Genomic DNA, 115,343 nt, shown 5'->3' with positions numbered 1-115,343 from the left:
TATCCGGTCTTTTGTGCATGTTCCTCAAACGACCGGAGTCCGAACTCGAATAAGTGATACGGCTCGTGCATCGGGCTGAGGTTCGTTACATAGTTTGTCGCAATCAGTTTGTAATACGTATTGATCAGTCGGCTGATCAGGTAGCGCGAAGATGGTACTTCAATGTGCATGACCCCGCCGGGCTTTAGCCAGGTCACGGCCTTGGCGATACTTTGCGCCGGGTCGTACAGGTGCTCCAGCACGGCACCGAAGGTGATAAAGTCAAATGTTTCCGGTTCATAGGAAACATTCTCCATCGTACCTTGCTTCAGCTTGCTGGGGTCGATCTTCATGCGTTCCAGCGCACGCTGGTGAAATGATTCAGAGCCTTCAAATCCATAGGCGTCGAAACCAGCCCCGGCCAGCGACAACATACACTTGCCCAGACCGGCGCCGATATCCATCGCTTTCATTCCCGGCTGGATGGTCATGAGCTGGCGCAGCGTGGCAAGCTCCTGTGAAAAATAATGCGCATCATACTGGAAATATTCAGGCTTCCAGTAGTCCTCGGGTGGCACGCCATAGTGATCTTGCAGATCGAAAGGTACCGGCTGGGGGTTGGCATAAATCAGCCCGCACCGCGAGCATTTCTGAATCGTCGTGGTAATACCCGTTTTGGTACGCGGCCGAAATCCTTGTGAACGGTTCAGCCGGTGCCCCAAAATAGGATGGTGATCCGATGTATCGCCGCACATGTTGCAGTGCTGCACGGGATAAAAATAATAACGCCCCTGTTGTCTCATCCTATAATTACTAGTCTCCTTTCTCCAATCGTTTTAACCTCCACTTCGCATCTTTGTAAGCCTCATCCTTGCGCCCCGCTTTCTTCTGTACCGCTTTAAACCAGGCCTTGGCGTCGGCCTTGCGCCCTTGCATCTCGGCAATCTCGCCCAGGGCAATCATGGAATAGAGATAATACCCCGAATCTGTTGCGCCGATCTGCTCGGCAAACTTCATACAGAGCTCGTAGTGCTTCTTGGCATCGTCCAGCTTTCGCCGGGCCTCGTAGATCTGCCCGAGGAAGAACGCGGCATAGCGACCGCTGGTGGCTTCATAGCCAACCTGGCCACTATCGATCTTTGCCAGTATATTCTTACACACCGGCTCGGCTTCCATGTAACGGCCCAGCGAATACAACATCCGGGCGTAGTAACGATGAAAATAGGGATTGTCGGGATAGGTTTGAAAAAGGTATTCGCTGATTTGGAAGGCTTGCTGCTGGTCTTTCTCGTAACTGTTCAAAATACGCATCAGCCAGACCATGGCCTCCGTGCGTGTATAAAAGGCATTGTACGATACTTCCTTGAGCTGCTTCAACCCCAACGCCTTGTCGCCTTTCCGGAAGAACCAAAGTACCGGCCGCAGGGCCGGGTAGTTCTCGGGTACCCATACGGAAAAGTAATTGTACAGCGCATCGCCAAAGAGCAGCTCGGGGCTGAGGTTTTCCTGCTCCTTACTTTCCTCCAGATAGTCCAGCGCGTTTTTCCCGGCGGCGGCCGCCTTGCGCCAGTTCTTCCGTTCTTCGTCCGAGTACAACCGGCCCTTAAAACCGTAGGCCGCCGCCAGGAAGAATGCCGCCTCGGTTTTGTACGCCGGGTAATCGTCGTACAGCTTCTCCCCCACTTCGATGGTGGAGTCCATATAGGCCAGGAATTTCTCGTCGTGCGAGGTATCCTTGGTGTTCGGCATGATCTTCCACCACTCGATCAGCCCCATCAGGAAATAGGGCAGCGGGTGCCACCGGTACCGTGCCCGCAGATACTGAAACTGGAACTCCGCCTGGGGAAACTTAAAATTATACAGATCGTTCAACGCCTGGGTACACTCCAATTGCACGCCCACGTTGGAAAGCAAAATGATGGTCGTATCTTTTCGGGTACTGGGCTGCGCCTGGCTCCGGATGTCGGCAACCAGCAGGAGAACCACCACGAGAAGCAAAATCTTGAATACAGAAAACTCCATGCACGAAACTAAATCTTTCTTTGCTGCCGACAAAAAGCTGCTTTTTATCCTGTTGTGTCTGGCCTCCCTGTTGTTGTTATACATCAAAATCGCCTTTATTGAAAATGAGACCGCCGCATTCGAATTCCTGCAAGACCGCCCCCAGGGCACCGTCCTGCAGCTCATAAATGCCATCAAATACTTTTCTATCCCCTTTGTCTACGCCTGGAAATTCGTCGTCATCGCCTTTGTCATCTGGGTCGGATGTTTCATGTTCGGCTACCGCGTCACCTACCGCCAATGCTTCGGAGTCGTGATCGGGGCCGAATTTATCTTCCTCATTCCCGAAGTACTGAAAATCGCCTGGTTCATGAGTGTCCAGACCGACCCTACCTATAACGACATACGTGGGTTCTACCCGCTGTCGCTCATGCATTTTTTTGATTACAACACCCTCAACAGACGCTGGGCCTACCCCTTGCGGGCGCTCAATGTGTTTGAGATCGCCTATTGCTTTGCCCTGGTCGCCGGCATTCACTTCTACGCACAAAAAGACCGGCGCTACGTCTGGACCATCGTTTTGTGCTCGTATGTGCTCATTTTCCTGCTTTGGCTGGGGTTTTACGTGATCGTCTACAAATAACCCCGGGGCACCGTTTTTAGGCATTATTTACTTATTTTCGCCCCCTAAGTCTTTAATTAACCTCATGAATTCCACTTTTCAGAAATTCAACAATATCGTTGGCTGGGGCGTCTTCGTGATCGCGCTCATTAGCTACTGGCTCACCATGGAAGAAACAGCCAGCTATTGGGACTGCGGCGAGTTTATTTCCGTTTCTTATAAGCTGCAAGTACCCCACCCTCCGGGAGCTCCATTGTTCCTCCTCATCGGGCGCATGTTCTCCTTCCTGGCCATGGGCGATGTTACAAAAGTTGCCTATTGGATTAACTTCAGCAGCGTACTCGCCAGCGCGTTTACCGTACTGTTCCTGTTCTGGTCCATTACCCTCTTCGGCCGCAAGCTGATGAGGATCAGCCCATCGGAAGAAATTCCGTCCGACAAGATCTGGGTGCTGCTGGGTGCCGGCCTGGTCGGGTCACTGGCCTACACCTTCTCTGACTCCGCCTGGTTTTCGGCGGTAGAAGCGGAAGTGTATGCCATGTCGTCGTTCTTCACCGCGTTTGTGGTGTGGGCCATGATGAAGTGGGATGTCATTGAAGACGAATCCAAAGCCAACCGTTGGTTGATCCTGATCTTTTACATGATGGGCCTCTCCATCGGCGTTCACTTGCTGAACCTCGTGACGATCCCCGCCCTGGCACTGGTATACTACTTCAAAAAATATACACCGACCGCCTGGGGCGTGCTCGCCTCGATGCTGATCAGCTTGTTGATCATTTTCTTTATCAACGAGATCATCATTCCGGGCCTGCCGACGTTCGCCGGCCACTTCGAAGTGTTTTTTGTCAACACCCTCGGCCTGCCGTTCGGCTCGGGTGCGGTAGTATTTACATTGCTGCTGATCTCCGTACTGGTATGGGGCATCATGTTCTCACAAAAGCACCAGCGCGTTGTACTCAATACCTTTCTGAACGCCGTAGCCTTTATCCTCATCGGCTATGCGTCGTATGCCCTGGTCGTGATCCGCTCGAACGACAACCCGCCGATCGACGAAAACGATCCGTCGGACGTGATGAGCTTCGTAAGCTACCTCAAGCGTGAGCAATACGGCAGCCGCCCGTTGCTCTACGGGCCGTACTTCACCGCGCAGGTGATCGGCATCAAGGAAGGTGCGCCCATTTACAAAAAGGGCAAAGACAAGTACGAGATCAAAGACCACAAGTTTGAGTACGAATACGAGCCCGGTCAGCAAATACTTCTGCCGCGTATCTACAGCAGCGACCCCGAGCATGCACGCATCTACCGCTCGGAGCTGGGGTTACAAGAGGGCGAAAAGCCGAAGTTCTTCACCGACAACCTGTACTTCATGTTCGACCACCAGATCGGCAACATGTACATGCGTTATTTCATGTTCAACTTTGCCGGCCGCGAAAGCGACATTCAGGGCGCAGACTGGCTCAGCCCGCTGCATTGGTTTGAAAAACTGCCGACAGAGCTGGCGGAGAACGCCGGCCGCAACAACTTCTTCATGATCCCGTTCGTGCTGGGCCTCATCGGCATGTTCTGGCAATCCGTACACAACACGCGCAACTTCGTGGTTGTGGCACTGCTCTTCGTCCTCACGGGTGTCGCGCTGGTCGTATACCTCAATTCTCCCCCGACAGAGCCACGCGAACGTGATTATATCTACACCGGCTCTTATTACGCCTTCTGTTTCTGGATCGGCTTTGCCGTGATCGCCCTGGCCGAATGGTTAGGCAAGGTGCTGGGCAACCTCAAGACCGCTGCCATCATCGCCACGCTTGTGTCTATGTCGGCGCCCGCGCTCATGGCGCAGCAGGGCTGGGACGATCACAACCGTGCAAACCGGTACTTCTCCGTAGATTCCGCGGTAAACTACCTGCAGTCCTGCGCACCGGAAGCGGTGCTGTTCACCGGGGGTGATAACGATACCTTCCCCCTCTGGTACGCACAAGACGTGGAAGGCGTTCGCACCGACGTACGCGTGATCGTACTGAGCTACTACAACACTGACTGGTACATCGAGCAGACTACCCGCAGCGCCTACGAGTCGAAGCCGTTCCCGTATACGCTCACGGTAGAAAACTACCGCGACGACAAGACTCAGTACGTACCGTACTACAATGCAGGCATCAAACAGATGGACCTGAAAAAATACCTGGAGCTGCTGCGCGACAACAACAAGAGCCTGCTGCACCCCGAGTATCGCGGCGAGCGCTACATGCTGCCCACAAAAGACATTGTGTTGAAAGTAGATGTAGAAAAAGTGCGTAGCCTGGGCATCATCCCCAAAGGCATGGATAGCCTGCTGGTGCCGGAAATGCACCTGCGTGTAAAGGGCAATGCCCTGGAAAGAAAAGACCTCGCGATGCTCGACCTGCTGGCTTCCGCCGACTGGGAGCGTCCGCTGTATGTCAACAACACCTCGCTGGCACAGTTCAACGTAGACCTGAGCCGCTACGTGGTACAAGAAGGCAACGCCTATCGCATCCTGCCGGTGTTCAACCCGAACTCGTTCAACCAGGCCGAGCTCGTTGACACCGATAAGAGCGCCGAGAACATGCTGAAGAAATTCCAGTTCCGCAACCTGGATGATCCGCACGTATACTATACACAGGACTATCGCAACTTCGTGCTCAACCACCGCAGCAGCTTCAACTCCCTGGCCCAGGCACTCGTCAACAAAGGCGACAGCGCCAAGGCGCGCGAAGTATTGCTGTTCAGCTTATCGCATATGCCCGACACGTCGATCCCCTACGACTATACTTCGGCCCAGGCCGTGGCCCTGCTGTTCGAGGTAGGAGAGAAGGAAAAGGCCATCGAGATCGCGAATGTCATGTGGCCCCGTGCCGACGCCCTGGCCGACTATTACATCCGCAAGCGCGACTACGGCCGCGACTTGCAGGTAAACGTCATTATCCTCGGCGAATTGCAACGCGTCCTGGCACAATATGGTGAAAAGGAACTGGCCGAGAAGATCGAGAACGCCTACTCCAAGCACGGTGCAGCCCTGCAGCTGGATCGCTCGAACTTCTAACATCTCCCGTCATCCGATAACAAAAAGAGGTTGCCATCCGGCAACCTCTTTTCTTTTATAGTCAACCGTTTTCCTACTTTTGCCTCGTGACGCAGGGAAGCACCATCATACTGATCGTATACGCCATAACCATGCTGAGCTATGGCGCCCTGGAAATGGGTCACGACCTGCTGCACTACCTCGACGCCCACAGCCACGTTCACATTCACCACCATGCACACGACCACGATCACACCTTCAACGATCACCACCATCACTCCCACGGCGAAGTCCACACGCATACCCATACTTCCGAACCCGTCACCGCCGAGCTGCCTTCGCTGGTAAGCCTCTTCCTCTACACGCAGTCCCCCGTCGACCACACCTTTTTCCGTCAGCTCCTGGAGCGCTTAACGCCGGACAGGGCTGACACACCACCTCCCATATACTTCTTGCCTTCCACGCCCCCACCCCAACGGCTGGCATAAACGTCTGGCGCAGGTTTTCGTCCCGAAGGGACGGAACTTGTGCCTATACTGTCGCCAGTTTATAACGGGCGGGCAGTATAAGCGTCGGCCGGCTCGACGGCAATTGCAAACTGCCAACCGTCGCGGCACCCCCGATAGTTATCGGGTCACCGCCCCACGGGCGGGGTTCCGACTTGCGCCAGCCAGGGAGGCAGATTTTTGTCCTATTTAATTTTTTCCATGAAACCCCGTATACTATCAATACTATACATAGTACTGTTAGCTCCTACCCTTTTGTTCGCGCAAGAGACCGGCACGCTGACAGGCACGATCACGCAAGAGGGCAAGGCCCCTTTGCAAGACGTAAACATCTACCTGCCCACACTCAGCCGAGGCACCTCCACCGACAAGCTGGGCCGTTTCAAACTGACGAACCTGCCCGCGGGCCAACATGATATCCATATATCTTTTGTCGGTTACGCCGCGGTTCAACAACCTGTTATGATCCAGGCGAACGAAACGACCGTCTTCAACGCCACCCTCAAACCCGGCGACCTGCTGCTCGAAGACGTTGTCGTACAGGACCAATTGGTGCAGGAAACCAACACGCTATCGCAGGTAGACATCCGCTTACGCCCCATCAACACGTCGCAAGACATTCTACGCATGGTGCCCGGCCTCTTCATCGCGCAACACGCCGGTGGTGGCAAAGCCGAGCAGATCTTCCTGCGCGGGTTCGACATCGACCACGGCACCGACATCAACCTGGAAGTAGACGGCCTGCCCGTCAACATGGTGTCACACGCGCACGGCCAGGGTTACTCCGACCTGCACTTTCTCATTCCCGAGATCGTCGGTACGGTAGACTTTAATAAAGGCCCGTATTACGCTGCCAAAGGAAACATGACCACCGCCGGCTACGCTGCATTCCACACCCGCGATGCCCTCGACCAGGACATGATCAAGATCGAAGGCGGCCGGTTCGGCACCTTCCGCAACGTAAACGCCATTACCCTGTTCGATAAGCAGGACGGTGATCGCCGCAGTAATGCCTACATCGCCTCCGAATACTTCCGGACCGATGGGTTCTTCGACGCAAATCAGAATTTCAACCGGTTAAACCTGACGGGCAAGTATACCGCCTATCTGGACGGCAACCAGGTTGTAATGGTAGGACTCTCGACGTTCAACAGCCGATGGGATGCCTCCGGGCAAATACCCGAACGTGCCGTAGCCGCGGGTGACATCACACGGTTTGGTTCGATCGATCCCACGGAAGGCGGCGAGACATCGCGGTCAAACGCCTGGATCAAACACCTGAAGACACTGGACAACGGGGCGGTGATCGAAAACCAGCTATACTACAGCCGGTACGACTTTAACCTCATCTCGAACTTCACGTTCTTCCTGAACGATCCCGTCAACGGCGACCAGATCACCCAACGCGAAGCACGCAACATTTATGGCTACCGTGGCAGCTATACGCTGGACCACACCCTCGGCGGCTTGCCGTTGCAAAGCGAAGTGAGCGCAGGTTTCCGTTACGACGACGTAAACGACATCCATCTGTACCACACCCGGTCGCGCAAAGTATCCTTAAACGACATTGCGCGGGGCGACATCGACGAGACAAACCTGTATGCCTATCTGCAGGAGACGTTGCACCTCACGCACAAGCTGTCGATAAACGCCGCCGTACGCCTCGACCACTTCACCTTCAATTATGCCGACGCGCTCACACCGGGGTACGATCGGCAAAGTGTGAGCAAGGCCACTGTCAGCCCGAAGTTCAATATCAGTTACAACGCCACCCGTAAATTGAACGTGTTTGTAAAAAGCGGCATCGGGTTCCACTCCAACGACACGCGCGTTGTCGTGGCCCAAAACGGCGAGGACATTCTGCCGAAGGCTTACGGTGTCGACGCCGGTGCAACGGTAAAGGTAAGCGACAGGCTGCTGCTGACCGCCTCCGCCTGGATGCTGTACCTCGACCAGGAGTTTGTCTACGTAGGCGATGAAGGCGTGGTAGAGCCCGGTGGCAAGACCCAGCGTCAGGGCCTCGACCTTTCGCTGCGGTACCAGATCATGCCCTGGCTTTACCTCGACGGCGACGTAAACCTGACGGACCCCCAGGCGAAAGACGCGCCCGAAGGCGAAGACTACATACCGCTGGCGCCTACGTTTACCAGCATCGGCGGCCTCTCGTTCCGCTGGAAGAATGGCATCAATGGAAGCCTGCGGTACCGTTATTTGGGTGATCGCGCCGCCAATGAAGACAACTCTGTTAAGGCAAAAGGATACTTCCTGGCCGATGCCGTGTTGAAGTATACGCGCCCGAAGTTCGAAGTGAGCATTGTAGCCGAGAACCTCTTCAACGAAGCCTGGAAGGAGGCCCAGTTCGACACCGAGTCGCGGCTCCAAAACGAGATCGACCCGGTTTCTGAAATACACTTCACGCCCGGCACGCCGTTCATCTTTAAGACCAGCATCTCGTTCTTCTTCTAACGCACTGCTTTAACGCAGTCTCCCAAAAGAGGCATTTGGTTGGGAACCAAATGCCTCTTCTTATCATTTATTTTCTACTCAAAAAATCACGCTATGTATACACGCGATACGGGAAACCCTGCTGTATTTCTTCCCGTTGTTAGGACACGTTAAAACAACAACACACTTGTCTAACCCCCTGTTTTTGTCATGCAAACCAAGTTTCTATTGCCGCTGTACGCCAGTTGCCTGGTACTGCTCTCGCTAACCACATCTTCATGTAGTGATGATGATACCGGTGGCGGCGATCCCTCCGCCAATCCCACCGTCCGTTTTACCAATCTCATCGACGGCCAGACGGTCGGTGGCATCGTAAATATTACCCTCGAGGCCGAAGGCCCTGGCACACCGGAAAAACTCGATCTATACCTGAACGGCGTATTGATCGAAACACTCACCACGATACCGTATTCGTTCGCATGGAACACCGCGACGCTGTCCCCAGACGCATATTCGCTCAAAGCCGTCGCCACCACACCCGACGGGCGCCAGGGCCAGGCGTCCGTACAAGTGGTGGTTCGGCAGGATGAAGCTCCCCGGGTGCTGCTAACGCTGCAGGTACCTACAGATTTCTTTGGTGTAAGTGCGCGCGCCGACCGAGGGTACATCCTTTTATCGGATGAGCAGTGGGGGCTCATCACCTGGCGGGAACTCCGCAACGGCGACAATCTAACCCTGTCATCCACCACATACGCGGGCCAAAGCTTTACCGTAACGGAGCTGTATGTATACGAGGACGGAGACGTAACCGCTACCTCCTACCTGCAGGCCGGCGCCGGCGCGTGGACGCTCAATGATCCCTGGGAACCGGCGGTGCCACGCAGCAGTGTACGATTGTCGTTTAACTGGTTTACCAGCGATGTAAGCTATTCCGTTAGCTCCAACGCGAACTTCACCACCTACAGCCAGCGTTGCAACACCACCGTAAGCGACAAAAATCCTTTTCCAGACGACCTGGATCTATCGGTGTCTCCCGCGCAGATTTATGTTTCCGCAGTGATCGGCGGCAAATTTACATTCCGGATGTTTTCAGATCCTGCCATCACTGTAGGGGGCCAGTATACCATCGATCTGTCACGCGTCAATACCGCAGACACAGACTACGAGTTGACGAAAGAAATGGTTGACGTCCCCGGTAATGACACCCAGGTACAGCTTTTTGGACTGCTCCGACCTGGCGATTTGCAAGCAGCCTATGTCATCGGTCGCTACGGGCAGTCACTCCAGACGATCGGAATATTTACTCCAAAGCCGACGGTCAACCCCTTTCAGGATTACTTCGCCATAACCAAGTATACCGGAGAGGACTATGTGGTGGAGAACGCCGGCTTTGGCCGCTACGACTTTAGCCGCCTCGACGCACAGGCTACCGTAACCAACGAATCTGCCACGCAACTGACCTTAAGCACCACGGGCCCATTCGACCTCTTCGAGATGGACTTCACAGTCGGCGAGGATCCCAGGTTTCCCGACGGGTACTGGAAGGTTGTAGGCCCCTCCATCGCTAACCGCACGATCCGCACGCCCGATCTGCCGGACGAGATCGCCGAAGCGCTCCCGTTCGGTGCCGATCTCAGCGCTATACACCCCGCCGACCATGTGCGCATGACCGACCATACTACACTGGACGGCTTTGCCGGCGTAATGACACACCTGCGGGGCAATCCGCGCGGGTTCACGTCGCTGAAGCGGCAACACGAAAAGCGATCGGTTGATGTCTATTACAAGCAATAACCAGCATTGTTCGCATATTGTCTGTCGCTCGGAGCAACCGACGCTGGCCGGTCTGATGTTTCAGGCCGGCTATTTTTTTTTGCTGTGACCAACGTGGTGCCTAGGCACCGGGCATATCGGGTCGAAGATTTTTGAGTTGACGATAGATTTATGCCACTAATTTATCGCGAAGGATTATATTTGGCCCCCTTAAATAGTATGCAGAAGATTAAAGATCAGGTATTCAACCTCAGCAACGCCACTTCATTTGTAAAGGACCTTCGAAATTATGAAATCAAGAAGATCCTGAGCGAAACAAGTCTAAGAGCTTATCTTTCAGAGCGGTATCAGATCGAAAATCTATCAAAGATCAAAACGACCTTCATGTGGAAATCCCTGAAGGAATTACAGATCAAGCCTGTCGATTGGGTTCACTACAGTCCCATCATGCTGACCTTACAAGAGGACCCCGATCGCGAGGCAGCGATGGAACACTGTCTCACCCTGGTGCATGACGAAATCTTTGCGTCGATCAAGCACCTTCTTTAATCCGAAAAACAATTTCCCTCGCGCACTGCACGAGTGTTTAACACCGAACGTTAGCGTAGGTGTGTGGTTACTTGTGCCACGCTCTTGCCCACCCATACCAGATACAATCTTTATCCGAGGCGGCCTGCCTGCGGGTAACCAAGGCTAAGACCTTGCCATTTACATGTATTCTACGTGTCCTGAAAACAGGACACGGGCCAGGACAACGTACCGGACAGCGTACCGCGACCGAACGCGAGACACATTATATAAACTATATGGCATCAACGGCCTGGACGCCGGCCGGCGTCCAGGCAGCGGCCGGCAGTTTGACGATCAGCCTGCCCCAGCGGCCGCCAGAGGACGAGTTTAGCTTGATACTGTCTGTCGGCGTACGGTATGGAATGTTTCTGGGAGATGGAACGGTTCTGCAAGCTAAAAAGGTAGGGATGGCAAAAGTACTGGCAATGGGCTGAGGTAACGGCATGACACACCAACGCGTGCATGCTCAGCGTTTTTTGAAGTGAACCGTCTGACCCATTCTTTCCGCAATGAATCCTTGTACAATATCACCCTTCCCGGAGTATCTTTGAAGTAGTCTCCGACTATTCACGGGCGCCCCGAACACCATGCTGTTGGTTTTATCTCTTCGTTCGGCAATGATTATCGATGTTACTTGCTTTCAATCAAATTATGTATCCTCATCGAAACATATTCTTCCAACGCTTTATTGCCATTGCACTTCTTTAAAAGACGTGGTTTTTCCTCCAGGAATTCTTCCCTGGAAGAATGGTATAAATCATTCATTATATCAATTTCCACGTTCAATAATTTCTTATTAAGAACCACATCGTCCCTTAATGTGTCCAGTTCTTCGCAGCCATCATCCTGCGTGAGCGAAAAAAAATGCATCAGATTTATCGCAATTGCCTTGAAGTACAAATCCATCACTTCTCTAAGCTCCTTTATCTCATTCCCTCTATATGACTCTGCTAACGTCAATATCGCAATTCCTGAATTTGGATTCTTGCTATAAACCATTTCCCAAAATTCAATTTCCTGATTTGCCTTCCAATCAAACCCATAATATGAAGTCCAATTGCCGGCAAGAATAGCAGCGCGCAAAATGGAAATTGATTCCTCTTCCAAATAGTCGAATTGTTCTACTAACTTCTTGATGGAGTCATAATCATACGTTTTCACAACAAAATCCCGAATGATCGTTCCCTGTTCTGATAGGTCCGTTTTGTGATTGTATTGACCTAATTGATATAAAGCCATTTTTGTGTCAGTCCGTTTTTCAATTCTCTGTTCATGCTTCGGAAGGAGATATAAAAAAAGCGGCTCCCCTGAGGCAGCCGCTTTTATATAATCCTTTTCGTGAAACGACCTATAAGTGAATCACCTCATTATACGCAGCAGCAGCAGCCTCCATGATCGCCTCACTCATCGTCGGGTGCGGGTGCACGGATTTGATGATCTCATGTCCTGTGGTTTCCAGCTTACGCGCTGCGACCACTTCGGCGATCATTTCCGTCACGTTGGCACCGACAAAGTGCGCACCCAGCCATTCGCCATACTTGGCATCGAAGATCACCTTCACAAAACCGTCGGTTGCACCGGCAGCCTTCGCTTTGCCTGAAGCCGAGAAGGGAAACTTGCCTACTTTAATCTCGTAACCTGCTTTCTTCGCAGCTTCTTCGGTATACCCTACCGAAGCGATCTCCGGCGAGCAATAGGTGCAGCCCGGAATGTTGTTATAGTTCAGCGGCTCGGGGTTCTGGCCGGCGATCTTCTCTACGCAAATGATCCCTTCGGCCGAGGCTACGTGCGCCAGCGCCTGGCCTTTTACGATATCACCGATGGCATATACGCCCGGCACGTTGGTTTTGTAGAAGTCGTCTACCACTACTTTGCCTTTCTCGGTCTTCACACCGACATCTTCCAGGCCTATACCTTCCAGGTTGGTCGCTACGCCGACAGCCGACAGAACGATGTCTGCTTCCAGCTTGATCTCGCCGTCCGGAGTTTTTACGGTCGCTACACAGCCTTTGCCCGAGGTATCGACCTTGGTCACTTCGGAGTTGACATAGATCTTCATGCCGTCTTTCTTGAAGATCTTATCGAGTGTTTTTGACACTTCCTCGTCCTCTACCGGCACGATGCGCGGCAGGAACTCGACGATCGTTACTTCCGTGCCCAGGGTATTGTAGAAGTAAGCAAACTCAACGCCAATGGCGCCCGAGCCTACCACCAGCATTTTCTTCGGTTGCTCCGGCAGTACCATCGCCTCACGGTAGCCGATGATCTTCTTGCCATCGATCTTCATGGCGGGCAGCTCGCGTGAACGGCCACCGGTAGCCAGGATGGTATGTTTGGCTTCGTAGTCGGTCTTCTTACCGGCGGCATCGGTCACTTCCACTTTGCCGCCTTTTTTCAATTTACCAAAACCCTCGATGAGGTCGATCTTATTCTTCTTGAACAGGAACTGAACGCCTTTGCTGTTGCTGCCGGCCACATCGCGGCTGCGCTTCACTATACCTGCAAAATCGGCCTTAAAGTCTTTTACGTCCACGCCGTAATCTTTGGCGTGCTTGATGTATTCAAAAACGTTCGCGCTTTTCAACAATGCTTTGGTGGGGATACAGCCCCAGTTGAGGCAGACACCACCTATTTCGGCCTTCTCCACTACCCCTACCTTCATTCCCAGCTGAGAGGCACGGATGGCTGCCACATACCCCCCGGGACCACTCCCGATCACAATCAGATCATATTTTGACATAGTATAGGATTTATAATTCGCTGCCAAATATACGCGGTGCCGCTACATTTACACAAGGTTTGAAATAAGGAATGCTCCCGGCATGCTTTTCTCGTGTTTTTGCTGGAATTGACTATTTTTGGCACTTTTTGGCAGCAGTCCTTCTGGGAAAACCAGCGGGCACAACATTTAATTTTAACACCGGAACTTGAACTTTTTCGTATGAAGCTATTACAAGGAAAAACAGCGCTTGTCACAGGCGCATCAAAAGGCATCGGCAGGTCTATTGCCTTGAAGTATGCCGAGCAAGGCGCACAGGTAGCCTTCACGTACTTGTCCAGCGTTGAGCAGGGACAAGCCCTCGAGGCAGAGCTCGCCGCCAAAGGTGTGAAGGCGAAAGGATACCGCTCAGACGCATCCGACTACGCGCAGGCGGAGAAACTGATCAACGATGTGATCGCCGACTTCGGCTCGCTGGACATCCTGGTAAACAATGCCGGCATCACTCAGGATACACTGCTGCTGCGCATGACCGAAGAGATGTGGGACAAAGTCATCAACGTCAACCTGAAGTCATGTTTCAACACCGTGAAAGCGGTCACCAAACAAATGATGAAACAGAAAGGTGGCTCGATCATCAACATGACCTCGGTAGTAGGCCTGAAAGGCAATGCCGGTCAGGGTAACTATGCCGCATCAAAAGCCGGCATCATCGGCTTTACCAAGTCGGTCGCCCTGGAATTAGGCTCGCGTGGCATTCGCGCCAACGCAGTGGCTCCCGGTTTCATCGAAACCGAAATGACCGCCGTGCTGGACCAGAAAGTGGTGCAAACCTGGCGCGACGCCATTCCGCTGAAACGCGGCGGCCGCCCCGAAGACGTTGCCGACGCATGCGTGTTCCTGGGCTCTGATATGTCTACGTACATCTCCGGCCAGGTGCTCCAGGTAGACGGCGGCATGCTGACCTAGGCATTAAAAACTTATCCGCCACAGGAAGTCACGCGCTTGTGGCGGTCTCTTTTACATCCCCCCCGGCGCGGTTCAAAAGCGCCTTCGCGACGTTGCCAGTGCGGTTTTTACACAATTCCACGAACACTTGTACGGTGTTTTGCCATAATTTTTTTCAGACGGTGTTTGGAAAGCAGCTTTTCAGGCTCTAGGTTTGTAGTATCAAAGTCGAATAGGCACATCTTGCTGATCGATTTATAAAGAAGCGCGGAGAGACAGGCTCTGAGAAGCGCTAGCAACCACTCCCAACAGGGAAAAGGTGCTAAATCCTGACTCCGGCCTGGATGGTCCAGACCGGGAAATATAAAACGATGAAAATGAAAAGCATCATCAACACCATCTTCCCAGGATCGGCCCCTTTGCAGGGTCCGCGTGCTTACGCCTCCGTTTTATTCAGTTCCATTATTTGTTGTATGTGCAACAACGCCTGTTGTTGTATGTGCCGTTGCTAATAGCGCATCGCCCATCAGCAACACACTAGCGCACGATCTACCCGGTGACAGGTATGGTTACGGCTACGTCCACGTCTGACAACATCCGACAAATCATTTTTCACTGAATAAAACATTCTCATCATGTCAACCTTACGTTTCGAAACACTTCAGCTGCACGCAGGCCAGGAAATAGATCCCACAACACGCTCACGTGCCGTTCCCATTTACCAGACGACATCTTACGGTTTCCGCGACTCTGAACATGGCGCCAACCTCTTTGCACTCAAAGAATTTGGCAACATCTATAGCCGTATCATGAATCCCACCAACGATGTGTTTGAAAAACGCATCGCAGCGTTGGAAGGCGGCGTTGCCGCACTCGCCACAGCCTCCGGACAAGCCGCCCAGTTCATCGCCCTCAATAATATACTTCAGGCCGGCGATAACTTTGTCACCACGTCGTTCCTCTATGGGGGTACCTACAACCAGTTTAAAGTATCTTTTAAGCGCCTCGGCATCGACGTACGCTTTGCCGAAGGCGACAAGGCCGAGTCCTTTGAAAAACTAATCGACAAAAACACCAAAGCCCTATACCTCGAGACGATCGGCAACCCGGGCTATAATATACCGGACTTCGAAGCACTCGCTGCGCTCGCCAAGAAGCATGACCTGCCTCTCATCGTCGACAATACCTTCGGTGCTGCCGGTTATCTCTTCCGCCCGCTCGAACACGGCGCGCACATCGTCGTAGCCTCCGCCACGAAATGGATCGGCGGCCATGGCACGTCGATCGGTGGTGTCATTGTTGACGGCGGTAACTATAACTGGGGCAATGGCAAATTCCCGCAGTTCACAGAGCCGTCGGAAGGATATCACGGCTTGAAATTCGCAGAAGTATTTGGCGAAGGGAATCCGCTGGGTCTGCCGAACATCGCTTATATCATTCGCGCCCGCGTGGAAGGCCTGCGCGACTTCGGCCCGGCCCTGAGCCCATTCAACTCCTTCTTATTACTGCAGGGATTGGAAACACTTTCGCTGCGCGTACAGCGGTCGGTCGATAATGCCCTGGCCCTTGCACAATGGCTGGAGCAGCACCCGCTCGTAGAAAAGGTGAGCTATCCCGGCCTGCCCGGCAATGCATACCACAAGCTGGCGAAGAAATACCTGCGCAATGGTTTTGGCGGTGTATTCTCGTTTACCCTACGCGGCACCAAACAGCACACCACGCGTTTTGTCGATAGTCTGAAACTGGTCAGCCACCTGGCCAATGTAGGCGACGCCAAAACGCTTATCATACAACCTTCGGCTACCACGCACCAGCAGCTTACGGACGCTGAGCAGGCCGCCGCCGGTGTATTACCAAACCAGCTGCGCATTTCGGCCGGCATCGAACACATCGATGACCTGAAAGCCGACCTGCAGCAAGCCTTCGACAAAGTGTTTGAAGGAGAGCTAGTATCCTAAGTTAAAGTAGTTTATAGAGTACCTGAACGTCCCTTTCCGGTAAGCCGGAAAGGCGACTTCGGGAGAGTAAGTGAAGCATGCAAAAACACGATCATACATTCCACCACCAGCATCCCTTCCCGCTCGAAGCCGGCGGCGTACTGCCCGGTTTTCAACTGCGGTATACTACCCTGGGGAAGCTCAACCACGATCGTTCCAACATCGTCTGGGTTTGTCACGCGCTAACCGGCAGCTCCGACTTCACCGACTGGTGGGGCGATCTGTTTCGCGAAGGCAGCGCGTTTGATCCCAACCATTACTTCATCATCTGCGCCAACATGCTCGGCGGCTGCTACGGTTCTACCGGTCCGCTGTCCATCAACCCTGAAACGGGCAAGCCGTTCTATCACGCCTTCCCGAAGCTGACAAACCGCGATACCGTGCGGGCCTTTGACCTGCTGCGTCAAGAGCTCCAGATCGATAGCATCCATACGCTCCTGGGCGGCTCTCTCGGCGGACAACAAGCGCTGGAGTGGGCCATTCAGCAACCCGGCGTCTTTAAACATTTTATCGCGCTGGCGACAAATGCCGCGCATTCGCCCTGGGGCATCGCCTTCAACGAAGCACAACGCCTGTCGATCGAAGCCGACCCTACGTGGAAAGAGAATGAACCGCACGCCGGTGCCCAGGGCCTCAAGGCCGCGCGCGCCATCGGCATGCTCTCCTATCGTTATTACGAAACATTCAACCAGACTCAGATCGAAAAGGACCACGACAAGCTCGACGACTTCCGCGCCGCCACCTACCAACGGTACCAGGGCGAGAAGCTCGTGAACCGCTTTAATGCCTTTTCCTACTATACACTGTCAAAAATGATGGACAGCCACAACGTCGGCCGTACGCGCGAAAGCATCGAGGCCGCATTGCAGACCGTCCGGGCCAGAACCCTTGTGGTCGGCATCGACACCGATATCCTCTTCCCGGTGCACGAGCAAAAATTCCTGGCCGCTAATATTCCGGGCGCCACGTACATCGAGCTCACCTCGCTCTATGGACACGACGGCTTCCTGGTGGAGTTCGAACAATTGGATTCAGTCATAAAACACTTTTATCAGCAAAAGCAATTAAGCACGGTATTATCATGAGAAAGAAACTTAAGTTAGGTCTGTTTGGATTCGGATGTGTGGGACAAGGACTCTATCACGTACTGAACGAAACGCACGGCAGCGTACAAGCCGAGATCAAAAAGGTTTGCGTTAAGAATAAAACCAAAGAACGTCCCGTAAACGACAACTTCTTTACCTTCGACAAAGACGAGATCCTTAACAACCCCGAGATCGACGTGGTCGTCGAGCTCATCGATGACGCCCGTGCTGCTTACGAAATTGTAAAGACCGCCCTCCTCAACGGCAAAGCCGTCATCACCGCGAACAAAAGAATGCTGGCCGAACACCTGCAGGAGATCTATACCCTGCAGCAACAAACCGGTCTGCCGGTATTGTACGAAGGAGCCGTGTGTGGCAGTATCCCCATTCTGCGCAACCTCGAAGAATATTATGACAACGATCTGCTCAACAGCATCGAAGGCATCTTCAACGGCTCCACCAACTACATACTCACCAAGGTATTTGAAGAAAAGAAGAGCTACGCCGACGCGCTGAAGAAAGCGCAGGAGCTGGGCTTTGCCGAAAGCGACCCGAGCCTCGACGTAAAAGGCTACGATCCCAAGTATAAACTGGTCATTGCCATTGCCCATACCTTCGGTCTGTTTGTGAACCCCGAAGACGTGATCAATATCGGCATCGACAAGATCTCCGACCAGGACCTGAAGTTCGCCCGCGACAACGGTTACTTCATCAAACTCATCGCCCGCTCTTTCCGCATCCAGGACAAAGTATACGGTTTTGTAGCACCCCAATTCGTAGAAGCCACTAACCCGCTCGCCTCGGTGCGGAACGAATACAACGCCGTACAGGTACAAGGAGCGTTTGCTGAAAAACAGCTGTTCATCGGCAAAGGCGCCGGCAGCTATCCCACCGGGTCAGCCGTATTGTCCGATATCTCCGCCCTGTCCTACGACTACGCTTACGAGTATAAAAAATTCCACCAGGCCGATCGCTTCGAGTTCTCGAACGACCTGATCGTAGACGCGCACGTAAGCTTCGACGACTCGATCAAGATCTCCATCCAGGATTTCGAGCAGTTCCAGTCGGGCTACGCCGCCAGCGGCAAGCAATACATGGTCGGCCAGGTACGCCTCTCGAAGCTGCGTGAGTGGTCGCAGCAGGATGGCGTGGGGATTATCCTGGCGCAACAGGCTACTTTCACGCCGGTGGCTTCGGCTGTGAAGACAGAGCAGGCTGTGGCTTAGTCTCTGCCCCGCCCCCCGGCGGGACACCGACACCAGACGCACAAAAAAAGGCGGGACATTCATCCCGCCTTTTATACTATATCGTGCATCAAATTACTGTTCCCCTGGCACAATCTTCTCTACGCGCAGTCCCACGGCCAACACCCCGTCGAGTGTATCCTTCCGCATAAATTGCTCGAGCCTGACCGTATACCTTCCAGCCTTGGGAAACTGATAGTTACTGAGCAGCACCAACTGGTGATCATAAATATCCCCCAGCCCGCTGGTCCCCAGGGGCTTGCCCGACTTGGCGTCGAACAAATAATTGCCGAGCAAGTTCTTATGCAGCTGTGTGCCCGTAGAGTCCTGTAGATAATACGTAATAAAGATCCTCGACCACGGGTATGACACTTCATTCCGGATGTTTCCGATAATATCATACCGCGCCTGCGGATCGTGTATATCAAATTCAAATTCCGGCTTCTCCGACACGAGCCAGTGACGGTCCTCAAAGTCTACATACTTTTCATAAACGCGGTTATCGTCACCACAGGCCACCACCAGCAGTCCTGCAACGATCATCCATACAGCTCTCACGCTCATTGCGGATTCTCGGGTTTGGGCGTTTGACCATCTCTTTCGCCGCGGTTCTCACGGTTTTGACCGCCACCGCGGTTGTCGCGATTTCCACGGTTACGGTTTCGGTTCCGCCCTTCGCGGTTGCCGCCACCACCTTCGCCGCCACCACCGCCACGCTGCTCGCGGTTACCACGATTCTGACCCTGGCCCTGACGGTTCTGCGGATTATTCTGCTGCTGTCTGTTGCCACCGCCGCCCGTATTTCGTTGTTGCTGTTGCGGCCGCCCTCCGACGTGCGCCTGGTCGCCCGGCGCATTGTGCACTTCTTTCGCTGGTGCTGTACCTTCGGCACCTGCAGCCTGAGCGTTGGCATTTCCGCCTCCGTGACCACCGCCGTGGGGTTTCTTCTTTTTCTTCTTGTTGCGCGACTTGTTCTTGAACTTCTTGTCCATCTGGTCCAGGTCGCTGTTCAGCGGCCCGGTGGTCACCTTCTCCTCGACTATGTCGATGTCCAGTGTCGCAGGGCGTTTGCCCTCGCGGTTCATCCGCAGGATGTGGTTCACGCGCTCGATGTTGAGCGGGTACCAGGTATTTTCTTCCTTGAAGCCAAACCACATGATCTTGCGGAAGATATCCGTCTTCTGCAGCGTGGCTTCGCCCTTCTCGGTCAGCAGCGGCGCTTCGATCTTGGGTATATCTTCCAGCGCGTCCATATAGGTTTCCAACTCGTAGTTCAGACAGCACTTCAGGCGTCCGCACTGCCCGGAAAGCTTGCTGGGGTTCAGTGACAGGTTTTGATAGCGCGCGGCGCTGGTCGCCACGTTCTTGAAATCGCTCAGCCACGTCGAGCAGCACAGCTCGCGGCCGCAGACACCGATGCCGCCGAGGCGGCCCGCTTCCTGGCGCAGGCTGATCTGCCGCATCTCCACGCGGATCTTAAACTCGCCGGCCAGTATTTTGATCAGCTCGCGAAAGTCAACGCGGTCGTCGGCCGAATAAAAGAACGTAGCCTTGATGTTGTCGGCCTGGTATTCAATATCCGACAGTTTCATTTCCAGTTTCAGGTCGCGAATGATCTCGCGCGTACGATACAGGGTAGGCAGCTCGCGTTTTTTTACCTCTTCGAATTTCTCGAGGTCCTTCTGGTGGGCCAGGCGGTATATCTTTTTGATCTCGCCGTCGTTGGCGATCTTCTTCTTTTGCATCTGCAACCGCACCAGCTCGCCCTGCAGCGATACATGGCCGATGTGGTGGCCGTTGGGAACTTCTACGACCACGGCGTCGCCGGTGGTCAGCAGCAGTTTGTCAACATTGCGAAAGAACTCCTTACGGCCGTTCTTGAAGCGTACTTCGACGATCGCAAATTTATCTTCTACCGGCATGTCCATGTTCGACAGCCAGTCAAATACATTCATCTTATTACAGCCGCCGGTCTCGCAGGCGCCGTTGTTCTGGCAGCCGGCGACTTTGCCGTCCTTGCTCTTGGTTCCACAGGAACATCCCATAGTGGTTATATTTTAAAGTTCAACAAATCCTGGCCGATATCCTTCCGGAAGTACAGGCCATCCCATTGAATCTGACCGGCCACTGCGTAGGCCTTTGCACGAGCATCCTCCAGCGACGATCCCTTGCCCGACACGGCCAGCACACGCCCGCCTTCGGTCACGACCTTGTCCTGTTGCTGCCGGGTTCCGGCATGGAAGACCAGCGTAGGCTCATAACTACCCAGCCCGCCAATCACCTTGCCTTTTTCGTAGTCGCCCGGGTAGCCGCCCGACACCAGTGCGATCGTCACGGCGTGGTCCGGATCGATCTCGATGGTCTTGCCTTGCAGCGAGCCTTCGCCCACGGCCACCAGCAGGTCCACCAGGTCGCTCTTGATCCGGGGCATCACGGCCTGCGTCTCGGGATCGCCCATGCGGGCGTTATACTCGATAACATAGGGCGTACCCCCCACATTCATTATCCCTACGAATATAAATCCTTTATAATCAATACCATCTTTTTGAAGTCCGGCAATAGTAGGTTTTACTACCTCGTCTTCTACCCGCTTCATAAAGGTCGGGGTAGCAAACACCACCGGCGACACAGCACCCATACCGCCCGTGTTCGGACCGGTATCGCCGTCGCCGATACGCTTATAGTCCTTTGCCTCTGGCAGGATGACATAATCTTTGCCGTCGGTCAAAACAAATACCGACACCTCGATGCCGTTCAGGAACTCTTCGATCAGCACCTTGGCGCTGGCCTCTCCGAACTTCTTGTTTACCAGCATGTCTTTGATCACCGCCTTCGCTTCAGTCTGGCTCAGGCTGATGATCACACCCTTACCCGCTGCCAGGCCGTCGGCCTTTAAAACGATCGGGGGCTTACACGTGCTGATATAATCCATGGCCTGGTCCAGTTCGGCGGCCATAAACGTGCGGGCCTTGGCGGTAGGGATGCCATTCCGCACCATAAACTGCTTGGAAAAATCCTTGCTCCCCTCCAGCTGGGCACCCACTTTGCCGGGGCCTACGATCAGGATATGTTTCAGCGCTGCGTCTTGCTCGAAATAGTCGCGGATGCCTTTTACCAGCGGGGCCTCGGGGCCGACCACCAGCAGACTGATGGATTGGGCGATGCAAAACTCGCCAAGTTTAGAAAAGTCATCGGCTGCAATAGGCACATTCTCCGCTACCTGGGCCGTGCCGGGGTTGCCGGGGGCCACAAACAGCTTGCTGCACCGCGGGCTTTGACGGATCTTCCACGCCAAAGCATGCTCCCTGCCGCCGTTACCAATTATGAGGATATTCATGGGTTCAAATCTCGTTGAACCTCAAAGATAGACGCGAAATCCGGTAATAAAAACAATCCGGCCGGCCGTAGCGCCCCGATACAAGGGTGCCCTACCGGCCGGCCGGCAACTGGGATTTCTTAGTTCGCGTATTCCGACATGAATTTGATGCGCATCAGGCGGATCTCTTCCTCTGAATAGTCGGCGATAGAATCGTCATTCAGGGCGGCCTCCATACTGTCCGTATCCGTATTCATGAAGTAATCGTGTATGTCGTCCTGTTTGTGCTCGTCCAGAACCTGGTCAATGTAATAGTTCAGGTTCAGCTTCGTGCCCGAGTAGCAGATGTTTTCGATCTCTGTCAGCATGTCGCTGAACGACAGCTTCACGGTCTCGGCAATCTCCTCCAGGTCTACTTTGCGATCGATCTGCTGGATGATCAGGATCTTGGTCTTCGATTTGTTCACCGACGACTTCACCACCACCTCGTTGGCAGTCTCGATGTCGTGCTCGTCGACAAATTGCTGAATAAGCGTCAGGAATTCCTGACCGAACTTGTTCACCTTGCCCATGCCGACACCGTTCACCTGGGCCAGCTCGTCCTTGGTGGTCGGGTACGTAGTCGCCATTTCCTCCAGCGACGGATCCTGGAAGATCACATACGGCGGCAGGTTCTTGTCCTTGGCGATCTTCTTGCGCAGGGTCTTCAGCATCTCGAACAACTTCACATCGTACGATTTGGTGTTGACCGGCACGCGCTCGGCCGACTCTTCCTCTTCGTCCACGGCCGTGGTAAAGTCGTGGTCGCGGGCGAGCTCGATCGCATGCGGCTTCTTCAGGAAGTCCTCTCCTTTTCGCGAGATTTTCAGCGCACCGATGTTGTCGATGTCTTTTTCCAGGTATTGATAGATCAGCGTCTGGCGGATCACCGACTTCCAGTAGTCGATGTCCTCGTCACCACCCTTGCCATACACGGCCAGGTCGAAGTGACCATAGCTTTTCACATACTCATCTTCCGTACCGCGGATCACGTTCACCAGGTGGTTCAACCCAAAGCGCTCGTTGGTTTGTTTTACCGCTTGCAGCACCAGCTTTACCGCTTCTGTGCCGTCAAAACGCTCGCGCGGGTGTACGCAGTTGTCGCACATGCCGCAGTTCTCCTGCGTATACTCCTCGCCGAAGTAGTGCAGCAACTGGCGACGGCGGCATACCGGCGATTCGGCATAGTATTCCATTTCCTGTAACAGGATGCGTGCGTTCTCACGCTCTTGTACCGGCTTGTCTTTATTGAACTTTTCGAGCTTGTTCAGGTCGTTGTGGCTATAGAACATCAGGCAGTGCCCTTCCAGGCCGTCACGGCCACCGCGGCCCGTCTCCTGGTAATAACCTTCCAGCGACTTCGGCACGTCGTAGTGCACGACAAAGCGAACATCGGGCTTATCGATCCCCATGCCGAAGGCGATGGTGGCCACGATGATATCCACTTCTTCGTTCAGGAAGTCGTCCTGGTTCTTCATCCGCACATCCGGATCGAGGCCGGCATGGTACGGAGCAGCTTTAAAGCCGTTTACATTCAGCAGCTGGGCGATCTCCTCTACCTTTTTACGGCTGAGGCAATAGATCACACCGGACTTGCCTTTGTTATCCTTCAGGAATTTGATCAGCTGTTTCTTCGTCTCTTTTTTCGGACGAACCTCGTAGAACAGGTTCTTGCGGTTGAAGGAAGAGATAAACACATCGGCCTCTTCCATCTGCAGGTTCTTCTGGATATCGATCTGTACCTTCGGCGTAGCCGTCGCGGTCAATGCGATCACCGGCATGTCGCCCAGGTTCTGGATCATGTTCTTAATGCGGCGATACTCCGGGCGGAAGTCGTGGCCCCATTCGGATATACAGTGCGCTTCATCGATCGCGACAAAGGCTACATTTACTTTCTTGAGGAACTCGATCGTCTCTTCTTTGTTCAGCGACTCGGGCGCAACGTATAACAGTTTTACGTTGCCGTTCATACAATCTTTCTTCAGTCGCGTGATCTCACTCTTGCTGAGTGTAGAGTTTAAGAAGCGGGCGTTTACACCATACGCATTCATTTGATCCACCTGGTTCTTCATGAGTGCGATGAGCGGCGATATAACAATGGCAAGCCCGTCTTTCATCATGGCCGGCAACTGATAGCACAACGACTTACCAGCGCCCGTAGGCATGATGACAAATGTATTTCTACCATCCAGCAGATTGCGGATAATCGTCTCCTGATTACCTCTGAACTGGCTGTACCCGAATATTTCTTTGAGTCTTTCTTTTAGCGCATCTTTCTCTTCTACCAACATCATTTCGTCTGATAAGTTATATCTTTGTCCACAGACAAAGATAATTTTGAAAAGGCATTGAATTTAGGAAAAAATATCAAAAAAATTGCACAGGAGGTATTAATAAACGAATCCTTAGCAATTCAGAAACTCACCAATTTTATTGACGATAGCTTCGAAGCCTGCGTGAACGAAATTTATTCTGCCAGCGGGCGGGTTGTCATTACAGGCGTTGGCAAAAGTGCCATCATTGCCAATAAAATTGTTGCTACGTTGAACTCTACCGGAACCCCGGCGCTGTTTATGCACGCCGCAGATGCTATACATGGCGATCTTGGCATGATCCAAAAACAGGACATCGTCATTTGCATTTCCAAAAGTGGCAACACCCCGGAAGTCAAAGTACTAATTCCGTTATTGAAACGCAGAGGATCAAAGCTTGTTGCCCTTGTGAGCAATACAAATTCATATTTAGCACAGCAAGCCGATTTTATACTCAATGCAACGATTGCGGAGGAAGCGTGCCCCAACAACCTGGCGCCGACCACCAGCACCACCGCCCACATGGCCATGGGCGATGCGCTGGCCGTATGCTTGCTCGAGCTTCGCAATTTTAGCAGCAAAGACTTTGCCGAGTTCCACCCCGGTGGATCCCTGGGCAAACAATTATACCTCAAGGTCTCCGACATCTATATCAACAACCAGTTACCGCTGGTAGGTCCCGAATCGCCGTTGAAAGATGTTATCATGGAAATCTCGTCAAAAAGACTAGGTTGTACCGCTGTCGTTGACACCGATCGCAACCTCCTGGGCATCATTACCGACGGCGACTTGCGACGCATGCTCGAAAAGAGCAGTGACCTCACCCAGCTTGCCCACCTCCAGGCCGCCGACATTATGAGCCCTAATCCCAAAAGGATCGAAAAAGATGAATTTGCCGTCAAAGCCTTACATCAAATGCAGGCCAATAATATTACCCAATTGGTTGTGCTCGAAGGCAACAAAGTGGCCGGCTTTATTCACCTGCACGATCTGCTGAAGGAAGGAATCGTTTAAAAAACCAGAAAAGTCTTTTATAAAATTCTGCATCTAACGTCTTTTGTAAAACGTCTTATCGACAAAAAACTTAAATGAATCGAAATCTGTATGTTGTCCTCATGGCCGGTGGCGTAGGCGTTCGCTTTTGGCCATATAGCCGTAATTCCAAACCCAAGCAATTCTTAGACGTACTCGGTACAGGAAAAACCTTACTTCAATCCACGTTTGAGCGTTTCCTGCCGATCTGCCCCCAGGAGAACATATTTGTCGTCACACATGAAGAGCACGCCGCCCTCGTACGACAACAACTGCCGGGTCTGGGCGATGACCAGGTCCTGACCGAGCCCATGCGGAAGAACACCGCCTGCTGCATTGCATACGCCAGCTATAAGATCGCCAAACGCAACAGCGAAGCTGTGATCATGGTCACCCCCTCCGATCACCTCATCCTCAAAGAACAAGAGTTTCAGGATGTCATCCGCAAGGCCGCCGATCAGGCCCGCGTACAAGACAAGCTCATTACCCTCGGCATTACCCCCACCCGTCCCGAAACGGGATATGGCTACATACAATATCACACCGAAAAGGCCTTCGCCAAAAAGGTAAAGACCTTTACCGAAAAACCCGAGCTGTCGCTCGCCAAGAAATTCATTGAAAGCGGCGACTTCGTGTGGAACTCCGGCATCTTTATCTGGGGGGTGCAAGCCATCCTGGAGGCCTTCCACGAGCACCTGCCAGAAATGTCGGAAGTGTTTGACGAAGGCGTAAAGCCCCGCCTCGATACACCCGGCGAAAAGGACGCCATCCTCAGCGCCTACTCCCAATGCAAAAGCATCTCCATCGACTACGGCGTCATGGAGAAAGCCACCAACGTCTACGTATGCTTAGGCAACTTTACCTGGAGCGACCTGGGATCGTGGGGATCGATACACGACATCTCGCCCAAAGACGAGAACAACAACGTCATCAGCGCCAATGCCCAGGTGTACGACACCCGCAACTGTATCGTCAAGGGCTCGCCCGATAAGCTGATCGTTGTACAGGGATTGAACGGCTACCTCGTCGGCGAGTTCGGCAACGTGGTGATCGTGTGTGAGAAAGATAAGGAAGAGCAGTTCAGGCGGTTTGTCAATGACTTGAAAGCCCGCCCGAACGCGAACGATTACTTATAAGCCTTACCAGAGCTTTTCAGGATACTCGCCTTTTGCGATCAGCGCCCGGATCTTGGACGACACTTCTTCTTTGTCCTCTTTATAGGTAACGCCAAACCAGATGTTGCCGCCGCCCAGTACCTTCACTTTGCCCAGACCACGGTGGATCAGCTCGTTTACGATCAGCGGTATATAAAACTCGGACTTGAGGTTCTGATGATTTTCTTTCAGAAAGTCGTCGAACATCGACGAGGCCAGCGCAAACACCGATGGGTGAAAGCCCCAGAAGTTCATCGACGTCGGTGCCGACGGATCCAGCACGCGGTCGCCGGAGGCTTCCTTCGAAATAACCTTACCCTGCTCGGTCACAATAGTCGTGCGCTCCACGACCGACTGCAGGTAGCCCTCGGCATCCTGCTCGCCTACACCACGCGATACGCTGCCGTGCTCGGACAATACATTGCTCAAGGTAAAGCCTACCATGGCGTGTGCCCCGGTCGTGTCGTTCTTGAAATAATGGGCAACAGAAGCGAAAGCCTCCTTGCCATAAAAGTCGTCGGCATTGATCGCCACGAACGGCTCCTGAATGACATCCTTGGCACACAGCAACGCATGGCCTGTGCCCCAGGGCTTGGTGCGCTCGGTAATATCATAAGAAGCAGGGATGAGCTTATCGATGGACTGTACAACAAATTCAACCGCTACCTTGCCTTGCAGTTTTGGCAGGAACTTCTCCTTCACCGTTTCGAGGATCTCGTCACGCACGATAAATACGACCTTTGTAAAACCCGCCCGTACAGCATCAAAAAGGGAATAATCCATGATGGTTTCGCCGCTGGGACCAAACCCGTCTATCTGTTTAATGCCCCCATAGCGGCTTCCCATGCCGGCGGCCATAACTAAAAGGGTGACTTTTTTTTGTGTGCGATTTGGTGTGTCCATTGGGTTTTAGTTTATTTCAGATGAATAGAACGTAGTGTTTGCGCAAACATTCTGTTTTTTGGAAGGATTTTAACGGGTTCTACGGGAATGCTCCAAGTCTTCTCCGGACAAACTGAAAAAATAATCTTCAAAGGCCCGCGCTTTAAAAAGTAATAAGGGCCCAAAAATAGGAGTTTTAGAACATGTGTGCATAAAACACACGAACAATAATAACCTAAATACCTAACCCTAAAACCTAAATCACACCTGTATGACCAATCAAAAGAATGGATACCTGGTGCCGATGATCATCATCGGAACGCTCTTCTTCATCTTTGGCTTTGTTACCTGGGTTAACGGTACCCTTATACCGTACCTCAAGATAGCCTGCCAGTTGGAGAGCGATTTCCAGGCCTATCTCGTAACCACTGCTTTCTTTATTGCCTATGGTGTGATGGGTATACCTTCTTCCTATGTACTAAACCTTACCGGCTATAAAAAGGGTATGGCCGTCGGCCTGCTGGTGATGGCCGTGGGTGCCGCTACCTTTATACCGGCGGCGCAAGCCCGCAACTATAACCTGTTCCTGACCGGCCTCTTTATCATAGGCACCGGCCTGGCCTTGCTGCAAACGGCCTCCAACCCGTACGTTACCATCCTCGGCCCGATCGAAAGCGCAGCCCAGCGTATCAGCATCATGGGGGTCTGTAACAAGGTGGCAGGTATCCTGGCGGGTATAATTTTCGGCTATATCGCCCTCAAAGATGCCGACCACCTGACCGCCAGCCTGAAGGCCATGGACGCTGTGGCAAAAGAAGCACAGCTAAACGAGCTCGCATCGCGCGTAATCGTTCCCTATATCATTATTACGGCCGTCCTCGTGGTCCTGGCCGTCGCCGTCATCTTGTCATCGCTACCCGAGATCAACGAAGAAGATTCCGAGGAAGGTACCGACACTTCTGCCAGCAGCAAGACCAGCATCTTCCAGTTTCCGCACCTGTTCTTAGGCGCGCTCGCGCTCTTTGTATATGTGGGAGTAGAAGTAATGGCGGCCGATACGATCATTAGCTACGGCAAATATTTAAATATTGAGATGTCCACGGCCCGCTACTTCTCACAGGCTACGTTGGGCTTTATGTTGTTGGGGTATATCACCGGCATCTTTACGATCCCGCGCATACTCTCACAAGAGCTTGCCATGAAGATCTGCGCCATTTCGGGGGCCATCTTTACCGTGCTGGCCGTGCTGACATCAGGCGCGACATCGGTTCTTTTTATCGCCCTGCTGGGTCTCTCGAATTCGCTCATCTGGCCGGCCGTATGGCCGCTGGCGCTGGAAGGCCTCGGCAAATTCACCAAGCTCGCCTCGGGCCTGCTGGTAATGGCCATCGCCGGCGGCGCTATCCTGCCGCTGATCTACGGCTCGCTGTCCGACAAACTGCACAACGCACAGACCGCCTACTGGATCATGCTGCCCTGCTACTTGTATATTCTGTATTTCGGCACGAAAGGACACTTAGTCGGCCGCAAGAAATAATGGCCGGCTAGTGCATAGCCTTTAAGATCTTCATCAATACCTTTTCCTCTGCGGTGAGATCAGCCTGTCCGTCGTTTACTTCGATAGCATCCAGCTCCTGAAAGTAACGTTGCAGGTTGTTCTCCTCGTAGAGGCGAACCAACGACGGGTGAACATAATACTTACGGCACACCGTGCGCGTGTTCCCCAGCCTCTTACTGACCGCGTCCAGCGCGCTTAAAATATTGCGCTTCACTTCGGCCGCCGTGGCCACTTCGCCCGCCGTCTTCAGCTCCCGTAGAAAGTGCAACGATCCCGCCCAGGTACGGAAGTCCTTGGCCGTAAACTCAAAATCCGTTACACGCTGTATATACGCGTTGACCATGCCCGAGTCGATCGGGTGCCGCAAGCCGTCGCGGCCGTAATATTGGAACAACTCCTTGCCCGGTATCTCGCGGCACTCTTTCACAATACGCGCCAGGCGCTTGTTGCGTAACGACACATTGTGAAATATACCCTTCTTGCCTTTGAACGAAAACTGCAGGTTGTTACCCTCGATCGATACGTGCTTGTCCTTTAATGTCGTTAACCCATACGAGCCGTAAAGCTTTTCATACCCCTCATTACCGATGCGGATATAGGTGCGTTCCATCAGGGCGATTACCGCCGCCAAGACCTTCTCTTCGCAGAGCTCCCGCCGGCTCAGGTCCTTTTCCAATTGTAGCCGCAACGCCGGCAATGCCTTGCCAAACTCATAGAGGCGGTGGAACTTGGTTTCGTTCCGCAACGCCGACCACAACGGATGGTACCGATATTGTTTGCGCTTACGCAGATCAAACCCCGTTGCCTGAATGTGGCCCATCGGATCGACGCAGATCCACACGTCGGTCCAGGCCGGCGGAATGGCCAGCCTGCGGATCCGCAGGATCTCTTCTTTGTCACGGATGGGCTTTCGGTCTAAGATATACGCAAAACCCTTGCCCTTGCGCAAGCGGGAAATGCCGCGTGAGGTGTCCGTTATATATCTCAGGGAAACCGCCTTCGCCGCCTTGGCGTAGTTGCGGTCTATGCCAATGAACTCGCGGTGTGTTAACGATACGGAAGGTATATCCATAGCAGTATATAGAAAAAAGTCAGGGCAAAATACCCTGACCTGATACGCTGACGGGAAGCTGTAACCTTACTCCTGGTCAGCCGTTTCGTTGATATCCTCTTCGGCCAGCGACGTGAGCAGCTCATCGCATTCTTTCTCTTCGTCCAGTGTCTGACCTAACAAATTCTTGATGTCCTCACGTCTCATGGTTTTGGCCAGCTGGGCCAGGCCGCCGTACGTGGCGATCTCATAATGCTCCGCTTTCTGCGCCGCCAGGATCAGTCCCACGTCGCGCGTAGCAGAACCGTCCTCGGTCTCGGCAATGATGCTCTCGCCTTCTTTGATAATGCCTTCCATGGCGTCGCATTTTTTGGCCTGCGGCTTTTTGTCCAGCATCTCAAATACCTTTTCCAGACGGGAAATATGCTCTTGTGTTGCCACCAGGTGGTCTGCAAACGCATTGGCCAGCTCTTCTGAAGTCGCCGCCTTTTGCATTTTCGGCAGGGCCTTTGTCAAATGCTTTTCAGCCCAATAGATGTCTTTGAGCTCTTCCACAAAGAAATCCTCCAGCAAAGAAGCATCGTCTTTCGATGCAGCTTTTTTCGATTTTGATGTTGTCTTTTCCATGGTAATCCTGAAGTTTAATAGGTTGTTGCAGCAACGCTAAAAAATCATATACGCCACGGGCTTTGTATACGATAAAGCCCCCTGTAGATAGGCATCCACGCCTGCGGCACAATTGTCCGCATTGACGCTATTTATCTACAGCAGCGCTGTTTGCCTCGGCTTCCCGGCGTTCCCGCTTTTCTTTTTTGCGGAAATATCCTCGCAACAAAAAATTGTGCTGCATTGCCTCCATATTTTCATCCAGCTTGGCCGACGCGCTCTGCGCGCTGATCATCGTTTCTTCCATCCGGCTTGCGAAGGTTGTATCGGCCAGTAATTTGCCCAGCGCGTTATCGTTGCTATTCACCTTCGACACCACTTCTTCCAGCTCGGCGGCGATCTTAGCAGAATTGGCCGATACCTTTTGGACATTGGCCAACGCGTCGTCAAACACCGTGGCCATCGTCGTATCCGACACGAGCTTGTGAATAACCCCTTCGCCATGCTTCATCTCATACACCAGCGCATTAAGCTCTGCCGACGCCCGGTTCATGTTCGCACCCACCTGCCGCAGGTTTGTAGCGGTCTGGCGCAGATCATGCGAAAAGGAGCCCTTGTCGGTGATCAGATCTCCCACGATACCCTGTCCGTCGCTCACGCGACGCGAAAGTTCCTTTAGATCGAACGTAAGCGAACGTGTATTCTCGCCAACATCCTTGGCAATGTTAATGAGGTCCTGCGTATCGGTAGGCGACAATGAATTGATCGTATCGTTGTCCGCAATATTTTCCGGCGCAGTGCCGGGCCGGATCACCACGATCTTGTTACCCACCAAACCGTCCGAGCCGACCGACGCCATGGCATCGCGCCGGATAAATTCATTTTGCTTTTCCTTCAGCAGCATCGTCACCAGCACCTTCCCCTCCGAAGCAATATTCACATCGCGCACCGTGCCGATCTTTACTCCGGACAGCCACACGTTATCACCACGCTTGAGGCCCTCCACATTCTTGAAGACCGCCATGACGGTGATCGTGCGGCTGAACAAGTTGTTTTCACTGCCGATAAAGAACGCCGCAAGGATAAACAACAATACCCCGGCCACGACAAATATCCCGAGCTTGATATCCTGTTTTACTTCTGCTGTTTTCATGATCGTATAGACTTAATGTTTCCGGTAATACTGTCAATAGTTAAAGAAAGGCTCCAGTTCGGGATCGGTAGTTTGTTTGATCTCATCAAACGTACCCTCCAGTTTATTATATCCTCCCACCAGCGCAATGACGCGGTCCGCCGTGTGGCGGGCACTGCTGATGTCATGGGTAATGATGATGGAAGCTGTTTTATATTTGTCGCGCACCTTGACGATCAGCTCATTGATCTCGATCGACGTGATCGGGTCCAACCCGGCCGTAGGCTCGTCGTACAGCATGATCTTCGGGTTCAGGATCAACGTCCGGGCAATCCCCACACGTTTTTTCATCCCCCCCGACAGCTCCGAGGGCATCTTGTCGATGGCCGACTCTAACCCCACATCCTCCAACGCGCGCACCACACGCTCGTTCAATTCTGCGGGATCGTAAATGCCCAAATTACGTTTGAGTGGAAACTCGAGGTTCTGTCGCACCGTCATCGAGTCGTACAGAGCGCTGCCTTGAAAGGAAAATCCTACCTGGAGTCGCAGCTCGTTCAGCTCATCCTGGCTCAGCTTTAGCACATCGTACCCGAGAATGTTGATCGAGCCGGCATCGGGTTTGATCAGCCCCACCATGCATTTGATCAGCACCGATTTACCGGTGCCCGAACGGCCGAGGATCACCAGGTTCTCACTTGCATAGAGATCCAGGTTCACATCGCGCAACACGTCCACATCACCGAAAGACTTTTGCAGGTTGCGCACCCGTGCAACAACGGCATCGTCAGACCGAGGGCCCGTGGCCGAAGAGGTATAGCGATCGTTTTGCAGCGGCGAGGTCATCGACGGAAGAGGTTAATGAATTGAAGGCTTAGCAAGTCCAGAATAAAGATCAGGATCATCGATGCCACCACGGCCGCATTGGCCGCGCGCCCAACCCCTGTCGTACCTCGCTCGGCATGAAAGCCCGCGTAACATCCCACAATGCCGATCGCAAAGCCAAAGAATGCCGCCTTGATGATCGACGAGAATATATCGACATAAGTAACCGATACGGCTACCTCGTTGAAGTATAACATAAAGCTGGAATGATTGATCACGTTTACTGTAAAATATGACCCCAGCAATGCCATCACGTCGGCATATACGACCAGTAGCGGCAGCATCAGCGTGGTGGCTGTGATGCGGCTTACCACCAGATAAGAGAAAGGCCGCGTGCCTGACACCTCCATGGCATCGATCTGTTCCGACACACGCATGCTCCCCAGCTCCGCGCCGATGTTAGACCCGAGCTTACCGGCACAGATCAAGCCTGTGATCAACGGACCCAACGAACGCACCACCGCTTGCGATACCAGCGACGGCAGCCACGACTCTGCACCAAACGATGCGAGCGACGGCCGTGATTGACGGGTAAATACGATGCCTGCCAAAAACGATGTAAACGTAATGAGGAATAACGACCGGTTGCCCACCACAAAACATTGGTGCAGTGTCTCCTTCCACTCATACGGCGGCATGACGGTCTCGCGCACCGCACGCGCTACAAACCGGTATATATCAGCAATGCGCAATAAAAAGGTCCTGATTTTCATGAAGTGAAGTGCTATGCTTTCAACAGCACTATGTAAAACTTGTACCCCGCCTGCAATCGCCTGTGCACGGCAGCGCTGTGAAAAAAAATACCCAATAGCGCAGACGAACGGTTATTTCCCGGAACCGCCCAGACCGTGCTGTGCAGGCACTGTATATAGGGTACAGTGCCTCGGTGTTACAATGGCAAGCTTTTTTATTCTACACTCCCGAAACAATTAACAAACTAAAAAAACACTGTATATGAGATCACTATTGTATCTGATCGCAGTCATCCTGATCATCGGCTGGTTGCTGGGCGTATTCTATTATAGCGCTACTGGCCTGATCCACGTCCTTATTGTATTGGCCGTCGTCTCCCTGTTACTGGGCATAATTCGACGAGCCTAGCGCGCTCCCCACCTGCAAGAAAGCCCGCCGAAGCCTTGGCGTAAGCGGGCCATGCACAATATTTGTAGGCGGGGAGTATATATAAACTAAAATAAAAAGTGTATGAAAACCGTACAGCGATTGATTTCGAGATCGACCTTGCTGCTGGCCGCCGCGGCCATTACAGCAGGTTTGCTTGGCGGCTGCCAGGCAAATAATACCATGAAAGGCGGCGCCATCGGCGCCGGTGCCGGGGGTGCTATCGGCGGCGTGATCGGTCACCAGTCGGGTAACACCGCCATCGGCGCCATCATCGGTGCCACCGTAGGCGGCGCTGCCGGCGCATTGATCGGCCGCCAGATGGATAAGCAGGCAGAAGAAATTAAGCGCGACCTCGAAGGCGCGCAAGTAGAGCGCGTCGGCGAAGGCATCAAGATCACCTTCAACTCGGGATTGCTCTTTGCCCTGAACTCGTCGCAGCTGAACAATACCACACAGCAAAACCTGCGTGAGCTTGCCGCCACGCTGAACAAGTATGAAGACACGGAGATCCTGATCGAAGGTCATACCGACAACAGCGGTACCGACGACCATAATCAAAAACTGTCGGAAGAACGCGCAAGGGCTGTAGCATCCTACCTCGCGGGCCAGGCAGTAAAAAACGGACGACTCCAGACTGTCGGATACGGCGAAAGCCAACCGGTTGCAGACAATGCCACCGACAACGGCCGCGACCAGAATCGCCGGGTGGAAGTAGCGATCTACGCGAATAAAAAAATGAAGAAGCTCGCTGAAAAGAATCAGTTGGGTAACTCCTAAGTAACATCTGCTATATCTTTGATCCCTGGAGGAGGAAACTCCTTCGGGGATTTTTTTGAGAGCCCGGCCCCGGGTGTATTATGAAACGTAAAAAACTCCTGCTGATCCTCGCTGCCTGCATTCCCGTATGTTTACTGGCGTACATCGGCTATACACAGTTGCCCACACTTTTGCAGCAAAAGGCCCGCGTCGCCGTGGCTGACCTGAAGCAGCAGGGTATTGAAATACGGTATGATTCATTACACATCGACCTGGCCAGCATGAATGTGGCCCTGGACTCGTTCGAGCTGAACATTCCCGCGCAACGATTACACCTTCGCGCACCGTATATCGAGATCTCTTCCATCAGGCTCCTGCCCCTGCTTTTCCGCAAGCGCCTGCACATCACCCGCGCCCGCGTGGATCACCCCACACTTACGCTGGTAAAGGTCGTCAAAAAAGATAGTGTCGAAGAAGCCGCCAAAAACGTCGAAGAAAAGAAACGCACGGCATCTTCGCTTACGCTGGAAATAGATTCTCTGCATGTCCCCGACCTTGTGTTATTGCAGACCGACAGCGTCCGCAAAGATACCGTAGCGGCATCGCTGCATTTGCGCGTCAGTGCGCTCACCTTCGACAAGCGTTTGCCGCAGGCCCTCCAGGCCGACGGTGTACGCATGGACTCTGCGCGGATCGTGACCGCCCTGTATACTTTTGGCGTTCGCCAATTGACATTCAACAATACGTTGCAGCAACTGGAAGCCGATACCCTCACGATCAAGCCGCGTTATTCCAAACGCGCCTTCGCGCGCCGTGTGGGCGTGGAAGCCGACCGCTTCGATGGGACCGTACCGTATCTGAGCCTGCGCAATGTTCGGCTCGGCATAGGCGACTCGACCTTTGTTACCGCCAGTCGTCTGGAGACAAGCACCCGGCTGCGTGTATATCGCAATAAGCACTATCCATTCCCTAACAAGACATATACGCCGCTGCCCGTCGATGCCTTGAAGCGTCTCCCTTTCTTTTTAGATATAGACACGTTACGTCTGACGAGGAGCTATATATCGTATGAAGAAGTAGGAGAAGAGGCCGACTCCAGCGGCACCGTATTTTTCCAGGACCTGGATGCCACAATCACACATATCACGCAAGACAGCACGGAAAAAGCCCCGGTCATGATCGCCGCGGCAAATTTTATGGGCAAAGGCAAGCTGTCGGTACAGTGTACCTTCTCCCGCACCAGGAAGCCGGCTTACCTGAAAGGCACGCTGGTAGCATTTCCGTTGTCCAGCCTGAATGATATGCTCCAACCCCAGGCAAAGATCAAGATCGAAAGCGGTGTGATGAGCCTGCTGGCCTTTCAATTTCACTTCAACGACGTACGCTCCGACGGCTCAGTTGACCTGAGCTATCGCGACCTGAAAGTGTCGGGTCTGCGCAAACCTAAAAAGAGGGACCGCAAGAAAGATCGCGACAAGGACAACGACGGCGCGCTGAAGAATGAATTCCTGACCTTTGCATTAAACACGTTTATTCAGGACGACGCCGGTAAGCTTTTCACGGGTGAAAAAAAGACCGGAACGGTGTTATTCTACCGCGACCGTAAAAAGGCCATCTTTAATTTTTGGTGGAAATCTCTCTTCTCGGGCATCAAGTCGTCCTTCAACATCGAGAACGACAAGGCGCGCGGCAAAAAGCGAAAGAAAGAATAGGTCAAAGGAAGCTCTTCAGCGTGCTGAGGCTGATCGGTTTTTCCAGGAACTTAACCGAAGGTATATTTTCAAGTTCCAGGGGCAGGTGGGTAAAGGCGCTCATCAGGTTGATCTTACTGTGCGGTAAAAGCGTGAGTAACTGACCTACCGTGTCCCAGCCCAGGCCATCGGGTAAGTTGTTATCCAGGAACAGTATGTCAGGGGAGAGATCGCGCGCTTTTTGCAACCCATCCCGTAAGGTAAATGCCAGGTGTACATCGAACTGTAAGGGCTGCAGGTACGCGCGCATCAGCACGCATAAGTCCTCTTCGTCATCGATAATCAATATACGCTTCATCAACTCAGTCCAATGATACAAAATCTATGCAAGAATGCTAAAAAGAATATTGCCAACCCCATTTTGGCCCCTGTAGATATTCATACCCAGTCGGCAAGCCATACTAATAAGTTTTTGTGAAAGGAACAATTTTTTACCGATTTGTTGCAAATAAACCAAATAAGCATATGAACACGAAGAGTAAAATAATCCTCGGGATACTCGGCGCTGCCGCCGCGGGCGCTGTGATCGGCATGCTGGTCGCTCCTGAAAGTGGTAACGACATGCGCAAAAAGATCTCCAAAGCAGCTACCGACTTTGCTGAAGAACTGACCAAAGCAATTGTAAACAGCCGCGAGCAACTGGGCGACGCTAAAAACACGATCCTGAAGGAAGCCAAAGGCCTCAGCCAGGATGCTGCAAATCGGTACAGTCGGGTAAAGGAATCGTTAAGCTAACAAAAACGACGTACGCGAATTCGTTCCTGCAAGCACGTGTACACGGCGCCAGAAGCAAGTGATCCGAATGCTTGCTTCCGGTTCCCTTCAACCAACCGCCTAAACCTTTTGTACCATGGACGACCGGAAAACGAAGGCAGAAAACCTGACAGACCATGTAAGCGATTACCTGGAAACGTATTATAAATTAACCGTTCTCAACGCCACTGAAAAGACTGCAGGAATTGCCTCTGTAAGCATTACAGCTGTCTTTATCGGCTTCCTGGTACTTTTTGTACTATTATTCTCCGGCTTCGGCTTTAGCTGGTGGATCGGCAAAGCCATCGGCAATATGATCGGCGGCTTTTTTATCATGGCCGGCGTATATACATTTCTCATCGGCATCATCTTCATCTTCCGAAAAAAATATATCGCGCCCTTTATCCGCGACTTTATCATTCAAAAGATCTATGAATAGCACCATCCGTTCCTATGAAGACTTACGCACCGAGCAGGAACGCCTCCGGTCGCAGCTGAAGGTGCAAAAAGAGCAGATCCGCGAAGACCTGGCCGGCATCCGGGAGCAGTTTAAGCCCGTATTGAGCCTGGTGCGCATCGTGGGAAAGTTTACCAACGGCGAGACGCGTAACCATGCGCTCGTCTCCACGGGCTCGTCACTTGCCATCGACCTGCTCCTGAAAAAATTCGTATCCCATAACCTACTGGCGCGTTTATTCCTGCCTCCGATGTTAAAGAATATCTCTTCACACGTCATTTTTAACAACGTGGCCCCATTCCTCAGCAAACTGTTTCAAAAGAAAGCAAAAAAGAACGGCGTCGCCGTTAGGGAGTAGACGCTACCTGGAACCAATAATTGCGGATGTTTTCGACGACGCTCAGGAGCGACTCAAAGCTGGTAGGTTTTACAACATAGCTGTTCGCACCCAGCTCATAACACCGCTTGATTTCGGCGTCGTTCTTGGTGGTGGTAAATACAACGACGGGGATACGCTTGAACACGGGATGTTGCTTGAGGTCACGAAGCACCTCGCGCCCGTCTTTTTTTGGCATGTTCAGGTCCAGTAAGATAAATCCCGGGAACTCCGGCCCGCCGTCGGCGGTTTCTGCCGTTTCCAGGAACCGAAGCAGCTCCACGCCGTTTTCCACAAATTCAATCCTGTCGGAATAGCCTTTTTCGCGGAATGCGGTTTGCATAAGGTAACGGTCGTCGGCATCGTCCTCAGCCACCAGGATAAATACTTTACTCATAAAGTGAATAAATTAGCCAAATATACGCATTCACTTGCGATTGCATACAATATCGCGCCAGCACTGCAATTTGAGAAAAAAACAAGTATCTTCGGAAAAGCTCCCGTGTTGGCATTCGTTTTTTAGTTGTTCCCTTAAATGAAACACCATGAAAACGCAACATACCACCCCGGGCTCTCCCACTCCCCCCAAACCCGAAACAAAAGAAAAGGCGACTAAAGCCGGTCGTAAAAAGAAAACCACGGCACAGGACGAACGCCTTCAGGAAGAAGCCGAACATGCACGACAGCCCGTCGTACAAAACACCCCACCCGATACTGTACGGGTAAACGAAGACGAGCAACGAAAGGCCGTCAACCGCGGGGGCAACACGTCCGACATCGCACCCGAAGACACCGACAGCTAAAACAGTGTGCGCGTGGCCCCGATAGCCATCGGGTGTGAGAGCGAATACCGACACTTTACATCGTTCCCCTTGAACTAACCAACACCATGAAAACAGCACCTGAGTACCCACCGGCTATACAGAAATTTAAGGAGCTGCTCAACGATGTCGAAGTATGCATGCTGATGACAACCGACAGCGCCGGTAAAACCACCAGCCGCCCCATGATGACCCTTGACGTGGACCGCGACGGGCATATCTGGTTTTTTACCAACGAGCTCTCCGACAAAGTGCAAGACGCTACCGGGCACACGGCCGTTTCGCTTATCTATGCACGGCCATCGAAAAATATTTATATCCACATCAACGGCACATGTACCATCGTGCGCGACAAGGCCAAAGAACGTGAGCTGTGGGTACCGCCGCTAACCGAGTGGTTCCCCCTGGGGTTGCAGGATCCTAAACTATGCCTCATCCGTATCGTGCCCGACGAAGCCCACTATTGGGAAAGCACGCTCAGTAAAATGATAGCGTTTATCTGATCATTGTACCGGGAAGGCGATCACAAACGTGGTCCCGACATTTTCCCTAGAACGCACGTCGATGTGCGCCTTGTGTGTTTGTAAAATATTAAGCGTCGCTGCCAGGCCAAGGCCCATACCGTTGCGTTTGGATGTGAAGTAAGGCTCGAACAGCTTCGAGATGTTTTCCTGCGGTATACCGCACCCGTTGTCTGAGATCTCGACAGCGTATTGCAGGGCCGACGGTGTCACCTTAATGCTCAGCTCGCCCGGACGGTCACGCATGGCTTCCACCGCGTTGATGATGATATTGAGGAACGCCACCTTCAGTTTATCAGCATCGGCCTGAATATAGCAAGGCACATCGGGGTAGCTTACTTTCATGCTGATGCGCTGCAGCGTGATGCGATCCAGCGCCGCGCTGATGCTTTCGTCAAGCACCGTCTGCAAAATGACGCGCTTAAAGATCATCTCCGTCGGCCGCGACGAATCCAGCAACTCGGTGATGAGGTCGTTGATGCGTTTGGAGTTACGGTGAATGATCTCCAGGAACGGAGTGTCTTCTTCGCTCTGATTGACCGGGATCAACTGCTCTACCGACATCTGAATGTTATTCAGCGGGTTGCGCACCTCGTGCGCCAGCGTCCGCACCAGCCGGCCGGTCGCCGCCAGTTTCTCGGCTTGCAGCGTAGCCTTCTCTGCCCGCTTCAGGTTGGTAATATCGTGAATGATGCCCTGCACATACGAGCCCCCTTCTTCATTACCCGTTTCCATCGAGGCGGAAATGATACAGTACTTCTTTTCCCCCTGCCGGTCGGCCAGCGTGATCTCAACATCGTCAATTTCCTTCGACTGCTCCAGGCCGGCGTACACCTTGTCTTTGCCCTCCAGGATCAGGTCGTATAACGAGAGGTTTAACAGGTCCGATTGCGCATAGCCCAGCAGTTCCGACGTGGCGTTGTTCATATCCCGGAAACGCAGCCCCTCGTCGGCGATAAACACGGCGTCTTTCGAGCGCTCGAAGATGATCCGGTATTTGCGTTCATTCGCACGCAGCGCCTTCAGCGCACCAGCCCTCTCCAACGAGTAGCGAATGCTGCGCTCGAGCTTCTCCGTGTTCAGCTCCGACTTGATCAGGTAGTCCATCGCCCCGATCACCATCGCCTCGTTGTCAACCGCCTTGTTGCCTTTACCCGTCAGCAGGATGATCGGATCTTCGCAGTTCAAGCGCACGGCCTCCTTCAACAGGTCCAGGCCCGTCTTCGCGCCGAGGCGGTAATCCACCAAATATAGTTGATACTGACGCTGACGGATGTGTTCGACGGCCCTGGCATAGGTAGGGCACCAATCGATCTCGTAGTGCACCCCTTCGATGCTGCGGATATAGTCACTGGTAATGATGAAATCGTCTTCATCGTCGTCTACAATGAGAATTCGTGTAACGCTCGACTGCTGCATGTACTCTATTACTGTCAGAATTGTTTTTCGGGAAGGAGCAGGTGAAAGACAGCACCCTGGCCGGGCGTGCTTTCGGCATAGATCGCACCGTTGTGGTTGTCCATGATCTTTTTACAAATGGCCAGGCCAATGCCGGAGCCGGGATACTCTGATTTGCCGTGCAACCGCTGAAAGATCTGGAAGATCTTTTCAGCATACTCTTCTTCAAAGCCTATGCCGTTGTCCTGGATCGTGATCCTGACAAACTCTTTGTCGGGCGGCAAGTGCTGGTCCTCCTTGTCGCTGCGTGTAGCCCTGCCCCCGCTGATCGTGATCAACGGCGGCTTCTCTTCGCTGCGGAATTTGATGGCGTTGCCCAGCAGGTTGTTGAACAGCTGCTTCATTTCGGCCTCGACCACCTCTATCTCTGGCAGTGGGCCGATCATGATCTGGGCGCCCGTCTCTTCGATCTTCAGCTCCAGGTCCGTGGTGACCGATTGTATGATCTTCTTCAGGTCTGTGCGCGAAAACGCATAGGAGCTCCGGGCCATGCGCGAAAATTCGAGCAGGTTATCGATCAATATGCGCATGTTCTCCGTCGACGCCAGGATCCGCTCTACATACAAAGAGCCTTCGTTGCCCAACGGCGTCATAAACTTCGCTTTCAACCGCTCACTAAAGGTCGAGATCTTGCGCAGTGGTTCCTGCAAGTCGTGCGAGGCCACATAGGCAAACTCTTCCAGCTCGCGGTTCGAGCGGTTCAGCTCGCGAATGCTCCGCTCGCGTTCACGCTCGAAATATTTCAGGGGGGTGATGTCGCGCGTAATGCCGATCATTTTCACCACCTCGTTCCTTTCTCCCAGGATCACTTTGCCTTTGGTGGAAACAAACTTCTGCACGCCCGATCGTGTGGTGATACCATACTCGCATTCAAAACCCGTTTGTGTATCGATGGCTTCCTTTACCTGGTGTTGGAAATTTGCGGCATCTTCCGGCGACATGTGCTTGAAAAAGAACTCGCGGGTGATGTCCGCCACTTCTTCGGGTTGGTATTCAAACAGCTGGAATATACCCTGCGTCCAATGCGTGGTGTCGGTCGCGGCATCCCAGCTCCAGCTGCCAAACTGCAGCAACGCTTCTGTTTCGTGCAGCAGCTCGCGCAACGCCTTTACTTCCTCCTGCCCTTTCCATTGATCGGTAATATCCTGTGCCATGAAAAGCAGCGATGCAGGGGTGCCATCGGCCTTACGCCGAAATACAGAACCCTGCGTGCGGAAGTAGCGCCAGCCACCCTCGCGGTGGCCCATGCGGCTGTTATACGTATGCGAGGCGTTGTCTTTCAAATGATGGAACTTCTCCAGCTCGCGCTGTACCAGTGCCAGGTCTTCCGGAAAAATAAGCTGCTCGAGCGAGCAGTCCTTCAGATCTTCCAGCGGCAGACCCAGAAAATCGGTCACACGCCGGGTGATATATTTCAAGCAACGGCGGTCGACGTCGTAGACATAGACTATCCCGGGGAAGAAATCGGCGAGTCTCCCATCAAAAGAGTCTTTACCTTCTTCCATATCAAATATCTCGCTCAGATAGTTTATGCCCTCCACGCTCATACCTCCTGCTGAAACTCGATATTGTTGAGTTCCTTGTATTGCTTGATCTTATTGTATAACGTTTTACGATCGATCTTTAGTAGCTTGGCTGCCTTACTTTTGTTGAAATTCACACGCTTCAGCGCTTCGAGTATGATTTCATACTCGGCATCGATGCCCGCACCCTTCAAGCCGGACTCCTTGATCACCGGCCGTGAAGGCGCCGGCTGGTATGGCAGGCCATGTTCGGCCGGCAATGTGCTGGCGCTCATCGGTGCCGACTCGCCACCACCGCCCTCGAACTGCAGCTTGCTAAAGTTCGACACCTCGAACGGGATCGTACGGGTCTCGATAACATCCGTATCGCTCAGCAGCGTGGCGCGTTTTACGACATTCTTCAACTCGCGCAGGTTTCCATGCCATACGTAATTTTTGAATATATTCTCCACCTCGGGGCTGAAACCCTTCACGTTCTTGCCCAGCTCGCCGTTGGTAATGCTCAGGAAGTGCATCGCAAAGGTCATGATGTCGTTCTTGCGCTCGCGCAGCGGCGGTACGTTGATCTGGAATTCGTTGAAACGGTGGTATAAATCCTCGCGGAAGCGGCCCGTACGGGCGGCATCCCACAGCTTTTCGTTACTCGCCACGATAATGCGTACGTCCAGGTCGATATCCTTTGTGCCGCCCACGCGCTTCATCTTGCGCTCTTGCGTAACACGCAGCAACGATACCTGCACATCATACGGCAGGTTGGCGATTTCGTCCAGCAGGATCGTGCCGCCGTTGGCAAGCTCGAAGCTACCGATCTTCTGGCTCAGGGCGCCGGTAAAGGAGCCTTTTTCGTGACCGAACAGCTCGCTGCCGGCCAGCTCTTTGGAAAGCGCACCGCAGTCTATGGCAATAAAAGGTTTATCGCTGCGTTTGCTGCGCTTGTGTATCTCCTGCGCAATCGCCTCCTTACCGCTACCGCTCTCACCGTAAATGATGATGCTATAGTTGGTGGGCGCTACCAGGTCGATCTGGTTGAGTATATTCTTAAAGTCGGGGCTGTTGCCGAAGATATAGATCTGACGGTCGTTCTTCTTGGCATACTGCGCCTGGGCTTTGGCCACATAGCTGGCGGAAGCGGGCTCGTTGGCCGGCACCGACTCGGCGGGACTCGACGGGTTGGCCAGGGCGCGCTTGATGGTCAGCAGAATTTCATCCGGCAGCAGGGGCTTGGTAACATAGTCGATCGCCCCCAGCCGCATCACTTCTACGGCTGTCTTGATGTTGCTATAACCGGTAATGATGATCACAGGCACGGCGGGGAGCCGCTCTTTGATGTTCTTCAGAATGGTGGTGCCATCCATATCTTCGAGCTTGAAATCGCACAAGATCAGATCGGGACTTGTTGATTCCAGCACCTCCAGCGCTTTCTTACCGCTGTTGGCTTCCATGGCTTCAAAGCCATGCTTCGATAAAAAGCGCTTTAGCACAAGGCACATGTCCTTGTCATCATCAATAATTAGAATTTTTTCTGCCATATCTTTTAGTAACCTTTTTCAAGACGAAAAAATCAAGCCCAGAAGGCACGCATCTGCGCCACCGGGATCTGGAGATGTTCACGATATTTCGTGACAGTCCTCCGGGCGATGTTAAATCCCTTGGTCGCCAGCACCGCCGCCAGCTGTTGATCAGAGTACGGTGTCTTCTTATCCTCGGTCTTGATCACCTCTTCAATCTCTTTCTGAATGACCTTGTTGCTGACAATGGCACCTTGTTTGTTTTCAATGCCTTCGCTGAAAATATCTTTCAGGAGGATCGTACCGAACGGCGTCTGCACATACTTGTTACAGGTAATGCGCGACACCGTCGAAATATCTACGCCGACGCGTTCGGCAATATTCTTCAGGATCATCGGCTTAAGCAATGACTTGTCGCCTTCCAGGAAATAGTCGTACTGATATTGCACAATGGCGTTGATCACGTTCAGCATCGTGCCTTCCCGCTGCCGGATGGCATTGACAAACCACTCGGCGGAGTTGAGCTTGCTCTTCAGGTATTGGAAGGCCCGCTGGTCTTTACCCTTCTCGGCATCCTTCACCATCGACTTCATGCGGTTATTGATAAACAGGTTGGACGAACGCTGGTTGGCCAGGCATACCTCCACACCGTCGTCGCGATGGGTAACTATAAAATCGGGGATGATGCTTTCGGCAGCGCTTTTCTCCTCTGTCGTACCGATGGGATTCAGGTTCAAACCGGCCATCAACTCGAGCACCATACGCAGCTCTTCTTCGTCGATGCCCAGCGCCTCTTCGATCTTTTCGAAGTTGCGGCCCTTGAGGTCGGTATAAAAATCTTCGAGAATGCGGATAGCCGCCTTAACGTCGGGGCACCTGGTGTTCATGCGGCACAGTTGCAGCAGCATGCATTCTTGCAGCGTGCGGGCTCCCACGCCGGCAGGCTCCAGGCGTTGGATCTTCTGCAGGATCTTCTCGGCATCGTCTGCCTCGATCCAGCTCATAGTCTTCAGGGAGTAATCATCGGCCAGCGTGTCGAGGGCGGTTTCCAGAAAGCCCTTCTCGTTCAGGTTGTCGATAATGAAATGCGCAAAGGTCTCTTCTGCTTCCGACATCTTGGCGGCCGAGAGCTGTTCTTTGAGGTCTTCGCGAAAATCACGTCGCGCTATGATCGGCTTGTCGGGCATATCGTCCTGCTGGTAATAATGCTTGTTCTCCGTCTTGTAGTCCGGAACATCGTCATAACCATACTCGTCCCAATCCTGATACTCCTGCACGTCGTCTTTGCTGCTGGCAGCGGCCACGTCGTCCTCGTCAGTTTTCTCTTCTATGATGGGGTTCTCTTCGAGTTCATGCTTTATGCGTTGCTCCAGTTGCAGCGTCGTCAAATGAAACAGCTCCAGCATCTGTAATTGCTGGGGATTTATTTTAAGCTGTTGCTTCTGTGTAAGGTTCTGGTGAAGCATAATGTTTCGGGTTTATCGAACAATAGCTTATGCAACCTCAGCACCAAAAACCTGACCCGCCTTAAAATTTTATGCAAACGACTGAAAACCAGGTCAATAAATATTTTTCAGACCAAACCTGTCCAAAAGTATTTGTACAAATATGTGGATTTTTTTACTCAAAAAGGGCGACAAAGTTGGGATAAAATACCCTGATCTACACGAAAAAGGCATCGGAATACTCGGAAATCGAGGTGCTTTTTTGCCTCATTTTTACAAACACAGATTCCTCCCGGAGGGTTCCCTGTGTCATTACAGCGATAGACAGGGCCGTAACAAACACAGAGAGACAATCCGGAGATTAAAGCACGATGTAAAAAGCTACAAACTAAAAGTCATTCAGGATTGAGACGTTAACACGGACTGAAGGTCTTGGCGAATGCGGTTATGCTCCCGACGCACGCTGTTGAGGCTGGCGCGTAAACGTGTAGCGAGATCGGTGTTCCACCCCCTTTTTGAAGCGGCTACGAGTTCGTCCAGGTTTTTTTGAACGCGTTTTTGATACACATGAAGATCTTTGAGCGCTTTATCGACGGGCCGCTTGGCCTTGGCCACCATACCCGGCTTGCGCGCTTCCAACGCCTGCACCGATTGCACGATGGAGTCGCGTAGTTGCATCAGTGAAGTAGAAAGCTGCTCGCGTTCCATCGCTACCTGCAGAGAGTCTTTTATGCCAACATTGTCGGTAGCCTGACTATACGCAGTCATACTCCCGAGTACCAGGGCGGCAATGACGATGGAGCGACGGCGTTTCATACGATAGTGTGTTATCCGGGAAAACATACTAAAATATAGTGCCAGCATGGTAAGCGGTCCGGAGGCGGAAATACCCGTTTCACAGGGAGAAATCGATTCCCAATCATACTGGATACATGTTGACCCGCGTCTGAACGCAGACGCTATCGCTCAAAGGTAAAGATCTTACTATCAGGATTACGTTTGCCCAGGAGCATATCCCGCACGATCGCAGCGGCCACTACACTAAACGTTATACCGTTCCCGCCAAAGCCCAGGGCAAAGTAAGTGTGCGGCCGTTGCCGGATACCGCCGATGTAGGGCAAACCGTCTTTTGTCCCGCAAAACACACCGGCCCAGGAAAAGTCGGTTTTAAAAGGTATAGCGGGAAATAACTTCCGGAACGTATGCTCGAGCTGCTGCCGCTTCTGCGGTATCCGGGCGTCGCGTTTGTCTGGCTGGTAAAAATCGTCGTCTTTACCGCCGATCAGGATGCGTTTATCGGAGGTGGTACGCATGTATAGATAAGGCATGGCCGTCTCCCAGATCAGGCTGTTGCGATACCAGAAATCCTTCGCTTCAAAAGGCTCGCTGACAATGGCGTATGTCGAGTGTTGAGACTCGATCACCTTCGGCACATACCGCTGCGACTCATACCCACAGCAGATGATCAGCTTGCGGGCGGTAACGGTGTGCCCACTGGCTGTCTGCAGCTCGACATGGCGTTTAGCGTGCCGGATGCCCACTACCTCACTGTTATCGTAAACCCGCAAACCACGCCGTTGGTTGGCCGACAGCAACGCATGGGTAAGATGATAACAGTCCAACTCGGCTCCGTCGTTGGAAAGTAAGCCCGCCGGAGCCCGGAAAGTATATTTGTCCCGCACGTCCGCTTCGTCCAGCCAGTGTACGGTGGAGATGCCATACTGGCGGCGCAGGGTATATTCTTTTCGCAGATCGTCCACATGCTTGCGAAAGGAAGCAAACTGAAAACTGGGTTTCTTCACGTATTCCACCTCCTTGAACCGCTGGGCGATCGTGCCGATGCGTTGGATCGCTTCCAGGCAAAGCTCATAGCTGCGCACAGCGTGTTGCTCGCCGACCAGCGATATCAGCCTGTGCAGCGGCGTATCGATCTCATACTGTAACAATGCCGTGCTGGCGGCGGTACTGCCATGGCCGGCATGGCGCCGGTCCAGTATCAACACATCAAAACCGGCTTTGCACAGATGATCAGCCATCAAGGCACCGGTAATACCCGCCCCCAGGATTACCACAGAGGCCCGGGTCGACGCCTGTAAGGACGGATAGCTGTTTAGGATACCATGCTTGAGAAGCCAGAAGGGCGCGTTCGAACGTAGGTCCATGGCGTGTGCGTGAGCTAATGCAAGACGTTAATGCGCTGGTTGCCCGGCACCTCGCGCGTTTCCTGTTTAATAATGAATACCGCGGTCTTATCAGGCTTTATGCCCGCACCATAGTTGACCGTATATACTTTTGTAAACTCGGCCCCATAAAACAGAATGATGGACGTGTAGTAGATCCACAGCAGCAAAATAATGATCGATGCCGCCGTGCCATACGTCACCCCGATACTGGAATTGGTTACATACAAGCTGATAAGGGACTTACCGATCAAAAACAACACGGCGGTGAACGCCGCCCCCACAAACGCATCGCGCCAACGAATAGAGGCGTCGGGCAATACTTTAAAGATAATGGCAAACAAACACGTGATGACTACGTAGATGAGCACGAAATTCAGTACCTGGAATACGTATACCGACACATCGCTGAAATAGATCTCCAACCGGTCGTGCAGCAGCTCCAGCAAGGCGTTGAGAATAAGCGACACCATCAGCAAAAAACCCACGCTCACGATCAGCGAGAATGAAATCAGACGGTTTAACAGAAGCTTAAGCAAACCTTTCTTGGGCTTGGAGCGGATCGACCAAATGTAATTGATGGAGTCCTGGATTTCGGTGAACACACCCGTCGCCCCGATCAGCAATACGACAAATCCGATCGCAGCGCCCGAGGCACCGAGCTGAGACTTTTCGATGTTCATAATAATGTCTTGTATCTGCAGCGCGGCCGAATTGCCGACCAGGCCGTTGATCTCATCATAGATCCGGCCTTGCACTGCGTCACGCCCCCAGTATATGCCCGCCAGGGAGATAATGATGATCAGAATGGGCCCGATGGAGAATATGGTATAGTACGAAAGCGAAGCGCTCAACTTCATGCCGTTGTCTTGAATAAATTCAGTACCGGCTTTTTTCAACACGGACCATATTTTCCGCAGCATTTGCATAGGGCTTTATCGTACGCCAGCCTTGGCCAGGAGCCTGGCAATAGAGGGATGGGGCTGGTCACTGAATAAGTCCACCAGCGTACCCTTTCGACCGTCGTTCGTCTCGATGACATACATCACAGCGTGATCGCTCGGGTTGCTAAGCCCTTCAAACCGATACGAAGTAATGACCCGCACGTCTTCCACTTTATATACCTGGTTCGTCTGCAGGGAGCGAAGGCCCGACGAAGTTGCATGGAAGTCTTCGTCATAACCTTCTTGCGACATGCGTGTGCGGCATGCACGCAGGGTATTCATATAGGGTATATGGGTGGCGTTCTGTCTCATGATCATCTTACATTTCTGAAATAGTATTCTCCAGGTCGACCAGTTTGTCTTGCACCGCGCGGATCTGGGGCAGCGCACTGTTCAGCCAGGTCTTTAAGTTCATGTCGTGGGTGGTCGCGCCATACGACTCGATCTTGCCGATCAGATGTTTATTTTCTTCGCGTATCTCTTCGCACCATTTCTCATCAAACTTGCTGGCCTTCTCATCCAGCAAAGCCCGTACATGTTTGATGTCGGCCTCGGTGGCTTCGTCGGGCAGCGTGATGACCTGTGATGTCGCAAATACTTCCACCTCGCTAAGCAGGCTTTGAAAATCCGGCTTCACCGCCATAGCGGCGTTGCTGGTGCGGGGTGAGCTTTTTTCGATGGCCACGTCCGCCAGCGCAATGAGAGTGTGCAGGCTGCTGGCCGTCTCGACCACAAACTGCGCGTCGCGCTCATCGGTCTTATTCTCGAACTTCTCCCGGTTCTTTTCTTCGGCTACGTCTTTACTTTCCGGCGGCCGGCTGCAGGCGGCAACCACGGTCCACGCGGCAATTGCCAGCAGGCGGGTGAATACAGTGTATTTCATACCCTTGCCTTATTTTGGTTTATACTTGCTCGCTGACGAGGTACGAGCGCTGTAAGTCCTTGTAGGTTTGAATTAGCGTCGAGGTCGCTTCCAGCCCGATCTTCTGATCGAGCAGCTGCTGCCGCACGGTGTCGCTAAACGCCGCCTGGCTGCCCATCGCCCGCTCATAGCCACGCACCGCCATGCGGTTCATCCGCAGGCACGAGCCCATGATGGTCTGTAACGCGTTGCCCGATACCGCTGTCTGCACTTCCATCCACAGCAACAACGTCTTCCCTCCCAGCGTCTGTGCCGCTGCCGGCACACCGCCCAGCCGCTTGATCTCCGCCGTCAGCTCTCTCACGGCATGCAGACAGCCTTGCGCCAACTGGGCGAAAAAAGGCGCTGCATCAAGTCCTTTCGCAACCGGTGTCAATAGGTCTGTAGCCTGTGCATAGCAAGCAATGCGGTCGTAATGCAAACTAACAAGGGTGTTTAAGTGACTGATTTCGCGGGAGTGTGTCATAATTATATTATAGAACAGTACGTTTTCCCTTTTCCGCCGAAAAGAACTGTGCCCGCGCCAGGTACATTAGGCGCAGGGGCCGCGTAGAACAAATTCCCCATTTGTGTGGTCCCTTCGTTGGAATTACTCGGATTTTAACGACCACTACCGCCTGCCGAGGGGCACGATTTTACACAGTATACCTTGGCCAAACATGCCTTTTCAACCGTCTATATGACCATCTCTAACGAATCCGACCCGTTTTACAAGCGGCTGTCACTAAATCTGATCAGCATCGGTCTCATCGCCGCAGCGCTCTACATCGCACAGGACATCCTGCTGCCGCTCTTTTTTTCCATGTTGCTGGCAGCGCTGCTGTTACCCGCCGTAAAATTCCTGCAACGAAAAAAGATCCCCAAGATCGTTTCCATCATTTTGTCACTCACGATCTCGCTCGTGCTAGTGTTCGGCATTCTCTATTTCCTCACCACACAAGTGCTGAACTTTCTCGATGACTCCGACATGATCGAAGACAAGTTCAACGGACTCATTCGCGACGCCCAGCGGTGGGTCTCGCAAAACTTTCACGTCGGCATCCGCAAGCAAAACCAATATATACACGATACCGCCGAAAAGATCAAAACCTCCGGCCCCGCACTCGTGGGCCAGACATTCCTCTCCCTGACGGAAATATTTTCCTACCTCATCTTTATCCCGATCTATACGTTCCTGCTACTGTATTACAAAGACCTGATCAAGAAATTCCTGGTAGACTCCTTTCGGAACAGCAGCGAGCACCAGGTGGTGACCATCCTGCAGGAATGTCAAAATGTATCGCAACATTATATCCTGGGACTCCTGATCGAAATGACCATTGTCTTTTCACTCAACGCCGCGGGCTTTTTGATCCTCGGCATTCCTTACGCCATATTCCTGGCGCTGGTGGGCGCGTTGCTCAACCTGATACCCTACGTGGGCATGCTGGTAGCCAACATCTTTTGTATGATCATCACCCTTATATCCAGCCCGGACATCAGCAATGTGCTGTGGGTGGGCGTGGTATTGATGGCCGTCCAGTTCATCGACAACAATTTCCTGATGCCGCTGATCGTGGGCTCGAAAGTGCGCATCAACGCCCTGGCTACTATCGTCGGGGTGTTGATTGGCGGCGCATTGTGCGGTGTGCCGGGAATGTTTCTGGCGATACCCGGCGTGGCGGTGCTCAAAGTGATATTCGATCGCGTGGATGGTTTAAAGGCCTGGGGCACGCTCATGGGCGATCCGGGCGCCGATAAGCAACGCGAGAAGCTCAAGGATGCGATACATTGATCCGGCGGCACCTGCGACAACTGTATTTCCAGCGTCGACGCCGGCGCTCCCTTCAACGCCGGATACCACGGTGACGATGCTGTTTTAGGTGAATACTATGAGTTGTACCAGGACGGCGCCTTGTAAGCCCCCTCTTTGGCATCAAACGAAAAATCGGGCACGATGCCGAGCGTGGCAACGATGTTAAACCGGCGTGCCGGTTATCCGGAAAAAAGTTAATGCCCCGCAGCAGTCGCTGTACCCCGATGCGTGCCGAACGTGTAGCCGTGTCGATGGCATATGTCCACGCCGTGCGCACAACCGAGTCGAGGGAGATCTCCTTATTGAGCGAGAAGCCCGTCAATAGCGTTGGATATTATGCAACAATAAAAAGGGCCCGGAGAAAGATCTCCGGGCCCCGGCAATTCAATCACTACCGCATCAAACCTGTACTACGGCTTGTGATTGAGATTGAGTGCCAGATATACCTGACCGTATGAGTTCTTAGAGTTGCCCAGGAAGTCCTCGGCTGTATTAGAATCGGCAATCCTAGCCAGACCATAGTTATAGCGGGCACCGATCTGGGCTGCACCCAGGTTGAAACCTATACCGCCGATCAGACCGTAGTCGAGCGAGCGGAAGTTATCTCTGTCGAGATCGTCTGTGCCGCTGCCCAGGTCACCGTCGGTGCTGGTACTGGCGTTCAACAGGTAACCTGCGTAACCACCGGCATGAAGCTCTACCGACTCGCCCAGTTTAAAGACAGCCAGTACCGGCAAGTCGAGATAGTTCAGTTTAAATTTGAACTCCTGGTCGATCGCACCGTCTGTTTGGAATTTAGAACCTTTTGTATCATACAACAATTCCACCTGCAGGCCGAATGCCTCTGTCGAGATGATCTCGCCGTACACACCGGCGTTGAAACCGAAACGGGCGTTTTCATCGTCTACGTCGTCAACGTACATATTGCTGACGTTCAAGCCCCCTTTGATACCCGCTTTGCGGTCCTGGGCGAATGTAGCAGCTGAGGTCAATATCATTATCCCCGCAACCAACAGAATGTGTTTCAATTGTGTTTTCATAAGTCTGATTCTTAAGTACAAGTTTGTTTTGAGTTTTGTTGCTACATCCGGGAAAATAACTATGCCACTTCATACCCTACCGTAAACCCCTTTTTACAACCGCTTATCCGTACAATCGCCTCCACATTTTAGCACGTTTTTCTCCTCATAATGAGCACGCACCGCTCGGTATATAATCTACAATCGGCATGGACCCTGCCTGACACTATATAGCGGATGTGCGTGCAGGCTTAGGCGTTGTAGTAGGTATTGGTTATACACAAAAAAGATCCCCTGTCACCTAAGGCAGGGGATCTTTTGAAGGTATTGCCAATCCTATAGATCGGCGTTGTTGAAACATCTAATTCCTTCGCGTAGCACCGGCGATCAACGAGATCAGGAAGATGACTACGGCAACGAAGAAAATTATTTTGGCAAAATAAGCTGCACTTGCAGCAATTCCACCGAATCCAAAAATAGCGGCGATAATCGCTATTATCAGAAAGATTACTGTCCAGCGTATCATAGTGTATTGAGTTTAGTTTTTTGAGTATACCTTCTTAGAAATTCATGCCAACGTACATAGCGCTATGCAGAGCCGAACTGTCAAGGCTATATTTTATAGCATATACACGCCTTCACTGTAGAATGAAATACCCAATACACTTACAAGAGCTCATCTAACCTCGGCATTACCTTGATTTTCAATAACGGTATGATTGTTTGTTATACTTCTGAAACAAATTCGCTAATCACTTAAATCATACGATTATGACAACGCTCGATTTGAAAGGACGCTGGAACGAAGTAAAAGGCAAACTGAAGCAAAAATATGGTGAGCTGACCGACGATGACCTGGCCTTTGCCGAAGGTAAAGAAGACGAGCTGCTGGGACGCCTGCAACAAAAGCTGGGTAAAAAGAAAGAGGAGATCCGGAAGATGATTGAATCAGAAATCTAACACTGTATGAAGCTTTTGCAGATCATCCTCGCATTTGTTGGAGTTACTGTTGTGGCCCTGATGCTGATACAGTGTGAAGGCAACAAGGGTGAAGCCGCCGGCCGCAAGTTCGACCAGGAGCGGGAAGAAGTGAAGGAGGAGCTTCGATCGTTGCGAAGGGATATCGACCGGGAGATCGACGAGCTCGGTACCAAGATCGATAACGCTTCAGACGACGGCAAAGCCAGAATGGAAGACGCCCGTCGCGAGCTTAACGAAGAGAAGCAGGAACTCGATAAGGCCCTCGACAAAGTCGAGAACTCTACCGAAGAAACCTGGGACGATGTGAAGAAGGGCGCCCGCAATACGGCCGAAAAGGTACGCCAAGGCTTCCGCGAACTGGGACAAGAGTTCCAGGAGCTGTTTAACGACGACAAAAAGTAACCACTACGAGGAAGAACAGCACCCAAGGTCCCGATATATCAGGACCTCAGGGTGTTGTTTTTTTCTGCCCGTTGGCCGATGCGATTTTACCTCTCCAATTCCTTTAGCTGCTGTTCGGCCTGCTCCGCTGTTTCAGGGTCGGCGTATTGGATGGTCTTCCTGTAATACTCGATTGCCTTTTTCCTGTCGCCGGCTTGTTTGTAGCCGTGTGCAATGTTCCCGAGGATAATAGGATCCCGGGGACTGATCTTTTCGGCCTTGAGCAGAATCTCTATGGCCTTATCAGGCTTGTCTGTCAGGAGGTACGTAATAGAGAGATTGGACATGCTTTCGACGTGATCGGGGTAGTATTTCAGGACTTCGTTCGCAATGGTTCCCATGTACTTCGCCAAGACGTCCCGGCCGGCTTCATAAAGCTGAACCTGATAATCCTGCAACGATGTCAGGAAAAACTCCTGCCCGTTCTCTTTCTTTTCGTTGTTTGTCCAGTACCACGCATTTTTATTCTGCTTTGAATATTGAATGGCTTTGACAATTTCCTGGGTGAAGTTATCCCAATCCTCCAGTTGCCCGAGGACATAGATTTTGCCAAACCGCATGTCGAGCCGGTTGGGATAGAGCCTTATTCCTTCGTCTATTTTGTCCAGGCCTTTCTGCAATACCGGACCATTGAACGTCGTCTGGTTTCCAAAAAAGCCAACCGTCTGCCCGGTGCTGTCCTGGAACGACATACTTTCGCCGCTGGGTTCCTCCTCTGTCAAAGCGATGAGCTCTTGCTTTGACTTTTGAAAGTAATAATTGAAATAGCTCGTGTATAGCTCCGGACTCTTCGGGTCAGCTTTCTGCCAGGTCGTCAGAATCTCCCACTGTTTGAGCGTATCGTCGGCCTGTAACGATTCGACAAACTGTGCGCGGTAATCTTGTGCATAGCAAAAATTAACACTGACAATCAGGGCCATCAATACGGGTAAATTTTTCATGCTTTGTAGCAGTATCATTTAAAAATAGTTCTTCTGTGTTAGTGGCATCCAACGACTGTTTAAGTTTGGCTTTCTGTGCCTGGAATTTGGCTGCTTCCCCGGGCTATTTAACCGCCTGCCGCCGACAGGTATAATGCCGCGGCAACTTAATAATTTATAGCGATGCAATTATGGCTTTCCCGATATAAAACATACCTGCCTTTACCCGATGGGTATAGGAACAGGAAGCCTCAAAATCATGGTGATTTGGGGCTTCCTGTTGGCAGCATGACGAGCGCTCTTATCTATCAGAAGATATAGTCCGTGCTCAGGAATGCCGACTCGTGATTGTGGATGATGGTGCTGATGATCTGTTTGTTCTTGTCGGTGCTTTTGGTGGCGACGAGGGTGCGGATCGAGAAGACACGCAGGGCGTCGGCGATGGACAGCGTGCCTTCGGCGGAGTCTTTGCGGCCGTTGAAGGGGAAGGTGTCGGGGCCGCGCTGGCTTTGGGCGTTTACGTTGATGCGGCCTACCTGGTTGACAAAGGCGTCGATATACTTCGCGATGCGTTTCGACTCGGTGCCAAAGATGCTTACCTGCTGACCGAAGTTGGAGTTTACCACGTACTGGATCGGCTCGTCGTCGGTTTCGAACGGTACGATGGGAATAACAGGACCGAATTGCTCTTCGTAGTATAAACGCATCTTGTCGTTGACGGGGCAGACCACGGCCGGGTAGAAAAAGGCATGGAGCGATTCGCCGCCGTTTTCATTTGTTACTTGTGCGCCGTGCTGGCGGGCATCTTCTACCAGCGCCTGCAGGTATTCTACCTTGCCGGGTTCAGGCAGCGGCGTGAGCGATACGCCACTCTCCCACGGCATGCCGGGCTTGAGCTTTTTTACTTCCGCCTGGAATTTCTCGAGGAACTTCTCCAGCAGACTCTTGTGTATAAATAAGATCTTGAGCGCCGTGCATCGCTGTCCGTTGAACGACAGGCTGCCGGTGATGCATTCACTGACGGCAATGTCCAGGTCGGCGTCGGGCAGGACGATGGCAGGGTTCTTGGCGTCGAGGCCGAGAATGGCCTTGAGGCGGTGTGGCTTGGGGTGCAGGCGCTTCAGGTCGTTAGCGCCTTTGTTGGTGCCGATAAAGGCAAACACGTCGAGCTTGCCCGACTCCATGAGGGCGCCGACGGTCTCGCGGCCGCGGCCGTAGATGATGTTGATCACGCCTTTCGGGAAATTATCGCGGAAGGCTTCGAGCAGCGGGCGGATCAGCAGTACGCCATACTTCGCCGGCTTGAAGATGACCGTGTTGCCCATGATCAGTGCGGGGATGAGGGTAGTGAATGTTTCGTTCAGGGGATAGTTATAGGGGCCCATACACAACGATACGCCCAGCGGTACACGGCGGATCTGCGCCATGAAGCCTTGCTCTTCCACCAGCTTGGCGGAGTTACGATCGAGATCTTTATAGGCTTTGATGGTGTCGACGATGTAGTCGCACGTGCGGTCGAATTCCTTTTCGGAGTCTTTCAGTGTCTTGCCGATCTCCCACATCAGCAGCTTCACGACTTCGTCGCGGCGCTGACGCATGGCGGCCAGGAACCGCTCGACATGCTCGATGCGTTCGGTCACGCTGCGCGTGGGCCAGTAGCCGTGGCCAAGGTCGTACGCTTTTACCGCGGCGTCGAGGGCTTCCAGGGATTCCCTGGTCGTGAGCAGCGGCGTGCTGCCGATGACCTTCTGCGTGTAACCGGCACCTTCCTTTACGAATACGGGGCTGAGGACGGGGTTGAGGCTGCCGGCCCAGGTCTTCAGCTCGCCGTCGATGAGATACTCGCGCTGGTCGATGGGCTGTGCAAGACGGTACGCTTCGGGAATGGTATCTTCCGCCGGGAAGACGTTGGCTAGAATGTGGCTCATGTATGAATTGATTTAAGGGGTTTGGCAGTCTATCCCTGCAAGGTACTCCCTTAATCAAGTCAAATCAATGCCGGATGCCGCAGACCTTGCAATACTTCATTTTGCCAGGCGGGCGTTTTTTGGGTGGACGCTTATGGCCGAAGTACATGGGATCGGAGTACTGAGGCTTCATCATCTCCTTCTCGGCTTTGCGTTTAGCCTTGACGGTGGCATGCATCCGGTCTGCGTATGCTTTCTGTGATTCTACCGTAGGACCTTTACCGCTGCGGCGTTTGGAATGCCGGGGCGCTTCCGGCGGCGCGAAGTTGGGGTCTACCGTCGACGGCGAATTCTGGAATGTATTGTCGCTGTCGCGCTTGCGCTTTTTGGACGATTGTCCGTAAGCGGTACAGACCACCAACACCAGCAGAATAGAAAGGAATGACTTCATATGCGTGTTTACAAAGATATTAACTTCCCGGGTGGGGCAAATAGTATAAACGACGGGAAAGGTACATGGCAAACCGTCGACGGTTGGCAAATGCCGTCGCCGGAATGCAGGTCCTACCGCCGGTGTATTCGAGGGCGGAAAATAGGGCAGAATGGCTAAATTCGTCTGAAACAAACCTTTGCACCCATGAAACCCTTCGCTCTTATCGCGCTCCTGCTAGCCTTTTGCCTGCCGGGAACCGTACATGCTTCCGATCCCGTGCCCCTGGCCATCGGCGCCGCCGCCCCCGACTTCTCGCTGCCCGGCACCGACGGCAAAACCTATACACTCAAAAACTTTGCCCAATACAAATTCCTCGTGGTGGTCTTCACCTGCAACCATTGCCCCACCGCCCAGGCCTATGAAGACCGCATCAAGCAATTGGCGGCTGACTACAACCCCAAAGGCGTGGGCCTGGTCGCCATCTCCCCCAACGACCCGCAAGCGATACGCCTCGACGAGCTGGGCTATACCGACCTGAGCGACACGTTTGAGGAAATGAAGATCCGGGCAAAGGATAAACAGTTCAACTTTCCGTATCTGTATGACGGAGCGACTTCGTCGATCTCTAAACGCTACGGGCCCCAGGCGACTCCGCACGTCTTTATCTTTGATCAGAACCGCAAGCTGCGTTACACGGGGCGAATCGACGATAAAGAAAAGCCCGGGACGGCTACGGTGCACGATACGCGCCAGGCATTGGATGCTTTAGTCGCCGGCAAGCCCGTGCCGGTGGAGAAGACCAAGACGTTTGGTTGCTCGATCAAATGGCCGGACAAGCGCGACTTTGCGAATAAGGCTGCGGATGATTGGGCAAACGAAAAGGTGGCGATCGATGATCTGAGCCTCGAGCACCTGAAGGAGCTTTTGAAGAATGAAGGGACAAACTATAAACTTATAAATGTATGGGCCACCTGGTGCGGGCCGTGCGTGGCGGAGTTTCCGGAGTTTGTCGACATGAACAGGATGTATCGGAACCGGGAGTTTGAGCTGGTGACGATCAGCCTCGATGATATCAACCGGAAGCCGAATGCGTTGAACTTTCTGACTAAAAAGCAGGCTTCGACGAAGAACTATATTTTTAATGGGGATAAGTATGCTTTTATTGAAGGGCTGGATAAGAATTGGGAGGGGTCATTGCCGTATACACTGTTCATCGCGCCCGGGGGGAAGATCATTTATGGGAAGCAGGGGGTGATCGATGCGTTGGGGTTGAAGAAGATCATTGTGGAGCATATCGGGCGGGTTTATTGATGTAGTACGTAGTCTGCACCGTCTCCTGGATGCTGTTATCTTCGGGGCACGAAGATAATTTGAGGGGCGGCCGGTGGTCGCGAGTGACCCCGAAAAGTTGGACACTTTTTCGGGGTCACTTCACCCCTACTACCCCCTTAGCTTTTGCTGGCGCAAGGTTACCGCTCAAACATGTCGGGTTGATCTTCGGAGCGTTTTAGCAGGTTGGCATCAATTGTTTTGCTCGCTTTTACGCCGAGCTTCTTCAGATCTTCGACGCGTCGTACCAGGTTGCCGCTGCCGACGGAGAGCTTCTTCATCGATTCTTCGTAGAATTTCTTCGATGTTTCCAGGTGGCGACCCATGGTGATCATGTCTTCCGAGAAGCCCACGAATTTATCGTACAGGTCGCCGGCTTTGCTGGCGATCTCAATGACGTTGCGGGTTTGATACTCCTGCTTCCATGTGTTTTTGATCAGCTGCAGTGACGGGATCAGCAGTGTGGGGCTGACGAAGACGATGCGGCGTTCGAGGGCTTCTTCGTATAACAGTTGCTCGCTTTGAATGGCGAGTATATACGCGGGCTCTACGGGTATAAACATGATGACGAAGTCGAGGCTGCTATCACCGGTTATGTTCTTCTGGTAATTTTTATCGCCCAGCAGTTTCATGTGCTGACGGATCGAGATCAGGTGGCTCTTCAACGCGGCTACTTTCTCCTCATCCGTCGCCGCATTGACAAAGTTTGTATAGGCGGTAAGACTCACCTTTGAATCTATGATGACATGTCTTTTTTCGGGCAGCCGTATAATTACATCGGGGCGCAGACGGCCTTCTGCCGTCGTGAACGATTCCTGAATAAAATATTCGCGGTCTTTTTCAAGGCCGGACTTTTCCAGGATGCTTTCGAGTATAAATTCGCCCCAGGCACCTTGCGTCTTGGCGTCGCCGCGTAACGCGCGGGTAAGGTTTTCGGCTTCGCGTGTCATTTGCACGTTCAGCTTCTGCAGGTTCTCGAGCTGCTCACGCAGGGCCGCGTTGCGCGTGATGGTGTCTTTGTGGGTATCTTCCACGCGCTTCTCGAAGTCGGTGATCTTCTCGCCCAGCGGCTTGAGTATGTCGAAGAGGTTGGTGCGGTTCTGCTCGGTGAACTTTTTGCTCTTTTCTTCAAAGATGTCGTTAGCGAGGTTCTTGAACTGGATGGCGAACTTTTCGTTCAATGCCTCCATTTCTTTGCGTTGCTCTTGCAGACGCTCTTGTAAGTTGCGGTAGTCGGCTTGGGCGGCGGCAAGCTTTTGATTCATGTCTAACAGGCGTGCGCGTTCGGCGTCGAGCTCTACTTTTAATACCTGTGCCTGCGACTGTAAGACTTTGCCGCGCTCTTGCTCAGCCAGTAGTGTGCCGGAGGAGCTTTGGTTTTCGGCCGTGAATTTAAACTTAGCGATGAACCAGGCGGCGACAGCGCCGATGATGAGGCCTGTTATTAATAATACTATTTCCATTCTGTTTTGTTGCGGTTTTTCTAAGCCCTTGCGCTTGATGAACCAGTTTATGCTGTTCTTTTTTCCTGTTCTATTTTCTTTTCCGGGGATATGATTTCTTTTTCCCTTTTACCACTATTTGCGTTAGCTGACGGCAGTCACAGACAGCACACTCCCGACTATCGGGATCCAGCTCGCGCGAAGGCTTGCACCCGGGTGCGTGGTGTTTTAAATACGTTTTAATTTTGGGGTGCAATTTGTCATGTCTGAACCTATTTCTTTCGAAAACAGTCGTAAAAACTTTAAAGTTTTCATTTTTGCCGGCGGATGCATTTGTATTTAGGGTTTACGGGCGTGATTTGGTAAATTTGCCTGGTACCCTGAGTCTATTTGTATATGCTGCACGCCATCACATCAAGTCAAGAAGCCATTTCGCTGGAAGATCAGTACGGAGCGCACAATTATCATCCGCTGCCCGTCGTGCTGTGCAAGGGCGAAGGTGTGTTTGTCTGGGATGTGGAAGGCAAACGCTATTACGATTTCCTGTCGGCCTACAGCGCCGTCAACCAGGGGCATTGTCACCCGCGGATCATCGATGCGCTGATCCGGCAGGCAAAAGAGCTCACGCTTACCTCGCGTGCGTTCTACAACGACAAGCTGGGCCGTGCGGAGAAGTATATCTGCGAGCTCTTCGGTTATCAGAAGTCCCTCTTTATGAACAGCGGCGCCGAAGCCAACGAGACGGCCATCAAGCTGGCACGCAAGTGGGGCTATACCAAGAAGGGCATCCCGGCCGACCAGGCGGTCATTGTCGCGGTGCGCAAGAATTTTCACGGTCGGACGACGACGATCATTTCGGCGTCTACCGATCCTGATTCGCGCGGCGGCTTCGGGCCGTTTATGCCGGGCTTCGAGATCATCGCGTATAACGATACGGCCGCGCTGGAAAAGGCGTTGGCCAACCCGAACGTCTGCGGGCTGTGGATCGAACCGATCCAGGGCGAAGCCGGCGTATATATTCCAGCAGAAGGTTATCTGAAGACGGCGGAACAACTGTGCCGCCAGAACAACGTATTGCTCATGATGGACGAGATCCAGACGGGCATTGCACGCACGGGCAAGATGCTGGCGTCCGATCACGAAGGCGTACGGCCGGACTTGCTGATCCTCGGCAAAGCGCTCTCCGGTGGTACGATGCCGGTGTCGTGCGTATTGGCCGATGACGAGGTGATGCTGGTGATCCGCCCGGGCGAGCACGGCTCTACCTTTGGCGGCAATCCGTTGGCGGCTGCGGTGTGTATAGAAGCATTGCAGGTAGTATTGGACGAGCGCCTCGCGGAGAACGCGGCCCAGCTGGGTCTTATATTCCGTCAGCGCATGGAAGCCCTGATCCGCAAGACGGATCTCATTACGCTGGTGCGCGGTAAAGGTTTATTGAATGCGATCGTGATCAACGATACCGCGGAGAGCAAGACGGCCTGGAACTTGTGTGTAGCCTTTATGAAAGAAGGATTGCTGGCCAAGCCTACGCATGGCAACATCATCCGCTTTGCGCCCCCGCTGGTCATCACGGAAGAGCAGTTGCACGACTGCTGTGATATGATCGAGCGGGCGGTGTTGGCGTATCGACGGTGACACACCCGGAATTATAATAAACTCATTATAAGCTTACAATAAGGTATCCATAGCTTTGCTATAAGCATGCTATATGTATGCCTATAAGCATGCCATAAGGAAGCCTCCTTCGGGAAGCCTGATTACCCCATTTTTAACGGCGCTGGCGCACTACTTCGTAGATGGCGATGCCGGCGGCTACCGATACGTTGAGGGAGCCGATCTTTCCCTGCATGGGGATGCGGGCCAGCTCGTCGGCTTCGCGGATCAGTATGTCTGAAATTCCATCTTCTTCCGAACCCACGATGACCGCGATGGGGCCTGTCAGGTTTACGTCGTAGAGGTCCTGCTTGCCCTTTTCGGTACAGGCGATGACGCGTATACCGCTGTCGCGCAGTAATTTAACCGTTTTCTTCAGATCCGCTTCGCGCGATACGGGCAGGTGGTTGAGGGCCCCGGCCGAGGTTTTCATGGCATCGCTGGTAATGGGGGCGCTGCCTTTTTCGCCTATAATTATACCGTCCAGGCCGGCGCACTCGGCCGTGCGGGCCATAGCGCCAAAGTTGCGGACGTCGGTAACGCGGTCCATGAGCAGGAAGAAGGGCTCGCGGCCTTCGCTAAAGGCCTTGTCTATCAGGTTGTCCAGGGGGACGAAGGTCACGGCGGCCAGCAGGCAGATCACCCCCTGATGGTTGCGGGAAGACATGCGTTTGAGCTTTTCGGCCGGCACGAACGTGAAGGGCACGCGGTGATTTTTGGCCGTTGCGATCAGCTCTTTTATCAGGTCGTTGGTCAACCCGGACTGGATCATCACTTTTTCGATTTCCTTTCCTGCCACAATGGCTTCTATCACGGCCCGGGTGCCGTAGATCATGTCTGATTTTTCCATGGAGGGTCAAAATTCCTAAAATCAATTCGCAAATCACAATAAATTTAAGGTGATTATATTTGGCCCTCATTAACCAACGACTGCATGTCTATTAAAATCAGAAAGGAAGATGCCCTGAATTACCATATGCACGGGCAGCCGGGAAAGATTGAAGTAGTACCGACCAAAGTACTGAGCACCCAGCTGGACCTCGCGTTAGCGTATTCTCCCGGGGTGGCCGAACCCTGTAAAGCCATTCACGCAAACAAGGAAGATGTCTATAAATACACCTCGAAGGGCAACCTGGTTGCCGTGATCTCCAACGGTACGGCCGTCTTGGGGCTGGGCGACATCGGTCCGGAAGCGTCCAAGCCTGTAATGGAAGGCAAGGGGGTATTGTTCAAGAAATTTGCCGGCATCGATGTGTTCGACATCGAGATCGACGAAAAAGACCCCGATGCTTTTATCAAGATCGTGAAGTCGCTGGAGCCTACATTCGGGGGGGTAAACCTGGAGGATATCAAAGCACCCGAGTGTTTTAAGATCGAGACGGAGCTGCGTGAGAAGATGAACATTCCCATCATGCACGACGACCAGCACGGCACCGCGATCATTTCGGCGGCGGCGTTGCTGAACGCGCTCGAGATCGTGGGCAAGAAGATGGCCAACGTCAAGATCGTCGTAAACGGTGCGGGCGCTGCCGCGGTAAGCTGTACCAAGCTATACATCGCGCTGGGCGCGAAGAAGGAAAACATCGTGATGTGCGACAGCAAGGGTGTACTGAACGCCAAGCGCACCGGGCTGGATTCCATCAAGCAGCAGTTCGTGCTCGACGTGCCTTTCAATACACTGCAAGAGGCCATGGTTGGCGCAGATGTATTTGTCGGCCTTTCGGTCGCCGACGCTATCACACCGCAAGACCTCAACAACATGGCCAAAGACCCGATCGTGTTTGCGCTGGCCAACCCGAACCCGGAAATCGACTATACCCTGGCGCGCCGCACACGTCAGGATGCGATCCTGGCCACCGGCCGCTCCGACCATCCTAACCAGGTAAACAACGTGTTGGGCTTCCCCTATATCTTCCGCGGCGCCCTCGACGTGCGCGCGCAGGAGATCAACGAAGAGATGAAGCTTGCCGCGGTGCATGCGCTGGCCGAGCTGGCCAAGGAGCCCGTGCCCGACATGGTAGTAAAAGCCTACGGTGCCGACCGCATTCAGTTCGGCCGCGAGTACCTGATCCCCAAGCCGCTCGACCCGCGCCTGATTACCACGGTATCACCGGCGGTAGCAAAGGCGGCGATGGATACGGGCATGGCCAAACATCCGATCACCGACTGGGGTGCCTATCACCACGACCTGCAACGCCGCATCGGTATCGATCAGAAGCTTATTTCGCGGATCATCGAGCGCGCCAAACAAAACCCCAAGCGCGTGGTCTTTGCCGAAGCCAACCACCACAAGATTCTCAAGGCGGCACAGATCCTCAAAGACGAAGGCATTGCGCATCCGATCCTGCTCGGCAACCGCGAAGAGATCCTCGCGCTGATCAAAGAGCACAACCTCGACCTGGAGGATTGCCCGATCATTTACCCGCGCGAAGACGATGCTACGGTAGAGCGCTACGCCGAACGTTTATACCAGAAGCGTCAGCGCAAGGGCCTGTCATACCAGGACAGCAAGCGCCTGATGCGCGAGCGCAACTACTTCGGAGCGATGATGGTGGAGTTCGGCGATGCCGACGCCCTCGTCAGCGGCTTGACAAAAGACTATCCGAAAACCATTCTACCTTCGCTGCAGATCATCGGCACGGCCGATGGCGTAGACCGCGTGGCCGGTATGTATATCATCATGAACAAGACGGGCACGTTCTTCTTTGCCGATACCACCGTGAACGTCGATCCGACGGCGCAAGAGCTGGCCGGCATCATCGAGCTGACCGCACGCGGTGTGAAGTTCTTTGATATGGACCCGCGCATCGCGGTGTTGTCATACTCCAACTTCGGCTCGTCGAAGGGCGAGGTTCCCGAAAAAACGCGCGAGGCCGTGCGGCTGGCGCGGGAGAAAGACCCGTCGCTGATCGTCGAGGGTGATATTCAAGGCAACGTGGCGTTCGACACGCGTATTCAACAGGAGATGTTCCCGTTCAGCGCGCTGGCCGACAAGCCTGCCAACACGCTCATCTTCCCCAACCTGGCTTCGGGTAACATTGCCTACAAGCTGCTGATGGAGATCGGCGGCGCCGAGGCCATTGGCCCGATTTTATTAGGCATGAAGAAGCCGGTGCACGTGCTGCAGCTGGGCAGCTCCATTCGCGAGATCGTCAACATGGCGGCCATCGCGGTAGTGGATGCTCAGCTACACGAGCAGAACGATCACCTTTAATCGATATCATTAACATGCAGGACGCAGCCTATTGGGTACGTTGTTTAGATCTGAAGCCTCATCCCGAAGGGGGCTTTTACCGCGAAACATACCGTGCTGCCGAATCGATCGAGACCTCTGGCCTGCCGGCGCGCTTTACCGGCAGGCGGAGCTTCTCTACCGCCATTTATTTTTTATTGCGCAACCAGGACCGTTCGGTGTTTCACCGCATCCGTTCCGACGAGCTCTGGCATTACCATGCCGGCGACAGCCTTTCGATCTATGTGCTACACGAAGAGAACGGCCTGACCGTGCACCGGTTGGGTGCCGACATCGAGCACGGCGATTCGCTGCAGGTGGTCGTACCGGCCAACACGTGGTTTGGCGCACACCTCGAGACACCCGGCCGCTATACGCTCGCAGGCTGTACCGTGGCCCCGGGGTTCGACTTTGCCGACTTTGAAATGGCCGACCGCGCGACGCTGCTTAAAACTTTTTCGGGCCATGCCGACATCATAACGTTGCTGACAAACCCGTAAAAGTTCCTGGATGCTGCGCCGCCTTTCTTTCCTTCTCCCCTTTCTTTTGTGTCCGCTCGCCACGGCGCTGGCGCAGCAGGAAACATTTAAGGGCGTGGTGGTAGACTCCGCGTCTTTTGCGGCGCTGCCGTTCGTAAACGTGCGGGTGAAGAACTCCATGCGCGGCACCTCGACGGATATGCAGGGAAATTTTGCCATTACCGCTACGCGGCGCGATACGCTCGTGTTGTCGGTGGTGGGGTATCAGTCCGTGGAGCAACCCCTGTGGGATTGGGAGCCCAGCGTGATCCGCCTGCGCGAGAAGAGTATTTTATTAAATACTGTTACGGTGCAATCGCGGCGGATGGATCCGTATGAGGGCTTGTTTGATGAACAGAACGAAAAGATCGATCGTCGCCGGGTGCCCTTCTATTTGTCGCGCGAGAAAAAACAAAAACGCAGGCTGGTCTGGCTGAAGGAAGACAACGCCCGGGCGCAGACGTATGTCGATGTGGTCATTAACAATCCCGAGACAAAAAGCGGCTTGATCCAAAAGTATGGACTCACGGAAACAGCCTACTACGATCTGCTGGCGGAGTTCAATACCCGCAATGTGAAGGTGATGTATTACCTCACGGCGCCTGAGCTGATCTCGTTGCTCAACAATTTCTTCGAGAGCAACGCCCCGGTCCCCGCGCAGAAATAATATATTTTTACCATCCTGACGCCGCGTTAGGCGGCATCCGGGCTGCGGTAGGTGAGCGTGTATTTAAAGCGATCGATCCGCCACCCCAGGTCTGTCAGCACCACGTGCATGTTATACCGCCCGATAAACTCCCGCAGTTTTTCAACGGGTTCGTTTTTGGTGAAGTGATAGGCTACGGCATAACAGAACACATCGGCTTCAATAGACTCGTGACCGAAGTCTACCAGGTAATTTCCTGCCTGGTGATGGATGGCACCCAGACCGCGAAAGCCCTCATCCCACAGCTTGGTAATATCCGCCCCGGACAGATCGACGGTTCCTTCCAGGCCCCGATCAAATTGTACGATGGGAGTAAAGACTTCTTCTTGCAGGCGACTCCACTGCCGGGTGTCGGTATAAATAAACAATTTGTTGATGACTTCGATGATCTCGTCGCGTTTGCTTTTGTTTTCCATAGCCGTTTTTACGGTTAATAATTTTCTGGTCACTCATTAAAAGAACGTGCCGCGCCGGCGCTGTCATCGCTACTCCATCCCCTCCGTCCCCACGATCACGATCCGTACGTCAGGCACCTGTAAATTAAAGAATCCCTTCCCTCCGACTACGTTGGTGGGGTAGTTTACCGGCTCGCTGAGATATTCCGTAAAACTATAACGATTATCGAGTCGTAGTTTCATAAAGTTATAATATTCTTCGCTAATGCGCGCCAGGTAGATGGCAGTTGTATCGCCCACGTAGTAGTCGCGATAGATCACGCGGAACGATTCGCGGTGATTTCGTCCATCAAAGTTCGCGTCGTCGATCAATCGTGTGAAACTACGCGGATTGAGGAGGTTCTCGAGGGCATCCTGGCGTCTCAGGTCCTGCACGTTGATCATATACCAGTCCTTGCCGACGGGGTCGGCGAACTGGTGTGTGACCTGCAGCAACGTATCGTCGAAGCCATTAAAATACAACTCGGTGATCAGTTCGTCGAAGGAGACGGGCGGCTGCACGGTGGTGGTGGCCGTGACGGAGCCAAGGGATTCACTCGTCACATCCAGGCGATAGGACGCGCGGGGCTGAAACGGTATGTAGATGCCGCCGTATACACCGGTGCCCAGGTTGATCAGCCGGTATGTACTGTCGGGGCCGGTAACGGTAACGACGGCGTCGTCTACGGCGATCTGCTCAATGAGCTCCTGCGGGTCGCTGTCGTCGCTGAAATCGAGGGCGCCAAAGCTTTTGGTGAGGAGAACGGCGAGTGATGCGTCCGGGATGATCTGGGTCGACACGACGATCTCGGGCTTGAGGACGGGGATGCCTGTTACCGGGAGCGGATCGGGCAAGCAGCTGCCCACCAGGAAACCCAGCGCCAGAAGTCCTGCGCCGATCATACCGTGTTGCTGTGTGCGTGTGCGTTGCCTCATATAGCGGTATCGTTAGAATTTAAAGCCATAGCTGATGAAAGGGATCGCTCCGAACAGGCCCGGCTGTTCATAGCGCAACGTACCGTCGTCCTCCTGCTCGATGGTGATGGCCACCGGGTTGGCGCGGTTATAGGCATTGTATATGCCTGCAAACCATTCCCACTGAAAGCGGCGGTGTGGACGGCTTTTAAATTTGATGCCGATGTCGAGCCGGTGGGCGTCGGCCAGTTTCACGGCGTTGATGCGGGAAAATATGGGAATGAGGTCTACGCCGGTGAGTGTGGGCGCCAGCACGGCATACTGCCCAACGATCGGTGTGAACCGCGAGCCTGAAATGAACTCCCACACCACCGATGCGGCCCAGCGTTTACCCAGGGCATATTGTCCCACAATGGCCCCGTTGTGGCGCCGGTCGTAGCGCGAATAAAACCAGGCGCCGCCGTTAACCTCGTCGAACTGGCGCCGCGACCATGACAGCGTATAGCTGATCCATCCCTTGAAGCGGCCCGCTTCCTTGCGCAGCAGCACCTCCAGACCCCATGCGCTGCCCTTGCCCTGAATGAGCCGGGACTCGAAGTCGTTATTCATAAACAGGTTGGTACCCTCTTCGTAGCCGATGAGGTGGTCCATGGATTTATAGTACCCCTCGATGCTCAGGAATATGTTGTCTTCGCGAAAGGTGTTTTGCCAGGCCAGCGCTACCTGGTTGGAGGTTTGCGGCACAACGTCTTCGGTTACGGGGTACCAGATGTCGGTGGGCGACGATACCGCAGAGCTCGAGATGCGGTGCATATACTGCACCATGCGCGAATAACTGAGCTTGAGTGCCTGGTTGTCCGTCAGTGTATAGCGCGCGGACAGGCGGGGTTCGGGATTGGCATAGGTACGGTTCTCGACGACGGCCATCGACCCGCGCAAGCCGGCATTGATGCGCACGTGTTTCAGCGGCGACCATTCATATTGCCCGTGCACGGCGAATTCGTTGGCGATCCGGCCCTGGGCAACGCTGCTCTCAAAGAGCTGTGAAAACGCGCCTTCGGTATTGATGATGTTGGGGCTGACGGCGTGGCGCGTCCACTCGGCGCCGGTTTTAAAGGCTGCGCCGCCGCGCAGGGAGTCTTTGTGTATGGACCAACGGGCGCCATAATCTTCGATGTCGGAGAATGCCACCAGCTCGTTGTCTTCAAAGGCATTGCGGATGTTATACTTGTATTCGGAGCGGATCGCCGACAGCTCGCTCTTCCAGCCGCCGTCGAAGGTGTGCACCCAACGGGCGGATTGGCTGTTGTTGCCGGCTTCGTAAGTCGTGGTAAAGCCGCTGCCGTCGTTGTCGCGATCGCGAAAGAGGTCGAGGACATCGTCGCCGCCATAGTAGCTTATTTCGATATGGTCGCGCGGGGTGGGCTTGAGCAGTATCTTGCCGTTGAGGTCGTAAAAGAAATAGGGCAATTCTTCGCCGAGTGCCTTTACCACCTGGTCGATATACGTTCGGCGGCCGGCTACCCAGATGCTTGCTTTGTCTTTCACCAGGGGCTGCTCGATGAACAGGCGCGACGCCAGCACACCGATATCGCCGGATACGCGTGTGCGCGTGGGCACTTCCGCCGTGGTTTTGATGTTGAGGATGGACGACAGGCGGCCGCCGAACTCGGCGGGAAAGCCTCCGTTGATAGCCTCTACGTGGTCGAGGATGTCGGGATTAAATACCGACAGGAATCCGAAGAGGTGGCTGGTGTTGTAGATGGGCACGTCGTCGAGCAGCACGAGATTTTGATCGGCGGCGCCGCCACGCACAAAGATGTCGGAGCTGCCGTCGGCGCCGCGCAACGTGCCGGGCAACAGCTGCAAGGTTTTGATGACGTCGGCTTCGCCGCCCAGTACAGGCAATGCGTTGATATCCTCTTGTGTGAGCAGGTACGTGCTGGTGCGGCTGGAGTTAAAAACGTCCTGCTGTGCGTTGCGCGCACCCGTGATGACCACTTCCTGCAGCTGGCCGGCGGTGGGCCGGAGCGTTACGGTAAGTGTCGTATCGCCGCGCAGCCGGAACGACTGCTGATAGAGCTCGTACCCAATATAGGTTACCTGGCATACCTTGCGGCCGGTGGACACACGCACGGAAAAATGGCCGTGGCTGTCGGTAGCGATGTAGGTGGAGTCGGGCGTAAAGAGTACATAGGCGGAGGGCAAGCGTTCGCCATTGGCGTCGCGCACGGTGCCTTTGATCGTTACTTGTTGCGCCACCGCAACATAGCCGATCAACACGAACATTATCAAACTCAGGCTCTGCCGCATATTGTTACGCTGTAACGTATAAAGATAACAAAACAATATGTGGGCCGCGTTGTACTTTATGGAGGCCTAAAAAAATGTATTTTATGAGTGGTGAACCTTACATGCCTTTTTACGATGAATTGATTTTTATGTCATGCGGGAAAGATTTTACTTTCAACGTTTTATGACGAATGAAGGGAATTATAGCGCTTTTATGGTATGCCGCGGCAGGGTTTTCTCCTGTTGCCCCGGCGCTGCAAACGGCTGACAGCGTTCATCTCGCCGGCATGGCTTCCCAGGCGTATGGTCTTGTTCTTTCTCAACCTGATTCATCGATTGCACTGGCGCACGCCGTGCTCAGTCAAGTCCAACCGAAAAAGAATCTCTACCTCGAAGCGTATAGCTATTATGTGCTGAGCAAAGCCAATTGGACCAAGGCCAACTACCGGCTCAGCACCGAGTACGGCTACAAAGCGCTGCGCCTGCTGGAACGGGATCCGCATGCCTATGCAACCCTGCGTGGCCTGGTGATGCTGACGCTTGCACGCACGTTCATTGACCGGGATGACTACGCGCAGGCGGAGGAATTTCTGAACAAAGCGCGGCACCTGGCCGAAAAGCATCACGATGACCGATTGCTGGCCGACACCTACCGCGAAACGTCTGCACTGCTATCGGAAACCGAACAATACGATTCTGCCATTGCCTATGCCGACAAGGGCATTGCGCATTACCTGGGAATAAACGACTCGATGCGCGTCAGCATTTTGTATGGCCGCAAGGCGAAGGCGTATCTGGATATGGGCGACTATGCCAGGAGCGATATTTACAACCGTAAGTCGATGACGCTCGACAGCCTGGTGGGCAACACGCGCGCCCTCGGCTTTTCGTATTACTATGCCGCCGACATTGCCTATCGCCAAAAGCAGTACATCCGCGCCCTGCATTACGTAAACCGCTCTATTGCCTTGAACGAGCGGATCCACAACATGGCCCTGCAGGTGCGTGCACGCAGCTTGCTGGCGGAGATCTATACGCAAACCGGCCGGGGCCTTTCCGGGGCACAGCAATTCCGGCGGGTAAGTATATTAAAAGACAGTTTATACAACGCCGAGAAGAGCCGGCAGATCCAGGAGATGCAATCGCTCTATGCACTGGAAGCGAAGGACCGTACGATCGAAACGCTGGGGCAGAAAAACCTGGCACAGACCCACCGGGTGGAAATTCAGCGCATGCTGATGCTGGTGCTGGCGGTTGGCGTCGTGCTGCTGGCAGCGGTTGTTTTGTTGCTGGTGCGCCTGCGCATTCTGCAGCAACGTGCCAACCAGGCACTGGCGGAGCGCAACCTGGCGATGGAACAACAAAAAGAGGAGATCGAATCGCAAGCGGAGTTCCTGCAACAGCTCAACCAGCTGAAGTCGAAGCTGTTCTCCGTGATCAGCCACGACCTGCGCGGGCCGATCGCAAACTTGCAGTCGCTGTTACACCTGCTGACGGCAAACATCATGACGCCCCAGGAATTTATAGCCGTGTCAGACAAGCTCAAAACCAATCTCAACAGCACGCAGCGCACCTTGGAGAACCTGCTCAACTGGTCGCTGAGTCAAATGGACGGTATTCGCACGGAGAAGAAGACCATTGCCTTGCAGCAGGCGGTAGATGAAGCCAGCGGGCTGCTGGCCGAGTTTGCCGAACGCAAGCAGGTAACATTAGACAAACAAATTGGCGAGGGATTGGCGATCTTGGCCGATGCCAACCAGCTGCAGCTCATTCTCCGCAACTTGTTGCATAACGCCATCAAGTTTTCCAAGTCGGGCGGTACGGTGATCGTATCGGCTGTCGCCCAGGGCACGATGTGCACATTGCGCGTACGCGACTACGGCATTGGCCTGACGGCGGATGAAAAGGCGCGTTTATTGAACAGCCACGAATATTTCACCAAAACGGGCACACAGCAGGAGAAAGGCACCGGCCTGGGCTTTTTGCTGTGCCAGGAATTTATCAGCCGCAACGACGGCACCCTCGATCTTTCGAGCACACCCGGTGAAGGCACCGAGGTGAGCATCAGTCTGCCACAGGCCCCCTGCCGTCAAGGCAAGCCGGCGTCCTAATCGATTTTTAAGAACCAGAAACCTCGTATTTTCGTTTGCTATTATGTCGAATTGGCAGTATTTAGGGTTTGGCGCAAACCTTGACACCTAGCCTTTCGAGAAAATTGAAACAATCTTTTTAAATCAATAAATACACATGGGAGCTTTCGTAATTGGTCTTTTCTTCATGGTGATCGGCATGATCGTCAGTGCCCGGATGAAAAGCAAGTTTGCAAAATATTCACAAACGCATCTGACCCGCGACCTGACGGGCGCCGAAGTGGCCCGGCTGATGCTGGCCGATAACGGCATTCACGATGTGCAGGTCATCAGCGTAGAAGGTGAGTTGACGGACCACTATAACCCGGCCAACAAAACGGTAAACCTGAGCGAAGGAGTATACCACGGCCGCAACGCCGCCGCAACCGCCGTAGCCGCGCACGAATGCGGTCACGCTGTGCAACATGCACGGGCGTATAGCATGCTGGAGTTTCGTTCGGCCATGGTGCCGATCCAGAACGTCAGCGCGAAAATCATCAACTTTCTGTTCATGGCGATGATGTTCGGTGCCATCTTTGCATCGCACGTAATTCCCTGGAACCTGGCGCTGCTGATCATTATAGCGTGTTACGGCGTGTTTGCGTTGTTTGCGCTGATCACCCTGCCGGTAGAATTTGATGCCAGCAAGCGTGCCCTGGCGTGGGTGCAAGCCCGCGGCATTGTAAACAACAACGAATACGGTATGGCCAAAGACGCGCTGAAATGGGCCGCCATGACGTACGTGGTGGCTGCCATCGGTGCGCTGACAATCCTGTTCTACTACGTGATGCTGTTCCTCGGTCAGCGCGACGAGTAAAAGTCTATCGCAACTATAGCACACAAAGCCCGGGCCTTCCGCCCGGGCTTCTCTTTTTTCGGCGCGCTGCCTATAAACAAAAAGAAACGCACAGTATATTGCCTCTCTATCATTAACCCATACGCTATTATTCTATGAATTTTCAACTTACGGAAGAGCACCTGGCGGTACAGCAGGCGGCACGCGATTTTGCACAGAACGAGCTTCTACCAGGTGTGATCGAACGAGACACCGAACAAAAGTTTCCAAAGGACCAGATCAAAAAAATGGGCGAGCTCGGTTTTATGGGCATGATGGTCGACCCGAAATACAACGGCGGCGGCATGGACAGCATCTCGTATGTGCTGGCCATGGAAGAGATCTCGAAAGTAGATGCGTCGGTGTCTGTGTGTATGTCCGTCAATAACTCCCTTGTCTGCTGGGGCCTGGAAAAATACGGTACCGAAGAACAAAAGGAAAAATACCTGAAGCGTCTGGCGGCGGGTGAGATCATCGGCGCCTTCTGCCTCTCCGAACCGGAGGCGGGTTCTGACGCCACCAGCCAGCGCACGACGGCCGAAGACAAAGGCGATCACTATTTGCTGAACGGCACCAAGAACTGGATCACCAACGGCAACAGTGCAAGTGTATACATTGTCATTGCACAGACCGACGCGGCAAAAAAACACAAAGGCATCAATGCGCTGATCGTCGAGAAGGGCATGCCGGGTTTTGTCGTAGGCAAGAAAGAAGATAAGATGGGTATTCGCGGATCGGACACACACTCGCTGATGTTCACCGATGTGAAGGTGCCCAAGGCCAACCGCATCGGCGACGATGGCTTCGGTTTCAGCTTTGCTATGACGACCCTCAACGGGGGCCGTATCGGCATTGCCTCGCAGGCGCTGGGCATTGCTGCCGGCGCGTACGAGCTTGCCTTAACGTATTCGAAAGAACGCAAGGCGTTTGGCAAGAACCTGTCAGAACACCAGGCTATTCAATTCAAGCTGGCCGAGATGGCCACCAAGATCGACGCCGCTCGCCTGCTGGTGCACCAGGCGGCCTGGCGCAAGGATCAACGCCAGGATTTTGTAAAGGCCGCCGCCATGGCCAAGCTGTTTGCTTCGCAGATCGCTCAGGAGGTGACAACGGAAGCCGTACAGATCCACGGCGGCTACGGCTATGTAAAGGAATATCATGTAGAACGACTCATGCGCGACGCCAAGATCACACAGATCTATGAAGGCACTACCGAGATCCAGAAAATGGTGATCTCGCGCGAGTTGCTGAAGTAACTAGTATCATGCGGCTACTCCGTCCGATCATACCGGCAGTCCTGTCGTTTTATGGGCTGCTGGTTTTTACTGTCTTTGTATTGCCCGTGGCATTCAGCGCGTGCTCACGCGATAGTGCGTGGTGTACATTCATGTATTGGATGACGGAGTCGGGCGGCCAGCGCGGCACGACGATCATCGTACTGCTGGCGGCGATCTTATATGCCGGTTCGTTCCGTTCGCTTACACAAAAGGCCAAGGTATTCTTTCTGACGGTGCTAACGCTGGGAGCCGTGCTCGCATCGTTTGCCTACCTCAACGAGAACGTGATCAAGACGCTCATCCGCGTACACCGGCCCAGCCATACCTATATATTGCGCGAGTCGAAGTCTACGGCCAGGCTGGACTCGCTTTACTTACTGACCGAACCCGAGCGAAGGAAGTTTTATGAAGACCTGATCTTGCCCGACACGGTTACGTTCCGGAATATGGATTCGCGCGTGATCGCGCACTGGATCGACGAAGTAGGATACTCCTTTCCGTCGGGCCATTCCTTTAATACATTCCTGCTCGGAACGATCCTCGCCTTTTTTATCTATCACTTAGCCGGGAGACGGTATCGATGGTTACACGTACTTCCGTTGGCGTGGGCGATGCTCGTAGCCATCTCCCGCGTGGCCCTGGGCGTGCATACAGCGCGCGATGTCAGTGCCGGCGCCGCCCTGGGTATCGTGCTGGCAAGCCTGGTGCTATCGATCCCGGCGGTACGCGGTGCCATGGTGAAAAAAGAAAGTGACACGGGAGAGTTGCCGAAAAGCCCTCGTTATAGGTAACATTGCCGCCATGAAAATTATCGATCTCTCCAAAACCATCCAGTACAACGCCGGCGATCCATTCTTTATGAAGGTCAGGATCAAACACAAGCCGCACCGCAAGGCGCGTTGGCTGATCCGTTACCTGGGTCTGCCGTTCCGTTTGTTTCCGAAGAACTTCATCGGGTGGGCCGATGACACGATCCAGCAGATGGGCGTACACGCCACTACGCACCTCGATGCGCCGTGGCACTATGCGCCTACCAGCGAAGGCAAGCCGGCCAAAACGATCGATCAGGTGCCGCTGGAATGGTGCTATGGCGACGGCATTGTCATTGACATGAAACACAAGGCCGACTTCGAGGCTATCACCGTAGAAGATATACAACAATTCCTTTCGAAGAACAACCTGTCGCTGAAACCGGGGCTGATCGTGCTGATCAAAACAGGGCGCGACAAGTATATGGGCACAAAAGAATTCTTTGAGCGGGGCACCGGCATGAGCGCGCAAGCAACGGCATGGCTAATCGATCAGGGTATCAACGTGATGGGCATCGACCAGTGGGGCTGGGATCTGCCGCTGCGTTATATGGTGCAGAAGGCAAAGGAGAGCGGCAATGCAGAGCTCTTCTGGGAAGGGCACCTGGTGGGTCGTGATAAGGAATACTGCCATTTAGAGCAGCTTACCAACCTCGATGCGTTGCCGTACCAGGGTTTTAAAGTCGCGCTTTTTCCGCTGAAGATCAAAGGTGCCTCCGCCGCACCGGCCCGCGTGGTCGCGATTATGGACTAAAACAACACGTACGCCAGGCCAAAGCGGACGGTATAGATATCGTCAAAGAACTTACGTTTCGTGCTAGTCGTGCCACTGGGCAATAGTGGACTGTCTATACGCTGCGATTCTTTGCGAAAGTCAATGATGTGCAGCGGCATGCTCAGCTCGAGGCTAAGCCGCTCCGACAAGTTGCAGCTGACGCGAGGAATGAGATTGATCGTCGCCCCCGTATATTTTACGTGAATGTTGTAATAGCTGGGGTCTACCGGTTTGCGATCGATCTCGACATGATAGGGATTGATGCCCGCGCCGAGATTCAATACAAACCGTTTGGTGACGTTGGTAATGTCCTGGTTGATCTCGTAGCGGAAGGAGTATGCACTCACCACATCTTTTATCGCCTTGGCGTGGCTGAGATTGTAGTCCGTCGCAAACTGGATGTGACCTGCCGGACGGTTGATCTCCGGCACAAAGATCTCAAGCTCGTGATGGAAGTTGCCTTTGAGCGAAATAATATTGAACGCAACCGAGAATGTGCCCGTGCTTACATCCCTGCTATTATTTACACCCTCTTGCTGGTATACGGAGCGGCGCCACGATGTATGTTGATACACCTTCGCGCGATACTCATGTTGAGCGAACGCTCCGAAGGAAATTGTCAGACAGGCCAGCAGAACTATATAGCGACACAGGGAGGTTAGGGATCGGGTCATTTTTTGTTGCGTGTTATCAAATTGTTAATGGGGTTTAGTTTCCATCTATACTCCAAACCTATTTCACGGCGCAATATTGTCTCGTTGACACTAGAATGTCAAGTTATTTGACATGTTCTTTCAGGAAATGATTTTGATTCTACATTTTTCCACAATGTGTGGTATAGTATAGATCTCGTAAACCTTTGCAGGAGCACTGTGCTGTAGAGTAATTTACATGGCATGTGGGGAAGTAAATACCGTGGCGCCGCGGGCGCTTTCACGCCGCTTGTTCTGCTTGCAGCGCTTTTTTACTTCATATACATATAGTCGACGGTGACGTTGAGCATGGCTTTGAGGCCGGTAAGCATGCCGCGTTCGTCCATCATGAAGTCGGGAGTATGATGCGAAGGGGCCTTGGCGGGATCGGTATCGGGCGGGCAGGCACCTACAAAGAAAAAGAAGCCGGGCACTTTCTGTTGGTAATAGGCAAAGTCTTCGGCACCGGTATCGGCGGGGATGCGGGCGACGTTTTCTTCACCCGCGGCCTTTACGAGGCTGGCGACCACTTTTTCCGTCAATACAGGGTCATTGAATGTTACCGGTGTCTTGCGATCGATCGTTATTTCGGCCGTGGCACCGGCACTTTCGGCAATGAGCGTGGCGGTACGTTTTAGCTTCTCGTGTATCTCCTGTTGCATGGCGGGATCGAACGTGCGGATCGTGCCGCTCATTTCGGCCGTCTCGGGAATGATGTTCTGACGTACACCGGCGTGGATCATACCGACAGAGATCACGACAGCTTCTTTTGTAAGCTGGGTTTGGCGGCTCACGATGGTTTGAATGCCGCTGATGATCTGAGCCGACACGACAATGGGATCTATACCGAGCCACGGCGCGGCGCCGTGTGACTGCTTGCCTTTTACCTTGATGGTGAACCAGTCTGATGCGGCCATCATGCCAGCGGGTTTATAGGCGATCTGGCCGAGCTTGCGAATGCCCTGGATGTGCAGGCCGAAGATCACATCTACCTTGGGGTTGTCGAGTACGCCTTCGCGCACCATGAGGTCGGCGCCACCCTCCTCGCCTGCCGGCGGCCCTTCTTCGGCGGGTTGGAATACAAACTTGATGGTACCTTTGAGGTCGCTCTTGTTCTTGCTGAGGATCTCGGCTACCGCCATGAGGATCGCTACGTGCGAGTCGTGGCCACACGCGTGCATGACACCGGTCTCCTGGTCATTAAAGATGGCTTTCTCTTTGGACGCAAAGGGCAGGTTGTTGCGTTCGGTCACCGGCAGCGCATCCATGTCGGCGCGCAGGGCGATGACGGGACCGGGCTTGCCGGTGCGCAGCAATGCTACCACGCCGGTGTGTGCTATACCGGTCTGTACGTCCAGGCCAAGCTTGCGCAGGTGTTCGGCGACATAGGCGGCGGTCTTTACTTCGCGGTTGGAGAGCTCGGGGTATTGGTGCAGGTGGCGGCGCCACGTGATGACGGTGGGTTCGAGCTGGCGGGCTTGTTGTTCAAGCCTGGCCTGCAGTTTGGGATTTACCTGGGCGATGGCGCCCGCGGTGAGCGTTAGCAAAAGTAGACTGCAAAGACGTATCTTCATCATAGGATCGGGGTGTGGGGGAGACAAGATATTGATTCCCGGTCTGGCAACCAACGACAAAGAACATGGAGTGGATCAAAATCTTTTCAAGCGTAACCGAAGCGAAAGAAAAGTTACCGGCGGGCAAGCCACGCCTGCTGCTGGTACACGACCGGCGTATCGCGCTGGTACACTACGGCGACGATTTTTACGCGGTTCAGGACGCCTGTACCCACAACCATGAGTCGCTCAGCAAGGGGCATGTCAACCACGTGGGGGAGATCATTTGCCCCTGGCACAACTACCGGTTTGAGCTAAAAACCGGTCGTGCCACGGATTCCAGCTGTCGCGACCTGGAAACTTATCCGATTAAAACGGATGAAAGCGGTTTTTTTATTGGTATTTAAAATACATTCGTCGCTATTTGCGTTTTTAACCCATGCTGCCGATGCCTCCTGTGACCAAGGACCTGCGCTTTTTGTCTGCGTGTCTCCTGTTTGTTTTGTCTACCGGCCTGTTTCCAGCCGCTGCCCAGCGTTATTTTGCACCCGACAATTGGATCGACCTGCTGAACCTCGCCGGCCCGATGCCCGAGAAGCTGTTGTCGACACGCACCGCGGTCTTTTATGATTATACCCTCACCGAAAAAGAGCTGCTCACAGCACAAGAGTATTTTCAGCGATCGGGTGTCGACGCCGTGGCGTATTTCGACCTCGACGGGCTGATGGCCAGCCACGACATTACCCGCGCCTATGGCGACTACCTGCTCAAGCGCGAGTTTTCCAACCTGGTCTTTATCGAGAAAGGTGACACGGGGTATCGTATCACGATCACGGTATTCAACGGCAAGGAAACCGTGCTTGATCCCAAACAATCTGCATGGTCGGCAAGCAACCCTATATTTACGGAGGCCCTGAAGACGATGTACCGCACCAGCGCCAGCGGGCTGAAGAAATTAAACCTGCTGATCAACGACCAACCGGAGACAGGCCTGACGATAAATCCCATTCTCGGCAAACGCAACGAGTTCTTTGCGATCGACCTGAAAGTAGACCCGCTGGCCGTGCCGAAGTTCGGCGACGAGGCACTGGATAAAGAACTCGAACAGATCTTTAAAGACAATTATACCCTTAAGTATAAAATGACAGAGCCCGGCGTGCCCGAAAAGGACCTGCGCAAGCAAGGCTCACTGTATGTGCTTTGCATCGTGCGTACCCGTGGCAGTGTAGCCAAACAACTGATGGGCTACGAGGTAAAGCCGGGAGAGACGGCGTTGGCCTCGGTAACCTACCCGGGACCGCAGCAGGAGCTGAAGACCATTCCCTCGGAACAGGTCGTCTATAAGGTCTATTTCAAGCACATCGACTCGGGTAACGTCTTCCTGGGCACCAAGTGGGATGCCGATGTTACCTGGCAGCAGGCGCTGTTAAACCAGTTGCGCGGCATGAAGGCCGAGCTACGCCTGAACTGATGACCAATAAAAAAGGAGCTCCAGTGTCGGAGGCTCCTTTCTTCGGACGGGCTATTCCTTGTCGCTACGCGTCTGAGTATATCTTATATCTTACTGCACCATTTTGGCGATCTGTGTCACGGGAATGGTATTGGCCAGCCGCAGCACATCGGCTTCGCTGCTTTCGTTTACGGTGAAGGTCAGCAACGCCGAGCTCAGCGGCACCTGCAGCGTAAAGCTCTCTTTGTTCGTTTCGGTGTCTACGCTCTTTTGCAAGACGCCTTTATACCCCTGCACCTTCACGACTTTCTGTGTTCCGTCGCCTGAATTTCCGATGAATGGTATGGATAAAATGGCATTAACGGAACCGATAAGCGGCGAATTGCTCATGATGTCGACTGTTGCATTTTTTGTGCCGGTGCCATACGTGCGCTGTACCTGCGCGCCGGCAATACCGGTATTGGCCGTGACCTGATCTTCTTTCGGATTGGATGCGAGGGCATCCATCTTGGCCGGTAATATTTTGATGATCTCCTTTCCTACCAGCACGTCGATGTCGTTCAGCATTTGCTGCATGGCGAAGCGGGCGTCTTCTAGCTTGCCGGCGTCATAGGCGGTGCGTGCCGAAGCCAGGTCTTGGTTAAAATCTTGCGCGCCGGCCACGAAGGGCAGTAACGCGGCAATCAATATGGATAATTTCTTCATGATGATCGTTGTTAAGAGGGTGAATGAACGGATTATTGTTCGCCCAGGGTCTTGATGAGACCGTCGATGTCGAACGTATTGGCGGCGGTCATGACTTCCTGCTCGGTAGCGAAGTTGACAGCTTCCCATACGATGAGGGAGGTTTGTCCCAGCGGTACGCTGAGCTTGTAGCCGGTGGACTCGTCGTATTCGATCACGGCGCGGTGGCCTTTTACTTTGGTTTGTTTCCAGTTCTGTTCACCGCCGGTCGTTTGCGCATAGCCACCGTTGGCCAGGTAGAGGTTGATCGCCGACATCCACGCCGAGTTGTTGGCGATGAGCGTGCGCAGTTGTTTGTCGTCCTTGAGGTATTCGCGTTCGATGGTGAGTCCTACCCAACCCCACCCGGTGGAGGTAACTTTGTCGGATGGCTTTTGGAACGGAAGACCGCTGACGGTCTCGGGCAGTGATAACAACACTTTGTTACCGATCTCCATCTCCACACCGAGCATGGCTTGCTGTACTGCATACCGTGCTTCGCCATAGCTGGTGGCCTTGAAGGCCGTTTCGGCGTCGGCGAGATTTGCTTTTACATCGGGGGGGGTTGTGACCAGGCCGCCACCGCCTTTGTTGGCAGGGTTGCCCGCGCTGTTGCCGGACGAACTCGTGCTTTGTGTGTCCGACGAGCTCCCGGTGTTCACACCCGTTTTCTCTTGTGCTTTTTTATCCAGCGCTTTCTCAGCCGCTTGCTCGGCCTTCTGCTTAAGCTTGTTCATAAGCCCTTGCGCGCGTACCGGCATGGTCGACGCCAGCCATGCCGCGCCTACCAGCCCTACCAGTAAAATCTTTGATCTCATAGAGTGGGATGTTTGAAAGCTAAACAACGAAGAAAGGAAGTTGAGGTTTCGTTTCAAAACAAAAACCCCGGGAAGACAACGGCCACCCCCATGCTTATGGGGCTCCTTCGCACCCTCGTCGTCACTGCTGTTATACTTTCGTTCAGCCTCGGCGCCGGCTACATGCTCTGCCGACCGGCAGATCTGACGCGCCGGCTGGATCGATAACATCGTATGGCGATGCGCCGATAAGCGATACGGCAACTCATTTCACAAAAACTTTCGTCCAGTATACCCGTATGAAAGACACATTGCTAATCTTTGCGGGCGTATGGAATTGAAGTTAGAAACAGGTTATCGGTCTATTTTGGGCATGGCGCTGCCCATTACGCTTTCGATGTTGGTGCCACAGATCAATTTCATTACCAACAACATCTTCCTCAGCGGCCTGGGTGAACAAGAATTAGCCAGTGCGGGCATCACGGGCGTGTATTACCTGATCTTTGCGGTGATCGGCAGTGGATTGAACAACGGGCTGCAAGCTCTTATTGCCCGGCGGGCGGGTCAAAACCTGCCGCACGAAATAGGCCGGCTGTTCCTGCACGGTGTGTGGATCGCCTTGGGCATTGCCGCCCTCGGCATTCTGACCACGTACCTGCTGGCGCCTGTGGTCATGCGGGCGGTGATCCACAACCCGGCCATCGCCGAACAGGTGATCGACTTCCTGCTGATCCGCATCTGGGGCCTGCCTTTATTATATCTGTATGTCATGCGTAACGCTTTGCTGGTGGGCACCAACCAAACGCGGTTCCTGGTGTGGGGTACGTTGAGCGAAGCGGTCGTGAATATCTTTCTTGACTATACCCTGATCTATGGCAACCTCGGCTTTCCGGCGCTGGGGTTCAATGGTGCCGCCTATGCGTCCATCATCGCCGAAGGCACGGGGCTGCTGGTGATCTATGCCGTTATCCGGCTGAAGGGTTTACACCGGTCGTTCGCATTCTTTGACGATACGTCGGCCAACTGGTCGGTGACAAAGCTTATTCTGGTACAGTCGCTGCCGCTGATCTTGCAATATGCCATCAGCATTGCCAGCTGGGAATATTTTTACCTGCTCATCGAGCACCACGGCGCACGTGCCCTGGCGATCTCGAATACCATGCGCAACATCTTCGGGCTGTTCGGTATCTTCTCGTGGGCGTTTGCCTCGACCACCAACACCATGGTGAGCAATATCATCGGGCAGGGAAGAACGCCCGAGGTGGTGCCGCTGATCAAACGTGTTTCGGGCATCAGCTTTTTCATTTCGCTGCTGATCTTTGTCTGTCTGAACGTGGCGCCGCAGTGGTTCCTCTCATTCTATGGGCAAGGTGATGATTTTATACGGGAGGCCATCCCGGTGGTACGCATTGTATCGGTCGCCTTGTTGCTCATGTCGGTCGGTACTGTGTGGCTGAATGCCGTGACCGGTACTGGCAACACGGTGGTGAACCTGCGCATCGAGTTCATTACGATCGTGATCTACTGCGGCTACGTATACATCGTGCTGGAATATCTCAACCTGCCCATTACCTGGGGCTGGGGTTCGGAGTGGGTATACTGGCTGTCGATGTTCAGCATGGCCTTCTTCTACATCCGCTCAGGCAAGTGGAAAGCCAAAACTATTTAGCCGGTTTGCCGTCCCGACGCTTGTAAAAGTACAGGTAGGTCTTCTTGCCGGGGTTACGCTCGCTGAGCGTATAAAAGCCTGATCCGTCGCGTCGCCAGGTCATGGCTTCGCCCTGCGGTTCCTCTTCATAGGGAATGATGGATGGTTCCTGCTTCAACAATTCTTCCAACGGCTTATGGGTGGGGTTATCCCAATAGAATACACGCCGGTAATTTTTTAATACCACGGACCCGTCGGGTCGCATGTCACCGCCGGCGATCAATGTCAAGGGCAGCTCGGCTACGATGGGTGCTACCAGCGTATCGGCGTTGTCGTACGGATATTTTAATGCATAGATGTGCACGGGGTTCTCGCGTTTGGAGACGACGTACAGGTTCTTTGTACTGGGGTCGAGCAACAACGTCTCCGCATCCTTTACGCCATCGGCCAACCGGAAGACGATGCGGGTCACATCGCTTACGACCAGCTGACCATATTTGTTGGCGTCGGCCAGCGACGGTTCTTCAAAGCGATAGATGACCTTGTAGGGAAACAGCTGAAGGTTGTCGCCGATCTCGGCTACGTAGACATAGGACTTGCCGGGTTTCGGACCGGGACCGACGGCGATATCTTCCCAATCGCGGTTGACCAGCCGTTTCCCAAAGCCCACGACGAGCTTGATGGCAAGACTGTCGTTCATGAGCAATACTTCGGCGGGGTTGCCACTGTCGTTGAGCCCCCACAGGTAGCCGGGGTTGCGTATACTCGCAGCAATGCCGGAAATCTCCTGCAGCTTGGGGGCCTTGGACTCTGCCAGCCGTTGGCCCGGTAAAAAGAAAGTGGTGTCGTAAAAGCTGTGGATTTGTGCTAGGGTCAGCCAGGGACTGCCTAACAACAGCAGGAGCAGAAGCTTTTTCATGCCGGAAGGTAAGAGGGTTTATTTGCGCGCGTAGAAATACAGGTACGTTTTTTTCTTGCCTTTCGTTTCACTCAGCGTATAAAATCCGCCGCCGTCGCGACGCCAGGCGATGGCTTCGCCCTGCGGCTCTTCCTCGTACGGTATTTCCTGCGGCAACTCCGCCAGGGCCGATACCGGCGGCAGGTGGGCCTCGTTGGGCCAATAGTATATCTTCTTATAGTTCTTCAGTAGGATCTCGCCGCCGGCCGTCAGGATGTCGCCGGACACCAGCTGCGTCAACGGCAGGGCTGCTACATTGCGCGCCACCAGTGTATCGCCGCCGTCATAGGGGTATTTCAACTGGTATACGTGCACAGGCTCTTCGCGTTTGGTAATGACGTAGAGGTCTTTGGTGGCGGGATCGATCATCAGCGTCTCCGTGTCTTTCTTTTTGTCTTCCAGCCGGAAACACAGTGTCGTGAAGTCGGTTATTTCCACCCGCGTCTGCCCTAAGGCGAGTACCGGTTCTTCAAACCGGTAGATATATTTGTAGGTATACTTGGCCTGGTTGTCGCCGATCTCGCCTACGTAGACATAATTCTTCGTGGGATCGGGGCCGGGGCCTACGGCAATGTCCTCCCAATCGCGGTTTTCGATGTCCTTGAGTACGCAGGTAAGGCGCACGTGGAGGGCGGTATCAAGCAGAAATACTTCGGGACCGGAGTTGCTGTCGTTGTGTGCCCACAGGTAGCCGGGGTTGGCGATGCTGGCCGTGATGCCGGATACTTCATCGAGCGTTTTGTCGGTCAGTGTCGCAACTCTGCGAGCGGGTTGAAAAGCATCCGACGGCCCGGGAGGCGTATGTTTCGAGAAACACGACAGCAATACGAGCAGCACCGAGAGCAAAGCGATTTTCTTCATACAGATTGTTTTCGCTACGTGAAGAAAGAAATTTCACGCAGGTAAAGAAATGTTTTTTTAGCAAAAGGTAAAGGGAAGTTACGATTTGGGGCCAGGCTTCCCCGGGCGCTTGGCGGGTGCCGTGTAAGCGGCGGCGTCTGACGGGGTCGCACTGATCTTTCCTTCGCGCACGAGCATGGCGGCTACGAGCTTGACCTGGTCGATGAGCATACGCCAGTTCTGCTGATCAATGGCACGGGCTACTTCGGTTACATCAAATGTGCCTTTCCCACTCCGCTCCTCGGCGAGCTTCAGGATCGTTTTCCGGATGTCTTCTGCAAAGACCATACTTTACATTAGGTGGTTTAAATGGAACAAGCCAATGACCGGTAAGGTTTCAAATCTATATGTATTTCCTTAAAAAGTATGCCCATGCATGCCGCCCGGTAGCCGGTGAGGAGGCTGCGTTACAATGCTTTCATTACCTTTGCAGCGATTATGATCGAAGAAGACGATGTTCTCCCCGGTGGGCAGGAGCAGGAAGATGACGATTCCCTTTTTGAGCACTATCGGTTTGTGGCCGACCGCAAGCAGGCGCTGCTGCGCATTGACAAATTCCTACTGGCCAGAATAGCCAATACGACACGTACAAGGGTACAAAATGGTATCCACGACGGCTTTGTGAAGGTAAATGACAAGGATGTGAAACCCAATTACAAGGTGCATCCAAACGATGTCATTACCGTTTCTTTTCCGGAGCCACCACGCGATACGGAGGTTGTGCCCGAGAACATTCCCCTGAACATTGTCTTTGAGGATGCGCACCTGTTGATCGTCGACAAGCCTGCGGGCATGGTGGTGCACCCCGCCTACCAGAACTGGAGCGGCACGTTGGTGAACGCCCTGGTATATCACTTCCAGAACCTGCCCGAAATGAAGGGCAACGACGGGCGCCCCGGCCTGGTGCACCGCATCGACAAGGATACTTCCGGGCTGCTGGTCATTGCCAAAGACGAAGTGACGCTCACCGGGCTCGCACGGCAATTTTTTCACCACACCATCGAGCGCACCTACAACGCCCTGGTATGGGGTGTGCCGGAACCGCCGGCGGGCACCATCAATGTAAACGTGGGCCGCAGCTTAAAAGACCGGCGCGTGACCGCCGCCTTTCCCGACGGTACGATGGGCCGCCATGCGATCACCCATTACAACCTGTTAAAAGACCTGCGTTATGTTTCGCTGGTGGAATGCAAACTGGAAACTGGCCGCACGCACCAGATCCGCGCGCACATGAAATATTTAGGACATCCGCTCTTTAACGATGCTACCTATGGCGGCGACCAGGTGTTGAAAGGCACTACCTTTAGCAAATACAAACAATTTGTAGACAACTGTTTTAAGCTGATGCCGCGACAGGCGCTGCATGCCCGGACGCTGGGTTTTGAGCATCCGGTAACAAAACAGGTTATGCGATTCGAGTCGCCGCTACCGCAAGACTTCGTCGATGTGCTCGACAAGTGGGAACATTATGTGAAGTTTAATTAGGGGATTCCCGTAAGGTCGGTTTATGAAGGGCGACGAAGGCTCTTGCCAGTCTCTGGGGCCAGCGTTTCAGACGGGATATGATTCCCTGCCGGGATGGCGATGATCCCGGTGTTTATGTGGCGGGGTCAGTAGCGCTTAGAAATACGGGCGCAGCTTGCGGGAGCCCCCCAATGCCTGGCGGATCTCCTTCATGGCTTCACGTTTGAATTTCTGATACGACACTTCTTCCGCAGACTGGTAGGTCAGGCTCTTGATGTATGCCATAACCTGCTGGGTCTGTTCCTGGTCCAGCGTATCTAACGACGCCAGGATCTGGTGTTTCTGATCAAAGTTTGTCATACATGTAGTGGTTGTTTGACACTACAATAAACGCAAATCATATGCCCTGTGTTTAGGCAACCTGGCGTATATAACACAGTAGTAATATTTCGGACGAAAAGGAAACAAATCGCTCATCGCCCGTACCCGTTGAATCAACAAAACTACCGGTTATTACGGCGTATTTACCTCATGAAAGGATCCCGGGGCGGGGTCTGTCCAGCTCATGGGGTAGTTGGCATCGAGGAATTCCAGCGAATCACTTGTGAGGAATAAGGGCCTGAATGTGTCGATCATTACGGCCAGCTCGTGCGTCTCTTTGGCACCAATGCTTTTCTCTACCGTGCCGGGGTGCGGCCCGTGCGGCAATCCTCCCGGGTGAAGTGTAAACGACCCGCGCTCAATGCCGCGACGACTCATGAAGTTGCCTTCTGCATAATACAATACTTCGTCGGAATCGATATTGCTGTGGTTGTATGGCGCCGGTATAGCTTGCGGGTGGTAGTCAAACAAGCGCGGCACAAACGAACAGATCACAAAATTGTGCGCCTGGAATGTCTGGTGCACCGGCGGCGGTTGGTGTATGCGGCCCGTGATGGGCTCGAAGTCATGGATCGAGAAGGCATAGGGCCAGAGGAAGCCGTCCCATCCCACCAGGTCCAGGGGGCTGTAGTCATATACATACTGATGCAGGTATCCCTGCTTTTTGATCTGCAGCAAATACTCGCCGGGGCGCGTCTCGGTGATCAGCTCGTGCGGGGGACGGATGTCCCGCTCGCAATAGGGCGAGTGCTCCATAAGCTGTCCCAGCTGGTTGCGATAACGCTTGACGGTCTCTACAGGCGACGATGACTCGATGATCAGCAACCGCAACGGACCTTCTTCAAACTCGAGCTTATAGATGACGGTGCGGGGTATAACAATGTAATCGCCCTGCCGGATGTCGAGCTTGCCGAAGGGGGAAATGAGCGTGCCTTTCCCGTCGTGTACATAGAGCACCTCGTCGCCTTCGGCGTTTTTATAAAAGTAGTCCGTCTTGCGCTGGCGCGGTGAACAAATGGAGATTGAGCAGTCTGTATTGGTGAGCAGTACCTTGCGGGCGCTCAGGTAGTCGTCGCCGGTGGTGGCCACTTTGGAGGTGTTGAGGTGGGTCTGCCGCAGGGCGTAGTCGTCGATACGGGTCGGCCCGTATTTAACCGGATCTTTCACGGCCTTGATGCGGGTGGGCGGGTAGGTATGGTACAGGTTGGAGTAAATGCCGGAGAAACCTTCGGAGCTTACCAACTCCTCCTTATACAGGCTGCCATCGGGTTGCCGGAATTGCGTGTGACGCTTGGGAGGAATATTGCCCAATCGGTAATAGTACATAGATCTTGTGGTTTATGCACCAAATTACGCAATCGTTACCAGCCCGTGTACACTTCCAAAGGCTCTTTTATGAAAAGGGGTTTTACCAAATAAAATTGTAGAAAAAGCTTCTGACCCCGACCGTGCAAAAAACTATTTTGTCAGCGCGGGCATCCTGGATTATACACGCTTATGGACCTGAAAACGCTATTGATCTCTTTGGCCGGTTGCCTGGCCGGCCTCGGCGCATCGGGTCAGGGCACAGCACGCATGTTCCGGGGTGTTATATTGGAAGACGGTGCAAAAGCACCCGTTCCCTATGCGCACGTCTATGTAAAACGTCACGCTACCCATCTTTTCCATGGTACCGTGAGCGATCTTCAGGGAGCGTTCGCCCTATCATTGCCGACTGAATCCATAGGGGATACACTTCATATTTCCTCCATTGGTTACGATCCGCGTGCGATCGTGCTGACACCGCGCGGGTTTGCGGAACATGAACCTATTTTCTTAACGCCACAAACGACGGCATTACCGCCGGTCGTTATCCGCGACCTGTCGGCCGGCGAATTCTTCAAGCGATCCATCAGCCACTTTCAAAAGAACTATCTCGATATTTCTTTTCTAAATACGGCATGTTACTGGCAAAGCACGGCAGAGAATGACGTATATCAATCGTTGCTCGAGCAAAATCTGGTGATTCGAGAAAACAATTTTGGAAAAGATGTCAAACGGGTCATCTACGAAGATAACACCGTCGCTACGCCGCGATACTACCATTACTTCGACAGCGTTGAAAGCATTCTGTACTTCGATCTGATCCGATCCACCTCCGGAGTGATGAATCCCGCGGTAACCGATGAATGGAATTTCAGCTATAACTACGACGCAAAGCGCGCGGAACATTACGTGGGAATCTCCGGCGTTCGGAAAGACAAGCTGGCCGAAGTGAACATTTTAATCAACGATCGCAGCAATGCTGTTGAAGCAGTTGACTTCCGATACAGCTGGGGCCAAAACCAACATAGTCTAAGCGACACGTTGCTTTACCGGTTTACGATGTACATGGCAAAATTTTGTATAACCAAAATTTAACCCGGCACAACCTGAAATATTTATACGTAACGATTTCATACGACGTATTTCGCAAGCTGTTTAATAAAAAGCTCTTCAGCCGGACTGTTACGCATGAGCTTGTCATCAATACTTCTGCTGAATCGAACCATCCTGTTGGGAAGGAGTCTGTCGTCATCGACAAAACTTCTGCCCCGACCATTATCAACTTGTCATCTTATTGCGACGCCGCCCGGGCGTTAGGAAAAGACAAGGCTGTTTGTGCCGGCGCGCCATGAGCGCTGAACCGGCACATGATATCATTTAACCCGGATATAGCGCTCGACGATGGTCTGGCTGATGTTGGCAGCCTCCACTTTCTCTTCACCCGACTGGATGAGGCTGTCGCCTTTTACTTTCAGGGTGAACGTGAACTCGTGGTTTTCCCACTCGCGGAAGTTGCAATATTCTAACACTTCCGTGTAGACGCTGTCGCGCAAGGTGTAGGTGCCGCCACCGGCCACGAACACCGGCGCAGGCCTGGTCGTGTCGCCGGGGATGGGTGCCTCGTGGGTGAGAAAGGCGAAGTGGGTGTCGTTGATGATCTTGATGGTCCGGGTACCGGCGATCTTGTCGTGTCTGACGGTGTCGCCGATGTACGTCGTCTTGGCCACCAGTTGCCAGGTGCCCATGGCGACGTTCTTCGAAGTCTGGGACTCGGGTTGGTGGGCCGGCGTGCAGCCGGCGCAGGCGAGTGCCAATGCACCCGCCAGGATGTTTATTTTCATGATTAGGATTTGGGTTGCTACTCTATGTTATTCCGCACGCAAGGCCGTCAACGGGTTGGCGGAGGCCGCCTTGAGCGACTCGAAACTTACGGTGACCAGGGCAATGATCAACGCAATGCCTCCGGCGTAAACAAATATAAGCACGTCAATGGAAACCCGGTAAGCAAATCCCTGCAACCACAGGTCCATGAGGTACCACGACAGCGGCACCGACAGGGCCAACGCCACCAATACCAGCTTGACGAACTCCGACGACATGAGCGTGACGATCTGCTGGACGCTGGCGCCCATGACCTTGCGCACGCCGATCTCTTTAAAGCGCCGTTCGGCCATGTAGGTAGAGAGACCGTACAAGCCCAGGCAGGAGATCAACACGGCCATGCAGGTAAACGCGGTGATGATGCGCGACACGCGACGGTCTTCGTCGTATTGCTTCTGAACGTTCTCATCGAGGAAGGAATACTCAAACGGGGTGTTGTCGACCTGCGCTTTCCAGATCTTTTCGACCCCGGCCACGGCCTTTTCAAAGTTGCCGCCCGGACGCAGGCTGGCGATCATCACTTCGTATTCGTTGATCGTATCGGGCATGACCAGTATGAGCGGTTTGATTTCCTCTCTGACCGAGATGTGATGGTAGTCTTCCATCACGCCGATCACTTCGAAGGTATGTTTCTTATTTTCCCAATCGAAGTAAATATTCTTACCCACCATCTCTTCCGGCTCGTAGCCATACTGTTTGGCCGACGCCCGGTTGACGATGATCTTATTCTGGCTTTCCATCGGACGATTGCTGGTGAAGGTACGCCCGGCCAGCATCGGGATCCCCAACAGCTCGACATACCCCTGGTCCACCTCGTTGCGAAAATTGGTTCTGCCGGTCTCCATCGACCCCCCTTCCGAATAGAATATCATATCGCCAAAGACCCGGGTTCCCGGCGCGAAGCGCGCGCCCGACACCATCTCGACGGCTTCATACTTCTGCAGCTCATTCCGCAGGCCTTCGTAACGATCGCGCGCCTCGGCGGTGCGTAGCGGCAAAACGATTTTAGCGTTGGCATCGAAGCCGAGGTTTTTGTGCTGCATAAAATTGAGCTGGCGCGAAATGATAATCATGCCCGACACCAGGGTAATCGCAATGACGAACTGGAAAACCACCAGCGATCGCCGCAGCAGGCCCGACGCATTGCTCAACGTAAACTTGCCTTTCAGCACTTCTGCGGGCTGGAATGATGATAGGTAAAATGCCGGATAGCTGCCCGCCAGCAAACCCGTGAGGACCGCCAGCACCAGCAATGCCAAGGCAAAGTAGCCGGCGTTACCGGTGTCAAACGAAATGGTTTTATTGGTGAGGTAGTTAAAGTACGGCAGGCACACCTGTACGAGCACCATGCTGATGGCGATGGCCAGCAATACAATAACCATGGCTTCTCCCAGAATGTGCCGTATCAGCGTGCTTCGGAATGCACCCATTACCTTACGGATACCGATCTCGGCGGCACGCTTGCCGGCACGTGCGGTGGACAGGTTCATAAAATTGATGCATGCCAGCATCAGTATAAAAGTGGCAATAGACGCAATGACATAGATATACTTGATACGGGCACTTTGACCGATGTCGGAACGTAAGTATACATCCTTTACCGGCTCGAGGTGCAGGGATTTTTGAAAGCCCAGCGCCTTCAGACTCTCCGAACCATATTTTATCAGAACCTGGTCCATCTTTGCTTCCACCGTCTTTATATCAACACCGGGCGCCAGCCTCACAACACCGGTAAAGAAATTCTCGCCGGCCCATTGGTTCATCATATATTCGGACCGCAGTTCTTTGGCGAAGCCATCGCTGGTCATCGACGTGGCAAAGTTGATGTGATCGAACGTCTTCTTTTGATCTTTAATGACCCCCGTGACCTTAAAGACTACCGATAAACCCTGCTGGTTGATTTCGATGAGCTTGTTGAGTGCCGATTCCTTATTGAACAGCTTATGCGCAAGCCGGTCTGTGATGACAACCGTGTTTGCTTCGACCAACGCACGGCGGGGATTGCCCTCGATGAATTCATACGTGAGCACGTCAAACAACGACGAGTCGGCTATGACGCCGTCGGATTCGTAAAAGACGTTGTCACCATACGTGATCAGGTTTTGTGAGCGACCGCCAACATACCGGGCAGCCGCCTCGATCTCGGGCACTTCGGCCCGTACGGCCGGAAGAATGGGTGGGGAAATGCCTGTGATATTGGGTTGACCAAAACCGAAGTCCGTTTCGAAGTGCGTATAGATACGGTAAAGGTCGTCCAGCCGCGTATGATGCTTATCATAGCCCATTTCATCCTGGATGTACAATGCCAGGAGCAGACAACAGGTTATCCCCAGGGAAAGTCCTGAGATATTGATCAACGAGTAAACCTTGCTGCGCAGGATGTTGCGCCAGGCAAGAATGATATAGTTACGAAGCATACGTTACGAAAATAATCAAGGCTGGCCACTAAACCAGTGCCATTCTATAAATACCTGCCAATAGGAAAAAATTCCCCCTATCGATTACTCTGTTACGATCATAACTGAACAATATCGTCCGGATGCGGTCACCTGCTCCACCCGTGTGCGCGATGTGTGACCGGTGAAAAGACAAGCCGGGCGTTGTTCACATCTGCGCGCCGTTTGTTCAAGGGTGAACAATTTTTGGGAAGCAACCTGCCTTTTTATGCGTGTAACGCAGTTCGTACGCCTGGCATCATAGTAGATATCGTAGCACGTCTCCCTTAAAACAATGTTCTTATGAAATTACATTTTGTTAGTATCCTCACCATCGCTCTCGCCTGCTGTACACTGTCAACGCCCGTTGCCGCGCAACCCGATCAGCGCAACGATGCCGCTGCACTGCAAGCAACAATCCTCCACCGCGACAGCCTTTTCTGGCACGCCTATAATACCTGCCATGCCGACAGCATGAAGCTCTTCTTTGCCGACGACATGGAATTTTACCACGACAAAGGCGGCCCCACGCTGGGGCTACAGAAGTTTGACGAATCGACCCGCACGGGGCTGTGCGGCAATACGGACCGCTGGCAGCTGCGACGCGAACCGGTGCAAGGCACCGTCACGTTCTTTCCGATGTATAACAACGGCCAGCTGTACGCCGCCATCCTCGAAGGCGAGCATGTCTTTTATGTACGGGAGCCCGGCAAGAAAGAATATCTGGATGGCCATGCGCGGTTCAGTCACTTGTGGCTCAACAACGGTGGCGCGTGGAAGATGGCGCGCGTGCTGAGCTACGATCATAAACCGGCGGAATTTGTTTCCAGGGCGAAGGTCGTGACCTTGCCCGCTTCGCGGCTCAAGCGGCTCAGCGGAACGTACAACTCTCCTACCGCCGGTGCGTTGCGCGTGACCCAGGAAGAAAAAGGTCTAAAGATCACGGCGGTGAATTTTCAGGTCATTGCTTACCCCGAAACGGCTACGCTGTTTTTCCTCCGCAACCGCGATCTGCAGTTCGAATTTGTTGAAGAGAATAAACAGGTCTCAAAGCTCATCATTCACGAACGTGGCGCCAAAGTGGAAGAGGCACCGCGCATACGGTAGCGGCTGCGCAAAAAAAACACGGGCAAAGAACGTGAGGTTCTCTGCCCGTGGTTCAGAAACTATGTAATGATCAGTATTTAAAAACTTTTCCGCCGACCATTACCTCTTGCGTTTTTTCGTCAAAGGTGGCCTTCATGCCTGTGCGCACGGCGGCGTTGGTCATGATGGTGGCGATGGAATGTGAGTACCCTGCTTCTACCGGCGCATTAGGCTGCTGGCGGCTACGTACGCACTCCATCCAGTTGCGCATGTGCGCCGACGTGAGGGCGTCGCCACCGGTATTGGCAGAGGCTACCACTTTCTCGGCGGTCATGGTCAGATCCAGGTCTGCCAGCAGGTTCGGCTTCATATTCATGGCCGCCGCCGGGCCTTCTTTGAGGCCGCCGCGGGCCGACACTTTGTTGGTGTTAAGATTCAGCTCACCGCCGTTGGAGTAGTATATCTCGGCGGGGTTTTCGTCGCCATTCATCATGCGAGACGTGAACTGCACTTGGAAGCCCTGCTTGTCGTCGCCGTAGTCGAATACCGCCGTGGTGGTATCCCAATTCTTACGACCGTCTTTCCAGAAATATACACCTCCGTTGGCCACGACGCTGCGCGGGTGCTTCAGCTCGCTGAACCAGTGTACGGTGTCGATCTGGTGACTCATCCACTGACCGGGCATGCCCGACGAGTAGGGCCAGAAGAGACGATACTCCAGGTACTTGCGTGGATCGAATGCTTCAAAGGGACGGTTCAGCAGGAAGCGTTTCCAGTCGGTGTCCTGCTCGCGGAGCTCGGCTACGAGCGCCGGGCGCCGCCAACGGCCGGGCTGGTTTACATTCCAGGTAAGCTCCACCATGACGATGGGTCCGAACTTTCCTTCTTTAATGAACTTGGCGGCGGCATGATAATTTTTGCCACTGCGCCGCTGTGATCCGATCTGCACGATCTTTTTCGAATCTTTTACCGCCTTGAAGGCCGCCCGGTTGTCTTCCATCGTTTCGGCAAACGGCTTTTCGGTATAGGTATCGCAGCCGGCCTTTACCGCTTCGATGGTATGCAGCGCGTGCTGAAAGTCGGCCGTGCTGATGATGACCGCGTCGAGGTCTTTGATCTTATAGAGCTCGTCGTTGTTGACACACGCCTGGATGTCGTGCCCGAATTTCTCTTTCAGAAAGGCCTGTCCTTCTTCGCGACGTTTCTTCCACAGGTCGGAGACGGCTACGATGTCGAAGTTCAGTTCCTGATAATGGTTCTGAAAGGCCGGGAACAGGGACTGCCGGAAGCGATCCGAGAAGCCCACGACGCCCACACGCACGCGGTCGTTGGCGCCGATGATGTTTGCATAACTTTTGGCACTAAATGCCGCCGCGCCCAGGGTAACGACCGACGCTTTCTTAATAAAATCTCTTCTGGAGTGACTCATAGGATTTAGGATTGTTCGTCATTGTAAGGTTTTGATCTTAATGCTTCTGTAGGACACACGGTCGCCGTGATCTTGCAGCAGGATGTGTCCTTTCTCGGCCATGCCGAAGTTTTCCCACTGCGCATATTTACTCCGTGCCACCAGTGCTTTGAAAATATTGTTGCCGCGAACGTACTCCAGTACTTTGTAGCCGTTCAGCCAGTGCTCTACGCGGTTATCGGGATATACAACCACACGGCCCAGGTTCCACTCGCCGATCTTGTGTACACCGCGGGGATTGCGGTCGGCGGGAATAAGATCATACAGCGATGCCAGCGTACGATTGCCCACAGCTCCCAGTTTCGCGTCGGGGTGTTTCTCGTCATCCAGCACCTGGTACTCCAGACCGATGGCCGAGCCTTGTGTTTTTTCCTTTTCGGTCACAAAGTATTTTACACCGCTGTTGGCACCTTCTGTCAGGCGAAACTCGAACTGCAGGTCGAAAGCAGCGTACTCACCGGTCGTGACGATGTCACCGCCGTTCTGGGACTCGGCCCCGGCGGACTTTACAACGTTGAGGGTACCCTCTGTAATCTCCCAGCCTTTTTGGGGAAAGTCGTCTTTGCCGGCCGCGCGCCAGCCGTTGGTGGTCTTGCCATCCCACAGTAACGTTACACCGTTTTTCTTCTCTTGTTCGGTCAGTGTGTTGGGCACAAAGTTTACGACATAGAGGTTGTCGATGGGTGACGGCGCGAGGTTCTCGGTCTTGATGCGGATATTCTTAAACCATACGTGCTTGCCGGCGGTCTCGCCTTTGCCTACCGCGTGCACTTGCAGCGCAATGAGGCCTTTCGGCGTCATGTCATCCACCAGGTTGGCGCACGGTATACCGTTGATCCACGTGCGGATGCTGTTGCCGATCGCTTCGATGCGCACGGTGTTCCATTGGGTATTGCGATACGCGCTTTTGGCGACCGGATTATACTCCAGCGGGTAAAGCCACTGGCGGCGGGCCTCGTCATATATCCCGCCGCACCACTTGCGCGGGCTGGGGTCGAAGTCCAGCTGGTAGCCGAATACTCTCCCGTCGAGGTAGTCGGGCTTGCTTTCGCTGCGGAACTGCACACCGGAGTTGGTACCGTCGTCCATTTTAAATTCGAGCTCGAGTATAAAGTCGCCGTACACGCCGTCCGCCATGAGGAAGGAATTGGGAGAGCCGTCTACCGTCGTGCCGACGATCATGCCGTTCTCGACCTTATAGGGTGCCTTGCCGTTGATCTGTTTCCAGCCCGTGAGATCTTTACCATTAAAGAGCGGTCGCCAGTCCTTGTCCTTCTTCTGGGCATAGCCCGCCAGGGTGGAACAAGCGAACAGCCATACGATGAGTCGTTTCATGCTTCGTTGTTATAGATTTAGTCGTTTCAATTCTTTTACGGCATGGTCACACGCGCGGGCCGTCAGTGCCATGTATGTCAGTGACGGGTTCGCGCTGGCGTTAGACGTCATACACGCCCCGTCGGTGACGAATACGTTCGGCACGGCGTGTACCTGGTTAAAACTATTTAACACCGAGGTCTTCGGATCCTTGCCCATGCGGGCGGTGCCCATCTCGTGATTGGCATTGCCCGGGTACGAGGTCCTGACGTACGGCGTTACATTTTTATAGCCCGCTGCCTCCAGCATTTCTGCGGCCGAGTGGGCCATGTCTTGCTGCATCGCTTTTTCGTTGTCCTTGAAGGAACAGTCGACCGTGAGCGTCGGCCGTCCGTACACGTCTTGCACGGAGGTGTTGAGCGTTACCCGGTTCTCGGCGTAGGGCAGGCACTCGCCGTAGCCGTTGAGGCTGAAGCGCCACGGGCCGGGTGCCTGCGCTTTCGTTTTCAGTGCCGCGCCGAGCACATCCTGCGAGGCCAATCCGCCCCAGCCGCCGCGCGAAGCGCCGCCTAAATAACCAAAGCCCCGGATGTAGTCAGTCCGTTGCTCATCGATATTCCGGTACCGCGGCACATACAGCCCGTTGGGGCGCCGGCCGATATAGTATCGGTCTTCAAAGCCTTCCACATCGGCATAGGCGCCGGCGTGTTTGTGGTGATCCATCAGGTTGCGTCCTACCTGGTCGCTGTCGTTGCCCAGCCCGTTGGGAAACCGGCCCGACGTAGAGTTCAATAAAATGAACGCCGTGCCCAGCGTGGATGCGTTCAGAAAGATCACCCTCGCGTAATACTCCGTTACCGCGCGGGTGGCTGTGTCGACCACTTCTACCCCCGTGGCTTTTTTCCCCTGCTCGTCATACAGCACGCGGTTGACGAGCGACTGCGGTCGCAGCGTCAGGTTACCGGTGGCAAACGCTGCCGGCAGCGTACTGGCGTTGGTGCTGAAATAAGCGCCATATAAACACCCGCGGTGACAGAGGTTGCGCGACTGGCACACGCCCCGGCCTTTTACCGGCGCGGTGAGGTTGGCCACCCGGCCGATGGTCACGAGCCGCTCCGGAAACTTCTTTTGCATTTCTCCCCGGAAGTGTTTCTCTACGCAATTCATTTCCATGGGGGGCTGAAAATTGCCATCGGGGAAATGGGGCCATTTTTCTGCCTGGCCGCTCACGCCGATAAACGTCTCGACATAACTGTACCACGCTTCGAGGTCCTTGTAGCGCAGCGGCCAGTCCACGCCGTGGCCGTCCCGGGCGTTGGCGGAAAAGTCGAGGTCGCTCCACCGGTAGCTTTGGCGCCCCCACAACAGCGAACGGCCGCCGACGACGTCGCCGCGCACCCAGTCGAAGCGCTGGACTTCCGTGTAGGGATTTTCCAGGTCGTTTATATAGAAGTGTTTGTTGTCACCCTGAAACGAGTAGTGTCGTGCCTGTATGTGGCTTTTTTCTTTGTCTTCCCGCGTCAGCCGTCCGCCATACGCAATTTCCCACGGATCTTTGGACGTCGTGGGATAGTTGGGGTGCTCCATGGTGCGGCCGCGCTCCAACATCAACACTTTCAATCCCTTTTCACAGAGTTCTTTCGCCGCCCATCCTCCGCTGATGCCCGATCCCACTACAATGGCATCATACGTGTTTTCTGCGCGCGCCCTCAGGTTCAAATTCATAACACTTCTTTTCGAATTCAAAAGATGTAAAAAACCCGCTGAACGATGAAAATAAGTTTTTCAAACGGTAACAGTGTCGGGTGGCAACCGGCTGAACTCGTGGGTATGACGGCAATCGGCGGGCGCTTCCCCTACAGGGAATATTTAATATGCCCAATCCCTTTACGATTCCATGTCATGTTATATTTTTGCGCAATTTTGTTCATCCCATTCCACTACCATAATGCCAAGAGACAGAAGTATTCGCTCCGTACTGATCATCGGTAGCGGCCCCATTATCATCGGGCAAGCTTGTGAATTTGACTATTCGGGCTCGCAAGCCTCCCGTTCGCTCCGTGAGGAAGGTATTGAAGTTGTTCTGATCAACTCCAACCCGGCCACGATCATGACTGACAAAGTGACGGCCGACCACGTGTACCTGAAGCCGCTCACCAAGAAGTCTATTCGCGAGATCCTGGAGCGCCACCACATCGACGCCGTGCTGCCGACCATGGGTGGTCAGACCGCGCTGAACCTTTGCATTGAATGCGACAAGGCAGGCATCTGGCAACATTACGGCGTACGCATCATCGGTGTCGACATCAAGGCGATCGAGACCACCGAAGACCGCGAAAAGTTCCGCCTGAAAATGCTGGAGCTGGGTGTCGGGGTTTGTGAAGGGGGCACCGCAACATCTTTCCTGCAAGGCAAAGAGATTGCACAGGACATTGGCTTCCCGCTGGTGATCCGTCCTTCTTATACGCTGGGCGGTACCGGTGGCGCGTTTGTGAACGATCCCGAAGAATTTGATGAAGCGCTGAACCGCGGCCTGCACGCCTCGCCGATCCACGAGGTGCTGGTCGAGCAAAGCATCATGGGCTGGAAAGAATACGAGCTCGAGCTGCTGCGCGACAGCCTCGGCAACGTCATCATTATCTGTTCGATCGAAAACTTCGATCCGATGGGTATCCACACCGGCGATTCTATTACGGTCGCCCCGGCCATGACACTGCCTGACACGGTCTATCAGAACATGCGGAACCTGGCCATCAAGATGATGAATGGCATCGGGCAATTTGCCGGTGGCTGTAACGTACAGTTCTCGCTGAACCCGGAAGACGACAAAGACATTATCGCTATCGAGATCAACCCGCGCGTGTCACGTTCGTCGGCGCTGGCCTCGAAAGCTACCGGATATCCTATCGCCAAGATCGCCGCCAAGCTGGCGATCGGCTACAACCTCGACGAGCTGACCAACGCCATCACCGGCACCACATCGGCGTACTTCGAGCCTGCGATCGACTACGTGATCGTGAAAGTGCCGCGCTGGAACTTCGACAAGTTCCACGGTGCCGACCGCACGTTGGGTCTGCAAATGAAGTCGGTAGGGGAAGCGATGGGCATTGGCCGCAACTTCCAGGAAGCGCTGCAGAAAGCCTGCCAGTCGCTGGAGATCCGCCGCAACGGCCTCGGTGCTGATGGCAAGGAGCTTACCAACCAGGATGAGCTGCTGTACAGCCTGGAGCACCCCAGCTGGAACCGCGTGTTCCACATCTACGATGCAATGAAACTGGGCATTGCGCTGAAGACCATTCAAAAGCTCACACGCATCGACCGCTGGTTCCTGAAACAAATCGAAGAGCTGGTAGAGATCGAAAAAGAGATCCAAACTTTCGAGCTATCGACGATTCCCGCCGACCTGCTGCGCAAGGCCAAAGAGAAAGGCTTTGCCGACCGTCAGATCGCACACATGCTGGACTGCTACGAGAGCGAAGTATTTAAGAAGAGGACCGAGCTGGGCATCAAGCGGGTCTACAAACTGGTCGATACCTGTGCGGCCGAGTTTGAAGCAAAGACGCCTTACTACTACTCGACGTTCGACAAAGAAAACGAGTCGACGGTTTCCAACCGGAAGAAGATCGTGGTGCTGGGCTCAGGTCCGAACCGCATCGGTCAGGGCATCGAGTTCGACTACTCCTGCGTGCATGGGGTCCTGGCGGCAAAAGAGTGCGGCTACGAGACCATCATGATCAACTGTAACCCCGAGACGGTTTCGACAGACTTCGACATTGCCGACAAGCTCTATTTCGAGCCGGTGTTCTGGGAGCACCTCTATGATATCATCGAGCACGAGAAGCCGGAAGGTGTGATCGTACAGCTGGGCGGTCAGACCGCGCTGAAGCTGGCAGAGAAACTGCAAAAGTACGGCATCAAGATCATCGGCACGTCGTTCGAAGCGCTGGACCTTGCAGAAGATCGTGGCCGGTTCTCGACGCTGTTGAAGGAGCTGGGCATTCCCTACCCCGAGTTCGGCGTGGCGAAAAATGCAGACGAAGCGCTGGAAGTATGCAAGACGATCGGCTTCCCGCTGCTGGTGCGTCCTTCGTACGTACTGGGTGGTCAAAGCATGAAGATCGTGATCAACGAGCAAGAGCTGGAACACCACATCATCGACATCTGGAAGCACCTGCCCGACAACAAGGTATTGCTGGACCACTTCCTCGACGGTGCGATCGAAGCCGAAGCCGACGCGATCTGCGACGGCGAGAACGTGTACATCATCGGCATCATGCAACACATCGAGCCGGCGGGGATCCACTCCGGTGACTCGTATGCCGTGTTGCCTCCCTACAACCTGGGCGACCTGGTGATCAAACAGATCGAGAACTACACGAACAAGATCGCGGTAGCGCTGCAGACGGTGGGGCTGATCAACATTCAGTTTGCGATCAAGAACGACAAGGTATATATCATCGAAGCCAACCCGCGCGCGTCGCGCACGGTACCGTTCATCTGCAAGGCGTACGACGAACCGTATGTGAACTATGCCACGAAGGTGATGCTGCGCGAGAAAAAGGTAACGGACTTTACGTTCAACCCGACCCGTAAGGGCTATGCGATCAAAGAGCCGGTGTTCTCGTTCCACAAGTTCCCGGACGTGAACAAGGAACTCGGTCCTGAAATGAAGTCTACCGGTGAGGCGATCTACTTTATCGACGACCTGATGGACGATTATTTCATGAAGATCTACTCGGAGCGGAATTTGTATCTGAGTCGGTAAATATTCTTGCTCAAAAAACGGAGGCTACCCATACGGTAGCCTCTTTTTTTCCCTCTATCGGCATCGTACGTACAATAAGCAGGCTACCCCAATAAGGAGTAGCCTGTATTATGACCTTCGTCGGCTTATTGTATCACGATTCTGAACTTCTTGATCGTGGTGTCATCGAAATCAATGCTCAGCTCGTAGGAATCTGCCGCCCAACCTGTAGGAATAGTATACGTGATCTCCGTACCGGCGTCGTTTACTTTACCAATACCCTGACGGAAATCATTCTCTATCGCGTCGGGCATAAAGTAAAGGAACGGAGAAATACCATCAACCTTCAAGCCCTGGCCTGTGAGAACGATCTGCTCACCGCGGGCAAAGGTGGTTTTGTTGATCGACGTAACTTCCGGCAGCGTGCCTACGACGACCATATCTGCTGCTTCTACAACGTCACCGTTTGCATTCTTAACTTCTACATGGTAACGACGACCTGAAATTGCCTCCACAATAAATTCAATCGATGTGGTAGACTCAGACACGATCTCTTTTGATGATCCAAAGCCATTTTCATCCCACATAGATACGGTGTTGCCTTCCGCGGAGAAGTTCTTGCCTGTGATCGTTATATGATCGCCATTCTCTACCTTCAGGGCGCTCAGGCCGGTGATCTTCGGGAGTTTGGGCAGTATCGTGAGTGTAAACTCTACTTCTTCTGATTTTCCGCTACTGGTCACAACAATGGCATACTCGCCAACTTCCAGATCTTCAGCAGCTGTGAAGTATAAGCGTGTAGCGGTCGATTTGTCGGCAGCTTTAATAGTCACAAACTCTTTGGAGTCGATATTCGTCAGCTTGATCTCGCTCGCAGAGGCGGCAGCAAAATTGGTACCCTCGAGGAAGAATTCTTCACCGCCTTCGATCTCTGTTGCAGAGATTCCGCTCACGGTAAATTTCTCCGCAGCCGCTACTGTCACCGTAACGACATAAGCTTGTTTGCTGCCATCTTCCGCCGTTACAGTATAGGTAACAGCATTGGTGAAATTCTGTTTCTCTCCTGTATTCGGAGATACGGTTGCTTTTTCAGAAACAACGATTGTCGGAACGAGCTCTGTCACGTTCGTACCGGCCGGTACGCTAACAGCGATCTTCTTGTCGCTTTCTGTGATCGTACCCGTCGCTGCAGGGGCAGCAAACTTGAAGGAGGTGATGGCCTTGGCACTGCTCTTGACAACGGTAGGATCGGAATCATCATCGCTACAGCTTGCTGCCAAAACGGCCAGGCATAGAACGAAAAGTACCCGACAACTAACGGTAAATTTTTTCATGGATAATAACATATATAATTTTTTAGGTTTTAATGTGGCGCGAATAACGTATGGCCTACACTTCCAATTACAAGAGAACGCCGGACGCGCATACCCATGTAGGAAAAAGGAAGGAACCTAATTTTTCCGGTATACCGGCAGACTAAACAATGGCGTGAATTCGTCTCTATTTGAGAGACGTCAGGTTGAGCAAGATGCTCCGTGCGCGCGCAAGGCACAATTTCTGCCGGTTGGCGATTTGGCAGCGAACCTCTACCTTTACATTTCTGTTAAGCTTTAATAACAGTGACTATGCTACGATTCCTTCTAATAATTGGCCTGATTTCGTACGTTTTCTACAAAATAGGTTCATTCTTCTTCCGAGCCGGTGCTGCCGCACAGGAGCTGAAGAACTATAAGGATCAGCACAAAAATGCCGATTCGTACAAAAAAACGAAGAAACGCGGCGTGAAAGGCGGCGAATACGTAGACTACGAAGAGATCAAATAAGCCCGTTTTCCGGGAGGCATTCATGAGACTTCATTTTTATAAATACCAGGCAACGGGAAACGATTTTGTCGTGTTGGACAACCGCGCCGGCTACCTCAAGCTTAGCCAGGACCAGATCGCGCGTATTTGCCACCGCAAGTTTGGCGTCGGGGCCGATGGCCTGATGCTCATCGAAAAACATCCGTCCCTGCACTTTCACCTGGAATATTATAATAGCGACGGCTCGCAAAGCCTGTGTGGCAATGGCAGCCGCGCAGCGGTACACATGGCTGCGCACCTGGGCCTGCTCGACAAGGCGGCCACCTTTCAGGCCTACGACGGCCCGCACGATGCCGAGCTCCTGCCCTCCGGTATCATCCGTCTGCGCATGGGTGACGTAAAAGGCCATACCCGGCACGGCGACGACTATTTCATTCACACCGGCTCTCCCCACTATGTGCGTTTTGTAGACGATGTTCAGGCGTACCCCGTGGTAGAAGAAGGCCGCAAGATCCGCTACAGCGACCCGTTCAAACCGGGCGGTACGAATGTCAACATGGTACAACGGCTGCCAAACAACACGCTTTTTGTCCGCACGTACGAGCGCGGCGTGGAAGACGAAACACTGTCGTGCGGTACCGGCATTACGGCGGCGGCACTGGCGGCAGCCCTGGAAGGATACTCCTCACCCGTAGCGATCAAAGCGCTGGGCGGCGAGCTGTCGGTAGAGTTTACCCGCGCGGCCGACGGCAGCTTTACCGATGTCTATCTCATCGGCCCCGCGCAATGCGTCTTTGAAGGCGACGTGGAAGTTTAGCGCTCAGCAAAAGCTGACATAATTTCCCATTTCCCCAAAAACCGTCCGAGTGTAGGAACATCAGCCGCGGCACGCCGGTCCCCTTGGCATGTTTCTGATTTTTTTGGTGTCGTTCCTGCCAAAATGATCTTTAAAGAAGCGTTGGAACTGTTATTGCTCCCCCTGAAATCTCAAAAAACAATTTAACTTTAAGCCCCCTAACCAGGGGCTGATCGTTCTTTGTCATCCGTTTTTCTACCCACCGGTTTGGCCGTGATACGCTACCGTGGGTAAACTGCGGCGGGCACAGAACGGTGAAAGTATAACGATCATTATATGCTGAAATTCATTGCCAAGATCTTCGGAACGAAGTCAGAAAAAGACATCAAGCGCATCATGCCGCTGGTGGAACAAACCAAGCAGGAAGGTGAGAAGCTGAAATCGCTTAGCAACGATGCTTTACGGGCCGAAACCAAGAATATCCAGAACTTCATCAACCAGGAGCTGCGCGGCATCGACGATAAGCTCGCGGCCCTGCACCAACAGATCGCCGACAATCCCGACCTGGAGATCACCGACAAGGAGGCCATTTTCACCCAGATCGACGAGATGGAAGCGACACGGAACAAGGACCTCGAAAAAGTATTGATGAAGGTGCTCCCCAAGGCGTTTGCCATCGTACGCGAGACCGCGCGCCGCTTTAAGGAGAACGACTACCTGGAAGTAACCGCCCAGGACTTTGATATACAGTTTGCCGCCGGCCGTGAGCACATCAGGATCGAAGGCGACAAGGCCCGCTGGGCCAACCAGTGGATCGCCGCCGGCACCCTGCAGAAGTGGGAGATGGTGCACTACGACGTACAGATCATCGGCGGTATCGTACTGCACGAAGGCAAGATCGCCGAGATGGCCACCGGGGAAGGTAAGACACTGGTCGCTACCCTGCCGGCCTTCCTCAACGCCCTGGCCAAGCGCGGTGTGCACATCGTTACGGTGAACAACTACCTGGCCACCCGCGACAGCGAATGGATGGCGCCGATCTTCCAGTTCCACGGCATTACGATAGACTGTATCGACAAGCACGAGCCCAACTCCTCCGCCCGCCGCAACGCCTACCGCGCCGACATTACCTACGGTACCAACAACGAATTTGGCTTCGACTACCTGCGCGACAACATGGCGCGCGAGCCCGAAGATCTCGTGCAACGCAAGCATCACTATGCCATGGTCGACGAAGTGGACTCCGTACTCATCGACGAAGCCCGTACGCCGCTCATCATCTCCGGCCCCGTACCCCGCGGCGACGAGCATGAATTCTACGACCTCAAGCCCCGCATCTTCAAGCTGGTGGAAGCCCAGAAGAAGCTGGTCAACGAATACCTCAACACCGCCCGTAAGCTGATGACCGAAGGCAATGAAAAGGACGGCGGTTTACCGCTATTCCGCGCCCACCGCGCCATGCCCAAGCACAAGCCGCTGATCAAGTTCCTGAGCGAAGCCGGCAACAAAGCCATTCTGCAAAAGACAGAGAACTATTACCTCCAGGACAACAAACGCAACATGCCGGAGGCCGACGCTCCGCTGTACTTCGTCATCGACGAGAAGGACAACAGCGTGGAGCTGACCGAAAAGGGCATCGACCTCATCACCGGCGAAGGTGAAGACCCGAGATTCTTCATTCTGCCCGAGATCGGCACCGAGCTGTCGAAGCTCGAGAAAGAAGCCGGCCTGGACGACGCCACGCGCCTGCAGCGCAAGGAAGAGCTCATCCGCGACTATCAAACCAAAACACAACGCATCCACAGCGTAAACCAGCTGTTGAAAGCGTATACGCTGTTTGAAAAAGATACCGAATACATCCTGGTCGACGGCAAAGTAAAGATCGTAGACGAGCAAACCGGTCGTGTCCTCGACGGCCGCCGTTACTCCGACGGTCTGCACCAGGCGATCGAAGCCAAGGAAAACGTAAAGGTGGAAGATGCCACCCAGACCTACGCCACCATTACCCTGCAGAATTACTTCCGCATGTATCACAAGCTGGCCGGTATGACCGGTACGGCCGAAACAGAAGCGGGCGAGCTGTGGGATATCTACAAGCTGGACGTGGTCGTGATCCCTACCAACAAACAGGCTGTACGGAAAGACTACGACGACCTGGTCTATAAGACCATGCGTGAGAAGTTCAACGCCGTCATTGACGACATCGTCAAGCTGACCGGCGAAGGACGCCCCGTGCTGGTGGGTACAACGTCTGTCGAAATTTCGGAGGTGGTAAGCCGTCTGTTGCAGATGCGCAAGATCAAACACCAGGTGTTGAACGCCAAGCAGCACCAACGCGAAGCCGAAATTGTAGCCGAAGCCGGTAAGCCGGGTACCGTAACGATCGCCACCAACATGGCCGGTCGTGGTACCGACATCAAGCTTACGCCCGAATCGCGTGCCGCCGGCGGCCTGGCCATCATCGGTACGGAGCGTCACGAGTCGCGGCGTGTAGACCGCCAGCTGCGTGGCCGTTCGGGTCGCCAGGGTGACCCGGGTACCTCGCAGTTCTACGTATCGCTGGAAGACAACCTCATGCGTCTGTTCATGCCCGAGCGCATTGCCCGCATCATGGACAAACTCGGTCTCAAAGAAGGCGAAGTGATCCAGCACTCGATGGTGACCAGCTCGATCGAACGCGCGCAAAAGAAAGTAGAAGAGAACAACTTCGGCACGCGTAAGCGCCTGCTGGAATACGATAACGTCATGAACTCGCAGCGCGAGGTGATCTACAAGCGCCGTCGCAACGCCCTGTTCGGCGAGCGCCTGGAGCTCGATATCCTGACGATGCTGAACGATACATCCGAAGACATGGCCATCAACGCCAAGAACGCGGCCGATTACGAGAGCCTTCGCCTGAGCGCCCTGGGCACCTTCGGCCTGGACTACGACGTTACCGAAGAGGCCTTTAACAAGATGAATGAGAAACAGTTGGCCGACGACCTGTATCACAAGGCTCTGGAACGTTATCACAAGAAAAACAAGCTGATGGCCGAGCGTGCCCTGCCGGGCTTTACCGAGCTGCACCGCACACGTGGCGCCACCATTGAAAACGTGCTCGTGCATGTAACCGATGGCCAGAAGCAGATCGGCGTGGTCGCCAACCTCAACAAATGCATCGAGTCGAAGAACGCCGAGTTCATCAAGGCGATGGAGAAGGTCATTACCCTGAACATCATCGACCAGCAATGGAAAGAGCACCTGCGCGAGATGGACGACCTGAAGCAGTCGGTACAAAATGCCGTATACGAGCAGAAGGATCCGCTCCTGATCTACAAGTTCTCGGGCTTTGACCTGTTCAAACGCTTTGTGGCCAAGGTGAACGAAGACACCATCTCTTTCCTGTCGAAGGCTGATTTCCCCACACAAGAGCAGGAGCAGCAAGTACAGGAAGCCCGTATACAACGCAGCAAAGTGCGCCTGAACGAGCAGAAAGAAGAGTCGCGCTCGTTGCTCAGCGGCGGCGGTGGCAACGGCGAGACCCGCGAGGGCGGCACCGGCAACGGCCGCGCGCAGGCACCGTATGAAAGACCGCAGGAGAAGGTAATGCCGGCCAAATCAGAGAAGGTTGCCAACCGTAACGACAAAGTAAGCGTGCAATATCCCGACGGCCGCGTACTGCGCGACGTAAAGTATAAGAAAGTGGAAGAGGACATCGCCAACAACCGCTGCATCATAATTGAATAGCATGCACCTGTCAAAAGGAATGATCTATACGTCTTGCATCCTGCTGCTGGCAGGGTGCAAGACTACCCAAAAAACGACCAGCAGCACTTCGCAGGACAGCAAATACACAGAAGACCTTTCCGTGTGGCGCCCGAAGGCTGAGCCGGCCACTGCCACATCCGTTACAACGCCCACGACCACCGGCACCACCCCGGAGGACCGCAAAACGCAGCCGTATACCGAGGCGCGGTTTGCTATAAACCGGCAGCTGGACACCGTGCTGGACAGCATCGACCAGACCAACCGGAGCCGTCGCTACATTGACGGGTTCACCATTCAGGTGTACTCCGGGCGTCGCGAAGAGGCCCTGAACGCCAAAAAACAATTGGCCACTTCTCTCCCCAGACTGGAATCGGAAGTACAGTTCACCGAACCGATCTTTCGCGTCAAGGTGGGCAAATACTACAGCCGCATGGAGGCCCAGCAAGACTATACGGCCGTAAAACGCTATTTTCCGGCTGCTATCCTCATTCCGGAAAAGATCTCCCTGAACGAGTAATTGCGCCCCTGGGGGGCCACCGGGCTGACTTTACAGCTTTCTATCCACCTGTCTTTCTGTGGTTTGAATTTTGCCATGTATTTTTGGCAAAACATTTTTTAAGCTTTTGAAGACAGTCCGGAAAATATTTTTTTATCTCGTCCTGGCCCTCGCCGTGCTGTTACTCTCCCTCACGGCATCGGTGTTCCTGTTCAAGGACAAGATCATTCGTCAGTTTATCGAAGAGGCCAACAAGAGCCTGCAGACACCGGTCAGGATCGGCCAGATGGATGTCTCGGTATTCGAGAAGTTTCCGCAGATCTCCATCGTGCTGCGCGACGTGTACGTCGAAGACAGCCACCCCGGGCAATACCCCCTGTTGACAGCCTCCACCATCGCCTTTCAGCTACACCCCCTCGAGCTCTGGCGCGGCAAGTATACCATTCGCGGCGTACAGATCCACAACAGCGAAACAAACCTGCGCATCGATGCCAAAGGGCAAAACAACTATACCATCTTTAAAGCCACCGACGACAAAACCGCCGTGGGCGGCGGCGGTGTGACCTTTGAGCTGAACCACGTCGACCTGAAGAAAACACGCTTTCATTATGTCGATCTGCACCACCACAAAAACATGACCTTTACCAGCGAGGTGCTGGATGCGTCTATCCACTCCGAGCAGAACGTCTACAGCATTCAAGCGCATGGACAGCTTACTACCGAAACGCTCGACATCGAGGGAGCCTCGTACCTGGCAGGAAAGGATTTTACGATCGACAGCGACCTGCGCTACGACGACCAGAACCGGTTGCTGACCATCCAGCCCTCCACGTTGGAGCTGAAGCGATCTTCGTTTGCCGTGCAGGGCAGCTATGGGTGGAAGGACGATAATGTGGTGGATCTGAAGGTAGACGGACAGGATACCGATATTCAAACGATCGTCTCCCTGTTGCCAGAGTCGGCAACCCGCGGACTGGAAAAGTACCAGAGCAAGGGCGATGTATATTTCTCCTCCACACTGAAAGGGGTTATCGGCCGGCATAAGAGCCCTGCCTTTTCCGTGAAGTTCGGATTCGACAATGCCACCATCTATCACCCCGAATACAGGTCGCGGATCGAAGGCGCTACGATGGAAGGCTCCTTCGCCAGCGCTGATATCAGCGACGTGTCGGGGGCTACGCTGGTGTTGAAGAACGTACAAGGCAAACTCAACAACGAGTCTTTTGTAGCCGATTTCGTGCTGCAGAACTTTAGCGACCCCGAGGTGATCTGTCATTTTAAAGGACGTGTGGATGCAGGGTCGTTGCTGGACTTCTACCCCGTGGAAAATATCACCGATGTGTCGGGCCTCCTCCTCGCCGATGTGTCCTTTCAGGGCCGCGTAGGATTGCTCAAGCGTCGCGCTACGGCGCAGAAGGTATCTACGCAGGGCACGATCGAGCTGCAGGATATCCGCCTGAAATTCGGTGCAGGCAAGATCCCGCTGGACGGCCTGCGCGGCAACCTGCAGTTCAGCAACAATGACCTGGCCCTGAGCAATGTGTCGGGCAAGCTGGGCAACAGCGACTTCCTGCTGAACGGCTTTTTTAAGAACATCATTACCTTCCTGCTGTTTGAAAACCAGCCCATCGGCATCGAAACGGACCTCAAGTCCAACTACATCGACATGAATCAACTGCTGGCGATAGGCTTTGGGCAACCCACGGGCCAGCAGGAGCAAGAGTATGCCTTCAGCATTTCGAAAAACATCAACCTCAACTTCAACTGCGATGTAAAGGGATTGGCGTATAAACGTTTTCACGCTACCAACCTGAAGGGTGACTTGCTGGTGAAAAACGAGATGGCCGTATCGCGAAATATAACGTTGCACACCATGGGGGGAGACATGATGCTGTCAGGCATTATCGACGCAAAGAATAAACAGGCGATCAACGTCGTGAGTACATGCAAAGTGAACGGTGTATATCTCGACAGCGCTTTCTATGTCTTTGAAAACTTCCAGCAGCGCTTTATCGAAGACAAACACCTGCGCGGACGGGCGTATGCCGACGTGAACCTGGAAATGGCGTTGAAGCCAAGCTTACGGTTATTCCCGGAGACCCTGATCGCCGACATCGGCGTGGCCATCAAAGGCGGCGAGCTCAACAACTTCGAGCCCATGCAGAAGCTGAACCGGTATGTGAACGACCAGGAGCTTAGTCACCTGCGCTTTTCGGATATCAAGAACGACATCCACATAGAGAACAAGACGATCTATATACCACAAATGGAGATCCGCACCAACGTAACCAGCCTTCGGGTGAGCGGCACCCATACCTTTGACCAGCAGATCGACTACCGCGTGATCACGCCCCTGCGCCTGGCCCGGCAGCGGGATCCGGAAGCACTCCAGGCGGTAGAAGAGGATGCTTCGGGCAGTAAGTTATATCTGAAGATCACGGGCACGGCGGATAACTATCGTGTGCAGTATGATACCGATGCGGTGAAGAAGAAGATCGTATCCGATTTGAAGAATGAGGTGAAGGAGCTGAAGGATGCATTTAAGAATAAGGGCACGCAGAAGAAGAAAGAGGCGGAGCTGGAGAAGGATGCATATTTTGAATGGGACGATCAACCGTAATGATCGCTGGCGTTTGCTCTTGCGCCAGCAGTAATGCGCGCCGGCAATCTTTTTAATTATCAGAGAAATTAACTGTTAAGTAGCTCGCGATCCCCACGCGAAACCCATAGTCGCGATACTGACCATCCTGGAACGACACCGCGCCTTCCAGGCGGAAGAAGCGCAGGATGCCATCAATAGAGTAGCCTACTTCCGTATAGTTTTGAGAAGTTGGCGTAGCCAGGTAGTTAACAAATATATTCTCCCGGATCCCCATCATACGCACAAATGGGAAGCTCGTAACAAGAAACCTGCGGAATTGGTAATACACATTGCCCGCCAGGTAACGGTCGGGGGTTGAATAGGTGTAATACTCCAGCAAGCGGAAGCTTCCGACGGGGTCGGTGGTGCTGAAAGGCGTCCGGTTGCCGAGGAAGTGCTTGTAGTCCATGAAGTACATGCGACGGTCGTTTAAGAACGTGCCGGCGCGTACCGCAAAATGCAGCCGCCCGCGTACGCCAATATCAAAGGCATGCTTAGCCCCTACTTCCAACTGATCGAAGTCGACATCGCTGCCAAGCAGGTCGGAGATTCCTTTTCTGTACGTAAAGCTCAACGTCGGCGACGAGTTCTCCACCTCGTATCGCTGGCGATTGCGGATGCGATACTTCAGCCAGGGCCGTGTTACGACGCTGACCGATGCGGTCACGGCTTCATGATCGGGAAAAGACGTATCGGGCAGCTCGGCGTTTACCGGAATATTAGAAGTATAGTCTTCAATGCTCTTACGGTCTACCCATTTATAGTCTGTTGTGTTTTGCAGCATGTGGCGGCGTTGCCACGACGCCGTGCCTTCCACCGACACAAAGTCGCTGAGGTTGCGGCGGTATAATACATCGACATAGCGGCGTTCATACAGCTTCATGAGGTTCTCCTCCAGCAGCAGCGTCATGAAGTCGTTTACGATGGGCAGGATCGGCTCGTCGGCATTGTATTGACGCACGTACCGGCCGCCCTCTACCTCGAATCGGTATACTTTGTTGCGCAGCATAAACTTCAGGTTGCCGGAGGCTACCTTGCGCGAGAAGGCATAGCGGAAGGCGGGGGTAATGCTGAGCCGCGTTTTGTTGGTATCCTGTAGAATGGTGCCGAACGATACTTTGTATACCACGTTCCAACCCTCCACCGTGTTAAAGCCCGGCATGGGGAAGTGTATTTTGAAATGGGAATGTTTGGAAACCTTGTAACTGTCGCCGATCAATAAATCCCAGGGTTGGAAGCCGGCGTGCTTAGACTGCTTCAGCGTGTCGCCGGCCTCTTTGCGGGCTTCGATCTCGGCGGTGCTGTCCGACTTTTGGTAGCCTTTTACCTCCTCCGGCGTCAGCGGCACGGGGCGGATCGACGCCCAGTAGGTCGAGTCTTTTTTAAAGGCCGCGCTGTCGACCTCAAAGACGGTTTCCGAAATGACCTCAGGCTCTTTTTGCTGGCGCAGCTCCTGCTTTTCATAGTCCTTCATGATCGTCTTCAATTCCTTGCGGGTGATCTCCTTGCCAGACGATAGTCGTTCCTGTAACTGCTTGACGTTGTCGGGCGCACGACGCGGGGCCGCGGCCCTGGCCTGACGCGCTTCCTGCTTGTGGATTTTCTCATCCACCACTTCCATCTTATCGGTCTCCACGTAGAGGGCAGGGTTGAGTTTGATCTTGTAATCGCTTACCGTGGCGAGATATTTATACTCGAACTCGAAACCAAACACCTTGCCATCCACCCGGAACTGGTGCGACACCGGCAGCCAGGCCTTGTCTTCAATGGGCGCATAGACCGCTTTGATATAGATGTCTATGCCCAGGCGGGTGGTATGGATGTCCATGCTGTGGATGCTCCACCAGTCCTCGACGATATTGAAAACGCCGTCCACGACGTTGTCCCCTTTTACACGCGGCGTGACCTTGATGCGGCTGACGGAGTAGTCGCGATCCTGGAATGTGCCGAGGTATTCGAATTTATAGTATGAAAAAGCACGCGGCGACAGCGGCGATACGGTCTCGGCAATTTCGGGTTCGTAAAAGCTGCCGAAGATGTATTGGTTGGGCGAGGTATTGTTGTCTTTGCCGTCGCTGCGGATGGAGATCACTTTCTCTTCAAACTTCTTGGGGCGGGTGTATTTCACGTCACTCACGGACTCCGAGATATACACCCGGCCTTTTTCGATGCCTTCTTTTTGCAGGGTCTTCTTCGCCAGCCAGGGGTAGTCTTTCAGTTTGCCAGCGCCTTTGATGTATACCCGGGCGGAATAGCCGTCGAGCTGCTGGGTATGGTACTTCGCTTTGGCGATCGCCTTGCGCATGATCGTATAGGCAGGGTCCTCCTTACCGTCCTGCACCACGACCGTGGGCAACACCGTGGCCTGCGGTTTGAGGGTAACGTTTACGTCGCGAAGATCGTTGTCAATGTCAATGATGCGCACGGCGGTCTCGTAGCCCAGGTATTGGTATATTATTTCGTAGTGACCCGAGTCGAGCGCCACTTCATACATGCCGTTTTCGTTGGAGGTAGTGCCGGTGCCGATCTGTCGCACAAAGATGGTGGCATAGGGCAAGGGCTTGCCGGTCTCGTCTTGCAGCGTACCGCGAATGCCTTGCGCATAGCCGGGTAGCGAAAGCATGACAATGCCCACCAGGAGGCAAAGGGTTTTAGGACGGGCCCTCTTGGGTAAAAAAAACATACAACCGGGGTTATTAGTGCTCCTGGTAAAATCCTTTTGCTCGAATCATTTCCTCCACCACATCCGGAACCAGATAACGAATAGATTGCTTGTTTCTGATGCAATTCCGAATGAAAGTGGCAGAAATATCCAACAGCGGGGCTTCCACGAAGGTAATGTTAGGATGCGAAACCGGCTGCGAAAGTTGCACGTTAGGCCGGCGATACACGTATAAACCGTAGTCTTCCAGGATGCGCTCGTGATTTTTCCATTTGGTAAAGGACGCCAGGTTGTCTTCGCCCAGGATCACTTTAAACTCGGTGTCGGGATGTCGCTCGCGCAGGTGTACCAGGGTGTGGATGGTATAGCTGGGCTTGGGCAGGTGGAACTCGACGTCGGATACTTCCAGCAAATAATTATCGTGGATGGCGGCGCGCACCATGTCGTACCGGTCGAACTCGTGCAGCAGCCCTTTGCTGGACTTAAACGGGTTGAGCGGCGACACGACAAACCACACTTTCTTCAGGTCCGTAGCCCCCACCATGAGGTTGGCAATGATGAGGTGCCCCATGTGTATGGGATTAAAGGAACCAAAGAAGAGTCCGATCTTCACCGGTATTAGTGCGTTTTAAAATCGTCGTAGAGCTTTTGCGCTTCGCGCAGCGATGTGTCGAGGGTTTCGTTCACCAGCACCTGGTCGAACTTATCCTGAAAGGACATTTCAAACTGTGCTTTGAACAAGCGGCGGGAGAGGCTTTCGGGAGATTCTGTACCCCGATCGTTGAGACGGGTCTTGAGGATTTCCAGGGAGGGGACTTTTACAAAAATAGCGAGGGCCTTGTCTCCGAAATATTTTTTGAGCGCAAGACCGCCTTTTACATCGACGTCAAAGATCACGTCCTTGCCTTCTTTCCAGATGCGCTCGATCTCCGACTTGAGGGTACCGTAGAAATTACCTTCATATACTTCTTCCCATTCGATAAACTCGTCGGCATCGATGCGTTTCTTGAATTCGTCGGGGCTGAGGAAGTAATAGTCCTGACCGTGTGCTTCGGTGCGGCCACGTTTATCACGGGTGGAGGCCGAAATGGAAAAACCCAATGAGGGATTGTTTTGGAGCAGGTGTTTTACGATAGTGGTTTTTCCTGAGCCCGACGGGGCGCAGAAGATCAACGCTTTGCCCGCCATTATCGCGACAGTTTTTCAGTGCACTTGCTCTTAATGCTTTCGATGAGATCCTGCGGAGCCTCCTGGCAGCATTTCGCTTTCAACAACTGGCGGATAGCGACCTCGAGGTGGTAGTTCTTATAGCAGGGTAAACATTCTTCCAGATGATGTTCCAGAAACTCGGTTCGCTGCTCGGGGGTCGCTTCGCCATCCAGAATAGCCTGGAGCATTTTAAGACATTCGTTCTTTTCAGGACAGTCTTGCTTCATATAACTCTTATCTGAATCCATTTGATTTTAGACGGTTTTATAACCCATTTCTTTCGCGTACTCACTTAGTTTTTCCTTCAGCAGGTTACGGGCTCTGTGAAGTCTGCTACGAACGGTTCCGATTGGTATATCCAGTATCTTCGCCATTTCCTCGTACTTGAAACCTTCCAGGTCGCATAGTATAATGACCGTCCTGAAATCAACGTCAAGAGCATTCAACGCATTGGATATCTCATCGCCGATCATGTCTTTCAGCGCCTCCACACGCAGATCCGGCGTAATTTGCCTGTCTACCTCCTCAGAGTTATAATAGCTCTCAACTTCCTGGTAGTCTACCTTGGAAGGTTCTTTGCTCTTCTTCCGGTAGTCATTGATGAAGCTGTTCTTCAAAATCCGAAACAGCCATGCCTTCGCATTAGTTCCTTGCTGAAATGAATCTATAAAACGATACGCCTTTAAATACGTATCTTGTAACAGGTCTTTTGCATCGTCGGCGTCTAAGGTCAGGCGATAGGCAAAGTTGTACATGGCGTTTATGTGCGGCATAAACTCATCGTTGAAGATGTGCTGCCTTTCGGCGTCTGTATATTGTTGTTTCGGGAGTTCTTGTTCTTCCATAATGCGGTCTTAAAAATAGCAAAAAAGCACAACGTGTGTACCTTCTTGTCATAACATTCAAAACGCCCACGTTTTTTTACTATTTTTCAACCCCATGCCGGAGGCCACGCACCATTTAAAAAATAGCTCTGACGACACCCTGTTGGCCTTGTACCGAAAGGAGGGCAATCTGGAAGTGGCCGGCGAGCTGTACAACCGGTACATGCCCCTGGTGTACGGCGTCTGCCTCAAGTACCTGAAGGATCGGGAAGAGAGCCGCGACGCCGTCATGCAGTTGTTTGAAAAACTGGTCACGGTACTGCGCGAGCACGACATCGCCAACTTTAAAAGCTGGCTGTATGTCACCGCCCGCAACCACTGCCTGATGCAGCTGCGGGCCCGGAAAAGCCGGCAGCAGAAAGAAATGCCGGACTTTTTTATGGAAAATGAGCTGGCCCTGCATCCGGAAGAGGCACCAGAAACCGAAGCAAATCTCAGTAGATTAGAGAAATGCATCGAAACACTGGCCGCTGAACAGAAACAGTGCGTACAATTGTTTTATCTAAAGCAACTGTGTTATAAAGAAATCTCGCAGGTAACGGGTTTTGAGGATAATCGTGTGAAAAGCTACATCCAAAACGGCAAGCGGAACCTGAAGATCTGCATGGAACAACATGGCTGACGACCATCACGATATCGAACGGTACCTGAACGGCGAGCTTTCGCCGGCAGAAATGCACGCCCTGGAGAAAAAGGCGCTGTACGACCCCTTCCTGGCCGACGCGCTGGAGGGCGCGGCCCAGCTTGCCCCGGCCGAGCTGTCGGCCGACCTGCAGCAGCTGCAGAACTCGTAGCGCCAGGGCGCGCAAAAAAACGCCTCCGGCGTATCGCTGCGCATCTGGTCGTTGCGCATCGCCGCCACGCTATTGCTGCTGACCGTCGCCACGGCCATCATCGTGCGCGTGGTCTCGACCGAAGACCAACGCCTGGCCCTGCAGGAACAACCCAAGCCACGCCGGGAAGAAGCCCTCGCCCCAGCCCAGCCAGCCACAGACTCCGTTGTGCCATCCGCTCCCCAGACGCCCCGGAAGGACG

At 53.5% G+C, this 115,343-nt stretch carries 105 protein-coding genes and 1 riboswitch (1 of these 106 running past the window's edge); of the genes, 49 read left to right on the top strand and 56 right to left on the bottom strand.

The genetic code is table 11. The features are described 5' to 3' along the window. A protein-coding gene (locus KK078_RS09130; protein WP_254089952.1) for a class I SAM-dependent methyltransferase crosses the window boundary here: on the bottom strand, nucleotides 1-782 show its 5' portion. Its footprint begins 157 nt before the window's first position; the window shows 782 of its 939 coding nt (coding positions 1-782); the start codon lies at nucleotides 780-782; its stop codon lies off the left edge, out of view. Between the two features lie 10 nt (nucleotides 783-792). Then, on the bottom strand, nucleotides 793-2,001 hold the full coding sequence (locus KK078_RS09125; RefSeq protein WP_254089951.1) for a tetratricopeptide repeat protein: 1,209 nt from the start codon (nucleotides 1,999-2,001) through the stop codon (nucleotides 793-795). Between KK078_RS09125 and KK078_RS09120 the strand changes: the two genes are divergently transcribed. The 7 genes from KK078_RS09120 to KK078_RS09090 all read left to right on the top strand — a co-directional run bounded on the left by KK078_RS09120 (nucleotide 2,000) and on the right by KK078_RS09090 (nucleotide 11,367). Beyond that, complete coding sequence (locus KK078_RS09120) at nucleotides 2,000-2,623, top strand: hypothetical protein (protein WP_254089950.1); 624 nt, start codon at nucleotides 2,000-2,002, stop codon at nucleotides 2,621-2,623. The genes KK078_RS09125 and KK078_RS09120 overlap by 2 nt on opposite strands. Before the next feature lie 64 nt (nucleotides 2,624-2,687). Beyond that, on the top strand, nucleotides 2,688-5,660 hold the full coding sequence (locus KK078_RS09115) for a glycosyltransferase family 117 protein (RefSeq protein WP_254089949.1): 2,973 nt from the start codon (nucleotides 2,688-2,690) through the stop codon (nucleotides 5,658-5,660). An 86-nt stretch (nucleotides 5,661-5,746) separates the two neighbouring features. Then, nucleotides 5,747-6,127, top strand: coding sequence for a hypothetical protein (locus KK078_RS09110; RefSeq protein ID WP_254089948.1), 381 nt, complete (start codon nucleotides 5,747-5,749; stop codon nucleotides 6,125-6,127). Nucleotides 6,128-6,400: 273 nt separating this feature from the next. Further along, a complete protein-coding gene (locus KK078_RS09105; RefSeq protein WP_254089947.1) occupies nucleotides 6,401-8,611 on the top strand; it encodes a TonB-dependent receptor in 2,211 nt (736 codons plus the stop codon). A 189-nt stretch (nucleotides 8,612-8,800) separates the two neighbouring features. After that, entirely contained in the window at nucleotides 8,801-10,384 is a 1,584-nt protein-coding gene (locus KK078_RS09100; RefSeq protein WP_254089946.1) for an Ig-like domain-containing protein, read from the top strand. A gap of 198 nt (nucleotides 10,385-10,582) precedes the next feature. Next, nucleotides 10,583-10,912: a hypothetical protein gene (locus KK078_RS09095; protein WP_254089945.1), complete on the top strand. Its 330-nt coding sequence runs from the start codon at nucleotides 10,583-10,585 to the stop codon at nucleotides 10,910-10,912. Between the two features lie 257 nt (nucleotides 10,913-11,169). Continuing rightward, nucleotides 11,170-11,367, top strand: a complete 198-nt coding sequence (locus KK078_RS09090; protein WP_254089944.1) for a hypothetical protein — start codon at nucleotides 11,170-11,172, stop codon at nucleotides 11,365-11,367. A gap of 196 nt (nucleotides 11,368-11,563) precedes the next feature. Here the strand turns inward: KK078_RS09090 and KK078_RS09085 are convergent, their stop codons facing one another. Both KK078_RS09085 and lpdA read right to left on the bottom strand, forming a co-directional pair. Beyond that, entirely contained in the window at nucleotides 11,564-12,172 is a 609-nt protein-coding gene (locus KK078_RS09085) for a hypothetical protein (protein ID WP_254089943.1), read from the bottom strand. A gap of 109 nt (nucleotides 12,173-12,281) precedes the next feature. Next, nucleotides 12,282-13,673 (bottom strand): dihydrolipoyl dehydrogenase, encoded by a 1,392-nt coding sequence (gene lpdA, locus KK078_RS09080; RefSeq protein WP_254089942.1) that lies wholly within the window; start codon nucleotides 13,671-13,673, stop codon nucleotides 12,282-12,284. A gap of 201 nt (nucleotides 13,674-13,874) precedes the next feature. Here lpdA and fabG point away from each other — a divergent pair, with 201 nt between their 5' ends. The 4 genes from fabG (at nucleotide 13,875) to KK078_RS09060 (ending at nucleotide 18,908) form a co-directional block, all read left to right on the top strand. Continuing rightward, nucleotides 13,875-14,621, top strand: a complete 747-nt coding sequence (fabG, locus tag KK078_RS09075; RefSeq protein ID WP_254089941.1) for a 3-oxoacyl-[acyl-carrier-protein] reductase — start codon at nucleotides 13,875-13,877, stop codon at nucleotides 14,619-14,621. Between the two features lie 231 nt (nucleotides 14,622-14,852). Further along, nucleotides 14,853-14,970: riboswitch (SAM riboswitch) on the top strand. A gap of 265 nt (nucleotides 14,971-15,235) precedes the next feature. Further along, nucleotides 15,236-16,558 (top strand): O-acetylhomoserine aminocarboxypropyltransferase/cysteine synthase family protein, encoded by a 1,323-nt coding sequence (locus KK078_RS09070; protein ID WP_254089940.1) that lies wholly within the window; start codon nucleotides 15,236-15,238, stop codon nucleotides 16,556-16,558. A gap of 77 nt (nucleotides 16,559-16,635) precedes the next feature. After that, the gene (locus tag KK078_RS09065) at nucleotides 16,636-17,682 is read left to right on the top strand and encodes a homoserine O-acetyltransferase family protein (protein WP_254089939.1); all 1,047 of its coding nucleotides are present in this window, start codon (nucleotides 16,636-16,638) and stop codon (nucleotides 17,680-17,682) included. Further along, entirely contained in the window at nucleotides 17,679-18,908 is a 1,230-nt protein-coding gene (locus KK078_RS09060) for a homoserine dehydrogenase (RefSeq protein WP_254089938.1), read from the top strand. Before KK078_RS09065 ends, KK078_RS09060 begins: the two co-directional genes overlap by 4 nt. 93 nt (nucleotides 18,909-19,001) lie before the next feature. Here the strand turns inward: KK078_RS09060 and KK078_RS09055 are convergent, their stop codons facing one another. From KK078_RS09055 to recQ, 4 genes are all read right to left on the bottom strand, one after another. Beyond that, nucleotides 19,002-19,490, bottom strand: a complete 489-nt coding sequence (locus KK078_RS09055; RefSeq protein WP_254089937.1) for a gliding motility lipoprotein GldH — start codon at nucleotides 19,488-19,490, stop codon at nucleotides 19,002-19,004. Next, a complete protein-coding gene (locus KK078_RS09050; protein WP_254090005.1) occupies nucleotides 19,487-20,881 on the bottom strand; it encodes a regulatory iron-sulfur-containing complex subunit RicT in 1,395 nt (464 codons plus the stop codon). Before KK078_RS09050 ends, KK078_RS09055 begins: the two co-directional genes overlap by 4 nt. A gap of 95 nt (nucleotides 20,882-20,976) precedes the next feature. Beyond that, the gene (gene purD / locus KK078_RS09045; RefSeq protein WP_254089936.1) at nucleotides 20,977-22,263 is read right to left on the bottom strand and encodes a phosphoribosylamine--glycine ligase; all 1,287 of its coding nucleotides are present in this window, start codon (nucleotides 22,261-22,263) and stop codon (nucleotides 20,977-20,979) included. 119 nt (nucleotides 22,264-22,382) lie between these two features. Next, a complete protein-coding gene (gene recQ, locus KK078_RS09040) occupies nucleotides 22,383-24,572 on the bottom strand; it encodes a DNA helicase RecQ (RefSeq protein WP_254090004.1) in 2,190 nt (729 codons plus the stop codon). Nucleotides 24,573-24,629: 57 nt separating this feature from the next. Between recQ and KK078_RS09035 the strand changes: the two genes are divergently transcribed. Continuing rightward, on the top strand, nucleotides 24,630-25,607 hold the full coding sequence (locus KK078_RS09035; RefSeq protein ID WP_254090003.1) for a KpsF/GutQ family sugar-phosphate isomerase: 978 nt from the start codon (nucleotides 24,630-24,632) through the stop codon (nucleotides 25,605-25,607). A 74-nt stretch (nucleotides 25,608-25,681) separates the two neighbouring features. Further along, the gene (locus KK078_RS09030) at nucleotides 25,682-26,761 is read left to right on the top strand and encodes a mannose-1-phosphate guanylyltransferase (protein WP_254089935.1); all 1,080 of its coding nucleotides are present in this window, start codon (nucleotides 25,682-25,684) and stop codon (nucleotides 26,759-26,761) included. A 3-nt stretch (nucleotides 26,762-26,764) separates the two neighbouring features. Here the strand turns inward: KK078_RS09030 and KK078_RS09025 are convergent, their stop codons facing one another. Beyond that, nucleotides 26,765-27,682, bottom strand: a complete 918-nt coding sequence (locus tag KK078_RS09025) for a nucleotidyltransferase family protein (protein ID WP_254089934.1) — start codon at nucleotides 27,680-27,682, stop codon at nucleotides 26,765-26,767. Nucleotides 27,683-27,932: 250 nt separating this feature from the next. On the opposite strand from KK078_RS09025, the gene KK078_RS09020 reads away from it, so the two are divergent. Further along, entirely contained in the window at nucleotides 27,933-29,198 is a 1,266-nt protein-coding gene (locus KK078_RS09020; protein ID WP_254089933.1) for a sugar MFS transporter, read from the top strand. A gap of 7 nt (nucleotides 29,199-29,205) precedes the next feature. On the opposite strand, the gene KK078_RS09015 is transcribed toward KK078_RS09020, so the two are convergent. The 5 genes from KK078_RS09015 to KK078_RS08995 form a co-directional block, all read right to left on the bottom strand. After that, nucleotides 29,206-30,291 (bottom strand): DNA topoisomerase IB, encoded by a 1,086-nt coding sequence (locus KK078_RS09015; RefSeq protein ID WP_254089932.1) that lies wholly within the window; start codon nucleotides 30,289-30,291, stop codon nucleotides 29,206-29,208. Nucleotides 30,292-30,357: 66 nt separating this feature from the next. Continuing rightward, complete coding sequence (locus tag KK078_RS09010; protein WP_254089931.1) at nucleotides 30,358-30,897, bottom strand: YciE/YciF ferroxidase family protein; 540 nt, start codon at nucleotides 30,895-30,897, stop codon at nucleotides 30,358-30,360. A 127-nt stretch (nucleotides 30,898-31,024) separates the two neighbouring features. Continuing rightward, nucleotides 31,025-32,029, bottom strand: coding sequence for an MlaD family protein (locus tag KK078_RS09005; protein WP_254089930.1), 1,005 nt, complete (start codon nucleotides 32,027-32,029; stop codon nucleotides 31,025-31,027). A 33-nt stretch (nucleotides 32,030-32,062) separates the two neighbouring features. Then, complete coding sequence (locus KK078_RS09000) at nucleotides 32,063-32,854, bottom strand: ABC transporter ATP-binding protein (RefSeq protein WP_254089929.1); 792 nt, start codon at nucleotides 32,852-32,854, stop codon at nucleotides 32,063-32,065. After that, entirely contained in the window at nucleotides 32,851-33,606 is a 756-nt protein-coding gene (locus KK078_RS08995) for an MlaE family ABC transporter permease (RefSeq protein WP_254089928.1), read from the bottom strand. Before KK078_RS08995 ends, KK078_RS09000 begins: the two co-directional genes overlap by 4 nt. A gap of 241 nt (nucleotides 33,607-33,847) precedes the next feature. Here KK078_RS08995 and KK078_RS08990 point away from each other — a divergent pair, with 241 nt between their 5' ends. The 3 genes from KK078_RS08990 (at nucleotide 33,848) to KK078_RS08980 (ending at nucleotide 36,483) form a co-directional block, all read left to right on the top strand. Next, entirely contained in the window at nucleotides 33,848-33,994 is a 147-nt protein-coding gene (locus KK078_RS08990; RefSeq protein WP_254089927.1) for a lmo0937 family membrane protein, read from the top strand. Between the two features lie 102 nt (nucleotides 33,995-34,096). Beyond that, nucleotides 34,097-34,792, top strand: a complete 696-nt coding sequence (locus KK078_RS08985; protein WP_254089926.1) for an OmpA family protein — start codon at nucleotides 34,097-34,099, stop codon at nucleotides 34,790-34,792. A gap of 80 nt (nucleotides 34,793-34,872) precedes the next feature. After that, nucleotides 34,873-36,483, top strand: coding sequence for a DUF748 domain-containing protein (locus tag KK078_RS08980; RefSeq protein ID WP_254089925.1), 1,611 nt, complete (start codon nucleotides 34,873-34,875; stop codon nucleotides 36,481-36,483). 1 nt (nucleotide 36,484) lies between these two features. Here the strand turns inward: KK078_RS08980 and KK078_RS08975 are convergent, their stop codons facing one another. Continuing rightward, nucleotides 36,485-36,820 carry a response regulator gene (locus KK078_RS08975; protein WP_254089924.1) on the bottom strand — a complete coding sequence of 112 codons (336 nt, stop codon included), beginning with the start codon at nucleotides 36,818-36,820 and terminating at the stop codon, nucleotides 36,485-36,487. Between the two features lie 167 nt (nucleotides 36,821-36,987). Here KK078_RS08975 and KK078_RS08970 point away from each other — a divergent pair, with 167 nt between their 5' ends. The 3 genes from KK078_RS08970 to KK078_RS08960 all read left to right on the top strand — a co-directional run bounded on the left by KK078_RS08970 (nucleotide 36,988) and on the right by KK078_RS08960 (nucleotide 38,090). Then, nucleotides 36,988-37,257: a YtxH domain-containing protein gene (locus KK078_RS08970; protein ID WP_254089923.1), complete on the top strand. Its 270-nt coding sequence runs from the start codon at nucleotides 36,988-36,990 to the stop codon at nucleotides 37,255-37,257. 115 nt (nucleotides 37,258-37,372) lie between these two features. After that, the gene (locus KK078_RS08965; protein ID WP_254089922.1) at nucleotides 37,373-37,714 is read left to right on the top strand and encodes a hypothetical protein; all 342 of its coding nucleotides are present in this window, start codon (nucleotides 37,373-37,375) and stop codon (nucleotides 37,712-37,714) included. Beyond that, nucleotides 37,707-38,090: a hypothetical protein gene (locus KK078_RS08960; RefSeq protein WP_254089921.1), complete on the top strand. Its 384-nt coding sequence runs from the start codon at nucleotides 37,707-37,709 to the stop codon at nucleotides 38,088-38,090. Before KK078_RS08965 ends, KK078_RS08960 begins: the two co-directional genes overlap by 8 nt. Here KK078_RS08960 and KK078_RS08955 read toward each other — a convergent pair. Next, nucleotides 38,080-38,505 carry a response regulator gene (locus tag KK078_RS08955; RefSeq protein ID WP_254089920.1) on the bottom strand — a complete coding sequence of 142 codons (426 nt, stop codon included), beginning with the start codon at nucleotides 38,503-38,505 and terminating at the stop codon, nucleotides 38,080-38,082. The genes KK078_RS08960 and KK078_RS08955 overlap by 11 nt on opposite strands. 148 nt (nucleotides 38,506-38,653) lie before the next feature. Between KK078_RS08955 and KK078_RS08950 the strand changes: the two genes are divergently transcribed. Both KK078_RS08950 and KK078_RS08945 read left to right on the top strand, forming a co-directional pair. Then, nucleotides 38,654-38,911: a hypothetical protein gene (locus KK078_RS08950; protein ID WP_254089919.1), complete on the top strand. Its 258-nt coding sequence runs from the start codon at nucleotides 38,654-38,656 to the stop codon at nucleotides 38,909-38,911. An 86-nt stretch (nucleotides 38,912-38,997) separates the two neighbouring features. After that, the gene (locus KK078_RS08945; RefSeq protein WP_254089918.1) at nucleotides 38,998-39,432 is read left to right on the top strand and encodes a pyridoxamine 5'-phosphate oxidase family protein; all 435 of its coding nucleotides are present in this window, start codon (nucleotides 38,998-39,000) and stop codon (nucleotides 39,430-39,432) included. Here the strand turns inward: KK078_RS08945 and KK078_RS08940 are convergent, their stop codons facing one another. The 10 genes from KK078_RS08940 to KK078_RS08895 form a co-directional block, all read right to left on the bottom strand. Beyond that, nucleotides 39,433-40,869, bottom strand: coding sequence for a hybrid sensor histidine kinase/response regulator (locus tag KK078_RS08940; protein ID WP_254089917.1), 1,437 nt, complete (start codon nucleotides 40,867-40,869; stop codon nucleotides 39,433-39,435). A 14-nt stretch (nucleotides 40,870-40,883) separates the two neighbouring features. Next, a complete protein-coding gene (locus KK078_RS08935) occupies nucleotides 40,884-42,455 on the bottom strand; it encodes a PAS domain-containing protein (RefSeq protein ID WP_254089916.1) in 1,572 nt (523 codons plus the stop codon). Continuing rightward, on the bottom strand, nucleotides 42,452-43,960 hold the full coding sequence (locus tag KK078_RS08930; RefSeq protein ID WP_254089915.1) for a sigma-54-dependent transcriptional regulator: 1,509 nt from the start codon (nucleotides 43,958-43,960) through the stop codon (nucleotides 42,452-42,454). The genes KK078_RS08935 and KK078_RS08930 overlap by 4 nt, the downstream gene beginning before the upstream one ends. 32 nt (nucleotides 43,961-43,992) lie before the next feature. After that, the gene (gene rpoN, locus KK078_RS08925; protein ID WP_254089914.1) at nucleotides 43,993-45,405 is read right to left on the bottom strand and encodes an RNA polymerase factor sigma-54; all 1,413 of its coding nucleotides are present in this window, start codon (nucleotides 45,403-45,405) and stop codon (nucleotides 43,993-43,995) included. 378 nt (nucleotides 45,406-45,783) lie between these two features. After that, nucleotides 45,784-46,200 (bottom strand): hypothetical protein, encoded by a 417-nt coding sequence (locus tag KK078_RS08920; RefSeq protein WP_254089913.1) that lies wholly within the window; start codon nucleotides 46,198-46,200, stop codon nucleotides 45,784-45,786. A 143-nt stretch (nucleotides 46,201-46,343) separates the two neighbouring features. Continuing rightward, nucleotides 46,344-47,546, bottom strand: coding sequence for an NAD(P)/FAD-dependent oxidoreductase (locus tag KK078_RS08915; protein WP_254089912.1), 1,203 nt, complete (start codon nucleotides 47,544-47,546; stop codon nucleotides 46,344-46,346). 14 nt (nucleotides 47,547-47,560) lie between these two features. Next, nucleotides 47,561-48,487 carry a YihY/virulence factor BrkB family protein gene (locus KK078_RS08910; protein ID WP_254089911.1) on the bottom strand — a complete coding sequence of 309 codons (927 nt, stop codon included), beginning with the start codon at nucleotides 48,485-48,487 and terminating at the stop codon, nucleotides 47,561-47,563. A 12-nt stretch (nucleotides 48,488-48,499) separates the two neighbouring features. After that, a complete protein-coding gene (locus tag KK078_RS08905) occupies nucleotides 48,500-48,820 on the bottom strand; it encodes a hypothetical protein (RefSeq protein ID WP_254089910.1) in 321 nt (106 codons plus the stop codon). 7 nt (nucleotides 48,821-48,827) lie between these two features. Then, nucleotides 48,828-49,391 (bottom strand): DUF4142 domain-containing protein, encoded by a 564-nt coding sequence (locus KK078_RS08900; protein ID WP_254089909.1) that lies wholly within the window; start codon nucleotides 49,389-49,391, stop codon nucleotides 48,828-48,830. A gap of 19 nt (nucleotides 49,392-49,410) precedes the next feature. Further along, complete coding sequence (locus KK078_RS08895; RefSeq protein WP_262898631.1) at nucleotides 49,411-49,896, bottom strand: PA2169 family four-helix-bundle protein; 486 nt, start codon at nucleotides 49,894-49,896, stop codon at nucleotides 49,411-49,413. A 213-nt stretch (nucleotides 49,897-50,109) separates the two neighbouring features. Between KK078_RS08895 and KK078_RS08890 the strand changes: the two genes are divergently transcribed. Then, complete coding sequence (locus KK078_RS08890) at nucleotides 50,110-51,204, top strand: AI-2E family transporter (RefSeq protein ID WP_254089907.1); 1,095 nt, start codon at nucleotides 50,110-50,112, stop codon at nucleotides 51,202-51,204. A gap of 431 nt (nucleotides 51,205-51,635) precedes the next feature. Here the strand turns inward: KK078_RS08890 and KK078_RS08885 are convergent, their stop codons facing one another. Together KK078_RS08885 and KK078_RS08880 are read right to left on the bottom strand one after the other, a co-directional pair. Continuing rightward, on the bottom strand, nucleotides 51,636-52,265 hold the full coding sequence (locus KK078_RS08885) for a porin family protein (RefSeq protein ID WP_254089906.1): 630 nt from the start codon (nucleotides 52,263-52,265) through the stop codon (nucleotides 51,636-51,638). A 340-nt stretch (nucleotides 52,266-52,605) separates the two neighbouring features. After that, a complete protein-coding gene (locus tag KK078_RS08880) occupies nucleotides 52,606-52,770 on the bottom strand; it encodes a DUF1328 family protein (protein WP_254089905.1) in 165 nt (54 codons plus the stop codon). A 245-nt stretch (nucleotides 52,771-53,015) separates the two neighbouring features. On the opposite strand from KK078_RS08880, the gene KK078_RS08875 reads away from it, so the two are divergent. Then, complete coding sequence (locus tag KK078_RS08875) at nucleotides 53,016-53,204, top strand: CsbD family protein (protein WP_254089904.1); 189 nt, start codon at nucleotides 53,016-53,018, stop codon at nucleotides 53,202-53,204. Nucleotides 53,205-53,210: 6 nt separating this feature from the next. Continuing rightward, complete coding sequence (locus tag KK078_RS08870; protein WP_254089903.1) at nucleotides 53,211-53,627, top strand: sll1863 family stress response protein; 417 nt, start codon at nucleotides 53,211-53,213, stop codon at nucleotides 53,625-53,627. Nucleotides 53,628-53,713: 86 nt separating this feature from the next. Here KK078_RS08870 and KK078_RS08865 read toward each other — a convergent pair whose 3' ends face one another. The 3 genes from KK078_RS08865 to KK078_RS08855 form a co-directional block, all read right to left on the bottom strand. After that, nucleotides 53,714-54,607: a tetratricopeptide repeat protein gene (locus KK078_RS08865; protein ID WP_254089902.1), complete on the bottom strand. Its 894-nt coding sequence runs from the start codon at nucleotides 54,605-54,607 to the stop codon at nucleotides 53,714-53,716. Nucleotides 54,608-54,894: 287 nt separating this feature from the next. Continuing rightward, a complete protein-coding gene (locus KK078_RS08860; RefSeq protein ID WP_254089901.1) occupies nucleotides 54,895-56,514 on the bottom strand; it encodes an NADP-dependent glyceraldehyde-3-phosphate dehydrogenase in 1,620 nt (539 codons plus the stop codon). Between the two features lie 64 nt (nucleotides 56,515-56,578). Beyond that, complete coding sequence (locus KK078_RS08855; protein ID WP_254089900.1) at nucleotides 56,579-56,944, bottom strand: hypothetical protein; 366 nt, start codon at nucleotides 56,942-56,944, stop codon at nucleotides 56,579-56,581. A gap of 186 nt (nucleotides 56,945-57,130) precedes the next feature. On the opposite strand from KK078_RS08855, the gene KK078_RS08850 reads away from it, so the two are divergent. Continuing rightward, the gene (locus tag KK078_RS08850) at nucleotides 57,131-58,237 is read left to right on the top strand and encodes a redoxin family protein (protein WP_254089899.1); all 1,107 of its coding nucleotides are present in this window, start codon (nucleotides 57,131-57,133) and stop codon (nucleotides 58,235-58,237) included. 158 nt (nucleotides 58,238-58,395) lie between these two features. Here the strand turns inward: KK078_RS08850 and rmuC are convergent, their stop codons facing one another. After that, entirely contained in the window at nucleotides 58,396-59,718 is a 1,323-nt protein-coding gene (rmuC, locus tag KK078_RS08845; protein WP_254089898.1) for a DNA recombination protein RmuC, read from the bottom strand. Nucleotides 59,719-60,093: 375 nt separating this feature from the next. Here rmuC and rocD point away from each other — a divergent pair, with 375 nt between their 5' ends. After that, entirely contained in the window at nucleotides 60,094-61,332 is a 1,239-nt protein-coding gene (gene rocD / locus KK078_RS08840; RefSeq protein ID WP_254089897.1) for an ornithine--oxo-acid transaminase, read from the top strand. 133 nt (nucleotides 61,333-61,465) lie between these two features. Here the strand turns inward: rocD and rlmB are convergent, their stop codons facing one another. Further along, a complete protein-coding gene (gene rlmB / locus KK078_RS08835; RefSeq protein WP_254089896.1) occupies nucleotides 61,466-62,200 on the bottom strand; it encodes a 23S rRNA (guanosine(2251)-2'-O)-methyltransferase RlmB in 735 nt (244 codons plus the stop codon). A gap of 84 nt (nucleotides 62,201-62,284) precedes the next feature. On the opposite strand from rlmB, the gene KK078_RS08830 reads away from it, so the two are divergent. The 3 genes from KK078_RS08830 to KK078_RS08820 are packed head-to-tail and all read left to right on the top strand — an operon-like array spanning nucleotide 62,285 to nucleotide 65,767. Next, nucleotides 62,285-64,564, top strand: a complete 2,280-nt coding sequence (locus tag KK078_RS08830; protein WP_254089895.1) for an NADP-dependent malic enzyme — start codon at nucleotides 62,285-62,287, stop codon at nucleotides 64,562-64,564. A gap of 14 nt (nucleotides 64,565-64,578) precedes the next feature. Then, nucleotides 64,579-65,082, top strand: a complete 504-nt coding sequence (locus KK078_RS08825; protein ID WP_254089894.1) for a cupin domain-containing protein — start codon at nucleotides 64,579-64,581, stop codon at nucleotides 65,080-65,082. Nucleotides 65,083-65,092: 10 nt separating this feature from the next. Then, nucleotides 65,093-65,767 (top strand): carboxypeptidase-like regulatory domain-containing protein, encoded by a 675-nt coding sequence (locus KK078_RS08820; protein WP_254089893.1) that lies wholly within the window; start codon nucleotides 65,093-65,095, stop codon nucleotides 65,765-65,767. Between the two features lie 26 nt (nucleotides 65,768-65,793). On the opposite strand, the gene KK078_RS08815 is transcribed toward KK078_RS08820, so the two are convergent. The 3 genes from KK078_RS08815 to KK078_RS08805 all read right to left on the bottom strand — a co-directional run bounded on the left by KK078_RS08815 (nucleotide 65,794) and on the right by KK078_RS08805 (nucleotide 69,468). After that, the gene (locus tag KK078_RS08815; protein ID WP_254089892.1) at nucleotides 65,794-66,222 is read right to left on the bottom strand and encodes a nuclear transport factor 2 family protein; all 429 of its coding nucleotides are present in this window, start codon (nucleotides 66,220-66,222) and stop codon (nucleotides 65,794-65,796) included. A 69-nt stretch (nucleotides 66,223-66,291) separates the two neighbouring features. Continuing rightward, nucleotides 66,292-67,176, bottom strand: coding sequence for a DUF4249 domain-containing protein (locus KK078_RS08810; RefSeq protein WP_254089891.1), 885 nt, complete (start codon nucleotides 67,174-67,176; stop codon nucleotides 66,292-66,294). A gap of 12 nt (nucleotides 67,177-67,188) precedes the next feature. Beyond that, a complete protein-coding gene (locus tag KK078_RS08805) occupies nucleotides 67,189-69,468 on the bottom strand; it encodes a TonB-dependent receptor (RefSeq protein WP_254089890.1) in 2,280 nt (759 codons plus the stop codon). 170 nt (nucleotides 69,469-69,638) lie between these two features. Between KK078_RS08805 and KK078_RS08800 the strand changes: the two genes are divergently transcribed. The 5 genes from KK078_RS08800 to KK078_RS08780 all read left to right on the top strand — a co-directional run bounded on the left by KK078_RS08800 (nucleotide 69,639) and on the right by KK078_RS08780 (nucleotide 75,251). Continuing rightward, a complete protein-coding gene (locus KK078_RS08800) occupies nucleotides 69,639-71,558 on the top strand; it encodes a sensor histidine kinase (protein ID WP_254089889.1) in 1,920 nt (639 codons plus the stop codon). A gap of 136 nt (nucleotides 71,559-71,694) precedes the next feature. Continuing rightward, nucleotides 71,695-72,393, top strand: coding sequence for a zinc metallopeptidase (locus tag KK078_RS08795; protein ID WP_254089888.1), 699 nt, complete (start codon nucleotides 71,695-71,697; stop codon nucleotides 72,391-72,393). Between the two features lie 134 nt (nucleotides 72,394-72,527). Beyond that, nucleotides 72,528-73,667 (top strand): acyl-CoA dehydrogenase, encoded by a 1,140-nt coding sequence (locus KK078_RS08790; protein ID WP_254089887.1) that lies wholly within the window; start codon nucleotides 72,528-72,530, stop codon nucleotides 73,665-73,667. Nucleotides 73,668-73,675: 8 nt separating this feature from the next. After that, on the top strand, nucleotides 73,676-74,479 hold the full coding sequence (locus KK078_RS08785; protein WP_254089886.1) for a phosphatase PAP2 family protein: 804 nt from the start codon (nucleotides 73,676-73,678) through the stop codon (nucleotides 74,477-74,479). A gap of 10 nt (nucleotides 74,480-74,489) precedes the next feature. Continuing rightward, complete coding sequence (locus tag KK078_RS08780) at nucleotides 74,490-75,251, top strand: cyclase family protein (protein WP_254089885.1); 762 nt, start codon at nucleotides 74,490-74,492, stop codon at nucleotides 75,249-75,251. Here the strand turns inward: KK078_RS08780 and KK078_RS08775 are convergent. Both KK078_RS08775 and KK078_RS08770 read right to left on the bottom strand, forming a co-directional pair. After that, nucleotides 75,248-75,946, bottom strand: coding sequence for a hypothetical protein (locus tag KK078_RS08775; protein WP_254089884.1), 699 nt, complete (start codon nucleotides 75,944-75,946; stop codon nucleotides 75,248-75,250). The two genes, KK078_RS08780 and KK078_RS08775, sit on opposite strands and share 4 nt — an antisense overlap. Nucleotides 75,947-76,236: 290 nt before the next feature. After that, nucleotides 76,237-77,541 (bottom strand): amidohydrolase, encoded by a 1,305-nt coding sequence (locus KK078_RS08770; protein ID WP_254089883.1) that lies wholly within the window; start codon nucleotides 77,539-77,541, stop codon nucleotides 76,237-76,239. Between the two features lie 62 nt (nucleotides 77,542-77,603). Between KK078_RS08770 and KK078_RS08765 the strand changes: the two genes are divergently transcribed. Then, nucleotides 77,604-77,924, top strand: a complete 321-nt coding sequence (locus tag KK078_RS08765; protein ID WP_254089882.1) for a Rieske (2Fe-2S) protein — start codon at nucleotides 77,604-77,606, stop codon at nucleotides 77,922-77,924. Nucleotides 77,925-77,965: 41 nt separating this feature from the next. Next, nucleotides 77,966-78,988, top strand: a complete 1,023-nt coding sequence (locus tag KK078_RS08760) for a hypothetical protein (protein ID WP_254089881.1) — start codon at nucleotides 77,966-77,968, stop codon at nucleotides 78,986-78,988. A 90-nt stretch (nucleotides 78,989-79,078) separates the two neighbouring features. Here the strand turns inward: KK078_RS08760 and KK078_RS08755 are convergent, their stop codons facing one another. Both KK078_RS08755 and KK078_RS08750 read right to left on the bottom strand, forming a co-directional pair. After that, complete coding sequence (locus KK078_RS08755; protein ID WP_254089880.1) at nucleotides 79,079-79,672, bottom strand: hypothetical protein; 594 nt, start codon at nucleotides 79,670-79,672, stop codon at nucleotides 79,079-79,081. 32 nt (nucleotides 79,673-79,704) lie between these two features. Next, complete coding sequence (locus KK078_RS08750; RefSeq protein WP_254089879.1) at nucleotides 79,705-80,508, bottom strand: hypothetical protein; 804 nt, start codon at nucleotides 80,506-80,508, stop codon at nucleotides 79,705-79,707. 310 nt (nucleotides 80,509-80,818) lie between these two features. Between KK078_RS08750 and KK078_RS08745 the strand changes: the two genes are divergently transcribed. Beyond that, on the top strand, nucleotides 80,819-82,156 hold the full coding sequence (locus tag KK078_RS08745) for an MATE family efflux transporter (RefSeq protein ID WP_254089878.1): 1,338 nt from the start codon (nucleotides 80,819-80,821) through the stop codon (nucleotides 82,154-82,156). Here the strand turns inward: KK078_RS08745 and KK078_RS08740 are convergent. The 3 genes from KK078_RS08740 to KK078_RS08730 form a co-directional block, all read right to left on the bottom strand. Then, nucleotides 82,149-83,054 (bottom strand): hypothetical protein, encoded by a 906-nt coding sequence (locus KK078_RS08740; RefSeq protein ID WP_254089877.1) that lies wholly within the window; start codon nucleotides 83,052-83,054, stop codon nucleotides 82,149-82,151. The two genes, KK078_RS08745 and KK078_RS08740, sit on opposite strands and share 8 nt — an antisense overlap. A gap of 18 nt (nucleotides 83,055-83,072) precedes the next feature. Further along, nucleotides 83,073-83,954 carry a hypothetical protein gene (locus KK078_RS08735; RefSeq protein WP_254089876.1) on the bottom strand — a complete coding sequence of 294 codons (882 nt, stop codon included), beginning with the start codon at nucleotides 83,952-83,954 and terminating at the stop codon, nucleotides 83,073-83,075. Between the two features lie 78 nt (nucleotides 83,955-84,032). Further along, nucleotides 84,033-84,281, bottom strand: coding sequence for a DUF3253 domain-containing protein (locus KK078_RS08730; protein WP_254089875.1), 249 nt, complete (start codon nucleotides 84,279-84,281; stop codon nucleotides 84,033-84,035). Nucleotides 84,282-84,431: 150 nt separating this feature from the next. Here KK078_RS08730 and KK078_RS08725 point away from each other — a divergent pair, with 150 nt between their 5' ends. Continuing rightward, nucleotides 84,432-85,478 carry an RluA family pseudouridine synthase gene (locus tag KK078_RS08725; RefSeq protein WP_254089874.1) on the top strand — a complete coding sequence of 349 codons (1,047 nt, stop codon included), beginning with the start codon at nucleotides 84,432-84,434 and terminating at the stop codon, nucleotides 85,476-85,478. A gap of 135 nt (nucleotides 85,479-85,613) precedes the next feature. Here KK078_RS08725 and KK078_RS08720 read toward each other — a convergent pair whose 3' ends face one another. Beyond that, nucleotides 85,614-85,817 carry a hypothetical protein gene (locus KK078_RS08720; protein WP_254089873.1) on the bottom strand — a complete coding sequence of 68 codons (204 nt, stop codon included), beginning with the start codon at nucleotides 85,815-85,817 and terminating at the stop codon, nucleotides 85,614-85,616. Nucleotides 85,818-85,970: 153 nt separating this feature from the next. Further along, complete coding sequence (locus KK078_RS08715; RefSeq protein WP_254089872.1) at nucleotides 85,971-87,164, bottom strand: homogentisate 1,2-dioxygenase; 1,194 nt, start codon at nucleotides 87,162-87,164, stop codon at nucleotides 85,971-85,973. A gap of 171 nt (nucleotides 87,165-87,335) precedes the next feature. On the opposite strand from KK078_RS08715, the gene KK078_RS08710 reads away from it, so the two are divergent. Continuing rightward, on the top strand, nucleotides 87,336-88,238 hold the full coding sequence (locus tag KK078_RS08710) for a carboxypeptidase-like regulatory domain-containing protein (RefSeq protein WP_254089871.1): 903 nt from the start codon (nucleotides 87,336-87,338) through the stop codon (nucleotides 88,236-88,238). A gap of 278 nt (nucleotides 88,239-88,516) precedes the next feature. Here the strand turns inward: KK078_RS08710 and KK078_RS08705 are convergent, their stop codons facing one another. Continuing rightward, entirely contained in the window at nucleotides 88,517-88,984 is a 468-nt protein-coding gene (locus KK078_RS08705; protein WP_254089870.1) for a hypothetical protein, read from the bottom strand. A 27-nt stretch (nucleotides 88,985-89,011) separates the two neighbouring features. Continuing rightward, nucleotides 89,012-91,441 carry an ABC transporter permease gene (locus KK078_RS08700; RefSeq protein ID WP_254089869.1) on the bottom strand — a complete coding sequence of 810 codons (2,430 nt, stop codon included), beginning with the start codon at nucleotides 91,439-91,441 and terminating at the stop codon, nucleotides 89,012-89,014. Between the two features lie 321 nt (nucleotides 91,442-91,762). Here KK078_RS08700 and KK078_RS08695 point away from each other — a divergent pair, with 321 nt between their 5' ends. After that, entirely contained in the window at nucleotides 91,763-92,566 is an 804-nt protein-coding gene (locus tag KK078_RS08695) for a nuclear transport factor 2 family protein (RefSeq protein ID WP_254089868.1), read from the top strand. 70 nt (nucleotides 92,567-92,636) lie between these two features. On the opposite strand, the gene KK078_RS08690 is transcribed toward KK078_RS08695, so the two are convergent. The 3 genes from KK078_RS08690 to KK078_RS08680 are packed head-to-tail and all read right to left on the bottom strand — an operon-like array spanning nucleotide 92,637 to nucleotide 97,052. After that, nucleotides 92,637-93,974, bottom strand: a complete 1,338-nt coding sequence (locus tag KK078_RS08690; protein ID WP_254089867.1) for a Gfo/Idh/MocA family protein — start codon at nucleotides 93,972-93,974, stop codon at nucleotides 92,637-92,639. Nucleotides 93,975-93,992: 18 nt separating this feature from the next. Beyond that, nucleotides 93,993-95,348 (bottom strand): 3-keto-disaccharide hydrolase, encoded by a 1,356-nt coding sequence (locus tag KK078_RS08685; RefSeq protein WP_254089866.1) that lies wholly within the window; start codon nucleotides 95,346-95,348, stop codon nucleotides 93,993-93,995. 9 nt (nucleotides 95,349-95,357) lie between these two features. Then, nucleotides 95,358-97,052: a GMC oxidoreductase gene (locus KK078_RS08680; RefSeq protein ID WP_254089865.1), complete on the bottom strand. Its 1,695-nt coding sequence runs from the start codon at nucleotides 97,050-97,052 to the stop codon at nucleotides 95,358-95,360. Nucleotides 97,053-97,275: 223 nt separating this feature from the next. Between KK078_RS08680 and carB the strand changes: the two genes are divergently transcribed. Then, complete coding sequence (gene carB, locus KK078_RS08675; RefSeq protein WP_254089864.1) at nucleotides 97,276-100,092, top strand: carbamoyl-phosphate synthase large subunit; 2,817 nt, start codon at nucleotides 97,276-97,278, stop codon at nucleotides 100,090-100,092. 125 nt (nucleotides 100,093-100,217) lie between these two features. Here the strand turns inward: carB and KK078_RS08670 are convergent, their stop codons facing one another. Further along, the gene (locus tag KK078_RS08670; protein ID WP_254089863.1) at nucleotides 100,218-101,351 is read right to left on the bottom strand and encodes a DUF5018 domain-containing protein; all 1,134 of its coding nucleotides are present in this window, start codon (nucleotides 101,349-101,351) and stop codon (nucleotides 100,218-100,220) included. A gap of 345 nt (nucleotides 101,352-101,696) precedes the next feature. Between KK078_RS08670 and KK078_RS08665 the strand changes: the two genes are divergently transcribed. The 5 genes from KK078_RS08665 (at nucleotide 101,697) to KK078_RS08645 (ending at nucleotide 109,532) form a co-directional block, all read left to right on the top strand. Next, on the top strand, nucleotides 101,697-101,894 hold the full coding sequence (locus tag KK078_RS08665; protein WP_254089862.1) for a hypothetical protein: 198 nt from the start codon (nucleotides 101,697-101,699) through the stop codon (nucleotides 101,892-101,894). Nucleotides 101,895-101,916: 22 nt separating this feature from the next. Continuing rightward, nucleotides 101,917-102,690, top strand: a complete 774-nt coding sequence (dapF, locus tag KK078_RS08660; protein WP_254089861.1) for a diaminopimelate epimerase — start codon at nucleotides 101,917-101,919, stop codon at nucleotides 102,688-102,690. A gap of 315 nt (nucleotides 102,691-103,005) precedes the next feature. After that, entirely contained in the window at nucleotides 103,006-106,395 is a 3,390-nt protein-coding gene (gene secA / locus KK078_RS08655; protein WP_254089860.1) for a preprotein translocase subunit SecA, read from the top strand. Between the two features lie 19 nt (nucleotides 106,396-106,414). Next, nucleotides 106,415-106,933 (top strand): SPOR domain-containing protein, encoded by a 519-nt coding sequence (locus KK078_RS08650; protein ID WP_254089859.1) that lies wholly within the window; start codon nucleotides 106,415-106,417, stop codon nucleotides 106,931-106,933. Between the two features lie 106 nt (nucleotides 106,934-107,039). After that, nucleotides 107,040-109,532, top strand: a complete 2,493-nt coding sequence (locus KK078_RS08645; RefSeq protein WP_254089858.1) for an AsmA family protein — start codon at nucleotides 107,040-107,042, stop codon at nucleotides 109,530-109,532. 52 nt (nucleotides 109,533-109,584) lie between these two features. On the opposite strand, the gene KK078_RS08640 is transcribed toward KK078_RS08645, so the two are convergent. The 5 genes from KK078_RS08640 to KK078_RS08620 are packed head-to-tail and all read right to left on the bottom strand — an operon-like array spanning nucleotide 109,585 to nucleotide 114,269. Beyond that, nucleotides 109,585-112,236 (bottom strand): DUF5686 and carboxypeptidase regulatory-like domain-containing protein, encoded by a 2,652-nt coding sequence (locus KK078_RS08640; RefSeq protein WP_254089857.1) that lies wholly within the window; start codon nucleotides 112,234-112,236, stop codon nucleotides 109,585-109,587. A 13-nt stretch (nucleotides 112,237-112,249) separates the two neighbouring features. Beyond that, a complete protein-coding gene (nadD, locus tag KK078_RS08635) occupies nucleotides 112,250-112,828 on the bottom strand; it encodes a nicotinate (nicotinamide) nucleotide adenylyltransferase (protein ID WP_254089856.1) in 579 nt (192 codons plus the stop codon). Between the two features lie 5 nt (nucleotides 112,829-112,833). After that, nucleotides 112,834-113,406, bottom strand: coding sequence for a guanylate kinase (gmk, locus tag KK078_RS08630; RefSeq protein ID WP_254090002.1), 573 nt, complete (start codon nucleotides 113,404-113,406; stop codon nucleotides 112,834-112,836). After that, nucleotides 113,403-113,651 carry a zf-HC2 domain-containing protein gene (locus KK078_RS08625; RefSeq protein ID WP_254089855.1) on the bottom strand — a complete coding sequence of 83 codons (249 nt, stop codon included), beginning with the start codon at nucleotides 113,649-113,651 and terminating at the stop codon, nucleotides 113,403-113,405. Before KK078_RS08625 ends, gmk begins: the two co-directional genes overlap by 4 nt. Before the next feature lie 27 nt (nucleotides 113,652-113,678). After that, the gene (locus tag KK078_RS08620; RefSeq protein ID WP_254089854.1) at nucleotides 113,679-114,269 is read right to left on the bottom strand and encodes a sigma-70 family RNA polymerase sigma factor; all 591 of its coding nucleotides are present in this window, start codon (nucleotides 114,267-114,269) and stop codon (nucleotides 113,679-113,681) included. A 94-nt stretch (nucleotides 114,270-114,363) separates the two neighbouring features. On the opposite strand from KK078_RS08620, the gene KK078_RS08615 reads away from it, so the two are divergent. Both KK078_RS08615 and KK078_RS08610 read left to right on the top strand, forming a co-directional pair. Further along, nucleotides 114,364-114,930, top strand: a complete 567-nt coding sequence (locus KK078_RS08615) for an RNA polymerase sigma factor (protein WP_254089853.1) — start codon at nucleotides 114,364-114,366, stop codon at nucleotides 114,928-114,930. Next, on the top strand, nucleotides 114,923-115,102 hold the full coding sequence (locus tag KK078_RS08610) for a hypothetical protein (RefSeq protein ID WP_254089852.1): 180 nt from the start codon (nucleotides 114,923-114,925) through the stop codon (nucleotides 115,100-115,102). Before KK078_RS08615 ends, KK078_RS08610 begins: the two co-directional genes overlap by 8 nt. Nucleotides 115,103-115,343 lie beyond the last annotated feature (241 nt).

This window comes from Dawidia soli (assembly GCF_018598185.1).
GTDB classification, from domain to species: Bacteria; Bacteroidota; Bacteroidia; order Cytophagales; family Cyclobacteriaceae; genus Ohtaekwangia; species Ohtaekwangia soli.
This window is presented reverse-complemented; position numbering and strand designations above follow the sequence as displayed.

What these genes read in the sequence shown, in the direction of transcription:
- KK078_RS09120 (WP_254089950.1), top strand. Translation starts at nt 2,000, where the DNA reads ATGCACGAAACTAAATCTTTCTTTGCTGCCGACAAAAAGCTGCTTTTT.
- KK078_RS09125 (WP_254089951.1), bottom strand. Translation starts at nt 2,001, where the DNA reads ATGGAGTTTTCTGTATTCAAGATTTTGCTTCTCGTGGTGGTTCTCCTG.
- KK078_RS09115 (WP_254089949.1), top strand. Translation starts at nt 2,688, where the DNA reads ATGAATTCCACTTTTCAGAAATTCAACAATATCGTTGGCTGGGGCGTC.
- KK078_RS09100 (WP_254089946.1), top strand. Translation starts at nt 8,801, where the DNA reads ATGCAAACCAAGTTTCTATTGCCGCTGTACGCCAGTTGCCTGGTACTG.
- KK078_RS09095 (WP_254089945.1), top strand. Translation starts at nt 10,583, where the DNA reads ATGCAGAAGATTAAAGATCAGGTATTCAACCTCAGCAACGCCACTTCA.
- KK078_RS09090 (WP_254089944.1), top strand. Translation starts at nt 11,170, where the DNA reads ATGGCATCAACGGCCTGGACGCCGGCCGGCGTCCAGGCAGCGGCCGGC.
- KK078_RS09085 (WP_254089943.1), bottom strand. Translation starts at nt 12,172, where the DNA reads ATGGCTTTATATCAATTAGGTCAATACAATCACAAAACGGACCTATCA.
- lpdA (WP_254089942.1), bottom strand. Translation starts at nt 13,673, where the DNA reads ATGTCAAAATATGATCTGATTGTGATCGGGAGTGGTCCCGGGGGGTAT.
- fabG (WP_254089941.1), top strand. Translation starts at nt 13,875, where the DNA reads ATGAAGCTATTACAAGGAAAAACAGCGCTTGTCACAGGCGCATCAAAA.
- KK078_RS09070 (WP_254089940.1), top strand. Translation starts at nt 15,236, where the DNA reads ATGTCAACCTTACGTTTCGAAACACTTCAGCTGCACGCAGGCCAGGAA.
- KK078_RS09065 (WP_254089939.1), top strand. Translation starts at nt 16,636, where the DNA reads ATGCAAAAACACGATCATACATTCCACCACCAGCATCCCTTCCCGCTC.
- KK078_RS09060 (WP_254089938.1), top strand. Translation starts at nt 17,679, where the DNA reads ATGAGAAAGAAACTTAAGTTAGGTCTGTTTGGATTCGGATGTGTGGGA.
- KK078_RS09055 (WP_254089937.1), bottom strand. Translation starts at nt 19,490, where the DNA reads ATGAGCGTGAGAGCTGTATGGATGATCGTTGCAGGACTGCTGGTGGTG.
- KK078_RS09050 (WP_254090005.1), bottom strand. Translation starts at nt 20,881, where the DNA reads ATGAATGTATTTGACTGGCTGTCGAACATGGACATGCCGGTAGAAGAT.
- purD (WP_254089936.1), bottom strand. Translation starts at nt 22,263, where the DNA reads ATGAATATCCTCATAATTGGTAACGGCGGCAGGGAGCATGCTTTGGCG.
- recQ (WP_254090004.1), bottom strand. Translation starts at nt 24,572, where the DNA reads ATGTTGGTAGAAGAGAAAGATGCGCTAAAAGAAAGACTCAAAGAAATA.
- KK078_RS09030 (WP_254089935.1), top strand. Translation starts at nt 25,682, where the DNA reads ATGAATCGAAATCTGTATGTTGTCCTCATGGCCGGTGGCGTAGGCGTT.
- KK078_RS09025 (WP_254089934.1), bottom strand. Translation starts at nt 27,682, where the DNA reads ATGGACACACCAAATCGCACACAAAAAAAAGTCACCCTTTTAGTTATG.
- KK078_RS09020 (WP_254089933.1), top strand. Translation starts at nt 27,933, where the DNA reads ATGACCAATCAAAAGAATGGATACCTGGTGCCGATGATCATCATCGGA.
- KK078_RS09015 (WP_254089932.1), bottom strand. Translation starts at nt 30,291, where the DNA reads ATGGATATACCTTCCGTATCGTTAACACACCGCGAGTTCATTGGCATA.
- KK078_RS09010 (WP_254089931.1), bottom strand. Translation starts at nt 30,897, where the DNA reads ATGGAAAAGACAACATCAAAATCGAAAAAAGCTGCATCGAAAGACGAT.
- KK078_RS09005 (WP_254089930.1), bottom strand. Translation starts at nt 32,029, where the DNA reads ATGAAAACAGCAGAAGTAAAACAGGATATCAAGCTCGGGATATTTGTC.
- KK078_RS09000 (WP_254089929.1), bottom strand. Translation starts at nt 32,854, where the DNA reads ATGACCTCGCCGCTGCAAAACGATCGCTATACCTCTTCGGCCACGGGC.
- KK078_RS08995 (WP_254089928.1), bottom strand. Translation starts at nt 33,606, where the DNA reads ATGAAAATCAGGACCTTTTTATTGCGCATTGCTGATATATACCGGTTT.
- KK078_RS08990 (WP_254089927.1), top strand. Translation starts at nt 33,848, where the DNA reads ATGAGATCACTATTGTATCTGATCGCAGTCATCCTGATCATCGGCTGG.
- KK078_RS08985 (WP_254089926.1), top strand. Translation starts at nt 34,097, where the DNA reads ATGAAAACCGTACAGCGATTGATTTCGAGATCGACCTTGCTGCTGGCC.
- KK078_RS08980 (WP_254089925.1), top strand. Translation starts at nt 34,873, where the DNA reads ATGAAACGTAAAAAACTCCTGCTGATCCTCGCTGCCTGCATTCCCGTA.
- KK078_RS08975 (WP_254089924.1), bottom strand. Translation starts at nt 36,820, where the DNA reads ATGAAGCGTATATTGATTATCGATGACGAAGAGGACTTATGCGTGCTG.
- KK078_RS08970 (WP_254089923.1), top strand. Translation starts at nt 36,988, where the DNA reads ATGAACACGAAGAGTAAAATAATCCTCGGGATACTCGGCGCTGCCGCC.
- KK078_RS08965 (WP_254089922.1), top strand. Translation starts at nt 37,373, where the DNA reads ATGGACGACCGGAAAACGAAGGCAGAAAACCTGACAGACCATGTAAGC.
- KK078_RS08960 (WP_254089921.1), top strand. Translation starts at nt 37,707, where the DNA reads ATGAATAGCACCATCCGTTCCTATGAAGACTTACGCACCGAGCAGGAA.
- KK078_RS08955 (WP_254089920.1), bottom strand. Translation starts at nt 38,505, where the DNA reads ATGAGTAAAGTATTTATCCTGGTGGCTGAGGACGATGCCGACGACCGT.
- KK078_RS08950 (WP_254089919.1), top strand. Translation starts at nt 38,654, where the DNA reads ATGAAAACGCAACATACCACCCCGGGCTCTCCCACTCCCCCCAAACCC.
- KK078_RS08945 (WP_254089918.1), top strand. Translation starts at nt 38,998, where the DNA reads ATGAAAACAGCACCTGAGTACCCACCGGCTATACAGAAATTTAAGGAG.
- KK078_RS08940 (WP_254089917.1), bottom strand. Translation starts at nt 40,869, where the DNA reads ATGCAGCAGTCGAGCGTTACACGAATTCTCATTGTAGACGACGATGAA.
- KK078_RS08935 (WP_254089916.1), bottom strand. Translation starts at nt 42,455, where the DNA reads ATGAGCGTGGAGGGCATAAACTATCTGAGCGAGATATTTGATATGGAA.
- KK078_RS08930 (WP_254089915.1), bottom strand. Translation starts at nt 43,960, where the DNA reads ATGGCAGAAAAAATTCTAATTATTGATGATGACAAGGACATGTGCCTT.
- rpoN (WP_254089914.1), bottom strand. Translation starts at nt 45,405, where the DNA reads ATGCTTCACCAGAACCTTACACAGAAGCAACAGCTTAAAATAAATCCC.
- KK078_RS08920 (WP_254089913.1), bottom strand. Translation starts at nt 46,200, where the DNA reads ATGAAACGCCGTCGCTCCATCGTCATTGCCGCCCTGGTACTCGGGAGT.
- KK078_RS08915 (WP_254089912.1), bottom strand. Translation starts at nt 47,546, where the DNA reads ATGGACCTACGTTCGAACGCGCCCTTCTGGCTTCTCAAGCATGGTATC.
- KK078_RS08910 (WP_254089911.1), bottom strand. Translation starts at nt 48,487, where the DNA reads ATGCTGCGGAAAATATGGTCCGTGTTGAAAAAAGCCGGTACTGAATTT.
- KK078_RS08905 (WP_254089910.1), bottom strand. Translation starts at nt 48,820, where the DNA reads ATGAGACAGAACGCCACCCATATACCCTATATGAATACCCTGCGTGCA.
- KK078_RS08900 (WP_254089909.1), bottom strand. Translation starts at nt 49,391, where the DNA reads ATGAAATACACTGTATTCACCCGCCTGCTGGCAATTGCCGCGTGGACC.
- KK078_RS08895 (WP_262898631.1), bottom strand. Translation starts at nt 49,896, where the DNA reads ATGACACACTCCCGCGAAATCAGTCACTTAAACACCCTTGTTAGTTTG.
- KK078_RS08890 (WP_254089907.1), top strand. Translation starts at nt 50,110, where the DNA reads ATGACCATCTCTAACGAATCCGACCCGTTTTACAAGCGGCTGTCACTA.
- KK078_RS08885 (WP_254089906.1), bottom strand. Translation starts at nt 52,265, where the DNA reads ATGAAAACACAATTGAAACACATTCTGTTGGTTGCGGGGATAATGATA.
- KK078_RS08880 (WP_254089905.1), bottom strand. Translation starts at nt 52,770, where the DNA reads ATGATACGCTGGACAGTAATCTTTCTGATAATAGCGATTATCGCCGCT.
- KK078_RS08875 (WP_254089904.1), top strand. Translation starts at nt 53,016, where the DNA reads ATGACAACGCTCGATTTGAAAGGACGCTGGAACGAAGTAAAAGGCAAA.
- KK078_RS08870 (WP_254089903.1), top strand. Translation starts at nt 53,211, where the DNA reads ATGAAGCTTTTGCAGATCATCCTCGCATTTGTTGGAGTTACTGTTGTG.
- KK078_RS08865 (WP_254089902.1), bottom strand. Translation starts at nt 54,607, where the DNA reads ATGAAAAATTTACCCGTATTGATGGCCCTGATTGTCAGTGTTAATTTT.
- KK078_RS08860 (WP_254089901.1), bottom strand. Translation starts at nt 56,514, where the DNA reads ATGAGCCACATTCTAGCCAACGTCTTCCCGGCGGAAGATACCATTCCC.
- KK078_RS08855 (WP_254089900.1), bottom strand. Translation starts at nt 56,944, where the DNA reads ATGAAGTCATTCCTTTCTATTCTGCTGGTGTTGGTGGTCTGTACCGCT.
- KK078_RS08850 (WP_254089899.1), top strand. Translation starts at nt 57,131, where the DNA reads ATGAAACCCTTCGCTCTTATCGCGCTCCTGCTAGCCTTTTGCCTGCCG.
- rmuC (WP_254089898.1), bottom strand. Translation starts at nt 59,718, where the DNA reads ATGGAAATAGTATTATTAATAACAGGCCTCATCATCGGCGCTGTCGCC.
- rocD (WP_254089897.1), top strand. Translation starts at nt 60,094, where the DNA reads ATGCTGCACGCCATCACATCAAGTCAAGAAGCCATTTCGCTGGAAGAT.
- rlmB (WP_254089896.1), bottom strand. Translation starts at nt 62,200, where the DNA reads ATGGAAAAATCAGACATGATCTACGGCACCCGGGCCGTGATAGAAGCC.
- KK078_RS08830 (WP_254089895.1), top strand. Translation starts at nt 62,285, where the DNA reads ATGTCTATTAAAATCAGAAAGGAAGATGCCCTGAATTACCATATGCAC.
- KK078_RS08825 (WP_254089894.1), top strand. Translation starts at nt 64,579, where the DNA reads ATGCAGGACGCAGCCTATTGGGTACGTTGTTTAGATCTGAAGCCTCAT.
- KK078_RS08820 (WP_254089893.1), top strand. Translation starts at nt 65,093, where the DNA reads ATGCTGCGCCGCCTTTCTTTCCTTCTCCCCTTTCTTTTGTGTCCGCTC.
- KK078_RS08815 (WP_254089892.1), bottom strand. Translation starts at nt 66,222, where the DNA reads ATGGAAAACAAAAGCAAACGCGACGAGATCATCGAAGTCATCAACAAA.
- KK078_RS08810 (WP_254089891.1), bottom strand. Translation starts at nt 67,176, where the DNA reads ATGAGGCAACGCACACGCACACAGCAACACGGTATGATCGGCGCAGGA.
- KK078_RS08805 (WP_254089890.1), bottom strand. Translation starts at nt 69,468, where the DNA reads ATGCGGCAGAGCCTGAGTTTGATAATGTTCGTGTTGATCGGCTATGTT.
- KK078_RS08800 (WP_254089889.1), top strand. Translation starts at nt 69,639, where the DNA reads ATGAAGGGAATTATAGCGCTTTTATGGTATGCCGCGGCAGGGTTTTCT.
- KK078_RS08795 (WP_254089888.1), top strand. Translation starts at nt 71,695, where the DNA reads ATGGGAGCTTTCGTAATTGGTCTTTTCTTCATGGTGATCGGCATGATC.
- KK078_RS08790 (WP_254089887.1), top strand. Translation starts at nt 72,528, where the DNA reads ATGAATTTTCAACTTACGGAAGAGCACCTGGCGGTACAGCAGGCGGCA.
- KK078_RS08785 (WP_254089886.1), top strand. Translation starts at nt 73,676, where the DNA reads ATGCGGCTACTCCGTCCGATCATACCGGCAGTCCTGTCGTTTTATGGG.
- KK078_RS08780 (WP_254089885.1), top strand. Translation starts at nt 74,490, where the DNA reads ATGAAAATTATCGATCTCTCCAAAACCATCCAGTACAACGCCGGCGAT.
- KK078_RS08775 (WP_254089884.1), bottom strand. Translation starts at nt 75,946, where the DNA reads ATGACCCGATCCCTAACCTCCCTGTGTCGCTATATAGTTCTGCTGGCC.
- KK078_RS08770 (WP_254089883.1), bottom strand. Translation starts at nt 77,541, where the DNA reads ATGATGAAGATACGTCTTTGCAGTCTACTTTTGCTAACGCTCACCGCG.
- KK078_RS08765 (WP_254089882.1), top strand. Translation starts at nt 77,604, where the DNA reads ATGGAGTGGATCAAAATCTTTTCAAGCGTAACCGAAGCGAAAGAAAAG.
- KK078_RS08760 (WP_254089881.1), top strand. Translation starts at nt 77,966, where the DNA reads ATGCCTCCTGTGACCAAGGACCTGCGCTTTTTGTCTGCGTGTCTCCTG.
- KK078_RS08755 (WP_254089880.1), bottom strand. Translation starts at nt 79,672, where the DNA reads ATGAAGAAATTATCCATATTGATTGCCGCGTTACTGCCCTTCGTGGCC.
- KK078_RS08750 (WP_254089879.1), bottom strand. Translation starts at nt 80,508, where the DNA reads ATGAGATCAAAGATTTTACTGGTAGGGCTGGTAGGCGCGGCATGGCTG.
- KK078_RS08745 (WP_254089878.1), top strand. Translation starts at nt 80,819, where the DNA reads ATGGAATTGAAGTTAGAAACAGGTTATCGGTCTATTTTGGGCATGGCG.
- KK078_RS08740 (WP_254089877.1), bottom strand. Translation starts at nt 83,054, where the DNA reads ATGAAAAAGCTTCTGCTCCTGCTGTTGTTAGGCAGTCCCTGGCTGACC.
- KK078_RS08735 (WP_254089876.1), bottom strand. Translation starts at nt 83,954, where the DNA reads ATGAAGAAAATCGCTTTGCTCTCGGTGCTGCTCGTATTGCTGTCGTGT.
- KK078_RS08730 (WP_254089875.1), bottom strand. Translation starts at nt 84,281, where the DNA reads ATGGTCTTTGCAGAAGACATCCGGAAAACGATCCTGAAGCTCGCCGAG.
- KK078_RS08725 (WP_254089874.1), top strand. Translation starts at nt 84,432, where the DNA reads ATGATCGAAGAAGACGATGTTCTCCCCGGTGGGCAGGAGCAGGAAGAT.
- KK078_RS08720 (WP_254089873.1), bottom strand. Translation starts at nt 85,817, where the DNA reads ATGACAAACTTTGATCAGAAACACCAGATCCTGGCGTCGTTAGATACG.
- KK078_RS08715 (WP_254089872.1), bottom strand. Translation starts at nt 87,164, where the DNA reads ATGTACTATTACCGATTGGGCAATATTCCTCCCAAGCGTCACACGCAA.
- KK078_RS08710 (WP_254089871.1), top strand. Translation starts at nt 87,336, where the DNA reads ATGGACCTGAAAACGCTATTGATCTCTTTGGCCGGTTGCCTGGCCGGC.
- KK078_RS08705 (WP_254089870.1), bottom strand. Translation starts at nt 88,984, where the DNA reads ATGAAAATAAACATCCTGGCGGGTGCATTGGCACTCGCCTGCGCCGGC.
- KK078_RS08700 (WP_254089869.1), bottom strand. Translation starts at nt 91,441, where the DNA reads ATGCTTCGTAACTATATCATTCTTGCCTGGCGCAACATCCTGCGCAGC.
- KK078_RS08695 (WP_254089868.1), top strand. Translation starts at nt 91,763, where the DNA reads ATGAAATTACATTTTGTTAGTATCCTCACCATCGCTCTCGCCTGCTGT.
- KK078_RS08690 (WP_254089867.1), bottom strand. Translation starts at nt 93,974, where the DNA reads ATGAGTCACTCCAGAAGAGATTTTATTAAGAAAGCGTCGGTCGTTACC.
- KK078_RS08685 (WP_254089866.1), bottom strand. Translation starts at nt 95,348, where the DNA reads ATGAAACGACTCATCGTATGGCTGTTCGCTTGTTCCACCCTGGCGGGC.
- KK078_RS08680 (WP_254089865.1), bottom strand. Translation starts at nt 97,052, where the DNA reads ATGAATTTGAACCTGAGGGCGCGCGCAGAAAACACGTATGATGCCATT.
- carB (WP_254089864.1), top strand. Translation starts at nt 97,276, where the DNA reads ATGCCAAGAGACAGAAGTATTCGCTCCGTACTGATCATCGGTAGCGGC.
- KK078_RS08665 (WP_254089862.1), top strand. Translation starts at nt 101,697, where the DNA reads ATGCTACGATTCCTTCTAATAATTGGCCTGATTTCGTACGTTTTCTAC.
- dapF (WP_254089861.1), top strand. Translation starts at nt 101,917, where the DNA reads ATGAGACTTCATTTTTATAAATACCAGGCAACGGGAAACGATTTTGTC.
- secA (WP_254089860.1), top strand. Translation starts at nt 103,006, where the DNA reads ATGCTGAAATTCATTGCCAAGATCTTCGGAACGAAGTCAGAAAAAGAC.
- KK078_RS08650 (WP_254089859.1), top strand. Translation starts at nt 106,415, where the DNA reads ATGATCTATACGTCTTGCATCCTGCTGCTGGCAGGGTGCAAGACTACC.
- KK078_RS08640 (WP_254089857.1), bottom strand. Translation starts at nt 112,236, where the DNA reads ATGTTTTTTTTACCCAAGAGGGCCCGTCCTAAAACCCTTTGCCTCCTG.
- KK078_RS08625 (WP_254089855.1), bottom strand. Translation starts at nt 113,651, where the DNA reads ATGAAGCAAGACTGTCCTGAAAAGAACGAATGTCTTAAAATGCTCCAG.
- KK078_RS08620 (WP_254089854.1), bottom strand. Translation starts at nt 114,269, where the DNA reads ATGGAAGAACAAGAACTCCCGAAACAACAATATACAGACGCCGAAAGG.
- KK078_RS08615 (WP_254089853.1), top strand. Translation starts at nt 114,364, where the DNA reads ATGCCGGAGGCCACGCACCATTTAAAAAATAGCTCTGACGACACCCTG.
- KK078_RS08610 (WP_254089852.1), top strand. Translation starts at nt 114,923, where the DNA reads ATGGCTGACGACCATCACGATATCGAACGGTACCTGAACGGCGAGCTT.